Source organism: Parapontixanthobacter aurantiacus (genome assembly GCF_009827635.1).
In the GTDB taxonomy this organism is placed as follows: domain Bacteria; phylum Pseudomonadota; class Alphaproteobacteria; order Sphingomonadales; family Sphingomonadaceae; genus Parapontixanthobacter; species Parapontixanthobacter aurantiacus.
In genome coordinates this window covers 1,326,107-1,435,647 of the sequence record NZ_WTYW01000001.1, presented here as the reverse complement: position 1 = coordinate 1,435,647, position 109,541 = coordinate 1,326,107, and the positions used below count along the sequence as shown (strand labels likewise).

At 63.1% G+C, this 109,541-nt stretch carries 117 protein-coding genes, 1 other RNA gene and 1 pseudogene (2 of these 119 running past the window's edge); 58 read left to right on the top strand and 61 right to left on the bottom strand.

Features of this window, described 5'->3' with window-relative positions:
* The 4 genes from GRI38_RS07025 to GRI38_RS07010 all read left to right on the top strand — a co-directional run.
* Window positions 1-816, top strand: the 3' portion of a protein-coding gene (locus GRI38_RS07025) for a circularly permuted type 2 ATP-grasp protein (RefSeq protein ID WP_160682147.1). 612 nt of this gene lie to the left of the window's left edge; the window shows 816 of its 1,428 coding nt (coding positions 613-1,428); its start codon lies beyond the left edge, outside the window; the stop codon is at window positions 814-816.
* 64 nt (window positions 817-880) lie between these two features.
* Complete coding sequence (locus tag GRI38_RS07020; RefSeq protein WP_160682146.1) at window positions 881-1,825, top strand: alpha-E domain-containing protein; 945 nt, start codon at window positions 881-883, stop codon at window positions 1,823-1,825.
* Between the two features lie 30 nt (window positions 1,826-1,855).
* Window positions 1,856-2,668 carry a transglutaminase family protein gene (locus GRI38_RS07015; protein WP_160682145.1) on the top strand — a complete coding sequence of 271 codons (813 nt, stop codon included), beginning with the start codon at window positions 1,856-1,858 and terminating at the stop codon, window positions 2,666-2,668.
* Between the two features lie 74 nt (window positions 2,669-2,742).
* Window positions 2,743-3,489 carry a proteasome-type protease gene (locus GRI38_RS07010; protein WP_160682144.1) on the top strand — a complete coding sequence of 249 codons (747 nt, stop codon included), beginning with the start codon at window positions 2,743-2,745 and terminating at the stop codon, window positions 3,487-3,489.
* A 39-nt stretch (window positions 3,490-3,528) separates the two neighbouring features.
* Here GRI38_RS07010 and GRI38_RS07005 read toward each other — a convergent pair whose 3' ends face one another.
* Window positions 3,529-3,789: a DksA/TraR family C4-type zinc finger protein gene (locus GRI38_RS07005; protein ID WP_160682143.1), complete on the bottom strand. Its 261-nt coding sequence runs from the start codon at window positions 3,787-3,789 to the stop codon at window positions 3,529-3,531.
* A gap of 245 nt (window positions 3,790-4,034) precedes the next feature.
* Here GRI38_RS07005 and GRI38_RS07000 point away from each other — a divergent pair, with 245 nt between their 5' ends.
* Entirely contained in the window at window positions 4,035-4,658 is a 624-nt protein-coding gene (locus GRI38_RS07000; protein ID WP_160682142.1) for a response regulator transcription factor, read from the top strand.
* Here the strand turns inward: GRI38_RS07000 and GRI38_RS06995 are convergent.
* The 3 genes from GRI38_RS06995 to putP form a co-directional block, all read right to left on the bottom strand.
* Window positions 4,655-5,329, bottom strand: coding sequence for an extensin-like domain-containing protein (locus tag GRI38_RS06995; RefSeq protein WP_160682141.1), 675 nt, complete (start codon window positions 5,327-5,329; stop codon window positions 4,655-4,657). The genes GRI38_RS07000 and GRI38_RS06995 overlap by 4 nt on opposite strands.
* Before the next feature lie 226 nt (window positions 5,330-5,555).
* On the bottom strand, window positions 5,556-7,358 hold the full coding sequence (locus GRI38_RS06990; protein WP_160682140.1) for a gamma-glutamyltransferase family protein: 1,803 nt from the start codon (window positions 7,356-7,358) through the stop codon (window positions 5,556-5,558).
* 11 nt (window positions 7,359-7,369) lie between these two features.
* Window positions 7,370-8,848: a sodium/proline symporter PutP gene (gene putP, locus GRI38_RS06985; protein WP_160682139.1), complete on the bottom strand. Its 1,479-nt coding sequence runs from the start codon at window positions 8,846-8,848 to the stop codon at window positions 7,370-7,372.
* A gap of 121 nt (window positions 8,849-8,969) precedes the next feature.
* Here putP and GRI38_RS06980 point away from each other — a divergent pair, with 121 nt between their 5' ends.
* Window positions 8,970-9,413, top strand: a complete 444-nt coding sequence (locus GRI38_RS06980) for an SDR family NAD(P)-dependent oxidoreductase (RefSeq protein ID WP_337191247.1) — start codon at window positions 8,970-8,972, stop codon at window positions 9,411-9,413.
* 11 nt (window positions 9,414-9,424) lie between these two features.
* A complete protein-coding gene (locus tag GRI38_RS06975; protein ID WP_202389847.1) occupies window positions 9,425-10,195 on the top strand; it encodes a hypothetical protein in 771 nt (256 codons plus the stop codon).
* Between the two features lie 6 nt (window positions 10,196-10,201).
* Here GRI38_RS06975 and typA read toward each other — a convergent pair whose 3' ends face one another.
* Window positions 10,202-12,037 (bottom strand): translational GTPase TypA, encoded by a 1,836-nt coding sequence (typA, locus tag GRI38_RS06970; protein WP_160682138.1) that lies wholly within the window; start codon window positions 12,035-12,037, stop codon window positions 10,202-10,204.
* A gap of 282 nt (window positions 12,038-12,319) precedes the next feature.
* Here typA and GRI38_RS06965 point away from each other — a divergent pair, with 282 nt between their 5' ends.
* Window positions 12,320-14,992, top strand: a complete 2,673-nt coding sequence (locus GRI38_RS06965; RefSeq protein WP_160682137.1) for a TonB-dependent receptor — start codon at window positions 12,320-12,322, stop codon at window positions 14,990-14,992.
* A gap of 72 nt (window positions 14,993-15,064) precedes the next feature.
* Here GRI38_RS06965 and GRI38_RS06960 read toward each other — a convergent pair whose 3' ends face one another.
* Together GRI38_RS06960 and GRI38_RS06955 are read right to left on the bottom strand one after the other, a co-directional pair.
* Window positions 15,065-17,587: an ABC transporter permease gene (locus tag GRI38_RS06960; RefSeq protein WP_160682136.1), complete on the bottom strand. Its 2,523-nt coding sequence runs from the start codon at window positions 17,585-17,587 to the stop codon at window positions 15,065-15,067.
* Complete coding sequence (locus GRI38_RS06955; RefSeq protein ID WP_160682135.1) at window positions 17,584-18,288, bottom strand: ATP-binding cassette domain-containing protein; 705 nt, start codon at window positions 18,286-18,288, stop codon at window positions 17,584-17,586. Before GRI38_RS06955 ends, GRI38_RS06960 begins: the two co-directional genes overlap by 4 nt.
* Window positions 18,289-18,345: 57 nt before the next feature.
* Between GRI38_RS06955 and GRI38_RS06950 the strand changes: the two genes are divergently transcribed.
* Window positions 18,346-19,065, top strand: a complete 720-nt coding sequence (locus GRI38_RS06950) for an arylesterase (RefSeq protein WP_237487373.1) — start codon at window positions 18,346-18,348, stop codon at window positions 19,063-19,065.
* A 55-nt stretch (window positions 19,066-19,120) separates the two neighbouring features.
* Here the strand turns inward: GRI38_RS06950 and recF are convergent, their stop codons facing one another.
* The gene (gene recF, locus GRI38_RS06945) at window positions 19,121-20,218 is read right to left on the bottom strand and encodes a DNA replication/repair protein RecF (RefSeq protein WP_160682134.1); all 1,098 of its coding nucleotides are present in this window, start codon (window positions 20,216-20,218) and stop codon (window positions 19,121-19,123) included.
* A 228-nt stretch (window positions 20,219-20,446) separates the two neighbouring features.
* On the opposite strand from recF, the gene GRI38_RS06940 reads away from it, so the two are divergent.
* The 3 genes from GRI38_RS06940 (at window position 20,447) to GRI38_RS06930 (ending at window position 21,692) form a co-directional block, all read left to right on the top strand.
* Entirely contained in the window at window positions 20,447-20,578 is a 132-nt protein-coding gene (locus GRI38_RS06940; protein ID WP_160682133.1) for a recombination protein F, read from the top strand.
* A complete protein-coding gene (locus GRI38_RS06935; RefSeq protein ID WP_160682132.1) occupies window positions 20,575-20,793 on the top strand; it encodes a PspC domain-containing protein in 219 nt (72 codons plus the stop codon). The genes GRI38_RS06940 and GRI38_RS06935 overlap by 4 nt, the downstream gene beginning before the upstream one ends.
* A gap of 260 nt (window positions 20,794-21,053) precedes the next feature.
* On the top strand, window positions 21,054-21,692 hold the full coding sequence (locus tag GRI38_RS06930) for a hypothetical protein (RefSeq protein WP_160682131.1): 639 nt from the start codon (window positions 21,054-21,056) through the stop codon (window positions 21,690-21,692).
* Window positions 21,693-21,710: 18 nt separating this feature from the next.
* Here GRI38_RS06930 and GRI38_RS06925 read toward each other — a convergent pair whose 3' ends face one another.
* From GRI38_RS06925 to GRI38_RS06905, 5 genes are read right to left on the bottom strand one after another with little or no spacing between them, the layout of a single operon-like run.
* Complete coding sequence (locus GRI38_RS06925; RefSeq protein WP_160682130.1) at window positions 21,711-22,493, bottom strand: SDR family oxidoreductase; 783 nt, start codon at window positions 22,491-22,493, stop codon at window positions 21,711-21,713.
* 1 nt (window position 22,494) lies between these two features.
* Complete coding sequence (locus GRI38_RS06920) at window positions 22,495-23,067, bottom strand: NUDIX hydrolase (RefSeq protein ID WP_160682129.1); 573 nt, start codon at window positions 23,065-23,067, stop codon at window positions 22,495-22,497.
* A complete protein-coding gene (locus GRI38_RS06915; protein ID WP_160682128.1) occupies window positions 23,067-23,741 on the bottom strand; it encodes a TPM domain-containing protein in 675 nt (224 codons plus the stop codon). Before GRI38_RS06915 ends, GRI38_RS06920 begins: the two co-directional genes overlap by 1 nt.
* 3 nt (window positions 23,742-23,744) lie before the next feature.
* Window positions 23,745-24,584, bottom strand: coding sequence for a TPM domain-containing protein (locus tag GRI38_RS06910; protein WP_202389845.1), 840 nt, complete (start codon window positions 24,582-24,584; stop codon window positions 23,745-23,747).
* A 22-nt stretch (window positions 24,585-24,606) separates the two neighbouring features.
* Complete coding sequence (locus GRI38_RS06905; protein ID WP_160682127.1) at window positions 24,607-25,227, bottom strand: LemA family protein; 621 nt, start codon at window positions 25,225-25,227, stop codon at window positions 24,607-24,609.
* A 148-nt stretch (window positions 25,228-25,375) separates the two neighbouring features.
* On the opposite strand from GRI38_RS06905, the gene mscL reads away from it, so the two are divergent.
* A complete protein-coding gene (gene mscL / locus GRI38_RS06900) occupies window positions 25,376-25,855 on the top strand; it encodes a large conductance mechanosensitive channel protein MscL (RefSeq protein WP_160682126.1) in 480 nt (159 codons plus the stop codon).
* Window positions 25,856-25,924: 69 nt separating this feature from the next.
* Window positions 25,925-26,268, top strand: a transfer-messenger RNA (tmRNA) gene (gene ssrA, locus GRI38_RS06895).
* Between the two features lie 70 nt (window positions 26,269-26,338).
* Here the strand turns inward: ssrA and GRI38_RS06890 are convergent.
* The 5 genes from GRI38_RS06890 to GRI38_RS06870 all read right to left on the bottom strand — a co-directional run bounded on the left by GRI38_RS06890 (window position 26,339) and on the right by GRI38_RS06870 (window position 30,841).
* Complete coding sequence (locus GRI38_RS06890; protein WP_160682125.1) at window positions 26,339-26,887, bottom strand: hypothetical protein; 549 nt, start codon at window positions 26,885-26,887, stop codon at window positions 26,339-26,341.
* A gap of 87 nt (window positions 26,888-26,974) precedes the next feature.
* Window positions 26,975-27,238, bottom strand: coding sequence for a hypothetical protein (locus GRI38_RS06885; protein ID WP_160682124.1), 264 nt, complete (start codon window positions 27,236-27,238; stop codon window positions 26,975-26,977).
* Window positions 27,239-27,354: 116 nt separating this feature from the next.
* Window positions 27,355-28,620: an N-succinylarginine dihydrolase gene (locus tag GRI38_RS06880; protein WP_160682123.1), complete on the bottom strand. Its 1,266-nt coding sequence runs from the start codon at window positions 28,618-28,620 to the stop codon at window positions 27,355-27,357.
* Window positions 28,617-29,636, bottom strand: coding sequence for an arginine N-succinyltransferase (locus tag GRI38_RS06875; RefSeq protein ID WP_160682122.1), 1,020 nt, complete (start codon window positions 29,634-29,636; stop codon window positions 28,617-28,619). The genes GRI38_RS06880 and GRI38_RS06875 overlap by 4 nt, the downstream gene beginning before the upstream one ends.
* Window positions 29,633-30,841: a hydrolase gene (locus GRI38_RS06870; protein ID WP_160682121.1), complete on the bottom strand. Its 1,209-nt coding sequence runs from the start codon at window positions 30,839-30,841 to the stop codon at window positions 29,633-29,635. The genes GRI38_RS06875 and GRI38_RS06870 overlap by 4 nt, the downstream gene beginning before the upstream one ends.
* 112 nt (window positions 30,842-30,953) lie before the next feature.
* On the opposite strand from GRI38_RS06870, the gene GRI38_RS06865 reads away from it, so the two are divergent.
* Complete coding sequence (locus GRI38_RS06865; RefSeq protein ID WP_160682120.1) at window positions 30,954-33,053, top strand: malate synthase G; 2,100 nt, start codon at window positions 30,954-30,956, stop codon at window positions 33,051-33,053.
* 12 nt (window positions 33,054-33,065) lie between these two features.
* Here GRI38_RS06865 and GRI38_RS06860 read toward each other — a convergent pair whose 3' ends face one another.
* From GRI38_RS06860 to lptD, 5 genes are all read right to left on the bottom strand, one after another.
* Window positions 33,066-33,875 carry a TerC family protein gene (locus tag GRI38_RS06860; protein ID WP_160682119.1) on the bottom strand — a complete coding sequence of 270 codons (810 nt, stop codon included), beginning with the start codon at window positions 33,873-33,875 and terminating at the stop codon, window positions 33,066-33,068.
* Between the two features lie 45 nt (window positions 33,876-33,920).
* Window positions 33,921-34,754 carry a 16S rRNA (adenine(1518)-N(6)/adenine(1519)-N(6))-dimethyltransferase RsmA gene (gene rsmA, locus GRI38_RS06855; protein ID WP_160682507.1) on the bottom strand — a complete coding sequence of 278 codons (834 nt, stop codon included), beginning with the start codon at window positions 34,752-34,754 and terminating at the stop codon, window positions 33,921-33,923.
* A 34-nt stretch (window positions 34,755-34,788) separates the two neighbouring features.
* On the bottom strand, window positions 34,789-35,805 hold the full coding sequence (gene pdxA, locus GRI38_RS06850; protein ID WP_160682118.1) for a 4-hydroxythreonine-4-phosphate dehydrogenase PdxA: 1,017 nt from the start codon (window positions 35,803-35,805) through the stop codon (window positions 34,789-34,791).
* The gene (locus GRI38_RS06845; RefSeq protein ID WP_160682117.1) at window positions 35,802-37,172 is read right to left on the bottom strand and encodes a peptidylprolyl isomerase; all 1,371 of its coding nucleotides are present in this window, start codon (window positions 37,170-37,172) and stop codon (window positions 35,802-35,804) included. Before GRI38_RS06845 ends, pdxA begins: the two co-directional genes overlap by 4 nt.
* 242 nt (window positions 37,173-37,414) lie before the next feature.
* Window positions 37,415-39,781, bottom strand: coding sequence for an LPS assembly protein LptD (gene lptD / locus GRI38_RS06840; protein WP_160682116.1), 2,367 nt, complete (start codon window positions 39,779-39,781; stop codon window positions 37,415-37,417).
* A gap of 90 nt (window positions 39,782-39,871) precedes the next feature.
* Between lptD and GRI38_RS06835 the strand changes: the two genes are divergently transcribed.
* From GRI38_RS06835 to GRI38_RS06815, 5 genes are all read left to right on the top strand, one after another.
* Entirely contained in the window at window positions 39,872-41,332 is a 1,461-nt protein-coding gene (locus GRI38_RS06835) for a leucyl aminopeptidase (protein WP_160682115.1), read from the top strand.
* Window positions 41,333-41,364: 32 nt separating this feature from the next.
* Window positions 41,365-41,547 (top strand): DUF2256 domain-containing protein, encoded by a 183-nt coding sequence (locus tag GRI38_RS06830; protein WP_160682114.1) that lies wholly within the window; start codon window positions 41,365-41,367, stop codon window positions 41,545-41,547.
* Window positions 41,547-41,984: a DNA polymerase III subunit chi gene (locus GRI38_RS06825; RefSeq protein WP_237487372.1), complete on the top strand. Its 438-nt coding sequence runs from the start codon at window positions 41,547-41,549 to the stop codon at window positions 41,982-41,984. Before GRI38_RS06830 ends, GRI38_RS06825 begins: the two co-directional genes overlap by 1 nt.
* A gap of 138 nt (window positions 41,985-42,122) precedes the next feature.
* On the top strand, window positions 42,123-42,545 hold the full coding sequence (gene ndk, locus GRI38_RS06820) for a nucleoside-diphosphate kinase (protein WP_160682113.1): 423 nt from the start codon (window positions 42,123-42,125) through the stop codon (window positions 42,543-42,545).
* Between the two features lie 89 nt (window positions 42,546-42,634).
* A complete protein-coding gene (locus tag GRI38_RS06815) occupies window positions 42,635-43,048 on the top strand; it encodes a nuclear transport factor 2 family protein (RefSeq protein WP_160682112.1) in 414 nt (137 codons plus the stop codon).
* Here the strand turns inward: GRI38_RS06815 and GRI38_RS06810 are convergent.
* From GRI38_RS06810 to purM, 3 genes are read right to left on the bottom strand one after another with little or no spacing between them, the layout of a single operon-like run.
* Entirely contained in the window at window positions 42,993-44,252 is a 1,260-nt protein-coding gene (locus tag GRI38_RS06810) for a sulfotransferase family protein (RefSeq protein ID WP_160682111.1), read from the bottom strand. The two genes, GRI38_RS06815 and GRI38_RS06810, sit on opposite strands and share 56 nt — an antisense overlap.
* Before the next feature lies 1 nt (window position 44,253).
* Entirely contained in the window at window positions 44,254-44,850 is a 597-nt protein-coding gene (gene purN / locus GRI38_RS06805; RefSeq protein WP_337191246.1) for a phosphoribosylglycinamide formyltransferase, read from the bottom strand.
* Window positions 44,843-45,940 (bottom strand): phosphoribosylformylglycinamidine cyclo-ligase, encoded by a 1,098-nt coding sequence (purM, locus tag GRI38_RS06800; RefSeq protein WP_160682110.1) that lies wholly within the window; start codon window positions 45,938-45,940, stop codon window positions 44,843-44,845. Before purM ends, purN begins: the two co-directional genes overlap by 8 nt.
* Before the next feature lie 69 nt (window positions 45,941-46,009).
* Between purM and GRI38_RS06795 the strand changes: the two genes are divergently transcribed.
* From GRI38_RS06795 to GRI38_RS06780, 4 genes are read left to right on the top strand one after another with little or no spacing between them, the layout of a single operon-like run.
* Window positions 46,010-47,272 (top strand): heavy-metal-associated domain-containing protein, encoded by a 1,263-nt coding sequence (locus GRI38_RS06795; RefSeq protein WP_202389843.1) that lies wholly within the window; start codon window positions 46,010-46,012, stop codon window positions 47,270-47,272.
* A 13-nt stretch (window positions 47,273-47,285) separates the two neighbouring features.
* A complete protein-coding gene (locus GRI38_RS06790; RefSeq protein ID WP_160682108.1) occupies window positions 47,286-47,951 on the top strand; it encodes a P-loop NTPase family protein in 666 nt (221 codons plus the stop codon).
* Between the two features lie 30 nt (window positions 47,952-47,981).
* Window positions 47,982-48,695: a serine O-acetyltransferase EpsC gene (gene epsC, locus GRI38_RS06785; protein WP_160682107.1), complete on the top strand. Its 714-nt coding sequence runs from the start codon at window positions 47,982-47,984 to the stop codon at window positions 48,693-48,695.
* Between the two features lie 19 nt (window positions 48,696-48,714).
* Window positions 48,715-49,071: a DUF2794 domain-containing protein gene (locus GRI38_RS06780; protein ID WP_160682106.1), complete on the top strand. Its 357-nt coding sequence runs from the start codon at window positions 48,715-48,717 to the stop codon at window positions 49,069-49,071.
* Window positions 49,072-49,106: 35 nt separating this feature from the next.
* Here GRI38_RS06780 and GRI38_RS06775 read toward each other — a convergent pair whose 3' ends face one another.
* From GRI38_RS06775 to GRI38_RS06765, 3 genes are all read right to left on the bottom strand, one after another.
* Complete coding sequence (locus tag GRI38_RS06775; protein WP_160682105.1) at window positions 49,107-50,282, bottom strand: hypothetical protein; 1,176 nt, start codon at window positions 50,280-50,282, stop codon at window positions 49,107-49,109.
* A gap of 98 nt (window positions 50,283-50,380) precedes the next feature.
* Window positions 50,381-51,310, bottom strand: coding sequence for an SDR family NAD(P)-dependent oxidoreductase (locus GRI38_RS06770; protein ID WP_160682104.1), 930 nt, complete (start codon window positions 51,308-51,310; stop codon window positions 50,381-50,383).
* A gap of 179 nt (window positions 51,311-51,489) precedes the next feature.
* Entirely contained in the window at window positions 51,490-52,182 is a 693-nt protein-coding gene (locus tag GRI38_RS06765) for an HAD hydrolase-like protein (RefSeq protein WP_160682103.1), read from the bottom strand.
* 63 nt (window positions 52,183-52,245) lie between these two features.
* On the opposite strand from GRI38_RS06765, the gene glmU reads away from it, so the two are divergent.
* The 5 genes from glmU to GRI38_RS06740 all read left to right on the top strand — a co-directional run bounded on the left by glmU (window position 52,246) and on the right by GRI38_RS06740 (window position 56,134).
* Window positions 52,246-53,616: a bifunctional UDP-N-acetylglucosamine diphosphorylase/glucosamine-1-phosphate N-acetyltransferase GlmU gene (glmU, locus tag GRI38_RS06760; protein ID WP_160682102.1), complete on the top strand. Its 1,371-nt coding sequence runs from the start codon at window positions 52,246-52,248 to the stop codon at window positions 53,614-53,616.
* Window positions 53,613-53,897 carry an HNH endonuclease gene (locus GRI38_RS06755; protein ID WP_160682101.1) on the top strand — a complete coding sequence of 95 codons (285 nt, stop codon included), beginning with the start codon at window positions 53,613-53,615 and terminating at the stop codon, window positions 53,895-53,897. The genes glmU and GRI38_RS06755 overlap by 4 nt, the downstream gene beginning before the upstream one ends.
* A 142-nt stretch (window positions 53,898-54,039) precedes the next feature.
* On the top strand, window positions 54,040-54,777 hold the full coding sequence (locus tag GRI38_RS06750; RefSeq protein WP_237487371.1) for a PEPxxWA-CTERM sorting domain-containing protein: 738 nt from the start codon (window positions 54,040-54,042) through the stop codon (window positions 54,775-54,777).
* Window positions 54,753-55,442 carry a L,D-transpeptidase family protein gene (locus GRI38_RS14060; protein ID WP_237487370.1) on the top strand — a complete coding sequence of 230 codons (690 nt, stop codon included), beginning with the start codon at window positions 54,753-54,755 and terminating at the stop codon, window positions 55,440-55,442. Before GRI38_RS06750 ends, GRI38_RS14060 begins: the two co-directional genes overlap by 25 nt.
* A 47-nt stretch (window positions 55,443-55,489) precedes the next feature.
* A complete protein-coding gene (locus GRI38_RS06740) occupies window positions 55,490-56,134 on the top strand; it encodes a CAP domain-containing protein (RefSeq protein WP_160682099.1) in 645 nt (214 codons plus the stop codon).
* A 37-nt stretch (window positions 56,135-56,171) separates the two neighbouring features.
* Here the strand turns inward: GRI38_RS06740 and GRI38_RS06735 are convergent, their stop codons facing one another.
* From GRI38_RS06735 to GRI38_RS06695, 9 genes are all read right to left on the bottom strand, one after another.
* Window positions 56,172-56,645 (bottom strand): hypothetical protein, encoded by a 474-nt coding sequence (locus tag GRI38_RS06735; protein WP_160682098.1) that lies wholly within the window; start codon window positions 56,643-56,645, stop codon window positions 56,172-56,174.
* Window positions 56,646-56,688: 43 nt separating this feature from the next.
* Window positions 56,689-56,952: an ATP synthase F1 subunit epsilon gene (locus tag GRI38_RS06730; protein ID WP_160682097.1), complete on the bottom strand. Its 264-nt coding sequence runs from the start codon at window positions 56,950-56,952 to the stop codon at window positions 56,689-56,691.
* A gap of 20 nt (window positions 56,953-56,972) precedes the next feature.
* The gene (locus tag GRI38_RS06725; RefSeq protein WP_160682096.1) at window positions 56,973-57,584 is read right to left on the bottom strand and encodes a hypothetical protein; all 612 of its coding nucleotides are present in this window, start codon (window positions 57,582-57,584) and stop codon (window positions 56,973-56,975) included.
* Window positions 57,585-57,607: 23 nt separating this feature from the next.
* Complete coding sequence (gene atpD, locus GRI38_RS06720) at window positions 57,608-59,080, bottom strand: F0F1 ATP synthase subunit beta (protein ID WP_160682095.1); 1,473 nt, start codon at window positions 59,078-59,080, stop codon at window positions 57,608-57,610.
* A gap of 18 nt (window positions 59,081-59,098) precedes the next feature.
* Window positions 59,099-59,473 (bottom strand): hypothetical protein, encoded by a 375-nt coding sequence (locus GRI38_RS06715; protein ID WP_160682094.1) that lies wholly within the window; start codon window positions 59,471-59,473, stop codon window positions 59,099-59,101.
* Window positions 59,470-60,342, bottom strand: a complete 873-nt coding sequence (locus GRI38_RS06710) for a F0F1 ATP synthase subunit gamma (RefSeq protein WP_160682093.1) — start codon at window positions 60,340-60,342, stop codon at window positions 59,470-59,472. Before GRI38_RS06710 ends, GRI38_RS06715 begins: the two co-directional genes overlap by 4 nt.
* Window positions 60,343-60,366: 24 nt before the next feature.
* Window positions 60,367-61,896 (bottom strand): F0F1 ATP synthase subunit alpha, encoded by a 1,530-nt coding sequence (gene atpA, locus GRI38_RS06705; protein WP_160682092.1) that lies wholly within the window; start codon window positions 61,894-61,896, stop codon window positions 60,367-60,369.
* 24 nt (window positions 61,897-61,920) lie between these two features.
* Window positions 61,921-62,478: a F0F1 ATP synthase subunit delta gene (locus tag GRI38_RS06700; RefSeq protein ID WP_160682091.1), complete on the bottom strand. Its 558-nt coding sequence runs from the start codon at window positions 62,476-62,478 to the stop codon at window positions 61,921-61,923.
* 136 nt (window positions 62,479-62,614) lie between these two features.
* Window positions 62,615-64,174 carry a S1 family peptidase gene (locus GRI38_RS06695; RefSeq protein ID WP_237487369.1) on the bottom strand — a complete coding sequence of 520 codons (1,560 nt, stop codon included), beginning with the start codon at window positions 64,172-64,174 and terminating at the stop codon, window positions 62,615-62,617.
* 133 nt (window positions 64,175-64,307) lie between these two features.
* Here GRI38_RS06695 and GRI38_RS06690 point away from each other — a divergent pair, with 133 nt between their 5' ends.
* Window positions 64,308-65,351 (top strand): bifunctional transcriptional activator/DNA repair enzyme AdaA, encoded by a 1,044-nt coding sequence (locus GRI38_RS06690; RefSeq protein ID WP_160682089.1) that lies wholly within the window; start codon window positions 64,308-64,310, stop codon window positions 65,349-65,351.
* Between the two features lie 48 nt (window positions 65,352-65,399).
* The gene (locus GRI38_RS06685; protein WP_160682088.1) at window positions 65,400-65,903 is read left to right on the top strand and encodes a hypothetical protein; all 504 of its coding nucleotides are present in this window, start codon (window positions 65,400-65,402) and stop codon (window positions 65,901-65,903) included.
* Window positions 65,904-65,915: 12 nt separating this feature from the next.
* On the opposite strand, the gene GRI38_RS06680 is transcribed toward GRI38_RS06685, so the two are convergent.
* The 4 genes from GRI38_RS06680 to GRI38_RS06665 form a co-directional block, all read right to left on the bottom strand.
* Window positions 65,916-66,422, bottom strand: coding sequence for a CinA family protein (locus tag GRI38_RS06680; protein ID WP_160682087.1), 507 nt, complete (start codon window positions 66,420-66,422; stop codon window positions 65,916-65,918).
* Window positions 66,422-68,026 carry a cryptochrome/photolyase family protein gene (locus GRI38_RS06675; protein ID WP_160682086.1) on the bottom strand — a complete coding sequence of 535 codons (1,605 nt, stop codon included), beginning with the start codon at window positions 68,024-68,026 and terminating at the stop codon, window positions 66,422-66,424. The genes GRI38_RS06680 and GRI38_RS06675 overlap by 1 nt, the downstream gene beginning before the upstream one ends.
* A 44-nt stretch (window positions 68,027-68,070) precedes the next feature.
* Window positions 68,071-69,582 carry a tetratricopeptide repeat protein gene (locus GRI38_RS06670; RefSeq protein ID WP_160682085.1) on the bottom strand — a complete coding sequence of 504 codons (1,512 nt, stop codon included), beginning with the start codon at window positions 69,580-69,582 and terminating at the stop codon, window positions 68,071-68,073.
* Between the two features lie 152 nt (window positions 69,583-69,734).
* Entirely contained in the window at window positions 69,735-71,912 is a 2,178-nt protein-coding gene (locus GRI38_RS06665) for a primosomal protein N' (RefSeq protein ID WP_160682084.1), read from the bottom strand.
* Window positions 71,913-71,972: 60 nt separating this feature from the next.
* On the opposite strand from GRI38_RS06665, the gene GRI38_RS06660 reads away from it, so the two are divergent.
* Window positions 71,973-72,674 carry a DUF4197 domain-containing protein gene (locus tag GRI38_RS06660; RefSeq protein ID WP_160682083.1) on the top strand — a complete coding sequence of 234 codons (702 nt, stop codon included), beginning with the start codon at window positions 71,973-71,975 and terminating at the stop codon, window positions 72,672-72,674.
* Between the two features lie 75 nt (window positions 72,675-72,749).
* Window positions 72,750-72,899 carry a hypothetical protein gene (locus GRI38_RS06655; RefSeq protein ID WP_160682082.1) on the top strand — a complete coding sequence of 50 codons (150 nt, stop codon included), beginning with the start codon at window positions 72,750-72,752 and terminating at the stop codon, window positions 72,897-72,899.
* 38 nt (window positions 72,900-72,937) lie between these two features.
* Here the strand turns inward: GRI38_RS06655 and GRI38_RS06650 are convergent, their stop codons facing one another.
* A complete protein-coding gene (locus GRI38_RS06650) occupies window positions 72,938-73,630 on the bottom strand; it encodes a DUF2490 domain-containing protein (RefSeq protein ID WP_237487368.1) in 693 nt (230 codons plus the stop codon).
* Between the two features lie 111 nt (window positions 73,631-73,741).
* On the opposite strand from GRI38_RS06650, the gene fsa reads away from it, so the two are divergent.
* Genes fsa through GRI38_RS06625 form a run of 5 tightly spaced genes read left to right on the top strand, consistent with a single transcriptional unit; the run spans window position 73,742 to window position 79,375 of the window.
* A complete protein-coding gene (gene fsa / locus GRI38_RS06645) occupies window positions 73,742-74,398 on the top strand; it encodes a fructose-6-phosphate aldolase (protein WP_160682081.1) in 657 nt (218 codons plus the stop codon).
* 26 nt (window positions 74,399-74,424) lie between these two features.
* Window positions 74,425-76,269 carry a cobaltochelatase subunit CobT gene (gene cobT, locus GRI38_RS06640; protein WP_160682502.1) on the top strand — a complete coding sequence of 615 codons (1,845 nt, stop codon included), beginning with the start codon at window positions 74,425-74,427 and terminating at the stop codon, window positions 76,267-76,269.
* Complete coding sequence (locus GRI38_RS06635) at window positions 76,266-76,940, top strand: nitroreductase (RefSeq protein ID WP_160682080.1); 675 nt, start codon at window positions 76,266-76,268, stop codon at window positions 76,938-76,940. The genes cobT and GRI38_RS06635 overlap by 4 nt, the downstream gene beginning before the upstream one ends.
* A gap of 39 nt (window positions 76,941-76,979) precedes the next feature.
* On the top strand, window positions 76,980-78,440 hold the full coding sequence (cysS, locus tag GRI38_RS06630; RefSeq protein WP_160682079.1) for a cysteine--tRNA ligase: 1,461 nt from the start codon (window positions 76,980-76,982) through the stop codon (window positions 78,438-78,440).
* Window positions 78,437-79,375, top strand: a complete 939-nt coding sequence (locus GRI38_RS06625) for a D-2-hydroxyacid dehydrogenase (RefSeq protein ID WP_160682078.1) — start codon at window positions 78,437-78,439, stop codon at window positions 79,373-79,375. Before cysS ends, GRI38_RS06625 begins: the two co-directional genes overlap by 4 nt.
* A gap of 9 nt (window positions 79,376-79,384) precedes the next feature.
* Here the strand turns inward: GRI38_RS06625 and GRI38_RS06620 are convergent, their stop codons facing one another.
* The gene (locus GRI38_RS06620) at window positions 79,385-79,747 is read right to left on the bottom strand and encodes a hypothetical protein (protein WP_237487367.1); all 363 of its coding nucleotides are present in this window, start codon (window positions 79,745-79,747) and stop codon (window positions 79,385-79,387) included.
* Window positions 79,744-79,944, bottom strand: coding sequence for a hypothetical protein (locus GRI38_RS06615; RefSeq protein WP_160682077.1), 201 nt, complete (start codon window positions 79,942-79,944; stop codon window positions 79,744-79,746). The genes GRI38_RS06620 and GRI38_RS06615 overlap by 4 nt, the downstream gene beginning before the upstream one ends.
* 133 nt (window positions 79,945-80,077) lie before the next feature.
* On the opposite strand from GRI38_RS06615, the gene GRI38_RS06610 reads away from it, so the two are divergent.
* The 7 genes and pseudogenes from GRI38_RS06610 to GRI38_RS06580 all read left to right on the top strand — a co-directional run bounded on the left by GRI38_RS06610 (window position 80,078) and on the right by GRI38_RS06580 (window position 84,908).
* Window positions 80,078-80,734, top strand: a complete 657-nt coding sequence (locus GRI38_RS06610; protein ID WP_160682076.1) for a S24 family peptidase — start codon at window positions 80,078-80,080, stop codon at window positions 80,732-80,734.
* 170 nt (window positions 80,735-80,904) lie between these two features.
* Window positions 80,905-81,546, top strand: coding sequence for an MBL fold metallo-hydrolase (locus GRI38_RS06605; RefSeq protein WP_160682500.1), 642 nt, complete (start codon window positions 80,905-80,907; stop codon window positions 81,544-81,546).
* Window positions 81,547-81,774: 228 nt separating this feature from the next.
* Complete coding sequence (rpmF, locus tag GRI38_RS06600; RefSeq protein WP_160682075.1) at window positions 81,775-81,954, top strand: 50S ribosomal protein L32; 180 nt, start codon at window positions 81,775-81,777, stop codon at window positions 81,952-81,954.
* Between the two features lie 23 nt (window positions 81,955-81,977).
* A complete protein-coding gene (gene plsX / locus GRI38_RS06595) occupies window positions 81,978-83,036 on the top strand; it encodes a phosphate acyltransferase PlsX (RefSeq protein ID WP_160682074.1) in 1,059 nt (352 codons plus the stop codon).
* On the top strand, window positions 83,033-83,998 hold the full coding sequence (locus tag GRI38_RS06590; protein ID WP_160682073.1) for a beta-ketoacyl-ACP synthase III: 966 nt from the start codon (window positions 83,033-83,035) through the stop codon (window positions 83,996-83,998). Before plsX ends, GRI38_RS06590 begins: the two co-directional genes overlap by 4 nt.
* Before the next feature lie 126 nt (window positions 83,999-84,124).
* Window positions 84,125-84,424 (top strand): annotated as a pseudogene (locus GRI38_RS06585) (integration host factor subunit alpha); the annotation flags it as partial.
* A gap of 4 nt (window positions 84,425-84,428) precedes the next feature.
* On the top strand, window positions 84,429-84,908 hold the full coding sequence (locus GRI38_RS06580; RefSeq protein WP_160682071.1) for a MerR family transcriptional regulator: 480 nt from the start codon (window positions 84,429-84,431) through the stop codon (window positions 84,906-84,908).
* A gap of 25 nt (window positions 84,909-84,933) precedes the next feature.
* On the opposite strand, the gene GRI38_RS06575 is transcribed toward GRI38_RS06580, so the two are convergent.
* From GRI38_RS06575 to GRI38_RS06560, 4 genes are all read right to left on the bottom strand, one after another.
* Entirely contained in the window at window positions 84,934-88,359 is a 3,426-nt protein-coding gene (locus tag GRI38_RS06575) for an AAA family ATPase (protein WP_160682070.1), read from the bottom strand.
* A 36-nt stretch (window positions 88,360-88,395) separates the two neighbouring features.
* Window positions 88,396-89,148, bottom strand: a complete 753-nt coding sequence (locus GRI38_RS06570; protein ID WP_160682069.1) for a thioredoxin domain-containing protein — start codon at window positions 89,146-89,148, stop codon at window positions 88,396-88,398.
* Between the two features lie 115 nt (window positions 89,149-89,263).
* Entirely contained in the window at window positions 89,264-90,010 is a 747-nt protein-coding gene (locus tag GRI38_RS06565; protein WP_237487441.1) for a thioredoxin domain-containing protein, read from the bottom strand.
* A gap of 2 nt (window positions 90,011-90,012) precedes the next feature.
* Window positions 90,013-90,603 carry a DUF721 domain-containing protein gene (locus GRI38_RS06560; protein WP_237487366.1) on the bottom strand — a complete coding sequence of 197 codons (591 nt, stop codon included), beginning with the start codon at window positions 90,601-90,603 and terminating at the stop codon, window positions 90,013-90,015.
* A 14-nt stretch (window positions 90,604-90,617) separates the two neighbouring features.
* On the opposite strand from GRI38_RS06560, the gene GRI38_RS06555 reads away from it, so the two are divergent.
* Window positions 90,618-91,700: an NUDIX domain-containing protein gene (locus tag GRI38_RS06555; protein ID WP_160682067.1), complete on the top strand. Its 1,083-nt coding sequence runs from the start codon at window positions 90,618-90,620 to the stop codon at window positions 91,698-91,700.
* Here the strand turns inward: GRI38_RS06555 and GRI38_RS06550 are convergent.
* A complete protein-coding gene (locus GRI38_RS06550; protein WP_160682066.1) occupies window positions 91,697-91,918 on the bottom strand; it encodes a hypothetical protein in 222 nt (73 codons plus the stop codon). The genes GRI38_RS06555 and GRI38_RS06550 overlap by 4 nt on opposite strands.
* 134 nt (window positions 91,919-92,052) lie before the next feature.
* Between GRI38_RS06550 and GRI38_RS06545 the strand changes: the two genes are divergently transcribed.
* The 4 genes from GRI38_RS06545 (at window position 92,053) to GRI38_RS06530 (ending at window position 95,845) form a co-directional block, all read left to right on the top strand.
* Complete coding sequence (locus GRI38_RS06545) at window positions 92,053-93,390, top strand: serine hydrolase domain-containing protein (RefSeq protein ID WP_160682065.1); 1,338 nt, start codon at window positions 92,053-92,055, stop codon at window positions 93,388-93,390.
* Between the two features lie 5 nt (window positions 93,391-93,395).
* Window positions 93,396-94,298, top strand: coding sequence for an NAD(+) diphosphatase (gene nudC / locus GRI38_RS06540; RefSeq protein ID WP_160682064.1), 903 nt, complete (start codon window positions 93,396-93,398; stop codon window positions 94,296-94,298).
* Window positions 94,295-95,008 (top strand): DsbA family oxidoreductase, encoded by a 714-nt coding sequence (locus GRI38_RS06535; protein WP_160682063.1) that lies wholly within the window; start codon window positions 94,295-94,297, stop codon window positions 95,006-95,008. The genes nudC and GRI38_RS06535 overlap by 4 nt, the downstream gene beginning before the upstream one ends.
* 132 nt (window positions 95,009-95,140) lie before the next feature.
* Window positions 95,141-95,845, top strand: coding sequence for a hypothetical protein (locus GRI38_RS06530; RefSeq protein ID WP_160682062.1), 705 nt, complete (start codon window positions 95,141-95,143; stop codon window positions 95,843-95,845).
* A gap of 73 nt (window positions 95,846-95,918) precedes the next feature.
* Here the strand turns inward: GRI38_RS06530 and GRI38_RS06525 are convergent, their stop codons facing one another.
* Genes GRI38_RS06525 through mgtE form a run of 3 tightly spaced genes read right to left on the bottom strand, consistent with a single transcriptional unit; the run spans window position 95,919 to window position 98,141 of the window.
* Complete coding sequence (locus GRI38_RS06525; protein ID WP_160682061.1) at window positions 95,919-96,167, bottom strand: hypothetical protein; 249 nt, start codon at window positions 96,165-96,167, stop codon at window positions 95,919-95,921.
* A 53-nt stretch (window positions 96,168-96,220) separates the two neighbouring features.
* The gene (locus GRI38_RS06520; protein WP_160682498.1) at window positions 96,221-96,613 is read right to left on the bottom strand and encodes a DUF1489 family protein; all 393 of its coding nucleotides are present in this window, start codon (window positions 96,611-96,613) and stop codon (window positions 96,221-96,223) included.
* A gap of 52 nt (window positions 96,614-96,665) precedes the next feature.
* Window positions 96,666-98,141, bottom strand: coding sequence for a magnesium transporter (gene mgtE / locus GRI38_RS06515; protein ID WP_160682060.1), 1,476 nt, complete (start codon window positions 98,139-98,141; stop codon window positions 96,666-96,668).
* A 121-nt stretch (window positions 98,142-98,262) separates the two neighbouring features.
* Here mgtE and GRI38_RS06510 point away from each other — a divergent pair, with 121 nt between their 5' ends.
* Complete coding sequence (locus tag GRI38_RS06510) at window positions 98,263-98,727, top strand: peptidylprolyl isomerase (RefSeq protein WP_160682059.1); 465 nt, start codon at window positions 98,263-98,265, stop codon at window positions 98,725-98,727.
* Between the two features lie 460 nt (window positions 98,728-99,187).
* Here the strand turns inward: GRI38_RS06510 and GRI38_RS06505 are convergent, their stop codons facing one another.
* Window positions 99,188-99,538 (bottom strand): hypothetical protein, encoded by a 351-nt coding sequence (locus GRI38_RS06505; RefSeq protein WP_160682058.1) that lies wholly within the window; start codon window positions 99,536-99,538, stop codon window positions 99,188-99,190.
* A gap of 48 nt (window positions 99,539-99,586) precedes the next feature.
* On the opposite strand from GRI38_RS06505, the gene GRI38_RS06500 reads away from it, so the two are divergent.
* The 3 genes from GRI38_RS06500 to GRI38_RS06490 all read left to right on the top strand — a co-directional run bounded on the left by GRI38_RS06500 (window position 99,587) and on the right by GRI38_RS06490 (window position 102,510).
* On the top strand, window positions 99,587-99,931 hold the full coding sequence (locus GRI38_RS06500) for a hypothetical protein (protein WP_160682057.1): 345 nt from the start codon (window positions 99,587-99,589) through the stop codon (window positions 99,929-99,931).
* Between the two features lie 73 nt (window positions 99,932-100,004).
* Entirely contained in the window at window positions 100,005-101,348 is a 1,344-nt protein-coding gene (gene miaB / locus GRI38_RS06495) for a tRNA (N6-isopentenyl adenosine(37)-C2)-methylthiotransferase MiaB (protein WP_160682056.1), read from the top strand.
* A gap of 103 nt (window positions 101,349-101,451) precedes the next feature.
* The gene (locus GRI38_RS06490) at window positions 101,452-102,510 is read left to right on the top strand and encodes a PhoH family protein (protein WP_160682055.1); all 1,059 of its coding nucleotides are present in this window, start codon (window positions 101,452-101,454) and stop codon (window positions 102,508-102,510) included.
* 57 nt (window positions 102,511-102,567) lie between these two features.
* On the opposite strand, the gene GRI38_RS06485 is transcribed toward GRI38_RS06490, so the two are convergent.
* Window positions 102,568-102,912 carry an ATP-binding protein gene (locus GRI38_RS06485; RefSeq protein WP_337191267.1) on the bottom strand — a complete coding sequence of 115 codons (345 nt, stop codon included), beginning with the start codon at window positions 102,910-102,912 and terminating at the stop codon, window positions 102,568-102,570.
* Window positions 102,913-103,239: 327 nt separating this feature from the next.
* On the opposite strand from GRI38_RS06485, the gene GRI38_RS06480 reads away from it, so the two are divergent.
* The 4 genes from GRI38_RS06480 to GRI38_RS06465 all read left to right on the top strand — a co-directional run bounded on the left by GRI38_RS06480 (window position 103,240) and on the right by GRI38_RS06465 (window position 106,166).
* Entirely contained in the window at window positions 103,240-103,410 is a 171-nt protein-coding gene (locus GRI38_RS06480) for a CsbD family protein (RefSeq protein ID WP_160682054.1), read from the top strand.
* Window positions 103,411-103,690: 280 nt separating this feature from the next.
* Window positions 103,691-104,167 (top strand): rRNA maturation RNase YbeY, encoded by a 477-nt coding sequence (gene ybeY, locus GRI38_RS06475; RefSeq protein ID WP_160682053.1) that lies wholly within the window; start codon window positions 103,691-103,693, stop codon window positions 104,165-104,167.
* 58 nt (window positions 104,168-104,225) lie between these two features.
* Entirely contained in the window at window positions 104,226-105,179 is a 954-nt protein-coding gene (locus tag GRI38_RS06470) for a hemolysin family protein (RefSeq protein WP_160682052.1), read from the top strand.
* A 72-nt stretch (window positions 105,180-105,251) separates the two neighbouring features.
* A complete protein-coding gene (locus GRI38_RS06465; RefSeq protein ID WP_160682051.1) occupies window positions 105,252-106,166 on the top strand; it encodes a LysR substrate-binding domain-containing protein in 915 nt (304 codons plus the stop codon).
* Here GRI38_RS06465 and GRI38_RS06460 read toward each other — a convergent pair.
* The 6 genes from GRI38_RS06460 to GRI38_RS06435 form a co-directional block, all read right to left on the bottom strand.
* Entirely contained in the window at window positions 106,163-106,999 is an 837-nt protein-coding gene (locus tag GRI38_RS06460) for a lysophospholipid acyltransferase family protein (RefSeq protein ID WP_237487365.1), read from the bottom strand. The genes GRI38_RS06465 and GRI38_RS06460 overlap by 4 nt on opposite strands.
* Window positions 107,000-107,091: 92 nt before the next feature.
* Entirely contained in the window at window positions 107,092-107,514 is a 423-nt protein-coding gene (locus tag GRI38_RS06455; protein WP_160682050.1) for a transcriptional repressor, read from the bottom strand.
* A gap of 104 nt (window positions 107,515-107,618) precedes the next feature.
* Window positions 107,619-108,065: a Ros/MucR family transcriptional regulator gene (locus GRI38_RS06450; protein ID WP_160682049.1), complete on the bottom strand. Its 447-nt coding sequence runs from the start codon at window positions 108,063-108,065 to the stop codon at window positions 107,619-107,621.
* Between the two features lie 132 nt (window positions 108,066-108,197).
* Window positions 108,198-108,722: a GNAT family N-acetyltransferase gene (locus GRI38_RS06445; protein ID WP_237487364.1), complete on the bottom strand. Its 525-nt coding sequence runs from the start codon at window positions 108,720-108,722 to the stop codon at window positions 108,198-108,200.
* On the bottom strand, window positions 108,703-109,317 hold the full coding sequence (tsaB, locus tag GRI38_RS06440) for a tRNA (adenosine(37)-N6)-threonylcarbamoyltransferase complex dimerization subunit type 1 TsaB (protein WP_160682048.1): 615 nt from the start codon (window positions 109,315-109,317) through the stop codon (window positions 108,703-108,705). The genes GRI38_RS06445 and tsaB overlap by 20 nt, the downstream gene beginning before the upstream one ends.
* Before the next feature lie 39 nt (window positions 109,318-109,356).
* Window positions 109,357-109,541: the 3' end of a malonic semialdehyde reductase gene (locus tag GRI38_RS06435; RefSeq protein WP_160682047.1), read on the bottom strand. 424 nt of this gene lie beyond the right edge of the window; the window shows 185 of its 609 coding nt (coding positions 425-609); its start codon lies off the right edge, out of view; its stop codon occupies window positions 109,357-109,359.

The following is a 109,541-nucleotide window of genomic DNA, read 5'->3' as shown; positions in this document are numbered from 1 at the left end:
AGCCTTGCCGCCTGTGCGCCGAAGATGACCGAGGGCCGCCCGACGGTCGCGGTGCTGACGCCCGGCATCTACAACTCGGCCTATTACGAGCACGCATTTCTTGCCGACCAGATGGGCGCGGAACTGGTCGAAGGCAGCGATCTGCGGGTCATCGACGGGCGCGTCGCGATGCGCACAACGCGAGGCTACGAGGCGGTGGATGTGATCTATCGGCGGGTGGACGACGAGTTCCTCGACCCGCTGACCTTCAATCCCGACAGCGTGCTCGGCGTGCCGGGCATCATGGACGTCTATCGCTCCGGCGGGATCACCATCGCCAACGCTCCGGGTACGGGCGTCGCCGACGACAAGGCGATCTATTCCTTCATGCCGGACATCGTCGAGTTCTATACCGGCGAGAAACCGCTGCTGCCCAATGTCGAGACGTGGCGCTGCGCCGACGAGGAGGATTGCAAATACGTGCTCGACAATCTCGCCGACCTCGTCGTGAAGGAAGTGCACGGTTCGGGCGGCTACGGGATGCTGATCGGACCGACGGCCACCAAGAAGGAGATCGAGGAATTCAGGAAGAAGCTGCAGGAAAACCCGCACGGCTACATCGCCCAGCCGACCCTGTCGCTGTCGACCTGTCCGATCTTCACCGATGCGGGCCTCGCCCCGCGCCATGTCGATCTTCGTCCCTTCGTCCTCGTCTCGCCCGACACGGTCGACATCACTCCCGGCGGGCTGACCCGCGTCGCCCTCGAGGAAGGTTCGCTGGTCGTCAATTCGAGCCAGGGCGGCGGGACCAAGGATACCTGGGTGCTGAAGGACTGATGATGGCGACAGCGAAACTCACCACGCCCGAAGCGCGAAAGGCACACGGAAAGGCGGTCCCCTCATGCTAGGTCGGACGGCGAACGGAATCTTCTGGATGTTCCGCTACCTCGAACGGTCGGAGAACATGGCGCGCCTGCTTGAGGCGGGGCTGCGCATGGCCCTGACGCGGGACATCGTCAGCAGCGAGGACGAGTGGCGCTCCGTCATCGCTGCTGCCGGACAGCGGCAGGCCTTCGAAGCGCAGCACGCGACCTATACCGGGGTGCAGGCGTGGAACTTCATCCTGCGCGACAAAGCGAACCCGATGTCGATCCTGTCCATGTTCGAACTCGTGCGGACCAATGCGCGGCTTGCCCGCAACGCGATCAGCGGCGAACTGTGGGAAGCGATCAACGACAACTGGATGCAGATCAGTGACCTCCTCGCAAAGCCGGTCGGGCAAAGCGACGTCGCCGAGGCGGTAACGGTCATCAAGCGTGCCGGAACCCTTGCACACGGCGCGATGGTCGGCTCGATGCTGCGCGATCACGCCTATCATTTCGCCCGCGCCGGCACGATGGTCGAGCGTGCCGATGCCATCGTGCGCATTCTCGACATCAAGTATTACCTGCTGCTGCCCGCATTGTCCTATGTCGGATCGAGCCTCGATACGAGCCAGTGGGACCAGGTCCTGCGCTCTGTATCCGGCGACCGCGCCTATCGCTCGCTCAATGCCGGACAGATCGACGCGCGCGGGATCGTGGAATTCCTCGTCTTGGACGACCGTTTCCCGCGCAGCCTCGCCTTCTGCCATTCGGCCCTGCGCGAGGAACTCGCCGCGCTCGCCCGCCTGCACGGCGGAGAGGGGCAGGCGAACCGGATGATGCGCGAGGCCGACATCCGCCTGTCGAACCAGAGCATCGAGGACATCTTCGACAAGGGCCTTCATGAATTCCTGCTCGACTTTTCCGCGACCAATGCTGCCATCGGCCAAGCGATTTCCAACGATTACCGCTTTCTCGCCTGAACGCGCCGCCAACCCGGGACACCTGTCACCATGCGCCTATCCATCCGCCACACTTCGCATTACCGCTTCGACGAGCCGGTCATCCACGCCCTTCAGCGGCTGCGCCTGACGCCCAAGACGACGCAGGGCCAGCAGATCCTGAAGTGGCACATGGAATACAAGAACGCCGCGCCCGAACTGCAATATGAAGATCAGCATCACAACACGGTGACGCTCGTCGCCGTGACCGAGGGCGCGCAGGAAGTCATCGTCGAATGCAGCGGGACGGTCGAGACGGAGGACAATGCCGGCGTGATCGGCCGTCATGCCGGGCACCTGCCGCTATGGAGCTTTCTCGGCCAGACGCGCCTGACGAAGCCCGGCCCGACGGTGGAACGGCTGGTCGGCAATCTGCCGCAGGACGATGATGCCGTCACGGTGCTGCACAATCTGTCCGCGGCGATCCGCGATACCGTCGAATACAAGACCGGCACGACCCGTGTCGACACGACCGGCGAGGAAGCCGCGACCAGCGGGGCAGGCGTTTGCCAGGACCACTCGCACATCTTCATCGGGGCCGCCCGGCACCTGGGTTATCCGGCGCGCTACGTCTCCGGCTATCTGATGATGAACGACCGGATCGAGCAGGAAGCGACGCATGGCTGGGCCGAGGCCTTCGTCGAGGGGCTGGGCTGGGTCGGCTTCGACATCTCCAACGGCATCAGCCCCGATACGCGCTACGTCCGGGTGGCGACGGGCCGCGACTATCGCGATGCCGCGCCGATTACCGGGATCAGCTTCGGAACCGCGAACGAAGAACTGCAGGTCGATGTTGCCGTTGAGCAGCAGCAGGTAGAGCAGTAAGGCAACCCTCCGTTCGAACCAATACGATGCGGCGGCCGATTCTCTGCGGCACGCCGCCGGGAGAGATGTGAGACATGACTTATTGCGTCGGCATGATGATGGACCGCGGCCTCGTTCTGATGAGCGACACGCGCACCAATTCGGGCGTCGACAACATTTCCGTGTTCCGCAAGATGTTCAGCTGGCACGTGCCGGGCGAGCGCATCATCACCCTGATGACGGCGGGCAATCTCGCGACGACGCAGACGGTCATCAGCCAGCTCGAAGAGCGGATGAAGGAGCCTGACGAGCGGCAGAACACCCTCTTCAAATCATCGACCATGTTCCAGGTGGCGACCGAGATCGGACGCCTGCTGCGCGAGACGGTCGGCGAACGGCAGGAAGCCAACAATACGCGCTCGAAGTTCACTGCCTCGATCATCGTCGCGGGCCAGATCAAGGGCATGGAGCCGCGCCTGTTCATGGTCTATCCCGAAGGCAATTTCATCGAGGCGAGCCCCGATACGCCCTTCTTCCAGATCGGCGAGACGAAATATGGCCGTCCGATCATCCTGCGCGGCTATGACCGGTCGATGAGCCTCGAAGATGCGGTCAAGCTGACGATGGTCTCGTTCGATTCCACTCTGAAGGCGAACCTGTCGGTGGGCCTGCCGCTCGACGTGATGGTCATCGCCCGTGACGGGTTCGAACCGCTGTTCGAACGGCGCATCATGGCGGACGACCCGTACTTTCAGGCGATCTCGTCGAGCTGGGGAGAGGCGCTGAAGACGGCGTTCCACTCGCTGCCGGATTACAGCTTTTCTGCGAAGTACCGCGCCTGAAGTCGCGGTGCGAAGCGCGGATGGCTTCGCACGGCTTCGTTAGCGCAGCTGGCTGTCCTTGCTGCCGCGCCGGTTAATGCCGCTTTGCCTGACCGTCCCGTCGCGCGCTGCCTGACAAGCGACGCAGGTGCGCGTCGCGGGCAGGGCGATGCGTCGTTTTTCGGCGATCGGCTCGCCGCAATCGTCGCAATATTCCGCACCGCGACCGATGAGGCGCGCGCGCGCCGCCGCGACCGCATCGCTCACCGTATCGTCGATCTGATCCTGTACCGCGCCGTCGCGGGTCCAGCCGCCAGCCATTCTTCTCTCCTCTTCGGTTATGCAACGAGCGGCGCGGTGACCGGTTTCATGTCCGAAGTGGCGGGGGTTCGCTTGGCGGCTCGGGACGGGAAGGGACGAATGCGATTGCATCCAGAATGGATCATTCTCAGATCCGCAGAAATGCTGACGTTTCGGTCGTTTGAACCGGGTTTGTGTTCCCGATACGTTCATTTTGGATGCAGTTCGCCGTGCATTGCCGAGGCGGCTGCGCCAAAACTGCTGCCATGGAACAGAAACAGAACGCATCGCCCGCTCGCTCGACCCTTCACTTCATCGACGAGAACAGTCGCAACCGCGCGACCTTCGCGCATCTTGGCATCGAACTCGGCCATCATGTCGAGGTCTATGCGAGCGTCGCGGAATTGCTCGCCCGGCCGCCGCGCGACGGCACGCTGATCGTGCATGACGACCCGGCGCAGGATCTCGCCCGCCTGATGAACGGCCTCGCAGCGAGAGGCATCTGGCTGCCCACGGTCGCATTCCACAAGACGCCCGAGCCGGGCCGGGTGGTGGTCGCCGTCAAGCTGGGCGTGCTCGACTATCTCGAAATCCCGTTCGATCGGGCGAGCCTGACCCGCTCGCTCGAGCGGCTCGATGGGGAGGCACGCGCCTATGTCCTTGCAAGAAAGCGCATGATCGAAGCGCGCGACCGCCTCGGCAACCTTTCCGCCCGCGAGCGCGAGGTGCTGGACTGGCTGGTGCAGGGGTGCAGCAACAAGGTCATTGCGCGCGAACTCGACATCAGCCCGCGCACCGTCGAAATCCATCGCGCCAACATGCTGGCAAAGCTAGGCGCGGACCATTCGGCCGACGCCATCCGTATCCGCGTGGAAGCGCAGGTCGCCTAGCGGCAGAACGAACCGCCGCGCATTTCCAGATGGAAGTGATTGCGGTGGGCGGCGTTGTATTCCGGGCCGAGCACGGTGCCGAACCGCTTGCAGGCGCTTTCCTGCACGACCCGCAAGAACCGACGTTCTTCCGCCGAGCCGCCGTTCCAGTCGGACAGCACTTCGACACGGCGCCCGTCGGCTAGCACGAAAGCCGCGACATCGACCGCCTCGGCGCGCGAATGGGCGGAGCGGCGGGCCGTGCCCGCCACGTTGCGGCAGGAATAGCTGCCGAAGGTCTGGATGCGAGCAAGCGGACTGCCGAGGATCTCGCGCGCGGCGCGGTCGACCCCGAACCTCGCCCATTGCGAAACCGTCGTCGCGAGCGGGCAGGTGACCGGACCCAGATTGGTAAGGGCGAACTGTCCGTCATCGCCGCGAATGGCGTCGAGCTGCACCGTGTTCAGTGTCTGGCAGCCCGCGCCGAAATAGCGATCGGGCAGGGCGCGATAGGGCGAACCCGTCCGGTCGAGTTCGGCAAGGCACAGCTTCGCCTCGCGCGACTGCTCGGCGGTTTCGATCGGCTGGCCGGGCGGCAATTGCTGGCGCGGGCGCTCGCCTGCGCAGGACGCCAGCGAAAGGGCGATGACGGCGCTTGCGAGAAGGCGACGGAGGAAGGGGGCGGAAGGCATGGTCGAGGCGGGCAGGATGAGTGTCGGACGTCACTCTATCCTGTCGCGAGGCACGTTCAAGATGCAACGCTGATGCGGGCGATTTTGCGTGCTGCTCTCAACGCGATTCGGTGCAACGCTTTGCCTGCGGCTCGACGACGGCGGGGGCCGGCTAGGTGCGCTTAGACCCCTTCTCGGCATCAGTGTAAAACATTGTGCCGAACTACTGCTAAACCATTGGAAAAACTCAGTAACCGCTCGCCTGCCCGTCCTTTCGCATCTCTGTCGCACCGGTATAGGCGCCGGTCTCCGGGTCGCGGCTGATCGCCTGATATCCGCCGAACATTATGCCGTCATCGATCACTTCGACCCGGTGTCCCATGGCTTGCAACCTGTTGACCGTTTCGGCGGAAATCCCCGGTTCGACGTAGAGCGTGCCGAGCGGATCGCTCGCCGGCCCGTCCAGCGGTTCGGTCGGTTGACGCCCGCCATCGTGGTTGAGCCGGGCGGCATCGCCCGCTTCCTGCAGGTTCATGCCGAAGTCGACGAGATTGATCAGAATCTGGACATGGCCCTGCGGCTGCATCCCTCCGCCCATCAGGCCGAAGCTCATCCACGGCTTTCCGTCGCGCTTCATGAATGCCGGAATGATCGTCTGAAACGGGCGCTTTCCCGCCTCGTAGGCGTTGGGATGGTCCGGATCGAGCGAATAGAGTTCGCCGCGATCCTGGAACATGAAGCCCAGATTGTCGGGCGTCAGACCCGATCCCATGCCGCGATAGTTCGACTGGATGAGGCTCACCATCATGCCGTCCTTGTCGGCAACGGTGAGATAGGTCGTGTCGCCTTCGCCCTCCAGTTCGGGCGCCCCATGCGCAACGTCAGGATTGGCGCGGGCCGGATCGATTTCGGCGAAACGGCGCTTGCCGTACGCCTCCGACAGCAATTCGACGGGGAACGCCTCGAAGTCGGGATCGGCGTAGAACCGCGCCAGATCGGCAAAGGCAAGGCGCTTCGCTTCGGCAATGTAATGCAGGACTTCGGGCGATCCGCGGTCCCATTGCGAGAGATCGACGTTCTTCAGGATGTTCGCCATTTGCAGCGCCGCGAAACCCTGGCTGTTGGGCGGCAGCTCGCACAGTTCGTAACCCTTGCGATAGGTCACGCAGGTCGGTTCGACCCACTGGCTCTCATGCGCAGCGAAATCCTCATAGCGCAGGGCCGAGCCCATGCGTTCGAGGTAGTCGGCCATCGTGCGTGCAAGCTCGCCGCGATAGAATGCGTCACGGCCGCCCTCGGCAATTGTCTCCAGCGTGCGGGCAAGATCGGGATTGCGGAAGATTTCGCCCGCTTCCGGCGCACCATCGGCGAACCATGTCGCCCGCGCGTTCGAGAAATCTCCGATCATCTCCTCGCGTTGCGAAAAACTGCGCTCGCTCCGGTCGAGGTAATAGGCGATGACCGGCGCGATCGGATGACCTTCACGGGCGTAGCGGATCGTCGGCGCGAGGTTGTCGGCCATGGGCAGCTTGCCGAACCGCTCATGCAGGGAGAACCACGCATCGACCGTTCCCGGAACGGTCACGGGCAGCGGACCGAGCGGCGGGATCGAGGTCGCAACCGGTCCCAGCTTCTCGCGCAGCTGATCGAGCGTCTGGCCGCGTGGGCTGCGACCCGAGCCGTTGATGCCGTAGAGCCGATCGGTCGCCGGATCGTAGACGATGGCGAAAAGATCGCCGCCAATGCCGTTTCCGGTCGGCTCCATAAGGCCGAGCGCCGCGTTCGCCGCGATTGCCGCGTCGACCGCGCTGCCGCCGGCCTTCAGGATGTCGAGCGCTACGTTGGTTGCGAGCGGGTGGGCGGTGGCTGCCATGCCGTGCTCTGCGATGACCGGGCTGCGAGACCAGTCCTTGCCGATCGGGCGACCGCCCGGTCCGATGTTCTCGGCCGAGCCGATACCGGGGGCGCGATCGACTTCCTGCGCCGCGATCGGCTGGACGGCCAGTGCCACCGTTGCCGCGACCCCTGCCAGAAGGTTGAAAACTCGCATCTTTGACTCCTTCACTCAGCCGCCGCCGTCTTGACCGGACCGGTGTGCGTCAGGCGGCTGACGATTACAATAGCCGCCCAGGCCGCGACGAAGCCCGGAATGATTTCGTATATGCCGGTTCCGCCGAGGAACGCGGCGTTCCAGCCCAGGGCGATCCAGACCATGACCATTGCCGCGCCCGTCACCAGCCCCGCCAATGCGCCGCTCCCGGTCATTCCCCGCCAGGTGAGCGAAAGGATGACCAGCGGACCGAACGCCGCGCCGAACCCCGCCCACGCATTGCTGACGAGCCCGAGAACCTGCGATTCAGGATCGGCGGCGAGACCGATGGCAGCGAACGCGACCAGTGCGACGCTGAGCCTGCCGATATTGACCGCCTCACGCTCGCTTGCGTTGCGGCGAAGGAACAGGCGGTAGAAATCCTCGGTGAGCGAACTGCTCGATACGAGCAGTTGCGAACTGATCGTGCTCATGATCGCGGCGAGCAGGGCGGCCAGCAGGAAGCCGGTGACGAGCGGGTGGAACAGCAGGTCGGCGAGCACGATGAAAATCGTTTCCGGGTCTTCGACGGCGATGCCGTTCTGCTCGACATAGGCGCGGCCCGCAATGCCGACGCCGATCGCTCCCAGCAGTGCCACGCCCATCCAGCTCATCCCGATGAAGCGAGCGCGCGGCACGTCTGCGACGCTCCGCAACGCCATGAAGCGCACGATGATGTGCGGCTGTCCGAAATAGCCCAGGCCCCAGGTCACGGCGGACAGGAACCCGATGAACCCGAGGCCTTGCGTCAGGCTCAGCAAACCCGGATCGACGCTGTTGAGGGTCGCACTCACAGCCGAAATGCCGCCATCGTCGGTCAGCACGACGAAGGGCATCACGACGAGCGCGACGACCATGATGCAGCCCTGCACGAAATCGGTGAGGCTGACGGCGAGGAACCCGCCGACCATCGTATAGGCGAGCACGACACCCGCCGTGATCCACAGCCCGGTGAAATAGGGATCGGCCGCAGGGACGAGTGCGGCAAAAGCTGTTTCGAACAGCTTGCCGCCGCCGACGAGCCCGGCTGCGGTATAGACAGTGAAGAAAGCGACGATGACGATCGCGCTGACGACCCGCAAGCCGGTCGCCCTTTCCGGAAAGCGATTGGCGAGAAATTGCGGAATGGTCAGCGCATTGCCGAATTCCTCGGTCTGGGCGCGCAGGCGGGGGGCAACTATGATCCAGTTGAGCAGCGCGCCGACGAACAGCCCGATGCCGATCCATGCCTCGACCAGACCGCTTGCATAAAGCGCGCCGGGCAAGCCGAGGAGCAGCCAGCCCGACATATCCGAAGCGCCCGCCGACAATGCCGCGACGCCGGGCGACAACTGCCGCCCTCCAAGCAAATAGCCCTCGCTGTCGGACGTCGATTTGCGCCATGCATAAAGGCCGATGCCGATCATCAGCACGAAATAGGCGGCGAGCGAAACGAGTATCCCTGTCTGCATGGCCATTTGCCTTAGCGCCCGCTTTTCCAAAACCCAACTCGGCTTTCCGCCGCCTGCCAATTCGGACCCAAGCCGGTCCGCGCTCGTTCCGAAGCAGACAACAGCTTTGAAGGAGTTTCTTATGGAAAATCTGCATCGGTTCGAAGGCAAGACCGTCATCGTCACCGGATCCTCGAGCGGGATCGGCGAGGGAATTGCGCGGCGCTTTCACAAGGAAGGTGCCAAAGTCGTCATCAATGCGCGCAGCGAAGAGGATTGCCGCGAGGTGGCGGACAGTCTCGGTGCGGAAAGAACGCTGGTCGTGGCGGGCGATATATCCTCGCCCGAATTCGCGAAGGACATCGTGGCGCGAACGGTCGAGGCATTCGGAGGGCTTGATGTCCTGTGCAACAATGCAGGCGTTGCGGCGAGCGGCGATCTCGACGAGGCGAGCGAAGACGACATCGGCAAGGTTATCGACATCAACGTGAAAGGCACGACCCGTTTCGTGACAGGCGTGAACCTGCCGGTCGACGGCGGGGTGAATGCATCCAACGGACAGCCGAATTTCAGCGTGTTCAACTAGACGTTATCGTCATGGAAACTCAAAGCCCCGTTTCGCTATGGGTCACTGGAGGCATGGCCGCCGCCTTCGTAGCGGTTCATGTCCTGATCGGCAGGCTGACCTTTCTCGACCGGACGCCGAGAAGCGCGTGGCTGTCATTTTCGGGCGGCGTCGCGGTTGCCTACGTCTTCCTTCATATCCTCCCCGAACTCGCCTCGCATGGCGAAATATTCGCCAGCGCCCTCAGGCTGGAGGATCGACTTGCGGAGGCCTGGGTCTACGCCCTCGCGCTTACCGGGCTCGCATTGTTCTACGGCGTCGAAAGGGCGGTGACGGTGTCGCGGTCGGACCAGCGCGCCAAGGGGGAAGGAGACCGCCCCGAAAGCGGTGTGTTCTGGGTGCATCTGGTGACGACGGGCTCGCTCGTCGCGATCATTTCCTACCTGCTCAACCATCGCGAGGACATGTCCGCTTCGGGTCTCGCGGTTTTCTTCGTTGCAATGGTCCTGCATTTCATGACCGCGGATTACGGCGCACGAGCCAACCATCCCGAGCTTTACGAGCGGTACGGACGCTGGGTCCTCGCGCTCGCATCACTGGGAGGCTGGTTGCTCGGCACATTGGTCGCGCTGCCCGAATTCGGCATCGCCTGCCTGTTCGCCTTCCTCGGTGGAGGAATCATCCTCGTCGTGATGAAGGAGGAATTGCCGGCGGAACGGCAAAGCCGCTTCTTCCCGTTCCTAATCGGAACCGTCCTTTATGCGATGCTGGTCATCGGCGAGACGTATCTCGTCGGCGGGTAACCCGGTTTAGGCTGCTTCCGACTTGCGCGAGGCCTTCTTGCGCTCGTTCGGATCGAGCAGCGCCTTTCGCAAGCGAACGCTTTGTGGGGTCACCTCGACCATTTCGTCATCGTCGATATAGGCGATCGCCTGTTCGAGCGTCATGACGCGCGGTGTCGTGAGGCGGATCGCATCGTCCTTGCCCGACGAGCGGAAGTTCGTGAGCTGCTTCGACTTGAGCGGATTGACCTCGAGATCCTGCGGCTTCGCATTCTCGCCGATGATCATCCCCTCATAGACCTTGGTCTGGCTGCCGATGAACAATTCGCCGCGTTCCTCGAGAGCGTTGAGCGCATAGGAAACAGCCTCGCCGCTCGAATTCGAGATCAGAACGCCGTTCTGGCGACCCTCGATCGGCCCCTTGTAGGTGTCGTACTTCTCGAACAGGCGGTTCATGATCCCCGTGCCGCGCGTGTCGGAGAGGAACTCGCCGTGGTAACCGATGAGACCGCGGCTGGGAGCGGAGAAGGTCACCCGCGTCTTGCCGGAACCCGAGGGGCGCATGTCGGTGAGTTCGGCCTTGCGCCGCTGCATCTTCTCGACGACCGTCCCGGAATACTCGTCATCGACGTCCACGACCACGGTTTCATAGGGCTCCTGCCGTTCGCCATTCTCTTCGCGCAGCAAGACGCGCGGACGAGAGATGCCGAGTTCGAAGCCTTCGCGCCGCATCGTCTCGATAAGCACGCCGAGTTGCAATTCGCCGCGTCCGGCGACTTCGAAACTGTCCTTGTCGCTCGACTCCGTGACCCTGATCGCGACATTGGTCTCGGCCTCGCGCATCAGGCGGTCGCGGATCATGCGGCTCGTCACCTTGGAGCCCTCGCGCCCGGCGAGCGGGCTGTCGTTCACCGAAAAGCGCATTGCCAGTGTCGGTGGGTCGATCGGCTGTGCCGCGATCGGCTCGGTGACCTGCGGGTCGGCAATCGTGTTCGCTACGGTCGCCTTTTCGAGACCGGCAAGAGCGATGATGTCGCCTGCCTTCGCACTTTCGACAGGTACGCGATCGAGCCCGTCGAAGCTCATCAGCTTCGTCGCGCGCCCCGTTTCGACGACCTTGCCGTCCATATCGATAGCGTGGATCGGATCGTTGATCTTGATCGTGCCCGACTGCACTCGACCCGTGAGTACGCGGCCCATGAAATTGTCCCTATCAAGCAGCGTCGCGAGGAAGCTGAACGGTCCGCTCATGTCGAGGCCGGGGGCGGGCACGTGGTCGACGATCAGCCGGAACAGCGGCTCGAGCGTTCCGTCGCGTCCGTCGGCATCTTCGTTCGCATAACCGTCGCGCCCGGATGCGTAGAGGACAGGGAAGTCCAGTTGCTCGTCATTCGCATCGAGCGAAACGAACAGGTCGAATACTTCGTCGAGCACTTCCAAAGCACGCGCATCGGGGCGGTCGATTTTGTTGACGACGACGATCGGACGCAAGCCGAGTGCGAGCGCCTTGCCGGTGACGAACTTGGTCTGCGGCATCGGACCTTCGGCTGCATCGACGAGGAGGATAACGCCGTCGACCATTGACAGGATGCGTTCGACTTCGGCTCCGAAGTCCGCGTGACCGGGGGTGTCGACGATGTTGATCCGCGTCGTCTCGCCGTCATGTGCCCATTCGACGCTGGTGCATTTCGCAAGAATCGTGATGCCGCGCTCTTTTTCGAGGTCACCGGAATCCATCGCCCGCTCGTCGACGCGCTGGTTCTCGCGGAATGTACCGGACTGGCGGAAAAGCTGGTCGACGAGGGTGGTCTTCCCGTGATCGACGTGGGCGATGATTGCGACATTGCGCAAGTTGCTGGACATGACTGCTCGACTTTCGGTGGAAGAGGAACGGGTGCGGTTCGTGCCGGACCCTTTTCTATAGCGCGTGCCCCTAGCGGCATGGGCCCGCGCGGGCAACAGATATGCACGATGTAGCGGATGGACAAACAGGTGTGGCGTCAGAGCCACATTCGGGTGCCGCGCGCTGCGCACGACATCGATGCGACTTGAGCGGTTACATTATCCATTTACTATATCGGTTTAGAGGCGAACCACGCTCGAAAAGGCATAAATGTCCGGTTCGTTTGGAGAGGAACTTAATCTATGAAATATTCGACGACGCGTCGCATCGTTTTCCCTCGTCATGTGCTTCTATCCGGAGCAGCCGCGCTCGCCTTCGGGTTGTCCGCCGCCGCTTCCGCCCAGGATAGCGACATCGAGATCGACGCGGACGAGATGCCGCTCGAGGAAGAGCAGCAGGACGGCGCCGTACGGGACAACGTCATCGTCGTCACCGCCGCCAAGCGCGAACAGACCCTCCAGGAAACGCCGATTTCCGTCTCCGTGACGAGCGGCGAAACCATCGAACAGGCGCAAATTCGCGATATCGCCGATCTTCAGACCGTCGCTCCGTCGCTGCGCGTGAGCACCCTGCAAAGTTCGGCGAACACCAACTTCATCATCCGCGGGTTCGGCAACGGCGCGAACAATGCCGGTATCGAACCGTCGGTCGGCGTTTTCATCGACAACGTCTATCGTTCGCGCTCGGCCGCCCAGATCGGCGACCTTGCCAACGTCCAGCGGATCGAAGTCCTGCGCGGACCGCAATCCACGCTGTTCGGCAAGAACGCCAGCGCAGGCGTCATTTCGGTCATTACCCGCGAGCCGCAATTCGAGTTCGGCGGCAATGTCGAGGCATCCTACGGCAATTACGACCAGATCGTCCTGAAGGGCGACATCACCGGCCCTCTTACCGACAGCATCGCCTTCTCGCTCGATGCGAACCTCAACAAGCGCGACGGTTACGTCGAAGTCGTAAATCTCGACGAGACGATCAACGAGCGCGACCGCTATGCGGTCCGGGGGCAGTTGCTGTTCGACAATGGCGGCAATCTGACGCTGCGCGCGATCGGCGATTACTCCAAGATCGACGAACTCTGCTGCTATGCCGGCAACCTCGTCGCTGGACCGACCGTGCCGCTGATTTTCGCAGTCGGCGGAGCGATCGAACCGGAGAATCTCTTCTCCGACCGCACATTCCTCAACGTGCTCCCGGAAAACGAGATCGAGAATTACGGCGGATCGCTCCAGGCCGATCTCGAACTTGGCGCGCTGACGCTGACCTCGATCACGGCATATCGCGAACTGCGCGCGTTTCAGCAGCAGGACGTCGACTTCTCGAGCGCCGACATCGTGAACGAATTCCGCGATCAGTCAATTGACACCTTCACGCAGGAAGTCCGCGTGACGTCCGATTTCGACGGGCCAATCAACTTCCTGCTTGGCGGTTACTACTTCAAGGAAGACATCTCGCAGGATAGCGGCCTGACGAACGGCGAGGACGGACGTTTGTTCTTCGACCTGCTGGCTGGAGCAGGCACGCCCGGCACGCTGGGCGGCGTAGAGCAGCTGTTCGGCTTCGAGCCGGGTTCCATTTTTGAGCAGGGCCCTTCGACGTTCGAATTCTTCACGCTGGATAACGAAAGCTGGTCGGTCTTCGGAACGATCGATTTTGCTCCGACCGATCGGCTGACCCTGACCGCCGGGTTCAACTACACCGACGACAAGAAGGATTTCACGCTACAGCAGCAGTCGCTCGATCCGCTGGCGAATGTCAGCCTCGTCGATGCCTTCATCGCGCAGGCATTGGGAACGACGGACCCGGCCCAGATCGGCGCCTTCGCCGCAGCCAATCCGGCACAGTTCCAGCAGATCGCGCTGCTGGCGACCACTCCGGGAGCGAACCCGCTGCTCGCCCTGCGGCCGCTGCAGTTCCTGCCGCCGTTCCTGAACGTGCCGAACTCGGTCGAGCCCGGCCGGACGCGTGACGACAACTTCAGCTATACGCTGCGTGCTGCCTACGACGTCACGGACAACATCAACGCCTATTTCAGCTATGCAACCGGCTTCAAGGCGTCTTCGGTCAACCTGTCTCGCGACTCGCGTCCGCTGCCGGGTGACTTCACGCCGTATCCGCTATCGACGGGAGCACCATCGGGCAGTGTCATTCTCCCGCTGATCCTCGGACCCGGTTCGCCGATTACCGATGCAGGCTTACTCCTGCCGAACCTTACTACCGGAACGCGCTTTGCCGGACCGGAGGAAGCAGAAGTTTATGAAATCGGCGTGAAGGCGCAGTTCGACCGCTTCGGCTTCAACCTTGCCTTGTTCGACCAGACCCTTGACGGCTTCCAGTCGAATATCTTCACAGGAACGGGCTTCGCGCTCGCCAATGCCGGTTCGCAATCGAGCAAGGGCTTCGAGCTCGATGCGACGGTCAATCCGACCGATCCGCTGGTGCTGACTTTCGCGATGACCTACCTCGATGCGGTCTACGACAGCTTCGAAAATTCGGCGGTCGGCGACCTGACCGGCCTTCGTCCCGGCGGGGTTCCGGAATTCGCGATCTCGACTGCAGCCGTCTACACGCATGAGTTCGCCAGCAGCGGCAACGAACTGGTCGCCCGTGTCGATTACAGCCACGAGAGTAACACGCAGACCATCGAAGGCTTGCCGGACCGGGTCGATTTCACCTTGCCCGATCCCTACGCCAATGCGCGCGCTGCGGCCGTACCGTTCCGCCGCGAGGTCAATCTCGTCAACGCATCGCTGTTCCTCGTGATGGAGAACGGGTTCGAGCTTGGCGTATGGGCCCGCAACCTGTTGGATGATCGCTACATCACGCAGATCTTCCCCGGGGTCGCCCAGACCGGTACGGTATCGGGCTATCCGAGCCAGCCGCGCACCTATGGCGTGACGGCGCGCTTCGGCTTCTAGAAACAACCTGCCCGACAGAAGAAAAGGGCCGCCTTCGGGTGGCCCTTTTTTATTGAGAGAGGGGGCCGGGCGCTAAAGCGCGCGAAGTGCCTGCGCCGGTTTCGCGCGTAACAGCGGCAGAGATCCAACGACGGAGAAGGCGAGCACGATTGCGAGACCTGCGCCCAGAACCGCGAAAACCTCGCCCCAGTCGGGAAGCCAGTCGAACTCGAACAATTGCGTTACGACCAACCAGGCAAGGCCGCTGCCCAGAGCGAGGGCAACCACTGCGAGGATCGACACGAGGATGCCATACTCGATCACCTGCATGGTCAGGATTTGCCGCCGGTTCGCGCCGAGAACCCGGAAGATAACCGTGTCATAGGTTCGCGCAGCACGCGCGGCGGCGATGGCGCCGAGCAATACGGCAAGTCCCGCCAGCACGGCAACGGACGCTGCGGCGAGCGTCGCCAGTCCAACCTGCCCGAGGATGGTGCGCGCCTGGACGAGCACCTGGCCGATCTCGATTACCGAACTCGAAGGAAAGGACTGAACGAGTTGGCGAAGCAGCGGCCCTTGTTCCGCCGCATCGTCGATCTCGATCGTGGCCGAAAAATTATGCGGTGCGTCCTCCAGCGCATTGGGCGAGAAGACGAACACGTTGTTGAAGCCCATCGAGTCCCAGTCGATCCTGCGGAAGCTGGCGATGCGTGCCATGCGCTCGACGCCCAGCACGGCAACGGTCAGGTAATCGCCGACTTCCAGTCCAGTCGCCTCGGCAAATTCCTCGTCTATCGAGACGAGTGGCTCGCCCGAATGACCCTCTTCCCACCACGCGCCCTGAGTGACGGTATTCCCTTCCGGAACGTTATCGGAATAGGTCAGGCCGCGCTCCCCGCGCAGCGCCCACGCCCCGTCCGGCAACTCCTCCAATTCGGCAACCACCTGCATGTCGTCGCGCGGGCCGTAGGCGGTAATCGAGCCCCGCAGGGAAGGTATCGCCCTTATCTCGGCATTTTCGTCGGTCGCCTCGACGATGCGGTCGAATTCGTCCAGGCGGTCGCGCGGGATATCAAGCACGAAATAGTCAGGGGCTTGCGCGGGCACGCGGCTTTGAATGTTGCCATCGATGCTCGACTGCATCGCGGCAAGAAGGACGAAGGCCGAGAGACCAAAGCCCAATGCAGTGACGAGCGCTCCGGTACTCGCGCCGGGACGGTGAAGATTGGCAATCGCATTGCGGACCAACGGGTTTGCGGGCCGCGGAAGGGCCACGGCGACCTTGCGGATCAGAAGACCGAGTCCCGCCAGCAGCAACAGGGCAAGGGCAGCGCCTCCCAGAAACGCCGCGGAAAGCAATGGCCGGTCGGAAGTCAGCAGCGCAATGGCGACGATCGCGGCGAGGCCCCCCGCTACCCAGCGGATCGTCGCGCGGTTCCGGCTGAGGGGAGCGACCCTTGCCCGCATCAGCGCCATCGCCGGAAACTCCCTTGCGCGCAGCAAAGGCGCAGCGGCGAACACCAGCGCAACCAGCAAGCCGTACGCCGTCGCGACGAGCAAGGAGAGCGGATCGACGACGAGGCCGGTTTCGACGGGAAGCAAGCCCTCGAGTGCGGCGGCAAGTATCGGGGTGACAGCTACGCCGACGATGAGACCCGCAAGCGTGCCGGCAAGAGCGGCGGCGGCGATCTGCAGCGCATAGATCCGCGCGATGTCCTGCGCCGTCGCGCCGAGTATCTTGAGCGTAGCGATGCTTTGTCGCCGGGCTTCGAGATACGAACTGACGCCGCCTCCGATCCCGATGCCGGCAATGACGAGCGCGGCCAGTCCGACCAGCGTCAGAAACTCTCCCATGCGACCGATGAAGCGGTCCGCGCCGGGCGCGGCGTTGTCTCTCGTGCGAAATTCGAAGCCGTTTCCGGGGAAGCGACCTTCAATCTCTTCGGCGACTTCCTCGGGATCTGCCTCCGCATCGTCGAACGCGACGCGATACTTGCTGCGAAACTGGCTTCCGAGCGTCGTCAGGCCTGCGCTGGGCGGAAAGCTCTCGCGCACGATGATCGTCGGACCAAGCTGAAAACCCTCGCCAAGGCGATCGGGCTCGTTGCGAATGATGCCTTGCGCGGCAAGCGTCTGCGTTCCGATGACGAAGCTATCGCCGACTTCGATGCCGAGGCGATCGATCGCTCCCTGCGAGAGCCATGCTTGCCCCTCTTCTGGCGCGCCGACCGAGCGACCATCCTGCAGGGTCAGCGTGCCGTAGAGCGGATAGGCATCGTCGACGGCCTTCAGCTCTATCGGCGCCGTGTTCACGCCTGCCTGGGCGACTGCCTGAAGTCGCGTGCCGCCGGATATCCGTCCATATTCGCGCAGGGCGGCTCGCTCATCATCCGTCAGGTCGCGTTGCCAGACGCTCACCTGCATGTCGCCGCCGAGCAATTCCTGTCCGCGGCCCGCCAGCTCGTTCTCGATAGCTGCCGTCAGCGTGCCGATCGCTGCAATCGCGCCGGTTCCGAGGAACAGGCAGACGAGCAGCAGTCGCAGGCCGCGGAAGCGGGCGTTCAGATCGCGGCGTGCGATCCGCCACGCCGTGCTCCACGAAATCGCGTCTTTCATGCCGCCGCGTCGCGAGCCGCGGTGTCCGTCGCGATCCTGCCATCTTCGAGCGTGATGATGCGCTCGCAATGCGCCGCGAGATCGGGGTCGTGCGTTATGACGAGCATCGTCGCGCCCATCTCTTTTCGCCGCGCGAACAGCAGGTCGACGATGGTCTCGCCGGTCTTCTGATCGAGATTGCCGGTCGGTTCGTCGGCGAATACGAGCATCGGGCGAGGCGCGAGGGCGCGCGCGATCGCCACTCGCTGCTGCTCGCCGCCCGACAGCTGCTGCGGGTAGTGGCCGGTCCGATGACCGAGGCCGACCGCTTCGAGTTCCGCCATAGCCCGTTCCCTCGCATCTTCCATGCCGGCCAGTTCCATCGGGGTCGCGACATTCTCGAGCGCTGTCATCGTCGGCAGAAGGTGGAAAGCCTGCAGCACGATGCCGATCCGGCCTCGCCGGGCAAGTGCGAGGGCGTCTTCGTCGAGAGTGGCGAAATTCTTGCCTGCGACCTCTAAATTGCCGCCCGATGCGCGTTCGAGACCGCTGAGGACCGCCATCAGAGAACTTTTTCCCGAACCCGACGGACCGAGCAGGGCGACCGTCGTTCCGGCTTCAATCGACAGGTCGATCCCGCGAAGGATTTCGACCGGCGCGTCGGCCGTTCCAAGGGTCAGGTCGAGGCCACGGGCGACTATTGCATATTGGGGGTTTTTCACGCATTTCCGATTGGCATAGCCGCACCGTCCTCGCAAGCTTCCATCAGGAGATTACCCTTGTCGTCGCTCATTTCGAAGGGGTTCGCGCGCCTCGCTCCGGCTCTATTGCTGGGCCTAGCGGTTTCCGGATGCGGCAGCGAACCAGCTGAGGAAGCCAGTCAGCCTGCGGTCGAAAGCGCCGCAGAAGAGGGCGATCCCATCGCCGTATCGGGGCCCGAACGTCATATCCTCGCCTTCGGAAACAGTCTGTTCGCGGGCTACAATGTCGCGGAGGGAAAAAGTTATCCTGCGGTTCTTGAAGCGGCTCTTCGAGCGCAGGGCATCAACGCCGAGGTCGTTAATGCCGGAATTTCAGGAAACACGACCGCCGCAGGCCGCGAACGGCTCGCTTTCACGCTGGATTCCCAGGAAACCAAGCCGGATCTCGTCATTCTCGAACTAGGTGGCAACGACCTCCTGCGAAGCCTGTCGCCGGAGGAAACGCGCGCCAATCTTGAGGCGATGCTGAGCGAATTGCAGGGCCGCGACATTCCGGTCCTCCTTATGGGAATGCGCGCGCCGCCCAATCTCGGCCGCGATTACGTTGCAGAGTTCGACGCAATTTATCCAGACTTGTCCGAGGCTTACGGAGCCGATCTTGTCCCGTTCTTCCTCGAGCCGATCTATACTCGGCCAGAACTCATCCAGGACGACCGGGTACATCCGACCGCTGAGGGCATCGAGGTTCTGGTCGAGGACACCGTGGACGACGTGATAAAGGCGCTTCCCGAAGCGTAAGTCCAGACTGATGCCTAAAGGGGCCACAATGTCGTCGAGCGCCTTTTAGCGGTCGTCAAACAGGGATCGCCCGGCCTTCCGCGATGCGCCAGACCGACGCCTGCGGAAGGATGGCTTCAAACGCTGCCATCTCCGTCCCCGTCATCCAGATTTGTGCCGAACCTTCGGCCAGCCTCTCGAACAGCGCGCCGCGCCGAAGCGGATCGAGATGCGCCGCCACCTCGTCCAGCAACAGGATGCTCGCACGGCCCTGCTGCGCAAGGCGACCATGCGCCAGCGTCATCGCGATCAGCATGGCCTTCTGTTCGCCCGTCGAACATTGCGCCGCTGCGACGTTCTTGGCGGCGAAGACAACGTCCAGCTCGTCGCGATGGGGACCGGTCAGCGTCCGCCCCGCGCGGCGCGCTTTCGCCCGCTCCTCGTGCAAGGCCGTCAGCAAGTCTTTTTCCCCGAGCGGACCTCCGGCGCGATGGGAAAGGGCGGGGCGCGCGAATGGCTCTGCCGGCGCTTCGGCAAGCGCTTCCGTCAGTCCGGCGACGAGGCGCGCGCGCCCTTCCGTCAGTAGCGCTCCGTGCCGCGCAAGCTGGGCCTCGATCCCGTCGAGCCAGGCAGCTTCGGGCGCGCGTTCAGCCGACAGCAGGCGATTGCGTTCGCGTAAGGCCGCACTGAACCGCGCGGCATGGGCGGCATGACCCGGATCGATCGCCACGGCCAGCCGATCCATGTAGCGCCGCCGCGCCCCGGCGCTGTCCGCGAACAGGCGATCCATCGCGGGAGTAAGCCAGCCGACCGACAGCCATTCGCCCAGCGCGACCGCGCTGCTGGCCGAGCCATCGATCCGCACGTGTCTGCGGCCGGGCTGCGCAGCTTGCGTGAAGGTTCCCAATCGCACCGGCTCCGCGGCAGGTCCTGACGCGTCAGCAGGAACGAGGCTTGCACCGATTCCGAACCCCCCGGCTCCGTCCTGTCCTGCCATGTCGGCGAGCGCCGCGCGCCGCAAACCGCGACCCGGTGCGAGGAGCGACAAGGCCTCCAGAATATTCGTCTTGCCGGCGCCATTTTCTCCGACGAGCAGATTGAAGCGCCCCGTCCCCTCGAGCGAGGTCGCGGCATGGTTTCGGAACGTTTCGAGGGAAATTCGGTCGAGCGTCATGGGCTGTCTTGCTCTAAGCCGCTGCCAGCCGCCTTGCTACCGCAAAGCGCATTTCCAACACTTGGCGAAAAATCCCAACATTGCGCATTGATGAATGACGGCGAATGACGCTCTCGGTTCAGACACCGCAAGAATGCTTAGGTTTTCGAGTTTGGCACGCCCCCTGCAATAGTCTGGGCATGGCCCGCAGAAATGGTTTTGCGGGTCGCAAACGAAAGGAAAAACCTAATGTTCTCGTTCAATGACTATAGCAGCAAGCTCGTCGCAGCCGTCTCCTCGCTCGCCATTTCGGCCCTGTTCTTTGCAGTCGCCATCGCACCCGCCGTACCCAATGCCGCAGGTTCGGGAATGCTCGCATGAACGATCTGAGGAACAATAAAAACGGCAGTCGGGCGCCTGCCAACACCTTCCGCCTCGACAAGGCTCGGGGCAAGCTGATGGGGGTATGCGCCGGAATAGCAAATTACTTTGGGATCGACGCAATGATGGTGCGGATCGCCTTCGTGCTGGGCGCACTTATCAGCTTCGGAACGTTTATCCTGATTTACCTCGCGATCGGCCTGATCACGGATTGAGAGGGCGCGGGCGGGCAACCCCGCGCCCTTTTTGCTGATGAATTACAGGCGTTTCGAGGGTTTATCTAAGGAGAAATCTGCTTCGAATAACGACAACCGACAGTCCCGATTTGAGACAGGAGAAGTTCGGCCGTGACGTTGCAGGTCCGCGTCATGCAAAGTAACGATCCTCAGGGCTGACGAATTGTTGAACGTACGACCTATCGTCTATTCACCAACCGGCACCGGCCTCACAATCATGGTCTTGGGGAAGCCGGATTTTGCGCAGTTTCGTCTTAAAATTGAACGTCATCGGCCTGGCTGTAGCCGCCTTTTCAATCGGCCTCGTCGCCATGTTGACAAAAATGCGCGGAGTTTCGAGCGGGCAGTTTACGCGCGACGTTGCCGCTGTCGCTGATGTCAGTCCTGTCTTTGGATTTCTGTCCACCGGCGGCATCATTCTGTGGGCACTCGCAGCGGGCGTTTGGCTCCTGTTCGCAATCATAGCACACAATCCCAAGGAAAAGCGGTTCGCTGTCAGCTCTTTCCTGCTGACCATGTATCTCTGTTTCGATGACGCATTCATGTGGCACGAATATTTAGCTCCCGAGAAACTCGGGCTGTCCGAAAAATTTGCGCTAGTGATTCTGGTTGTCGCAGTCCTGTTATACGGCGTGACACAAGCTACGATCTTGCTCAAAACCCCCTTGATTTCTGCCGCCGCTTTCGGTTTCCTTGCTTTAGGTGCGGGAAGCGACTTTGCGATTGAGCTCGCAGGTTTCGATGAGGAGCTGATCTGGCCGTGGTATGGTCTCATCGAAGACGGCTTCAAATTTATCGGAATTATATACTGGGGAATTTTGGCACTTACGCACGCTCATTACAATCTGCTTCCTTCCCGAACGGAAAGTCCGGCGTAATAGCCTCAGCAGTTCCAGTCACATCGCCGATATGCCGCCATCCAGCTTGAGTTCCGCGCCGGTCATGAAGCGGCTCTCGTCGCTCGCAAGATAGACCACTGCATTGGCAATGTCGTTCGGCTCGCCGACGAACTGGAGCGGGATCTGCCGTGCCAGCTTTTCCAGAAGAACGTCCTTGTCGAGATTGGCATTGCGCGCCGTGCCGTCGAGGATCGGCGTATCGACAAAGGTCGGGTGCACCGAGTTGCACCTGATATTCATGTTCTTCTTCGCGCAATGAAGCGCGATCGATTTCGTCAGCATCCACACGGCTGCCTTGGAGGAGTTGTAGGCCGGCATCCGCTCGCTGGCGATGAGGCCGGCGATGGACGAGATGTTGATGATCGAGCCGGGGGCGTGCTCGCGCATCAGCGGCAGTGCCTTTTGGCAACCATGGAAGATCGAATCGACATTGATCGAGAAGCAGCGCTTCCAGTCATCGAAATCGCAGGTCTCGATATTGCCCGCGACCCCGATGCCGGCATTGTTGACGAGGACGTTGAGCCCGCCCAGCTTATCGCGCGCGCCATCGACCGCCTCTTCCCATGCGTGGGGATCGGTCACGTCATGCTGCATCCCGAAAGCCGTGTCGGACCCACATTCCTCGTTGACGAGCCGCGCGGTCTCTTCCGCGCCGTCACCGTTCAGATCGGTGCACAGCACGCGGGCGCCGTTTTGCGCCAGGAGCATGGCGTGAGCCCGGCCCAGACCCTGCGCCGCGCCCGTCACCAGTGCCAGCTTGCCTGCAACCCGTCCCGTCATGTCATTCTCCCAGAAAATTGCTGCCCATCAGGATCGCCAGTCGCACATCGACCGCGTGACCCGCTTCGCGCCACCTCTTCACGAAATCGGGCAGCGCGTCGAGAGCGATGCGATGCACCGCGATGTCCTCGCTATCGGTTCCGCCGCCTTCGCCGACCTTTTCGAGACCGTGAGCACGTAGCAGCGTGAATCCTTCGCTGACCATGCCGGGCGAGGAATAGAACAGGCCAAGGTTTTCGAAGCGCTCGGCGCGATAGCCGGTTTCCTCCTCCAGCTCGCGCGCGGCGGCGACCTCCGGGCTTTCCCCCTCTTCGCCGTCATCGTCGCCAATGAGACCCGCCGGGATTTCGAGGCATCGTTTGCCGAGCGCCATGCGGTATTGAGAGACGAGGATCACGTGGCCTTCGTCCAGCGCGATGATCGCTGCGGCACGGATACCGCGCGCGCGGCTGGCATATTCCCAGCGGCCTTTCCTCTTCATCGTGACGAAGCGGCCCTGCCACATCACCTCTTCGGGCTTGTCCATGTCGGGATCGGTCCCGTGATCGTCGGCAGGTGGAACGGGCTCGGTCATCAAATTTCGATCAGGCGGTCGGGCAATTCGTTCTCGTCATCTGCGTGGCGGGGGAAATGTTCCGCCAGGACCGCGCCGACGTCGCCAATCCCGGCCACCAGCCCGTCGGCAACGCAACCCTCCCTGATATGTTCGAGCATGTCGGCCATCGCTTCGCCCCACGTCTCGGCGGACACCTTGGCGGCGATCGGCTCGTCCGCGACGATTTCCGCGCGATGTTCGTGCATCGACAGGTAGATCAGCACTCCGGTACGCCCATGCGTGCGCCGCTCGGCGCCGACCTTGAACAGGGCCACGGCGCGGTCGTGAACGCGCATCGTCTTCACGCGGCCCGGAACGAGGAGGAACTTCAGGGGCTGCCACAATTGTGCAGCCCAGGCGAGGGCGAAGGTGACAAGACCGAGAGCGATGGTCGCAGTGGCGAGCTGGCCGGTCGTCCATTCGTGCTCCCACCCGCCGGCAAGCCGATCATAGAAGTCGAGGAACGGGGCCGGGACGAACGCGAAGACGCTCATTGCGGTAAAGGCGAGCGCGATCGCCCAGAGAAGGGCAAGATCGCTATACCCGTCGGAGCGTTCGGCGAGCACAGTGACGATCTCGCCGGAGGTCTGCATTTCCGCCTCGGCTACGGCGCGCGAGACCTGTTCGTGTCCCAATGGTGCGAGATAGCGCATGAGTTACCAGCCTCCGCTCGCGCCGCCGCCGTTGAAGCCGCCGCCCCCGCCGCCGAAACCGCCGAAGCCGCCGCCCCCACCGCCACCAAAGCCGCCGCCGCCGAAACCGCCGCCACCCCAGTCGTCATTGTCGGAAATGCCGCGGGCAATCGCCTTGCCCGCCTCCCACAGGATGATGTCGCCTACGACGCCGCCCATTCCGCCGCGGCGATAGCGCCGCCTGCGGCCGCCGCCGAACATGGGTGCGATGAAGAAGAAGCCGATGAAGGCGAGCCAGACGAGCGCGCCGATGGGAAAGCCGCCTTCGCTCTGGCGTTCTCGTTCCGCAGCAGCCTCGGCTTCTGCGATCGCCTCGGCCTGCGCCGGTTCGAGGTCCAATCGTTCGATGATCCGGTCGACCGCTGCATCGATGCCGCCCGCGAAGTCGCCTTCGCGAAAGGCCGGGCGCAGCGTTTCGCGAATGATGCGGCCGCTCGAAATGTCGGTGAGACGGCCTTGAACGCCCCGTGCGGTCTTGATCGCCATCTTGCGGTCGTCGCGCGCCACGAAAAGGAGGACGCCTTCCTCGGTTTCCGCGCCGCCTATACCCCATTCCTCGGCCAGTCCGCGGGAATAGAGATCGATGTCGTTCCCCTCGAGCGAGGGCACGGTCGCGACTACGATGGCACGCCCGGTTTGCGCATTGTAGTCGCGCAGACGCCGGTCGAGCGCGGCTTCCTCGCTCGGCGGAATGAGATCCGCCCCGTCATAGACCGGGCCGGCCGGGCGGGGCGGATAATCCTGCGCAAAGGCAGGCGCCATGCTCCAGGCGAGCGCGAGGCAAAGGACGATGAGGCGGAACATGCGCGGCCCGCTGAAAGGCGCTTCAGTTGTCGCGATTGGCCGGGTCCATGTCGCCGAAATCGACATCGACGGCCTGATCGGCACCGGCTTCGGCCTGGAAGGTCTCCATCGGCTCGGCACCGTGAATGATGTTCGCGCCGATCGTGTCGGGGAAGGTGCGGATGGTCGTGTTGTAGTCGCGCACCGCCTCGTTGTAGCGGGTGCGCGCGGTATCGATGCGGTTCTCCGTTCCTTCGAGCGCGACCATCAGGTCGGCAAAACGCTGCTGGCTTTGCAGCTCGGGATAGCGCTCGACCACCACCATCAGACGCGACAGCGCGCCGCCGAGATTGTTCTGCGCAGCCTCGAACTGACGGAACTGATCGGCATCTCCCAGATTGTCGGCGTCGATGGTCGTCTGCGTCGCCTGCGCGCGCGCCTCGATGACCTGTGTCAGAATGTCCTCTTCGGACGCGGCGGAGGCGCGGACCGAGGCGACGAGATTGGGGATGAGATCTGCCCGGCGCTGATACGCGCTCTGAACGTTTGCCCATTCAGCCTTTGCCGCCTCTTCCTTCGTCGGGACCGAGTTTATCCCACAGGCCGACAAGGTAAGAGCGGCCAAGGCGACGAGCGCGGTGCGAAAGGCAGCGATGCGGTACATGATACGGTCGGTTCCCTCGATAAGTGTCTTGGCAGGATAGCACACCCGACGCTCGGTTCAAGCACAAGCGGTCGGTAATGCACCGCTTGAACCTCTTCATTCTTACGGGCAAATGAAACCGCACAGGCAATTGGGGAAGAAGATCAGCATGAAACTGGGAAGCGAGTTCAGGAAGTTCATCGCGCGGGGCAACGTCATCGATCTGGCTGTGGGCGTCGTGATCGGGGCGGCGTTCAGCGGAATTGTCACTCAACTGACCGAGTCGGTTCTGATGCCGCTGATCGGATGGATCTTCGGCGAGATCGATTTTTCGAACTGGTTTCTGCTGCTCGGCGACATTCCCGAAGGCTATGATGGCGCTGTCGATAATTACGAGCAGCTCAAGGAAGCCGGTGTCGCCATGATAGGCTACGGCGCGCTGATCACCGCGATGATCAATTTCCTGATCGTCGCCTTCGCTCTGTTCCTTCTCGTGCGTAGCGTAAACCGCGTTACGGAGGAAATTCAGGCCAAGCAGGCGGAGACGGAAGATAGTTCCAAGAACCCGGAGGTGCCTACCGATCCCCAACTGGACGTGCTGAAGAAGATACTGGCGGAATTGAAAGGCGGAGAAGCCGGGAAAAGCTGACGAAGGGGAAGGCATGGCGCGCAGTGTCAAACCTGCGACCCGGTTCATCTGCCCGCGTACCGAACGCTTTCACTTCACATTAAGCGCACCCTCCCTATATAGGGAATTGTCGGCTTTCGGGCCGACTATGGCGATAAACTGCGGTGTGCAATAGACGCAACGGACCCGGGGGCAGTACCCGGCGGCTCCACCATAAAACCCGCGAAAGCGGGACTTCTGACGGGGCCGAACTAGGATCGACGTGTGTTGAAAAGCATCGTTTTTGCCCGGGCTGAGTAACCCGAATAAGGCTCATTTTTATAAGTGCAAACGACAACGAAGCACTCGCTATTGCAGCGTAATTGATGGCCTAGCGGCCTGACATTACAAAGCTTAAGCGCGGTTGGACCCACCGGGCAACAGAAGGGATACCGGGGGCTCGGGGGAGCCTAGCAACAGAATCCCCCACCTTCATTCCCTTCCATATCGCCCGCCGGTTTCAACTCAAAGCGGTCGCTTGAAATAGTGGAAGGGCAGCCACACCGAAGCGTGCTGCCAGCCATCCTGCTGCATGGCCGCGATCATCCGCGACTGGCCGATCTTCCGGCGATATTCCCAGTTCGTGTCGGTCTGCCGAAAGACGAGTTTCAGAACTCCCATATCGATGAGTTCGCGCCCCTGTTGGCCTTCTTCCTCAAGTATCCTCATTTCGTGAAAAGCGCTGGCTCCGGTGCGAACGACTATGTTCGCGTTCTTAACATCGGGGCTACCATCGAACTCGCTGTCCGACGGTTTGAAGCGTTGTTGCGCGGCCTGTTTGGAAATGCCCAGCGTGTCTCCGATTTCGCTCCAGCTAAGTCCTGCGCGCCTGCCGGCATCGACCCAGCGCGCAAGTCCTTCGCGCCCTTCCTCCGCAACCAGATGGGCGACCTCGATCGCTTCGCGCAATCCTTCGGCCGTTTCGCCGGTGACTGGCGGTTCTCGTCGCTCGGCCCAATCCAGAACGACCGCTGCCGTCGCGCTGCGAATTGCTTTTTCTTCGTTGATTTGCATAACTGACCTCGTCAACATATTCTTGACGGACGGGTCAATATTACGTTGACTAATAAATGTCAACAGATTGTTGACGGATAGCGGAGTTCAGCGTGACGAGCTGTCCTGCGCTTTCTCAGCTTCCTGCGCTGCGCGTTCGGCCTGCTCGTATTTGAGGCAATCGAGGATCTTAGCGCCCGCCATGAAGACGGCACCCGAACACGCGGTCACCAGCAACCAGCCGCCAAAGCCGGGATATTGGTCGAGATAGGCGATTCCACGGGTCATTGCACCAAGAGCGAGGGCGTAGATAATCAGGAACGCTTCGAAGCGCGTCTTAATTACGAACAACCTGCCGATTTTGCGAAGCATCAATTCCCTTTCCTTAACGCATCGACGCTGAAAAACCGTTCAAGTTCCGCGGCTTGGAGCGATTGATGGTTAATGTGCCTCGCATTGTAAGCGGGGGGCAGATGGTGTCCAGCGCGTTAACTTAGTTCGGTGAGGGAAAGTGTTTCAAGCAGGGCCAGCCTCGCCGCCACCACCCGCCGGGCAAGGTCAGGATCGCCGATTTCGTCCGGCGCCATAGCCTCGGGCCAGAACCGTTCGATGATGTCGGCGATCTTGTCGGCCTTTTCCTCATCGAGCAGGAAGCGCTGATCGACCGTTTGCGGATCGGCAACCACCCTCAGGCGAAGGCATGCCGGGCCGCCGCCATTCGCCATGCTCTGCCGGACGTCGACCGGCACGACCTGCCTTATCGGACCGTTGCCTGCCAGCATATCCTGTAACCAGCTCCACACGGCTTCGCTCTCGCGACATTCCAGGGGCACGATCAGCGCCATGCCTGCCTTTTCCGGAAGGCTGACGAGCTGCGCATTGAACAGATAGGTCGCGATCGCTTCTTCAAGGCTTACGCGGTCCGAAGGTACTTCGACGATTTCGAGCGGCGGAAAAGCGGCCCGAATGGCATCGTAAGCCTGTTCGCGGTCCGCAAAAGCCAGTTCGTGGGTGAACAGCACCCGCTCGTTGGCGACGGAGACGACGTCATTGTGGAAAGCACCCGCTTCGATGGCGGCCGGGCTCTGCTCGATGAAGACGCAGCGTGCCGGATCGAGCCCATGGCGGCGCGCAACGATGCGGCTCGCCTGTTCGTGCTGGCGGGCGGGAAACTTGCCGCCGGGTCGGCCGTAGACGAAGACTTCGACGCCTGGCAGATCATGGCTTTCGCAAAACCGCATGTGGTTCGCCGCGCCCTCGTCGCCGAAAGTCGGCGGAACGGCATCGTGAACGGTGAAATGGTTCTCGTTCCCGAAGGCGAGCGCGAGTTGGCGCTTTGTCTCGGGCCATTCCTGTGCTCTGTGCAGCATGGTCACGAGATTGGCGGGCGTCAGGTGACAGCGACCATCGACGGTGTCGGGGGCCGGCGAAACAGTCGCGGCATTGGCGGTCCACATCGAGCTTGCCGACCAGGCTGCCGCCAGCAAGGCGGTATCGCCCGAACCCTCGATCCGCAAGGCGTCGATCATGGAAGGATTGGGACGCTTCAGCGGCAGGAAGAACCCCTGCGCCAGTCCCAGTTTCATGTTGGCCCGCATCTTCGCGAGACCCTGAAGCGCCGCTGCACGCGGGTAGGAGATTTCGCCCTTGTGGCTGGCGCTGGCGATATTGCCGAGGCTGAGGCCGGCGTAATTATGGCTGGGTCCGATCAGTCCGTCGAAATTGATCTCGACGAGGCGGGCGCTCGCACTCATCGCCCGACGCTCCAGACCATTTCCCCGCTTTTCACATCGAGAATATCGGCGCTTTGCGGGTCGATGGCGAGGCCGTCATCGCCCTCTGTTTCCTTGGCGCCGTAGCAAGCCCGGAAATTTTCCAACTCCCCAGCTGCCAGGATTGCCTTCTCGCCCTTTTCGAGATTGCACCGTTCGAGCCCCGCGCCCGTCGCTGCCTTCACGCTTTCGACATTGTCCGTCCGCGCAATCATGGTCGGGCCGCCGTCGAAGATGTCGACATAACCGTCATAGGAGAAGCCTTCCTTCTCCAGCATCCGCATGGCCGCCCGCCCTGAAGGATGCGGGACGCCGATCGCGGTGCGGGCCGTCTCGGACAGCATCGCGACATAGACCGGGTGCTTGGGCATGAGGTCCGCGATGAACTGGTTGCCGTTGATCGCGTTGAAATAGTCCGCTTCCTGAAAGCTCATGCCGAAAAAGCGGCCCGCAACTCCGTCCCAGAAAGGCGAACCGCCGCGCTCATCGATGATGCCGCGAAGCTCGGCAAGGATGCGTTCGGCGAACCGTTTGCGATGCATCGCGATGAACAGATAGCGGCTGCGCGCCAGCAGCATGCCGAGGCCGCCCGCGCGCTCGTTGGGGTGGAGGAACAGGCCGCCCACCTCGCTGCATCCTTCGAGATCGGTGACGAGGCTCAGCATTTCCGCGCGCACGGTGCGATCGAGTTCCTGGCTGTGCTGGGTCAGGGTCGTCAGGCGATAGGAATAGAACGGCCATTGCTGACCGACTTGCGTGAAGATCTGGCAGGTGCCGCGGACTTGCCGCGTCTCGACATTCTCGAGGACCAGCACGAACAGCTCGTCGCGCAATGTTCCGTCCGTTTCCTGCGCATAGGAGCGGGTCGACCGCTCGATCTTCGCGGTTAGGGCATCGCGGTCGGCAGGGAGGTTGGTGAACCCTCCGCCGGTCAGTTTCGCCATCTCGTAAAGCGGCTCGATGTCCTCCAGCCGGGCGGCGCGCAGTCGAAAGGTCATAGCGCATCACCCGTGGCAAGGCGGTGCAGCACAAGGGCCGAGAGGGCGGCGCGTTCCTTGAGCGAGGGAACGATGAGATATTCGTCGGGCGAGTGGATAGCTCCGCCGCGCACGCCCATCGTATCGACGACCGGGACGCCGCACGCCGCGATGTTGTTGCCGTCGCACACGCCGCCGGTCGCCTGCCAGCCGATCTTCTGACCGAGATCCGCTCCGCACCGTTTTACGAGCTCGAACAGCTTCTGCGCCCTTGCATCCACCGGCTTCGGCGGCCTCGTCACTCCGCCATGGACATGGACGTCGAGGTCATGAATTTTCGAGATGTTGCGCGATAGATCGCTGATATATTGATCGAAACTCTCCATCGCCTCGGTTGATTTCGGTCGGATGTTGAAGCGCAGAACGGCATGATCGGGAACGACGTTGTTAGCAGCGCCGCCCTCGATCTTCGCGGGGTTGACCGACAATTCGGCGTGTTCGCGCGCCTTCAATTGCACCGCCATGTCGGCAGCGGCGACGATGGCGTTGCGCCCGTCCTGCGGATTGCGGCCGGCATGGGCGCTCTTGCCGGTAAAGGTGATCGAATAATTGCCCGTGCCGCCCCTCGCATGGGCGAGCGTGCCGTCGGGCAGGGCAGCAGGCTCGTAGGTCAGCGCCGCAAACTTGCCGGTCGCGAGCTCTGCGATGAGTTCGGAGGAAGCAAGCGAACCCGTTTCCTCGTCGGAATTGATCATAACGTCGTAACCGATCGCCCTTGCCGCCGCACTGTCTTCGAGGGCCATCAGCGCGTGAAGCATAACCGCGAGGCCGCCCTTCATGTCGGCGACGCCGGGTCCGTTCAGTGTTTCCTCGTCGAGCCACGTCTGATCCTGAAAGGGATGATCTTCGGGGAAGACGGTATCCATGTGACCCGTCAGGATGAAGCGCCTGTTCGCCGTGGGACGCACGCGCAGGACGAGGTGCCTGCCATGCGGTTTCTCGAACTCCTTCCCGTCTGGGGCGATGGCCGTCACGGGGGCAGGCTCGACCAGTTCGATTTCGCCCGGCAGCACGGCGAAGGCGTCGGCCAGCAGTTCCGCCTGCTTCTTAAGTCCTCCGAGATTCGCGGTTCCTGTGTTGATCGCGCTCCAAGTTTGCACCTGTGCGAGCATCGCCTCGGCATCTATTGCGCCGACCAGTTTTTCGGGTTCCGTTACGTCTGTCATCGTTACGCGCCTTACCCTGCAAATTGCGCAAACCCAAGTCCCGCCCGCTGCTTGTCCTGCGTCCTCCGCTCCTTTAGGCCGGTGTGCAAACGCAACAGGACAAAGGACGATCATGAGCCAGACAGTCGAGAAAGCCGGACTTAAAGTGGACACCGCCCTGGCGCGCTTCATGGAGGAGGAAGTCCTCGGCCCGCTCGACCGAAACGTGGAGGAATTCTGGAAAGGTTTTGCCTCGCTGCTGGTGAAGTTCGTTCCGCGTAACCAGGCGCTTCTCGAAAAGCGCGAGAAATTGCAGGCGAAGATCGACGAATGGCATCTGGCGCGAACGGGTCAGCCGCACGATGCGAAGGCTTACCGCTCGTTCCTCGAAGAGATCGGCTACCTCGTGCCCGAACCGGGCGACTTCACTATCGGCACCGAGAATGTCGATCCCGAAATCGCAACGATGGCGGGGCCGCAACTCGTCGTGCCCTCGCTCAATGCGCGGTTCGTTCTCAATGCCGCCAATGCAAGGTGGGGCAGCCTGTACGATGCATTCTACGGTACGGATGCGCTCAATGCGCCGCCTGCAAAGCCAGGCGGTTATGACGAGGAACGGGGCGCGGCGGTCATCAAGCGGGGACGCGAATTCCTCGACGAGACCGTGCCGCTCGCCTCGGGCGGCTGGAGCGATCTCGACGATGCAGATGGCATCGCGCTGAAGGACGAGCAGCAATATGTCGGGCGCACGGAAAAAGGACGGCTTTTTTGCAATAACGGGCTGCATATCGAGGTCGTGTTCGACAGGACGAGCCCGATTGGGAAGACGGACAAGGCGGGTATTTCCGACATCGTTCTCGAAGCGGCGCTGACGACCATCGTCGATCTCGAGGATTCGGTCGCGGCGGTCGATGCCGAGGACAAGCTGACTGCCTATTCGAACTGGCTCGGCCTGATGTGCGGCGACCTGTCGGAGACTTTCGACAAGGGCGGCTCCTCGATGACCCGGACTTTGTCGAAGGACAAGACATACACGGACAAGGAGGGGCGGGAAAAGACGCTGCCGGGTCGCAGCCTTCTGTTCGTGCGCAATGTCGGGCATCTCATGGCCAATCCGGCGATCGGCCTGCCGGACGGAACGCAGATACCCGAAGGGCTGATGGACGCGGTCTTCACCTCCGCCATCGGCGCGCTCGACGTCGAACGGCGGACCGATACGCGCAACAGCCGCAAGGGCAGCATCTATATCGTGAAGCCCAAGATGCATGGGCCGGAGGAATGTGCCTTCACCAATGACCTGTTCGATGCCGTCGAGGACTTGCTCGGCCTGACGCGCAACACGATCAAGGTGGGCGTCATGGACGAGGAACGGCGCACGTCGGCCAATCTCGCCGCGTGCATCCGGGCGGTGAAGGACCGCATCGTTTTTATCAACACCGGCTTCCTCGATCGCACCGGCGACGAGATACATACCTCGATGCGGGCCGGTGCGATGATGCGAAAGGGCGAGATGAAGAACTCGGCCTGGCTCAAGGCTTACGAAGCGCGCAATGTTGGGATCGGCCTTGCTCACGGCCTGTCGGGCCGGGCGCAGATCGGCAAGGGCATGTGGGCCGCGCCCGACCTCATGGGGCAGATGATGATCGAGAAGATCGGGCATTTGCGCGCCGGCGCGAATACCGCCTGGGTGCCGAGCCCGACCGCCGCGACGCTCCATGCGCTTCACTATCACGCAGAGGACGTGTTCGAGATTCAAAAGGGTCTGCCCGATGCAGCGAAGCTCGACGAGTTGCTGACCATTCCGCTGGCCGAGGGAACGAACTGGTCGGAAGAGGAAATTCGCGAGGAACTGGACAATAACTGCCAGGGGCTACTGGGTTATGTCGTGCGCTGGGTCGATCAGGGCGTCGGCTGCTCCAAAGTGCCGGACATCAACGATGTCGGCCTGATGGAGGACCGCGCGACCCTGCGCATTTCCTCGCAGCATATCGCCAACTGGCTGCTCCACGAGGTCGTCACCCGCGATCAGGTGATGGAGGCGCTACGCCGGATGGCAGCCAAGGTGGACGAGCAGAATTCGGGCGATCCGCTATACGAACCGCTATTGGAAAACGAGGACGGGCCGGCCTTCCAGGCGGCGCAGGATCTCATATTCAAGGGCGTCGAGCAGCCTTCGGGCTATACGGAGCCGCTGCTGCACCAATGGCGGCTGCGCAAGAAAGCGACCAGCTAGGCCGCTTTCTCCTTAGCCCTGCGCCGTGGCGGCCCGTGCCGCCGCCCGGCGATTGCGCTGAACCATATTGAGCAGCTCGACGCCGACCGAGAAGCCCATCGCGGCGTAGATGTAGCCCTTGGGCACGTGGAACCCAAAGCCGTCGGCGATGAGGACGACGCCGATCATCACGAGGAAGGCGAGCGCCAGCATGACGAGCGTCGGGTTCTTCTCGATGAAGCGGGCGAGGGGGTCCGCAGCGATCATCATCACGCCGACGGTGATGACGACGGCCGTGACCATAATCGGAATCTCGTCGGTCATGCCGACCGCGGTCAGGATGGAATCGATCGAAAAAACGAGGTCGATGGCGATGATCTGCGCGATGACTGAGCCGAAGCTTGCCTTTGCGGCATCGGCCATGGATGGCGTCTTGTCGAGCAGGTCGCCGCTATTATCCTCCGGCTCCATCGAGTGATGGATTTCCTTAGTCGCCTTCCACAGCAGGAACAGGCCGCCTGCCAGCAGAATGAGGTCGCGCCCGGAAAATGCTGTTTCGAAGGTCGGTTCGCCATATTCGTTCGGCGCGCCCGTGATACCCAGGTCGAAGAGCGGCGTCTGCAGCGTCACGATCCACCCGATCAGCATGAGCAGGCCGATGCGCATGATCAGCGCCAGCGATAAACCGATGCGCCGCGCCTTCGCCTGCTGATGCTCGGGCAGTTTGTTCGACAGGATCGCAATGAAGATGAGGTTGTCGACACCCAGAACGACTTCGAGCGCGATGAGGGTCAGGAGGGCGAGCCAGGCTGCCGGATCGGTCAGCAGTGCGAGAATGTCCATCGCCGCTCCATGACCAATCGCGGCAAGTAAGGCAAGCGCCCGATATCAGGTCAGATTTTGTGCGATGGCAACGAATTCGTCCACCGATAGCGTTTCCGCGCGGCGCCGGGGATCGATGGACAGCGCGTCGAGTGCCTCTACGGCCCTCGGAAGCGGCTTGAGACTTTGGCGCAGCATCTTTCGGCGTTGACCGAAGGCGGCCTGCGTCACGCTTTCCAGGACTCTCGCCGAGACGCCTTCCGGCATGGTCGAGGGTTCGACATGCACGATGGCGCTCATCACCTTGGGCGGCGGCGTGAAGGCGCTGCGATGAACCTTCATCGCCAGCGTTGCGGTGGTGCGCCACTGCGCGAGCACGGACAGGCGTCCGTAGGCCGGCGTATCGGGGCGGGCAACGATGCGGCGCGCGACCTCTTCCTGAAACATCAGGGTGAGCGAGGACCAGCGCGGCGGCCACGTATCCTCAATCCCCTTCGCTCCGCCGAGCCACCGCGTGAACAGGGCGGTACCGACATTGTACGGCAAATTGGCGACGACCGCATATTTCTCACCCATGAGGGCATCGTGATCAAGCGACATCGCATCGCCCTCGATCACCGTGAGCCTGCCCGGAAATGCCTCGGCCAGTTCGGCAAGCGCCGGCAGGCAGCGGCGGTCCATTTCGATGGCGGTGACGCGCGCCCCGGCTTTTAAGAGCGCGCGGGTCAGTCCGCCGGGACCGGGCCCGACTTCGAGCACGGCTCTGCCTTCGAGATCGCCGGGTATCGCAGCGATCCGGTCCAGCAATTGCGCATCGAACAGGAAGTTCTGTCCCAAAGCCTTTGATGCCGAAAGCCCGTGGCGCGCGATGACTTCGCGCAGAGGAGGAAGTTCCGGCACGCTCATCCGACCTCGCCCGACGCCGAAAATGTCATTACTGCGCCTGCCGGATCGCCGCGATCTGGGACGCCATTCGCACGGCCGCGAGCATGGCACCGGGGTCGGCGAGGTTCTTTCCAGCGATTGAAAAGGCAGTCCCATGATCGGGCGAGGTCCGCACGATCGGAAGGCCGAGAGTGACGTTCACGCCCTCGTCGAAGTCGAGTGCCTTGAGGGGAATGAGCGCTTGATCATGATACATGGCGATCGCGACGTCGTAGGTTTCGCGCGCACGCGGGGTAAACAGCGCATCGCCGGGATGCGGCCCGGAAACGTCGATACCTCGTTCTTTGAGCGCGGCAATGGCGGGCACGATGATCTCGATCTCTTCCGCGCCGAATCGGCCATTCTCTCCCGCATGGGGATTGAGACCCGCTACCGCGAGCCGCGGTCGCTCGATGCCGAAATCCGTTTGAAAGGCCTCGGCGACAATGACGCTGCGGCGAACGATTGTTTCCACGGAAAGACGCCGGGGCACGTCCGCCAAGGCGCAATGCACCGTCATCGGGACGGTGCGCAAGCGCGGTCCGGCAAGCATCATGACCGCATCCTCTTCGGCGATGTCACACGCACCGGCGAAGAACTCCGTCTGTCCTGCGAAGCGAAAACCCGCAGCTGCCAGATTGTCCTTGGCGATCGGCGCGGTGACGACGCCAGCGATTTCATTGTCCAGCGCCAGTCGCGTTGCTGTTTCCAGCGACCGCAAAGCAAATTCGGCCCCTTCAGCTGAGGGTTCGCCCGGTGCGAATTCGGGTGAGCCTAGCTCGAGGACTGGCAGGGCATCGGGCCAGACGTCCCGCGCCTCGGCCACGCTTTCAAGGCTGCGACAGGGAAGGGCAAAGCCGCGTGTTTGGGCGGCCGCTTTCAGTGTTTCGCTCGAACCAACTACGACCAGGGCGGGAGCAGTCTGATCCTCGCGACAGGCTCGCCAGCATTCGGCGACCAGTTCCGGCCCGATACCGGCAGGATCGCCGATCGTCAGGGCCAGAAGCTGGGCGTCAGGAGTACTCAATTATATTCGACATAGGCATCGTTGCGCAGGTCGCGCAGGTAACGCTGCGCGCGCTTGCCGATGCGCTCGTTTTCGAGCTGGGACATGACCGCTTCGAAATCCGGTCCTTCCGCAGCGACAGGATCGTCGCGTCCGCACAACATGAGGACACGCACACCGTCCTCGACCGTGCCGAAGGGCGGCGTGACCTGTCCGATTTGCAAGTCCAGGAGGATGCTCTGCAGCGTTTCGGGAAGCGCTCGCGCGTTGATCTGGTCGTTGTTGACAATGGATGCGCCGAGTTCCGCCGCCGCGCGTTCGGCATCGCCGCAACCGCGGATTTCCTTCACTCCTTCAGAGAAGCGCCGGACGCGCTCTTCGGCCGAAGCCTGGCTTTCGCCCGGTGCGAAGGAGATCGAGATCTGCTTCAGCGACAGGACCGCATCGCGGGGATCGGCCGTCAGAACCTGACGCTTGTCGATCAGATATACGATCGAATAGCCGCCCGGTATCTCGATCGGCCCGTTCAGCTGCCCCGGTTGCAGGGTCGCAGCGACGCTCGCGATTTCCTGAGGCAATTGCGCCAGCCGCACGAAGCCGAGGTCGCCGCCGACGACCGCCGTCGATGCTTCGGAGAACTGCCTTGCATAGGCAACGAAGCTGCCGCCCTGCCGCAATTGCTCGATGATCCGCTGCGCGTTCTGCAAGACCGCTTCACGATTCTGCGGTGTCGCCGACAAATAGATTTCGCCGAGCCTGTATTCCTCTGTCCCGCGCGAACTTTCGAGCCGCTGCAACTGCTCGTTCACTTCCTCGGCAGACACGTTGACGAAGGGCGAGACATTGCGCTGCACGAGGCGCGACCAGGCCATTTCGCCCTTGATCTGACGCTTCAGCGAAGCGGGCGAAGAACCGATCAGCCTCAGATAAGTGTCCATCGATTCCGGGCTTTCGCCGAAATTCTGCTGCGCGAGCCGCTGGTAGCTTGCTTCCACTTCCTCGTCCGAGACGGGCAGTTCCTGCACTTCGGCGGCCTGTATCTGCAGGGTCTCGTCGATCAGGTTGCGCAATACCTGCTGCCGCAGCCGTTCCATTTCGTCGGGCTGTATTTCCCCTTCGGAGGACGCAGTGACCAGCGCCACGCGCTGGTCTATGTCGGTTCCCGTGATCACCTGCCCGTTGACGATGGCAGTCGCGGTCCGGACGTTGGGATCGCTGTTCCCGAGCAAACGGACCTCGCCACCAAGGCCGAGCGGATCGGCAGCTTGCGCAGCTGGCGAAGCAGCTTCGGGCATAGTGGCTTCGGGCGCTTCAGTGTTCGTTTGGGTCGTGGCTTCGGCGACGGGTGCGACGGCCTGAGCCAGCGACTGGCCCGTCGCCAGCGTCATGCCGGTTCCTGCAAATACGGCTGCAATGAAGGCTTTTTTCGAGAAACTGTTCAACACGCGATGATCGTCCAACTCATGAATGTCTGGCCGCGAGGGCGAATGAAGACCGGCGAATGGCGCGATCGGCCTTAACGAAAGCTGATCGCCATACCGGTCGGTGGCGATGCCTGATCCCCCTGTGCGAACCGCCCGATGCGCATCGCCCATAACGGCAAATGCGGATCATGCCAATCCGGCGGCGTTCACCGGAAACCGAGATTCTTGAGCGAAAAGTTCAACTGGAACGTATTGCCGCTCACGGCATCGCCCGCAGTGATGAAGTCGCGCCGCCAGGTAAGGCCGATCTCGAGACAATCGTCCTCATAGGCTATGCCAAGGCGCGTGCGGATCGGGTCGAACCCGTCGGAGGTCAGGGTCGGGTCTTCTTCCGCATCGGTGAGATTGACGATCCCTGCCGCGAATACCGACCAGTAATCGGCAAATGCGACCCGGCCCGCAAAGCGCAGCTCTTCGCGATCGTCGAGATCTTCCACGGTAACGTCGATGTCGCGGTCGAGCCGTAGATAACCGACCTCGGCATAGGTCCGGCGCGACCCGATCGTCGCGTCGATCTCGTTGCGCCGCAGCGCGAAGTCGTCCTTGTCGATGCGATAACGGTGGGTGAAGCTGAGGAAGTCGCGATAACGCACGCGGGTACGCCCGACGATGTCCGAGACGCGGTCGTAAATGCCCGTCCCGTCGACGAGAAAGCCCGGTTCCTCGTCCGCCCTGATCGACTGTCCGATCGTGGCGAGGATTTCCCACCCCGGCCGCCGCAATTCCCAGTCGAGCCCGTAGGTCACGCGAATGCTCTCCTCGATCCGGTCGTATCCGGGAAAGCGGTTCAAGGCGAAGAGGTTCGAATCTTCGAGGTCGAAGGCGCGGGCATCCTCGTTGGGGAAGGCGAGATTGCGGATCGGCGTGCTGGCGACTACCTGCACACGGGGGGTCAGCACCTGCGTCCCGCCGAATGCGCGACCGACGAGCGGCCATTCGAGATCGACCGCGCCGAGACCGAAAGCTCGGGCTTCCCACCCTTCGTTCCCGCGAAACTGCACCGTCTCGGTCAGGGAAACGTCGTCGGTATGATAAACGTCCGCCCGACCGAGAACAGAGAGGGTGAGAACCTGACCGCCCGCGGTAATGCTGCGCCGGTCCCATTGCGCCTTCGCGAAGGCGCGCTGCGTATCCTGTCCCACTTCGCGCGAAATGGCGAGGGTGTTGGCCTGCAACTGCACCGTCCCGCCTGCAATCGGGTCGGCCAGCCGCTTGCGATAGTCGATGATCGGCAGTGCCACCGGCACCTCGCCCTGCGGCGCATTCAGTCGCAGCGTCTGCGTTTCCCAGCCGGTCAGTGCGAAATAAGACGTATCGTCGACGCGGGCGAGTTCGAAGGTCGAGCGCAGCCGGTCCTCGCGCGTGATGTCGTAGCGGCGCAGAAACGTACGGTCGCTCGCGCGGCGGATCGATGCGGAAAGGCTCCATTCCGGGGAAAACTGGTACTGCCCGTTCGCAAAGATGTAGCCGCGAATATCGCGTTCGCTGGTCGGTTCCTGATTGAAGCCGTTGATGCCGCCGATCCGCCGGCTGCTCGTCAGGTAACCGGTGATCTGGTACGCGCCCTTGTCGAGCAGATGCCGCCACTGGCCCGAAACCATCGGCGGTGCCTCGGTAAAGGCATAGGCACCCAAGGTCAGGTCACGATTATCGGCAAGGCGCCAGTAATAGCTGCCGTTCACCTCCAAGCCGTTCACTTGCGATACGCGCAGGTTCGGCGCGAGGAAGCCGGAGGCGGCTTCGCCATCGGTGCGGATCGCTAGGCCGGGAAGGGGCAGGACGCGCGCCCCGAACAGTTCGAGATAAGCGCCCCTGAACTTCACCGTGTCGTTTACCGTGTCGTAGACGACGCGTTCGGCGGTAATTCGCCAGCTCGGGCTCTTCTCGCAGCCTTCCGCGTCGATCACGGCACAGGCGCTGTACGCTGCGCGTTCGAGGATGATCGCGCCGTCTTCGCCGCGGCGTCCCTCGGCCGCTGCCAGCCTGCCGCCCTGCGCAAGGGCGAGCAGAAGATTGTCCATGGCACCTGCCTCGAACTCGTCGTCGAGCAGCAGCGAATCGGAATAGAGCTGGTTGCCTAACTCGTCGACCAGCCGCACGTTGCCGTCTGCGACGATATCGCCGGTCTGGCGGTTCCAGCGGACGCTGTCGGCGCGCAGCGACTGATCCTCACTGCGCAAGATGACGTTGCCGCTCGCCGTGATGGTGTCGCTCGACTGATCGTATTCGAGAGCATCGGCCTCGAAGTCGATTGCGCGGCTCGCTTCCCCGGTCGGTTCATCGGGATCCGTGGCGGGCGCGGGTTCCGGTTCGAAGAATTCCGGATCGACTGGTGCAAGAGGCTCGTCGGGTACGGGCGGGGGAATGTCGACCTGTTCTTCCGCGGTCGGAATGCCGGGCGCAGGTCCACTTTGCGCGGCGGCGGGTGCGGACAGCAAGACGGAGAGGATCGCGGTTGAAGCGGCGAAGCCTGCACCGAGCCGCGCCGATGCTTGCTTATCGAACGCGTGCATCTTAACTGCCCTGTCTAACGCCGTCAGTTCCATCGAAGTGCGGGCCTGCATGACCGGGTCCACGCGACGACCCACCTCCCAGGAGTTTTCATGCAGATTCACTTTACCCAAGACCTTCCCACGGAAGCGCGGCTTCTTGCGCAAGTTGTCGATCAAGGCAAGCTGCCTGATGGAATGGAGGCGACAATCCGGGACGGGGCGGACGCCGCGCGCTTTAAGGGGCAGGTCGGACGGGTTTTCGAAAGTTTCGTCGAACGCGGCGGCAAGACGCGCCGCCTTGCGCTTGCAGGAGTTGGCGAGCCGGAAAGCGAAAAACGCATCGCCAATCTGGAAAAGGCGGGGGCTGCGCTGACGGCGAAGTTCCTGCGCTCCGGCGAGAAGGAAATGGCGCTCGACGTATCCGGTTCGAACCTTTCCGCCGAAGAGGCGGCAGCGGTCGTCATGGGCATCCGGCTGCGCGCCTGGCACCTCGACAATTACCGCACGAAGCTGAAGGACGATCAACGCGTCACGCTGGAAACGGTCCATGTCGTCGGCGCACCTGAGGGCATCGAGGACGCATGGCAGCGCAGCGAAGCCGTCGCGGAAGGCGTCGAATTCACCCGTGAACTGGTCACCGAACCGGCGAACATCATCTATCCGGAAAGTTTCGTCGCTCGCTGCAAGGAAAGGTTCGCGGGAACGGGCGCAGAGCTGGTAGTGCTGGATGAGGCGCAGATGGAAGAGCTCGGCATGGGCGCACTGCTCGGCGTTGGCCAGGGGTCTGAGCGCGACAGCTACATCCTCGCCATCCGCTGGAACGGCGGCGAAGAAGGCGAGCAGCCGGTCGCTTTCGTCGGCAAGGGCGTGACCTTCGACACCGGGGGCATTTCGCTGAAGCCCGGTCCCGGCATGGGCGACATGAAGTGGGATATGGGCGGTGCAGGCGCGGTTGCGGGCGCGATGCTCGCCCTGACGAAGCGCAAGGCGAAGGCGAACGTGGTCGGCGTGGTCGGTCTCGTCGAGAACATGCCCGACGGCAACGCGCAGCGGCCGGGCGACGTGGTGACGTCCATGTCGGGTCAGACGATCGAAGTCCTCAATACCGATGCCGAGGGAAGGCTCGTCCTGTGCGACGCGCTGCACTGGACGCAGAAGAAGTTCAATCCGCGCCTCATCGTCGATTTCGCGACGCTGACCGGCGCCATCATCATCTCGCTCGGGCGCGAGCATGGCGGCCTGTTCGCGAATAATGACGAACTTGCCACCGATATTCTCGCGGCGGGCAAGAGAAGCGGCGACGAGATGTGGCGCCTGCCCATCGGTCCCGCTTACGACAAGCTCATCAACTCGCCGATCGCCGACATGAAGAACGTCGGGCCGCGCGATGCCGGATCGATCACGGCGGCGCAGTTCCTGGCGCGCTTCATCGAGGACGGCACGCCCTGGGCGCATTGCGACATCGCCGGAATGGTGTGGGACGAGAAGCCCGGCGCCACCTGGGACAAGGGCGCAACGGGCTTCGGCGTGCGACTGATGGACCAGTATATCGCTGATTTCGCAGAGAAATAAGCGAGGTCCGCACAGGAAGGGGGCGCAGGGTCATGGCGAAGATGCGTCGCAAGGGCGATCTGCCGACCAAGATCTGCGCCACATGTGGGCTCCAATTCGCCTGGCGGAAGAAATGGGCGAGGGATTGGGGCGACGTGCGCTATTGCTCGGAAAAATGCCGCCGGAACAAGGGTTTGCCTGCCGGCGCTAATGCCGAGACTGAGAGCGCCAACTGATGCGGATTGATTTCTATCAGCTTTCGCGCGACCCGGTGGAGGCGGTGGCGGCGATGCTAGCGCGCAAGGTCGTCCAGACCGGATCGCGCCTCCTCATCGTCGCGCAAAATGCTGAAAAGAGACAGGAAATTTCGCGTGCCTTGTGGGAGGTTCCGGGCGAATTCCTTGCCAATGGCGAGGCGGGAGGGCCGCATGATGCGCGCCAGCCGATCCTCGTTTCCGGCGGGTTCGAGGCTCCCAACGGCGCGTCCATCGTGCTCGTCGCGGACGGCATCTGGAGCGAGGAGGCCAGCCGTTTCGAGCGTTGCCTCCTCCTGTTCGACGAAGCGGCCACTAACGATGCGCGCAACCTTTGGAAGACCCTGAAAGCCGCAGAAAACCGTGAATTACACATCTTCAAGCAGCGGGAAAACGGCAGTTGGGCGGAGGGCGCATAAGGATACCTAGAAGGGGTCTAGCTGCACCAAGGCGGGGGCAAGCGTTGGCAAACCTTGTTTCACGCGCGCCGAAAAGCTAGGGGCGCTTCGTCACGACAATCGCGATCATTTTCCCACCACAATCTCAAGGATTTTCTCATGGCGGTCACCCGCACATTCTCGATCATCAAGCCCGATGCAACGCGCCGCAACCTGACCGGCGCCGTCACCAAGATGCTGGAAGAAGCCGGCCTTCGCGTCGTCGCATCCAAGCGCATCCAGATGTCGCGAGAGCAGGCAGAGGGGTTCTACGCTGTCCACAAGGAGCGCCCCTTCTTCAACGACCTCGTCGACTTCATGGTCAGCGGTCCGGTCGTCGTCCAGGTGCTCGAGGGCGAGGATGCGGTGAAGCGCAACCGCGACGTAATGGGCGCGACCAATCCCGAGAACGCCGATGCCGGAACGATCCGCAAGGAATATGCGGAAAGCATCGAGGCGAACTCCGTCCACGGCAGCGACAGCGAAGAAAATGCGGCGACCGAGATCGCCTATTTCTTCGACGAGGACGAAATCGTCGGCTGAGGACCAAAATAATCTTTGTGAAGATGGGGCGCGGACGGTTCGCTTTTCGTTCGCGCCCTTTCTCGTTCTGCGGTACATGGCTTTCCGCGATGTCCATGTTCTTTCAAACCTCGAAGCGGGCCATCGAGCGCTACATTACCGCGATGAATGCGCATGACGTCGAAGGTATGCTCGCCTTCGTTGCGCCCCATGCCTGTTTCGTCGACAGCCAAGGCGATGCGATCAGCGGCGTGAACGTCCTTGCAAAGGTCATGCGCCGGTTCTTCGAGATCGAGCCGCGTTTTCGCCTCATACCGACGGAAATCGCGGAGTTCAGAGGTGCCGTTCTGATCCGGGGCTCGGTTGAAGCCGACGATCCCGATCTTCTCCATGACAGCCTGTGGCGCACCCGTGTCGAGCATCAGCGCCTCGTCTTCTGGCAGAGTTTTGCCGACGGCAAGGCCGCCCCTATCGCGCGTTCCCTTGCGCCCCGAGACCATTTCCGCCCGCCGGTCCAAACGTAGGCCGCGCAGCGCGCGCAAACTGCCGCCATTGCGAGCGGTGGCGACGATGCGCCCCGTTCTTACCCTTGAGCATTTCCCGCGCCATCGCCTGCCGCGCCGCGTCGTCGAGCGTCAGTCCAAGTGCGTCGTAGACATCCGCAATCGCGCTTTGCCAGTCTTCGCCCAGCGCCGCGAAATCGACCTCCGCCACCCGACCGCTGAAGGTCCGCAGCGCCGCATCGGCCCTTTCCTCGCGAAGAGCGATCTTGCGTTGCCATTCGGCGCGTAAGGCCGCTTCTTCGGCGGCATCGGTCTGCATGGCCATCTGGTTCGCCACCAGCGATACCGCGCTTTCCAGAACGTCCTCGCTGGAGCGGCGAGCAACGACGATGCGCGCTTCGGGCAGCACCGCGAAGAGGCTTGGCAGATCCTCGGCGAATTGCGGGGTCTTCATGACTCGCGGCCTGCCCGCATTGCCACAATGGGCCGCGTCGGTACGCAGGATACGCGCAAATTCGCGATAGACGGGCAGGGGGTCGCGATTTTCCGAAAACGCCGTGAAGGAGGGAATGCGCCATTGCGCTTCGGCGGCGCAATGATCGAGGGCGGCGGCAAGCCAGCCCAGTTCCTCGTCCGCGCGGCTGGCTCCGAAGGGATGGATCGTCTCCAGCCATGGATTGAGCCAATGCGCGAAGGCGAGGGCGGCGGCACTTTTCATGGGCCGCAGGTCGGGCGATTGCGGGGCAGGGTTCCAGCTGTCGCAGAAGCGCGTCGCGCAATGGGCCGGATCGGCGGCCAGCAGGCGGTGTATCCGCGTCGTCCCGGCGCGCATCTGGCCGACGACGACAATCGGCGGAGCAAGCTGCGTTTCGAGGACTTCCGGGTGCTTGCGCCAATAAGCCCCCAGTCGGTGACGCTGCGCGACGATGCGGGTCAGCTGGCCCCATGCGAAGACCTGTCCGAGCGGATTGAGTGCCGCTTCGCTGGACAAGGCCTCGCACAGCCGGTCGAGGCGGAGGCGGAAATCGGCGACGTCTTCCGGCAGGCGACCCGAATGTTCGTCCGCCGGATCATGTCCCTTGGCGCCGGCTTTCCAGATCGCCTCGGGCGACAGGTCGGGAACGAACAGCCAGCCGCGCTCGAACCCCTTCGCGATCAGCGCATTCAATCGGTCGACGCGCGGCGAACGGTCGAGCAGATGCCGCCTGACGGGTTTATTGCCCATGTCAGGAAGTGCGGTGCCGGTCGATATGGCGGGAAAGGGCGAAGGGATAGACTTGATGCTCGGCAAAACGCACGCGCGCCTCGAGGGTTTCCGGCGTGTCGCCTTCCTCGATCGCCACCGGCATCTGCGCGAGCACCTCGCCGCCGTCGAGATCGGCGGTGACGAGGTGGACGCTGACCCCGCCATGCATGTCGCCCGCCGCAATGGCACGGCCATGCGTGTCGAGACCCTTGTAGCGCGGCAGAAGGGAGGGATGGATATTGAGCATCCGCTCGCTCCAGCGTTCGACGAAAGCTGTGCCGAGGATGCGCATGTAACCCGCAAGCGCGATATAATCCGCACCCGCCGCCTGCGCCGCCTGTTCCATCGCCGCATCATGCGCATCCCGCTCCATGCCCCGGTGCGACTGAGCGAATGTCGCAATGCCTTCGGCGCGGGCGAGTGTCAGGCCCTTGGCGTCTTCGCGATTGCTGGCGACAAGCACGATCTCGTAATTGCTCGTCGGAAGCCTGCTGGCATAGAGCAACGCCGCCATATTGGTGCCGGTGCCGGAAATGAACACCGCGACCCGCGCCTTCGTCGCCGTCAGGTCAGCCAAGGTGGCGCGCTTCCCAGTCCGACCGCGCGCTCCAGGTTCCTTGCGAACCCCTGACCGTGCAGCCCTTTTCGCCCGCGACGATCTCGCCGATGCGATGCGGCGTCTCTCCCGCCTTGCGAAGCGCGTCGAGCAGGCTGTCGGCTTTTATGGGATCGACGGCCAGCACAATGCCGATGCCGCAATTGAAGGTTCGCGCCATTTCCTCCGGCTCGATATTGCCCTGCGCCTGGAGGAACGCCATGAGGCCGCTTTGCCGCCAGCTATCGGCATCGACGATTGCGTGACAGCCTTCGGGCAGGATGCGCGGGATGTTTTCGAGAAGGCCGCCGCCGGTGATGTGAGCGAGCGCGTCGATCCGCTGCTCCCGAATGAGCGGCAACAGGCTTTCCACATAGATCCGCGTCGGGGCGACAAGAGCATCAATCAGCAGCACCTCCTGATCGAACAGGGCGGGGCGGTCGAGCTTCCAATCCTTGTCTGCGGCCAAGCGCCTGACCAGCGAATAGCCGTTCGAATGGACGCCGCTGCTCGCCAGCCCGATCAGGACATGGCCGGGGGCGACGCGCTCTCCGGTCAGTTGCTCGCCGCGCTCGACCGCGCCGACGCAGAAGCCTGCAAGGTCGTAATCGCCTGCCGCATACATTCCCGGCATTTCCGCGGTCTCTCCGCCGATCAGCGCGCAGCCTGCCATCCTGCATGCCTCTGCAATGCTGCCGACGACCCGTTCCGCGATACCCGTCTCCAGCTTGCCGGTGGCGAAATAGTCGAGGAAGAACAGCGGTTCGGCGCCTTGCACGATGAGGTCGTTGACGCACATCGCGACGAGATCCTGCCCGATCGTGTCGTGGCGGTTGTGCTCTATGGCAAGCTTGACCTTGGTGCCGACGCCGTCATTCGCCGCGACGAGCAGCGGGTCGGCATAGCCCGCCGCCTTCGGATCGAAGAAACCGCCGAAACCCCCGATCTCGCTATCCGCACCGGGGCGCGCGGTCGCCTTGACCAGCGGCCCGATCGCCTTGACGAGGGCATTGCCCGCAGCGATGGAAACGCCCGCTTCTTCATAGGTATAGGACGCAGATTTTTCGCTCATTTGCCCTGCCTTACGCATTCGCGCTTGGAAATCCATCGCTCTTTGGGCAAAAGGCGTCTCGTTTTCCCCATGATGCTATCCCGCCTGCCCCTTCCGGCCGATCGTCGCCCGCTCATCGCCGCGCTCGCGGTGCTGCTTTGCCTCGTATGCGCCGCCATCGTTCTTGCCCAGGTCGAGGGGGAGCGCGGGATCGCGCCGGTCGCGGCGAGCACCGACATCGTCATCGAGGGGGTCGAGGTCGACGTCACCGGCGAGAGCGCCCGCGATGCCCAGCAGGAAGGGTGGCGCGAGGCGCAGCGCATTGCCTGGGAACGCGCAGGCGGTCCCGCCATCTCCGATTCGCAGCTCCAATCGCTCGTCTCCTCGATCGTCATCGAGAAGGAACAGATCGGCCCGCGCCGCTACATCGCGACGCTGGGCGTCATCTTCGACCGCCAGCGCGCAGGCAGCCTGCTGGGTCGCGGAGGGCAGGTGTCCCGCTCCGCGCCGATGCTGCTTCTGCCTGTCACGGTCAGCGGCGGAACGGCCATCATCTACGAACAGCGCAATGCGTGGCAGCGCGCCTGGGCGGAGTTCCAGCCGGGCGGCAGCCGCATCAACTACGTGCGTCCCTCGGGCGCGGGCGGACAGTCGCTGCTGCTGACCGCGGGACAGACCGAGCGGCGCAGCCGTTACTGGTGGCGCACCATCCTCGACCAGTTCAACGCGGCGGACGTGCTCATTCCGGTCGCCCGTCTCGAATACACCTATCCCGGCGGGCCGATAACCGGGCGCTTCGTCGCGCGCTTCGGACCGGACAGCCGCTATCTCGACGGGTTCACCATGACCGCCGCTTCGGACGAGGAACTGCCCGACATGCTGCGCAATGCGGTGCGCCAGCTCGATCGCATCTATCAGCGCGCGCTGACCTCGGGCCGGTTGCGCCCGGATGCGACGCTCGACCTCGAAGGCGGGGAAGTCGATCCCGCGCTCCAGCAGCTGATCGAACTTGGCCGACAGCTCGAAAATTACGACCGTACGCAGGCAGCGCCCCCGCCCGCCGCGACGCCGGACGCGCAGACCCCTGCCGACCAGCCCGACACGCCGTCGGCGAGCATCGCGACCTATACCGTCCAGTTCGCGACGCCCGACGCGCAGAGCTTCGATGCGGCACTGAGCGGCGTGCGCGGCGCACCGGGTGTGCGCGGCGCCAGCGTCAGCAGCACGGCGCTCGGCGGAACCTCTGTGATGAGCGTCCAGTACGCCGGTTCGCTCGGCGAACTCGCGGCGGCCCTGTCGGCCCGCGGCTTCACCGTGCAGCAGGGCAGCAACGCGCTCCTCATTTCGCGCTAGGAGCGGGCGAGCGATGATCGCCCGACCCGAACAGATCGCCTTGCCATTGAGCGAAGGCGACCCCGGCGAACCCCAGCGCATCGTCACCGGAGAAGCCAATCGCGCGGCTGTCGAAGCCCTCCGCCGACCCGAAAGCTGGCCGTTCGGAACCTGCATCCTCGCCGGGCCGCCCCGTTCGGGCAAGAGCCTGCTCGCCCGCTGGTTCGCCGCATCCTCGCCGACGGCAGAAGTGATCGACGATGCCGCGACGAAGCCTGATGCGATAATCTTCCATGCCTGGAACCGCGCCCAGCAAAACGGTCAACTCCTTCTCCTGACAGTCGATCTGTCGGAGGGTTCGGCATCGCAGGACGGACTGTTCGGCGAGCGCGGGTGGAACATCGCGCTCCCCGATCTGCGGTCCCGGCTGGGCGCGGCGCTGCAATGCGAGATCGGCCCGCCCGACGATGCGATGATGGCGGACCTCATGGAAAGTCACGCGGAACGGCGAGGGCTGGTTCTGGGCGAAGCGTCCACTGCCTATCTGATGGCGCGCATGACCCGCAGCTTTGCGGCGGCAGAGCGGATCGTTGCGGAGATCGACCGTCTCAGCCTCGAGCGCAAGACGCCGCCCTCGCGCGCTCTGTGCCGCGACGCGCTCGAAGCGGTCGAGGGGCCGAGCGAACCCTATTTGCTGTAAGCGTGTAAAAAGATTAAGCGATCGAGGATCATGTTCGCAAAGCTGACTGCCTATCTCGATTCCATCATGGCCCGCGACCCGGCGCCGCGCTCGCGCTGGGAGGTCATGCTGTATCCGGGCGTCTGGGCGGTCGGCTTCCACCGTGTCTCGCACTGGCTGTTCGAGGCGCGGCTCTATTTCCTGGCGCGCGCGGTCAACCATTTCTCCCGCTTTCTGACGGCGATCGACATCCATCCCGGCGCGCGGATCGGGCGAAACTTCTTCATCGACCACGGTTTCACCGTCATCGGGGAAACCTGCGAGATCGGCGACAACGTGACCATCTACCAGAACGTCACGATGGGCGGGACGAACCCGACCAGCGGGGTAGGCGGCAAGCGCCACCCGACGCTGTCTGACGAAGTGATCGTCGGTTCGGGCGCACAGGTCATCGGCCCGATCATCGTCGGCAAGCGCGCCCGGATCGGCGCGAATGCCGTCGTCTTGGAAGACGTGCCCGACGGGACGACGATGGTCGGTTTGAAGGCTCGCCCGACGACCGTGCCCATGCGCGAATGGTTCGCCGAATTCACCCCCTATGCCACGCCATGCGACGACAATGGCGAGGTGCGGACCGACTGCATCGAGCGGATGGAACGCGAACTTGCGTTGCTGCGCGCGGAACTGGCGGAATTGCGCGCCATGAGGGAGCCGCCGGTAACCGAGCAGGCACATGCCCGCCCCGGCGAGGAGCAGCCGAACTGACGGACGGCCAGCCAAAGCGATGAAGAACGAACCCAACATCCTGCCATTTCCCGCCTTCGGTCATGCGAAAGACGGACAGGTCGGCTTCGACCGGCAGGAATTGCAGCGCATCCTCGACCTCTATGGACGCATGGTGGCCGCCGGGGAATGGCGCGACTACGCGATGGATTTTACGAAGGATGCCGCCATGTTCGCTGCGTTCCGGCGGGCCGCCGAACGCCCGCAGGCGCGCATCGAGAAGCGGCCCGCGCTGCGCAACAAGCAAGGCATGTGGGCCCTGTTCGGCGAACACGGGCAGATTCTGAAGCGCGGTCACGAATTGAGCGGCGTCCTCGCCCCGGTCGAACGCCGCCTCGTCAAATCGGTCGACGGCTAGGCGCTCATCGACGTTTAACGTGCTTTCCCGAAGTTTCAGGCGGTTAGGGCGGACCCCTCGAGAGCGGACTCCGGCAGGCGCGCCTGCACGCGAGGCGGCAAGTTGCTTACGAGCGCGCTGCGGATCGGGGTCCAGAAGGCCGACAGGCTGAGCAGCGCAGAGCCGATCACCAGCGCGGTCAGCGCAAAGCTGAGCTCTACGGCGCCGAAGCGGTCGAACAGAAGGCCGAGCGCCACCAGCACGTAAGCGAGAGCGGATACGAGCAGGGCGCGCCTATCGATTGCGAGCGCGACCAGGCCGAACAGGACGTAGATCGCAACCACGGCAAGAGCCTGGCCGATGCCGACCGCATCGCCGCCATCCATCACGCCGAGCGAATAGAAGACGGGATGCGCGATCATCGGCGCGGCGAGCAAGTGGAGCCAAAAGGCAACGTCGCTGCGCCGCGTCGTGCGCTGAAGGTCGCTCGTGTCCCAGCGCATGGCGAACAGGAAGACGCCTATTCCCGCGACGAAGGTCAGCCCGAGCATCACGTTCTCGATGTCTTCGAAACCCGTATTGTAGAGGCCTGCAGCGATCAGACCGATGACGGTGACGGCGAGCGCCGCCGTGCCCGCCGCGATGGTGATCGGCACCATGAACCGGCGCCAGTGCAGCCACGCGCCGAGCGCCGCGATAAGGCCGGCGAAGGAAATGAAGATTGCTCCGACCCATTCCGGCACATCGCGAAGCAGTCCTTCGCCGAGGTTGAAGATCGCGGCGAAGATCGCGCCGACGAATGCGAGAAGCAGGATGATCGAGGGCAGGGCCATGCGCCGCTTGGCCGTGAAGAACTCGGCCAAACCCCACGCCGTCGCGGCGACGAGAGCGCTGCCGAGCGCCCATTGCCATGCGGAACGGTAGCTTGCTTGTTCCATATAGACCCACCAGGCAGCCTCTAGAGCTTCCTCGCTCAAGGTTTCGTTCGGAAAGGGCGGGGCGGGGATGAAGGCACCGACGATCGCCTGCCCGATCGCACCGGCGGCGACCAGCATGATGACGACGCCGATAGCGACGAAGATGTCGTTGAAACTGGTGACGAGCCGGAACTGCTCTTCATTCGCGACTGGCATCGAACGAAGCTCTGCCACGTGGGCACGCAAAGAGGCGGCAGCCTCCGCGCTCAAAGCCCCGGAAGCCACCGCCGAATTGATCTCTTCGTTGCTATACATCGCCGAACTTTCTCCCCCCGTTCGGGACGAGATAAGCCGGAGTGTATTACCCTGTCAATACGGTGCGACGATTAGTTCCTACCGTCGAGGTCCGCCGATCAGCCGCGCGCGCTTGCCGGTCCGTCGCCCGTGACCTTCTGCATGGCCTTGAGGATTGCGCCCGACTGCTCGGCGCCCGATTGCGGCGCGACGAGGTTCGATTGGGCGGAAATCTTTTCCCAGTTCTCGGCGAAGCCCTCTACCGTGCGTTCGTCCTCGGGCAGCCAGACGGCATCGTTCATAACGACCCAGGCGGAGTGGAAGCCACCGGCGCCCGCGCCGACGATGGCGTTGGAGGGAGCATCCTCGCTCACAAGATAGAGCGCGGCAGGTGCGACGTTTTCAGGGCTGAACAGTTCGAATGCCTGTTCCGGGAAGATGTCCTCGGTCATGCGCGTTCCCGCGACCGGCGCCAGCGTGTTGCACTTGATGTTGTACTTTGCGCCTTCGAGGTGAAGCGTCTTCGTCAGGCCGGCAAGGCCCAGCTTGGCCGCGCCGTAATTCGCCTGACCGAAATTGCCGAACAGGCCGGTGGACGACGCGGTCATCAGGATGCGTCCATAGGTCTGTTCGCGGAAGAGGTCCCAGCACGCCTTCGTCGCATAGGCCGAACCCAGGAGGTGGACGCGCACGACGAATTCGAAATCGTCGGGCGTCATCTTGGCAAAGCTCTTGTCGCGCAGGACGCCGGCATTGTTGATCAAGATATGGACGCCGCCCCATTTCTGCTTCGCGTCGGCGACCATCTTTTCCATCTGGTCGTATTCGGTGACGGACGAGCCGTTCGCCATCGCTTCGCCGCCCGCCTTCTCGATTTCCTCGACGACTTCGGCCGCGGCATCGGAGGTGCCGGTCCCGTCGCGCGATCCGCCGAGATCGTTGACCACGACCTTTGCGCCGCGCCGTGCGAGTTCGAGCGCATATTCGCGGCCCAGCCCGCCGCCGGCTCCGGTAACGATGGCAACGCGGTCCTTGAAGGAAATGGTCATGGGTTCTTCTCCCGGTAGATGTGACTGATGAGTGGGGTTACGTCAGGTTCAATGCGATCCGCAGGTGGCAGGTTCCGTCCTGCTGCGCAACTGCGCCCGCCCGGCAAGGCGATGCCGTAGGGGCAGCGGGCGAGTGGCGGGGACGGGTGCGTTTCGCATCGTCCGGCGAAACCTTCGAATCAGGTTCGCGCGATGGCTTCGAGCGCGGGGATCAGTTCGCCGAAACTGGCTATGACCGCATCTGCGCCGAGTTCCTCCGCCGGGCGATCGCAATAGCCGTAAGCGGCGGCGACGACGGGAACCTTCGCATTGCGCGCGGCCCCGATGTCGTAGCTCGAATCGCCGATGAAGGCGAAGCTGCCGCCGCCAGACTTCTCGCGTGCCATGAGGAGCGGGTCGGCAAGCGGCTTTGCGCGGTAGTTCCCGTCCGCGTCCTTGCCGAGGCTGTCGCCGCCGATGATGCAAGCGAAGCGGTCGGCAAGTCCGATCTGCCCGAGAATGTCGTTGGCGAAACCTTCGAACTTGTTCGTGACGACCGAAAGGGTGACGCCGCGCTCCGCCAGTTCGTCGAGCACTTCGATCGCTCCGGGGTAGGGGGCGGTATGAACGGCGCAATTCTCGCCGTAATATGCCAGCATCGTTTTATAGAGCGGGCGGAACTCGTCCTTGGGGACGCCGCCCTGGTCGTCGAGGGCGCGTTGGAGCATCACCTTCGCGCCGCCGCCGATGAGATCTGCCGCGCTGTCGACGGGAACCGGCTCGAAACCGCCCGAGCGCAAGGCATGATTGACCGCCTCGCCGAGGTCGCGATGGGTGTCGAGCAACGTGCCGTCGAGATCGAACCCGACGCAATCGAAAGGTAAATCGGCCATATCCCGAGGCCTGCTGACGGATGTTCCTTCAAACTGCAAGCGATTGGTGGCAAGGGCCACTGCATGAACACGCCCTCTCGCGAAATCGCCGCCATCATCCTTGCCGCGGGCAAGGGAACGCGCATGAAGTCGAACCTGCACAAGGTGCTGCATCCGATCGGCGGGCGTTCCATGCTCGAACATCTGCTGGCCTCGCTGGAGGAACTGGCGCCGACGCGCACGATCGTCGTCGCGGGTCACGGTTCGGAGCAGATCGAAGCAGCCCTCGGCAGCCGCGCGCGGATCGTCCTGCAGGAGCCGCAACTCGGCACGGGTCACGCGGTGCAGCAGGCCGAAGATGAGCTGGCCGATTTCGAGGGCGATGTCGTCGTTCTCTACGGCGACGTGCCCTTCGTGCGCCCTGCGACGCTCCGCCGCATGATCGAGCGCCTGCATGAGTCGGACGCGCCGCCCTGCACGGTGCTGGGCTTCAGGGCTGCCGATCCGGGCGCTTACGGGCGTATCGTGAGCGAGGACCGGCGCACCATCGGCAAAATGGTCGAATACAAGGACGCCAACGCCGCGGAACGGCAGATCGACCTCTGCAACTCGGGGATGCTTGCGGCCCGCGCACGCGATCTGTTCGATTTGCTCCGGCGTATCGGAAACGACAATGCGGCAGGCGAATACTACCTGCCTGACATCGTGATGACCGCGCTGAAGGACGGGCGGACCAGCGCGCTCGTGGAAACCGACGAGGCCGAGGTGCAAGGCATCAACAGCCGCGCCGAACTGGCGGAGGCGGAGCGCGTCTTTCAGGAAAGTGCGCGCGAGGATGCAATGGCGAACGGCGTGACTTTGAAAGCGCCGGAAACGGTCTTCTTCAGCTACGACACCGAACTCGGGAAGGACGTCGTTATCGAGCCCAATGTCGTTTTCGGTCCCGGCGTCAGCGTTGGTGACGAGGTTCGCATCAAGGCATTCAGCCATCTCGAAGGCGCGCAGGTCGGCGAAGGCTGCGAAGTCGGCCCCTATGCGCGCCTGCGCCCCGGTGCCGTGCTGAAAAAGGGCGCCAAGATCGGCAATTTCGTCGAAATGAAGAAGGCCGTGCTGGGCGAGGGGGCCAAGGCCGGCCACCTTACCTATCTCGGCGATGCGGAGGTGGGTGCGGGCGCGAATATCGGCGCAGGCACGATCACCTGCAACTATGACGGCTATTTCAAGTACAAGACGGTGATCGGAGAGCGCGCCTTCATCGGCTCCAACTCGTCGCTCATCGCTCCCGTGAAAATTGGGGCGGACGCCATTGTCGGGGCGGGCAGCGCGGTCAGCCGCGACGTGGGCGACGGCGAATTGCGGCTGGTGCGCGGGGAACAGCTCGTCAAGCCGGGCTGGGCCGATCGCTTCCACGACACGATGAAGAAAAAGAAGAAGGCGGCGGACGCGAAAGAGTGAGCGATAGCGCGGAGGCCCTTGCGTGCTGGCTGTGCGAACGGCTCATCGGAACGCGGCTGCAATGGCACCATACCGTCCCCAAATCGAAGAAGGGGCGCGAGACCGTGCCCGTCCATCCGATCTGTCACAAGACGATCCACACGCTCTTCACTAATGCCGAACTGGCGCGTCATGGCACTGACCGGTCCTATTTGCTCGCCAACCCGGAACTGGCCAAGTTCGTCGACTGGATAAGCGGCAAACCGCCCGATTTTCATGCTCCGACACGCCGAAGAAAATAGGCGCGGCCTGCTCCAATTCAGCAAGATCCGTTAACCATTTGATTTAACGACCGTTAGTCGCAACTGTTCTATTTTGGGATAATCGCAAGTTAACCGGCGGGAAACCTATCTCTTGCGCGGTAATGTTGCTATTGAGCCCCTCATGGAAAACGTGTGGGCCTCTATACGGAACAGGAAATGGGCGGTCGGCGCGATCGCTGCGATCGTTCTTCTGGCCGGCGCGTTAACCCTATATAATAACAATCCGTTCTCTTCGACTTCGCCATTGGCGGACGATGCGGCACAGGCCGATCGGTCCTTCGTCGAGCGGGTGACGGACACCATCAATGCCCTTATCGGACGCTCGCCCGGCGAACGGACGGAGGCTCGCCTGATGAAGACGAAGGGCGGAGCCATTCCGGCCCTGCGCCGTGTGCCGCGCCCGACGCAGCGTGCTCTCGGCAAGGTGTTCGAGGAACCGGTCGGACCGTCGCGCTTCGTCCCCGAAGATCAGGGTCTCGACCCGGCAATCGTCCTGCCGCCCGAAGACGTGCTGGCGCAGGCTGCTCCTTCCGGCGCATTCCCGCCGGTCGGTGGTCCCGGTCTGGGTGGCGCACCCATTCCGATCATTCCGGGCGGCGGTGGCGGCGGCGGCGTGATTTCGCCTCCGGGTCCGGGCGGCCCCGGCGGTCCTGGCGTTCCGCCGATCGTCAATCCCCCCGTACCTCCCGTCATTCCTCCAGTCGTACCGCCGGCCGTGCCGGAACCCTCGACCTGGGCCATGCTGCTGCTCGGCATGGCTGCCGTAGGCGGCATGATGCGCCGCCGGCCGCGCGCGAGCACAAGCGGCGAAGCAACGGGCAGCACGAACACATCATGCGGACTTTCCTGCGCCGCCTGATTCCAGCGACGCTCGCCAGTATCGGCCTTCTCGGCCTCGGCGCATGCGACGAACCGACCGGTTCCGCGCCGGTCGAAGAAGTCGCATGGCAGGACGCACAGTCCGACGCAGCGAGCGACTGGACGAGCAACGAGATCGACACCGATACGCGCGACTATCTGTCGCTCGCCGAATCCGAAGAGGCTGCCCGGCTCGGCCTGCTGCCGGAAAAGACGCGCTCCGTCCTGAAGATCGACCGCACCATGCGGCACGGCCAGTTCGAGTGGCAGGATAGCGACATCCCGGAAGGCCGGGTCGAGGTTCGCGTCGATCTCAAGCGGCAGCTCGTCTCCGCCTTTCGCGGAGGTCACGAAATCGGGACTGCCGTGATCCTCTACGGTGCGGACGGCAACGAAACACCGACCGGGCGCTTTCCGATCAAGCGCAAAAGCGAGGATTACCGCTCGCGCACCTATAACAACGCTCCGATGCCGTACTCGCTATGGCTGACCGATGACGGCGTCGCTCTGCATGGCAGCAAGGTCGAATGGGGACGCGCGACCCATGGCTGCGTCGGCGTGCCGGTGGGATTTGCCGAGAAGCTGTTCGAGGTCGCGGATAGCGGAGACGTGGTGCAGATCGTCGACGATGCAGGGGACGCGCCGGTTCCCGACGGACAGGTCTGACCATCCGGTTTACGATTTTCTAACTTTCCGAGCGCATAAGCGGTGCCATGCAAAGGTTCCGCGCCTCCGAACGAAAGACCGGGAAAGCTGCCTCGATCCGCAAGCTGGCATCCGCCGCTGCGCTGCTCCTGTCCGCACCGATCCTTCTGAGTGCGCAGGGTATCCATACGAATTTCGACGAACGCGTCCTTTCGAGCCATAATCGCGAACGGGCCGAGCTTGGCCTCGATCCGCTGGTCTGGAACCCGCGCCTCGCGCGGGCGGCCGAGAAATGGTCGAGCCATCTGGCGGCAACGGGGCGCTTCGAACATTCGCCCGACGAACCGGGTCAGCCGCTCCATGGCGAAAATTTGTGGGCGGGAACGCGGGGCTATTACCAGCCCGAGGCGATGGTCGGCCTGTGGTTGAAGGAAAAGAAGTACTTCAAGCCGGGCACCTTCCCCCATAGCAGCACGACCGGCGATGTCTCCGACGTCAGCCACTATACGCAGATCGTCTGGGACGAGACCCTCGAGATCGGCTGCGCGCTGAGCCGCGGTGCGGCGGAGGACGTGCTCGTTTGCCGCTATGCCAGGCCGGGCAACGTCTATGGCAAGGAACTCGATTTCGAAGCGAGCGCGGAGGAAGTCGATCCGGCGGAAGTGAAGATGAAGCCGTTCGAGGCGATCTTCCGCTGGCTTCGCATCATGTGATCGGCGCGCAGGCCGAGCGTTCAGGCTAAGCTGACTGTTACTCAGCCCCCATTTCGCCTTCGGTCAATTTGCCGTCGATAACGCAGGCGTAGTGCTGCGCAGACCCATCGCGCTTCGGGGCGAGCAGGCAAGCACCGTCCGCGCCCACATTCCCTAACCGCGGGACCCGCGTGCCGGCGAACGAAACGACCTTGCCGACCCGCCGAAAGTCATCGTCAGTTTCCGCCATGTAGAAGGCGGCGCGATAGCTGTTCGGTTCGCGCTGCGGCAGGACGATGACGAAATCCTCAAGCGTATCGGCCATTCCGTCGGTCGAAGTGAGGAACACGTTATACGAGCGAACGTCTCCAAGCCGCTGCTCGCCAGCATCTGCTCGTGCGAGCGAAACCGCAGCCTCGATGTGAGTACGGTCGACGGCTTCCGGAAGCGTATCGGCCTGTGCACGGCACGCTGCTGCCATCGCGCAGCCGCAGATGAGTAAGGCGGATTGCGGTTTTAGCACGCCGACCATGGCCGGGACCGTAGAATTGCCGTCAGTCTCTTCCTTCGCCCTGTTAAGCGCCTTCGTCGACCTTTTCCGCCAGCACGGTCAGACCATTGTCGCCGACCTCTGCAAAACCGCCTTCGATGGTGATTTCGTCGGGCGTTCCGCCTTCGCTCTTGTAAACCTGCAAGACGCCGTCGCGTATCGTGGACATGAAGGGCGCATGTCCTTCGAGGACGCCGAATTCGCCCTCGGCGCCGGGAACGACGACCATGTGCACGTCTTCGGAACGGACCTGCTTTGCGGGCGTGACGAGTTCGAAATGTAGGGCCATCGTTTCCTGCTTACTTCTTGCTAGTTGTCGTCTGCCGTCGAGACGAACATTGTTATGAGGACGAAATCCTTGCCTGCAGGCATTGCCCGGACCGGTTCCATGACTCGCGCGCCGATCGTTTGGCGCTCGCTTACTTGCCAATCGAAATCGGTCGATTTCATGAAGCCGTTTGCTAGTTCCCGTGTTCCCGTAAGGGCAAAGGGTGTCTCGTCGTGATCGAAATGGCCGAGCACTGCATTTGTGGCTTCGTCCGCATTGTCAAGCTCGCTGACGGCCAATGTGCAGAACGGGCGATCCTGCGCTAAAGCCATGCCGAGACGACCCTTGCCGAGCGCGCGGGTATAGAAGAGCGCGGGCGAGCCTTGCGGTGCCATCATCGATAGCAGCGGATCGGGCTCCGTTACCGCTTCGAACCCGCTTTCGAGAAGCGAGGCGTCGGCGCTTTGCTGGCTCGAAAGGTCGATCATACCCGTCAGGGCCGGCAGACATCCAAGCACTATGGCCGCCTCAAGCGCATCGCCCGGCTCAGTAGTCGAAGCTCCGGCAGGAGTGGCTACGGTCTTTATGGCGACGTCATCCTGTGCCATCGCGGTTGCCGCCGCACCGGGTAGGGCAAGCAGCAACGCTGGCAAAAAATGACGTCCTTGAACCACTATCAGGCCTCGTCAGCCATCTTCTTGGCCTTCTCGACCGCCTGGTCGATACCGCCCACCATGTAGAAGGCGGCTTCGGGCAGATGGTCGTATTCGCCATCGACCACCGCCTTGAAGCTGGCGATCGTGTCTTCGAGCTGGACGAAAACGCCCGGAATGTTGGTGAAGACTTCGGCGACGTGGAACGGCTGCGACAGGAAGCGCTGGATCTTACGCGCGCGGGCGACGGTCAACTTGTCCTCTTCCGAGAGCTCGTCCATGCCGAGAATGGCAATGATGTCCTGCAGGCTCTTGTACTTCTGCAGCGTTTCCTGAACCTTACGCGCGGTCTCGTAATGCTCCTGACCGACAACGCGCGGTTCGAGAACACGCGAGGTCGAATCGAGCGGGTCGACCGCCGGGTAAATGCCGAGTTCGGAAATGGCGCGGCTCAGCGTCGTCGTTGCGTCCAAGTGAGCGAACGAAGTTGCAGGGGCCGGGTCGGTCAAGTCGTCGGCAGGAACGTAGATTGCCTGAACCGAGGTAATCGAACCCTTGTTGGTCGAGGTAATCCGCTCCTGCAGATTGCCCATGTCGGTGGACAGGGTCGGCTGGTACCCCACGGCCGAAGGAATACGACCGAGCAGCGCGGACACTTCGGAACCGGCCTGCGTGAAGCGGAAAATGTTGTCGACGAAGAAGAGCACGTCCTGGCCTTCTTCGTCACGGAAGTACTCGGCCATGGTCAGACCGGACAGCGCGACGCGCGCACGTGCGCCCGGCGGTTCGTTCATCTGTCCGAAGACGAGCGCAACCTTCGATCCTTCGGATATGGCTTCGCCCGCATCGTTCTTCGCGATGACGCCTGCATCGAGGAACTCGTGATAAAGGTCGTTGCCCTCACGCGTCCGCTCGCCGACGCCGGCGAAGACGGACACGCCGCCGTGACCCTTGGCGATGTTGTTGATGAGTTCCTGAATGAGAACGGTCTTGCCGACGCCGGCCCCGCCGAAGAGGCCGATCTTGCCGCCCTTCGCGTAAGGCGCGAGGAGGTCGATCACCTTGATGCCCGTGACGAGAATGTCGGCTTCGGTCGACTGGTCGACAAAGAGCGGGGCTTCGGCGTGGATCGGCGCGGTCTGCTGCGCGCCGATGGGGCCGCGCTCGTCGATCGGAGCGCCGACGACGTTCATGATCCGGCCGAGCGTCTTGGGTCCGACCGGAACGGAAATCTGCTTGCCGGTATTGACGACCGTCTGTCCGCGCGTGAGGCCGTCCGTGCCGTCCATCGCGATGGTGCGAACGGTGTTCTCGCCGAGGTGCTGGGCGACCTCGAGAACGAGCGTATTGTCGCCGTTCTTCGTTTCGAGCGCAGTCAGGATCGCGGGCAGTTCGCCTTCGAACTGCACGTCGACGACGGCGCCGATGACCTGGGAAATCGTTCCGTTGGTCGTCTGGTTGGGAGTGATGGTGGTTGCAGCGGGTGCGGTGGCCATGATGGTTTTCCTACAGGCTTACTGGTCTACGTGGTGCGAACCGTGCTCGGCGCAGATCGCCGGCGCGTTGTCGAGCGCCCAGCCTTCGCCGTCGGGCGTCAGCATGGCTTCGTGGCGCAGATACTGATCTTCGCCGAGGCCGAATTCGCAGGAGACGTTATCCTGTCCGAGCGCACGGCGGCAAACGGCGTTGCTGACCGGTTCCGCATCGGGGCAGGTGGCGGCGAAGACTTCGGTGAATACCGCCTGGTCGGGAGCAGGGCGCTCCGGCTCGACTTCGAAAGTCTCTTCTTCGGTGGCAACATCGGCGGGCACCTGTTCGGGTGCTTCTTCCGCTGCTTCGCCGCAGGCGACGAGGGCAGCGCAAGCCGCGATGACAAAAAACTTCTTCACAGCGCTTCGGCTCCTGCAATGATCTCGATGAGTTCGGTGGTAATCGCGGCCTGACGGCTGCGGTTGTACTGAATGGTCAGCTTGTTGATGAGGTCGCCGGCATTGCGCGTCGCATTGTCCATCGCGGTCATCGAGGCGCCCTGTTCGGACGCGGCGATCTCGAGCAGCGCGCCGAAGATCTGCGTCTTGACGTAACGCGGCAGCAATTCCTCGAGAATTTCTTCCTCGCCCGGTTCATATTCGACCATCGCACCGCTCGCTGCGCCTGTCTCGGCGGGCGGGGGTACGGGGATAAGCTGCTGAACGGTCGGCTCCTGAACCAGCGCCGACTTGAAGATAGGATAGACCAGATGCGCGACGTCGAACTTGTTCTCTTCGAACAGGGTGATCAGTTCGTCCGCAATCGCCTCCGCTTCCTCGAAACCAGGGTTGCGAACCTGCGAGGTATCGAACTGCTGGTCGACCTGACCTTCGAAGTTACGCTTGATCGGCGCGCGGCCCTTCTTGCCGACGAGGTAGAAGGACACGTCCTTGCCCGCAGCCTGCAACTCGCGGGCTTTCGCACTGGCGGCACGAACGATGTTCGCATTGAGACCGCCGCACAGACCCTTGTCGGTGTTGACGACGACCAGCATGTGACGCTTGTCGCTGCCGGTTCCCGCAAGCAGCTTCGGCGCGCTGTCACCGGATACCTTGGAAGCGAGCGAGGCCATGACGTCGGTCAGACGTTCGGAATAGGGACGCGCGGCCTCGGCGGCCGCCTGCGCGCGGCGCAGCTTCGCCGCAGCGACCATCTGCTTCGCCTTGGTGATCTTCTGGGTCGACTTCACCGACCCGATCCGGTCCTTGAGTTCTTTCAGGCTAGCCATTGCGGCTCCTCGATCTCGTCAGCTTCAGGCGAACTGCTTGGCGAAGGCGTCGAGAGCCTTGACCGTGCGGTCCTTCACGTCGTCCTCGAACTTGCCGCTCGAACGGATGTCCGACAGGACGTCGCTATGCTCGTTGCGCATGAAGCTCAGCATGGCGGCTTCGTACTCGTTGACGCGATCGGTCGGGATGTTGTCGAGATAGCCGTTCGTACCGGCAAAGATCGACACCGTCTGCTCTTCGAAAGGCATCGGCGAGAACTGCGGCTGCTTGAGCAACTCGGTCAGGCGCGCACCACGGTTGAGGAGGCGCTGCGTCGATGCGTCGAGGTCGCTGCCGAACTGGGCGAACGCAGCCATCTCGCGATATTGCGCAAGGTCGAGCTTCATCGAGCCCGAAACCTTCTTCATCGCCTTGGTCTGGGCAGCACCGCCGACACGGCTGACCGAGAGACCGACGTTAATCGCCGGGCGAATACCCTGGTAGAACAGGTCGGTCTCGAGGAAGATCTGTCCATCGGTGATCGAGATGACGTTCGTCGGAATATAGGCCGACACGTCGCCTGCCTGCGTCTCGATGATCGGCAGCGCGGTGAGCGAACCGCCGCCATTGGCGTCCGACATTTTCGCGGCGCGTTCAAGGAGGCGGCTGTGCAGATAGAAGACGTCACCGGGATAGGCTTCGCGGCCCGGCGGACGACGCAGCAGAAGCGACATCTGGCGATAGGCAACGGCCTGCTTCGACAAGTCATCATAGACGATGACGGCGTGCATTCCATTGTCGCGGAAGAATTCGCCCATCGCACAGCCCGTATAGGGCGCGAGATACTGCAGCGGAGCAGGCTCGGACGCGGTCGCGGCAACGACGATGGAGTATTCCATCGCGCCGTTTTCCTCAAGGCTCTTCACGATCTGAGCGACGGTGGAGCGCTTCTGACCGACGGCGACGTAGATGCAATAGAGCTTCTGCTTCTCGTCAGTGCCCTGATGCGCATCGCGCTGGTTGATAAAGGTGTCGAGAGCGACGGCGGATTTGCCGGTCTGACGGTCGCCGATGATCAGTTCGCGCTGGCCACGGCCCACGGGAACGAGCGCGTCGATGGCCTTGAGGCCCGATTGCACCGGCTCGTCGACCGACTGCCGCGGGATGATGCCGGGAGCCTTCACTTCGACGCGGCTGCGCTGTTCGGATACGATCGGGCCCTTGCCGTCGATCGGGTTGCCGAGTGCGTCGACCACGCGGCCGAGCAGGCCCTTGCCGACCGGTACGTCGACGATGGTGTTTGTCCGCTTGACGGTGTCGCCTTCGCCGATGTCCTGGTCGGAGCCGAAGATAACCGCACCGACATTGTCAGCTTCGAGGTTCAGCGCCATGCCCTGAACGCCGTTCGAGAATTCGATCATCTCGCCGGCCTGCACGTTGTCGAGGCCGTGGATACGGGCGATACCGTCACCGACGCTCAGGACGGTGCCGACTTCGCTGACTTCGGCTTCGGTACCGAAATTGGCGATCTGGTCCTTGATGACCTTCGAGATTTCTGCTGCGCGAATTTCCATTTGGGTTGCCTTTCGTCAGCGCGCTCAGGCGCTTTTCATCGCCGTGGCGAGAGAGTTGAGACGGGTGCGGATCGAACCGTCGATCCGTTTGGAGCCTACGCGCACGACGAGGCCGCCAAGCAGGTCCGGATCGACATTCGTGGTAAGTTTGACCGTACGGCCCTCACGCTGCGTCAGCTTCGTTTTCAGCGCTTCGAGCTGACTGTCGGAAAGGGCGTGGGCGCTCGTGACTTCGGCGGTCACTTCGCCGCGCTGTGCGGCAGCGATCGTCTTGAACGAGCGAATGATGCCCGGCAGTTGCATGAGGCGACGGTTCTTCGCCAGCACGCCGAGGAAGTTCTGCGTAAGCTCGGAAATGCCGAGCAGGTCAGATACGCCCCACAATGCCTTCTCGGAAGCCGCGCGACTGATCTGCGGGTTGGTGGTCAGCGAGCGAAGTTCGGGCGATTCGGCGAGCGCCGCCTCGATCTTCTCGAGATCGGATTCGACGGCGGTCACGGTGCCGCTTTCCGATGCGAGATCGAACAGCGCGGACGCATAGCGGCCTGGTAGGCTAGCCTGAATACCGGCGGAATTCTCCACGCGAAACGATCCCCTTGGGCCTGAAATAAACGATTGCGACACATTGCCGTGAACGATGCAGCCCGAGGGGGACGCATCCGGCAAGGTTGGCGCGCGCCTAGCATCGCGCCCCGAACGATGCAAGCCGCATTGCCGCTTACCGGCGGCCTTTCGCAGAGCAGGAATAGACCAGCCGTTCGTTGGGCCGTTCGGGCAGCGTATCGAGCACCGCGCCCTGCATTTCGCCGAGGCGGATGGCGGCGTTCTCCGCGTCGCATTGCGGCGGGTCGTACTGGCGGCGCGCGGTGCGCGCTTCGCTCATCGCGCTTCGGCTCAGAAGATAACGGTCGGTCACGAAGGTGCGGGTGTCGGGATCGTACCGGTTGACGGAAACGACATCCTCGGACTGCGGCACGAACACGCGGGTCCATTCACCCCCGGCAGAACCGTATTGCGTGCGACCATTGACGCAGCCGCCCTCCGCCCAGGCGAAGTCGATATCGCTCGCGCTCGAGGAAACGATGCGGCTGCGATCGGTCTCGATGCTGCAGGTTAGCTCGCCGCCGGACGTATCGTTCAAGGCCGTATCGCCGGGTTCGTCAGCTTCTTCCATTGCTTCTGCGATGCGCGCATCGATCTCATCGATGCCGGGCCGGTTCAGCCAGACGAACAAGGCAGCGAGAAAGGCGGCTGCCGCGATACCGCCCGCGATCATCACCTGCTTTTCCTCGCGTTTCCGGCGCTTGCCATAGATCGCGTAGCTCGCTGCGCTCCATCCGACCAATGTCAGGACGAAAGCCAGAGCCATCGCGTTCTCGCGGCTTTCCTGAACCGACTGGACTGCTTCGAGGCGTGCGCGGTCGCGGCGTTCGCGCATCGCGTCGCTGCGCGCTGCCAGACTTGCCGCAGCTTCTTCGCGTTCGCGTTCGATGCGGTCGCGCTCATCGGCGTCTATTTCCGCAAAGCTGCGGCAGGGCAGGGCGTTGACCTGCGGATCGATCCCGTTTTCCCGCAGGAAGGGGATCAATTCCCGGTTCGATACGGCAAAGAAGAACTCGGCGTCGGACCCTCCGGAATCGGCGCCGAAGCTGTTCACGCCGAGCACGCGCCCGCAGGCGTCGAGCAACGGTCCGCCGGAATTGCCGCGCGCGATGGAGGCGGTGTGAAGGATCGTATCGAACTGGCGAGATGGCCGCGCCCCCGACAGAAAGCCTTTTGCCTTCACCGCCGGCTGCGAGCGGAAGATATCGCCGATGTCGAGGCCCTGCGCCCGGTCGACATTCATCGGATAGCCGACCGCCGTAACCTCGCCGCTGTCCTGCGGGGTTCCCCCCGCCAAGGTGAGCGGCGGAAGGCGAAGATCGCCCGTCGTCTCGACAAGCGCAAGATCATTACGCGAACTGACGCTGACGATCCGCGCATAGACGGCATCGTCGCCCTGGCTCGTCACCACTCCGACACGCAGGGTATCGTCCTGCATCGCCTCGCGCACGACATGAGCGTTCGTGACGATCATCGTAGGCGACACGGCGAAACCGGTTCCGTGGCTGATCGGATAGATTTCTTCCCCGTCGGATCCGATGACGACTACGCGCACGACCCCTCGTTCGGCGGCGGCGATATCGCTTGGATCGGCAAGCGCCGGCGACGCGCTCAGCGTGAAGGCCGCCAGAAGCAGCGCAAGGAAGGAGAGATAGCGATACATTTTCGCGCACATCTAATACAGTCTGCATTGACCGCAAGCTTCGGGATGCAGGATGGCGTCGAAGCTGCCATCGCCGGGACCATCGAAGGCGGCGCGCGGAAGGCAACGGATCGTGATGCATTGCATGGAAGCAACTGAAACCAGAATGGAAAGACTGACGGACGAGGATCGTTGGCGCGCCGCCTGTGCGCGGGACCGCCGGTTCGACGGTCGTTTCGTTACGGGCGTCCATTCGACCGGCATCTATTGCCGTCCGAGTTGCCCGGCCCGCACGCCCAAACGAGAAAACGTGCGCTTCTATGCTTCGCCAGCCGATGCCGAAGCGGCCGGTTTGAGAGCCTGCAAGAGATGCGCGCCCGACCGGTACAGCAGGGAGGAAGAGGCCGTGCGAAGAGCGATCGGGCTTCTCCGCGACAGCGAAGGTCCGGTCTCGCTGGACAGGCTGGGTGCCGAGACAGGCTATTCGCCGACGCATTTCCAACGGATCTTCAGCCGAATGGTCGGAATGTCGCCTTCCTCCTATGCTCGTGCGCTGCGGCAGGAGCGGGCCGACCTCGCCCTCGCCCAAGGGGAGAGCGTGACGGGCGCGATCTACGAAGCGGGCTACAACACACCTTCGCGGTTCTACGACGAAATGAAGGGCAGGCTGGGCATGAGTGCGAAGGACAGTAGCGAAGGGGCTGCGGGGCAGGTCATCCACTTCGCGCAAGTCGCAACAACGCTGGGACCGATGCTTGTGGCCGCGACGGGAAAGGGGGTCTGCCGCCTGAGCTTTAACGAGGGACGCGCTGACCTGGCGGCGCGGTTTTCGAACGCTCGGCTGGAAGAAGGAAACGAGCAGTTCAGGGAACTGTTCGAGCGTGTGACACAAGCTGTCGAGCAACCCGGAACGGGTCAGGATATCCCGCTCGATGTCCAGGGGACTGCGTTCCAGCAACGTGTCTGGGAGGCGTTGCGCCAGATCCCGCCGGGCGAAACGCGCAGCTATGGCGAGCTTGCCGCGGCGCTCGGCAATCCGAAAGCAAGCCGGGCGGTTGGTGGCGCGAACGGGGCGAACAACATCGCCGTTCTGATCCCGTGTCACCGTGTCGTCGCTGCAGACGGCAGTCTGGGCGGCTATGCATATGGGAATGCAATCAAGCGCGAACTGCTCGATCGGGAGAGGAATGCTGTGGAAAGGAAAAACTGATTTATATCAGTTCATCGCCCAAGTCGGCTGCTGACGCTTTCGAATGGTATGCCGGATTTTATTCGTTGCCACCGCTGGCCGATACTCACTTTCCTCATCTGTCTGCTCCTCGGCTTCCTCGCGCGCCAATCGATCGGTTCGATCTACGGCACAATGGAAGCGATCGCTTTGCTCGATGCCCTGTCGCGTGCAGGCCTCTATCTCGCTTCGGCGGTCATGACCGCTTCTGCGACGACGATGGCGCTGATGCTGACGCTTATCGGAATGATAAAGCGCATGGACGAAAGCTTCGACAGGCAGGCCTATCGCAACATCGATCTCATCGCGCGGCTGACTACGGCGAGCCTGTTGCTCAGCCTCCTGCTCCTGATGGCATTCGTCTTCCCCGTCGGCGAGTTCGAGGAAATGCCGCCGCGCTGGTTCGACAGGCTTTACGAGTTGCTGTTCGCCGGAACGACGCTGATGATCGCGCTAGCGGCGGCGACCGTCGTGCTCATCTACACAACGCTGGTGCGCGTCATATCCACCGTCACTCCGAGCGACGACATCTGATCGGACTGCCGCTTAGGCCAGGCCTTCCTTGAACAGATCGAGTGCGACGCGCAATGCGGCGAGGCGCACGCCGTCGCGGCCGATCGCACCGAAATGCTCCTCGCGCTGAATCGTGTCGCGATCCTCCGCGGCGCAGGCGAAATGAACCAGCCCTTCTTCGTCGTCATCGTCTCCAGGGCCGGCAAAGCCGGTAATCGATACGACGAGCGATGCTGCGGAACGATCGAGCGCGCCCTGGGCCATGGCCTCCGCTACTTTGGCACTGACCGCGCCGCAACTGTCGACCATCTCGCGCTCGATGCCGAGCAGATCGCATTTCGCGTCGTCGGAATAAGAGACGAAGCCGCGATCGAACACATGGCTATAGCCCGGAACGTCGGTCAGAAGGGCGGCGAGCAGGCCGCCGGTGCAACTTTCCGCCGTCGCCAGCATGACGTCTCGTTTCTTTGCGCGGGCGAGTACTTTCTCGGCCAATAGGACGACATCGCGGGGCAGGGCAGGTTCGAGTTCCTCGGCCATTACGCAGCATCCATCGACTGATCCGTATCCTCATAGCGAGCATATTCCGGGCCGGAAGGCTTCAGCGTCGCGAGGAACTCCTCGGCGCTGTCGAGATATTCCTTCTGCCGGTCATCGCCCATACGGTCCCAGTTGGCGTAGATTCGTCCGATCCGGTGATTGCTCTCCAGCCGGTCGCGATGCCGGTTCATGAAATACCAGTACAGCGGATTGAACGGGCACGCGCCTTCACCCGTCTTCTTCGACGGCGAATAGGTGCACTCCTTGCAGTAATCGCTCATCTTGTTGATGTAGTTGCCGCTTGCCGCATAAGGTTTCGTCGCGAGCTTGCCGCCATCGGCATAGAGGATCATCGCGCTCACATTGGGCAGTTCCACCCACTCGTAAGCATCGGCATAGACCACGAGATACCAGTCCTGCACCTCGCGCGGATTGATCCCGGCAAGCAGCGCGAAATTGCCCAGCACCATCAGGCGCTGGATGTGGTGCGCATGGGCGTTGTCGCGCGTCGAGCGGATGCAATCGGCAAGGCAGCGCATGTCGGTCTCGCCCGTCCAGTAGAATTCGGGCAGGCTGCGCTGCGCGTTGAGTGCGTTGGCCTTCTGCAAATGCGGCATGTTGTACCAGTAGAAGCCGCGAATATACTCGCGCCATCCGAGGATCTGCCGGATGAAGCCCTCGACCGAATTGAGCGGTGCCTTCTCGTCGCGGTAAGCCTGATCTGCCCGTTCGCACAATTCCATCGGGTCGAGCAGGCCGAGATTGAGCGAGGTGGACAGCATCGAGTGGAACAGGTCGTCCTCTCCATGCACCATCGCGTCCTGATAGGGCCCGAACTTCTCGATCCGCTCCTTGAAGAAAGCGTCGGCGGCTTTCTCCGCTTGCCTTCGCGTCACTGGCCAGCCGAACCTGTCGAGACTGCCGAAATGATCGGCGAACTTGTCTTCGACGAGGGCGATGCATTCTCGCGTAATCTCGTCGGGTTCGAAGAGGGGCCGGTTGGGCGGGTCCATATCGTCCTTGGGCGGCCGCCGGTTCTGCTTGTCGTAGTTCCATTCCCCGCCGGTCGGCTTGCCGTTGTCCTGCATCAGGAGGCCGGTGCGTTTGCGCATCTCGCGATAGAAATGCTCCATCGTCAGATGGTCGCGATCTTCAGCCCAACTGCGAAAATCGGCGATCGGGCAAAGATAGCGGTCGTCGGGCAGTATCTCGACGTCGCAATCGAACTTGTCGGGCCATTCGGCGATCGCCTGATTGAGTCGCCATTCGCCGGCCTCGACGACTTTAACCTCGCGCGGGGAATGCCGTTCGATGGCGCGGGCGACCTCTCCCGTGAAGCTGTGAGCGTTGTCCTCGTCGATCAGTTCGACATAATCGACGTCCCAGCCGTCCTCGCGCAATTCCTTTGCGAAATGCCGCATGGCCGAGAAGATCAGGACAATCTTCTGCTTGTGATGTTTGACGTAGGTCGCCTCGTCCCACATCTCCGCCATCAGGATGACGGTGTCGCCCTTCGTGCGCCCGCGCAGCGAAGCAAGCGTTCGGGTAAGCTGGTCGCCGAGAATGGGTACGAGAACGGGCTGCTGGTCGCTGTCGCTGGGCATGTCGGCCTAACGATCAGCTCCCAGCATAGTGCCGGGGGCCCGCTCTAAACGTCCTCCTCCTCATCATCTTCCGGATCGATCGACGGCTTGAGTTCGCTAATCGCCTCGCTCGTGTTGCCGCTTTCAATATCGGCAACAAGTTCGCGAAGTTTCTTGGCGCGCTTTCCGGCATGCGGATCATTGATGATCGGACCGAGAAGAATGATAGCCTCGGAATTTCGGTCTTCGGTCAAGAGAAGGTGAGCGAGCGCTGTCCTGATATTCAGGTCGAAGGGCGCGAATTTGTAAGCCTGCTCCAGCGCTATGAGCGCATCTTCCGGAGCTTCCTCATCAGCCAGTTCGAAGGACAGGTAATAGCCCAGCAACGCGGACGGATCGCGCGGGTCGATCTGATTGGCTTTCACAAAAGCATTCCTAGCCTCAGCGAACTGGGCGCTATCGTCCTTGGCCCGGTTCAAAGCGATGCCGGCAAGATATTTGTACGCCGTCGCATTCTCCGGATCGATCGAGATCGTACGCGTTGCGAGTTGATGGGCGGCATCGAAGTTCTTCGCATCGTACTCGGCTTCAGTCGCTGCCAGAAGCACTGGAACGCTATCGGGATATGCCGAAGCCAGTTTGCGAGCGTCATCGACGAGATAGATAGCTTCGTCTTCTTCCACCCCAGCAGCAGATTTTATGTGCAGCATCATACGAGCCGCTTCTGCTTCCGAGAGCTTCTCGACTTCCACATCCGGCATCTGATAATTTGGAAATGAAACCTCGATACCCTGAGCGCGACCCCGTCGATAACTGTCGAGTTCGCGATTCAACTTGTCGAAATCGCCGAAAGCCGCTTCAGCTGCTTCTTTCGAAGATTTGCCGGCATTGAGCGCACTCAAATAGGTTTCCAGTTGCCCTTGGCGCTCACCGCTGAACGTCAGGTAATGACTGAGCATCCAGCCCATGCCGTATAATTGCGCGCCATCGATGCCGGTCATTTTCTCGGGGGGATCGAGCAGCCGTTCGACATGATATCCGCTCAGTTCGTTGATAGTGAATGACCGGTGCGTGGCGGGGTTACCGATCCGGAAGCCGTTTTCAAAGAAGTCCATCGTACCGTAGACTTCGGCAAAACCCTCGCGATACCAGGCCGGATAAGCCGCCGCGGCATGCTGATACATGAAGTAATGAGCATATTCGTGGAAAAGGACGAGCTTCGCTCCCAAATCCTCGGACGTCGATCGCGTGCCGAACCGTCCGCGTTGGCGGGCCTCCTTGGCGGGTACGAATGCGACGGAATTGCCTGCGCGCGGAATGAAGAAGCCCGCGACGCCTCGCTGACCCGCCAGACGACCGATATCGTCCGTATCTCCGAACTGATAGACCGTCAGCTTAGCAGATTCCGGCAATTCGCCTTCATCGCCAATACCGCGCAGGTATCGCATCGCTTCGTCGAAACGTTCGAGTTCTTGCGCGAAATCAGCAGCTTCCTCGCTCGACGTTTCGGAATAGACGATGAAGTGATCCGTATTTGCTCGAAACCAATCGGCAGCGCTCGCTGGACTAGCAGCCATAGCCAACGCACTCAGCGCAAGTGTAATACGCACGTAATTCTCCCGTCCTTTTCGAAGGCTTTTCAGTCCGACAGAGATGTGGAAACTTTGCAACCCCCGGCAGAATGAATTCCAAAAGCCGCGCTGTTTGTCAACGTACGGCCATTAACCATTCAGACGAAACTGTACGGGTCGATGTCGATATTGATGCGGACGCTGCGCGGGACGTCGAACTGGGCGAGCCAGTCGCGAATGACCGCCTGCACGTTGGCAGTCCGCTTTGCATTGAGCAGGAGCCGGTAACGATAGCGGCCACGCAGCAGCGCCATGGGCGCAGGGGCGGGGCCATAGATCGCGATATCCTCTACCTGCGGGCGCCTGCCGCCGATGGCGAACGCGGTGTCCTTGGCCTCGCGCTCGTCCTCGCTCGATACGATAATCGCGGCCCAGCGTCCGAATGGCGGGGCTCCGGCGCTGCGCCGGGCCTCGGTCTCCGCTTCGTAAAATGCGTCGCGATCCCCGGCTGCAAGGGCGGCAATGACAGAAGCCTCCGGGTGGCGGGTCTGGATAAGCACGAGGCCGGGTTTCTCCCCGCGCCCGGCGCGCCCGGCAACTTGCGCTACTTGCTGATAGGTCCGTTCGGCGGCACGCAAATCCCCGCCCTCGAGGCCGAGATCGGCATCGACCACCCCCACCAGCGTCAGTTCGGGAAAGTGAAAACCCTTGGTGACAAGCTGCGTCCCGACGATGACGTCGATCGCCCCTGAAGACGCCTGCTGGATGAAGGCGCTCGCCTTGCCGGGGGAGGACAGCGTATCCGAGGTGACGAGGGCTATGCGCGCTTCGGGCAGGCGCGCGGCGACCTCGTCCGCGATCCGCTCCACCCCCGGTCCGCAGGCGACGAGGCAATCGGGTTCGCCGCATTCCGGGCAGGTTTCGGGCGGCTGCGTCTCGTGTCCGCAATGATGGCAGGCGAGGCGCTGCGAAAGGCGGTGCTCGACGAGCCAGGCGGTGCAGTTGGGACACTGGAAGCGGAAGCCGCAATTGCGGCACAAGGTTAGCGGCGCGAAACCCCGGCGGTTAAGGAACAGCAGCGACTGCTCGCCCTGTTCCAGCCGTTTCTCCAGCTCCTCGACCAGTCGCGGCGCGAGCCAGTGCCCGCTTTCCGGTGGCTCCTGCGTCAGGTCGATGGTGTCGATCGTCGGCAATTCGGCCGCGCCGAAGCGGCTGTCGAGTTCGAGGCGGGTGTAGATACCGCTTGCCGCCATGTGCAGGCTTTCAAGGGCCGGGGTCGCGCTTGCCAGAACGATCGGTATTTCCTCGAAACGCGCACGCATCACGGCCACGTCGCGGGCATTGTAGCGCACCCCGTCATCCTGCTTGAAGCTGATCTCGTGCGCTTCGTCGACGACGATGAGGCCAAGCGCGGCGTAGGGAAGGAACAGCGCGGAGCGTGCACCCACGACGACCTGCGCGCCGCCCTCTGTGGGGTCGGTGGCAATCGCCCGCCAGGCGCGCCGTCGCTCGGTTGATTTGAGCGAGGAATGCCACAGCACCGGCGCCACGCCGAAGCGATCGGAGAAGCGTTTGAGGAACGCTTCCGTCAGCGCGATTTCCGGTAGCAGGACGAGGATTTGCCGTCCCTCTTTCAGGGCAGCGGCCATCGGTTCGAAGTAGGTTTCGGTCTTGCCCGAACCCGTCACGCCGTCGAGCAGAAAGGGTTCGAACCGCCGTGCCGTCACGCTGGCCGCAATGGCATCCGCTGCAGCCGTTTGCGCCGCGGTCAGTTCCGGGACGTCGTGATCCGGATCGGGCGCGGGATAGGGGCGGTGCAGATCGACCTCGACCGGTTCGATGACCCCCTGATTGACGAGCCCGCGCAGGACACCTTCGGAAACACCGGCGATTTCGGACAGTTCGCGAATGGTCGCCTGTTCGCCTTCCAGCCGCTCGATCGCCTTTTCCCGCTGCGGCGTCATGCGATCGGGAAGCCCGCCGGAAAGCCGGTATTCGGTGGTGGTCGCCGGCCCTTTCAGCGCGCCTCCGCTCGCGAGCGCCATGCGCGCGACCGCCGACAGGGAAGCGCAGTAATATTCGGCAGTCCATTCGATGAGCCTGCGAAGCGGCGCGCCGATGGGAGGAACCGGCACTATCTCGGTGATAGGGCGCAATTTTTCGTCAGGAACCGGCGCACTCAAAAGCCGTTCAGCTTCCCAGACTATACCAGTGATCAGACGGGGTCCGAGCGGCGCGACGACGACCGAGCCGGGCACCGGATCGAGACCTTCGGGAATGCTATAATCCAGCGCGCCGAGAGCGGCGTTGAGCGACAGGACGCGAATACGATCCATTGCGGGCTAGTTAGGGTCGGCAGGGACGAGGCACAAGACAAGGAAGAGGAAGCGTATTTCATGCAACAGGAATATGACGATTCCCGGCAAGGGGTTTTCGGACGGCGCGCTTTTCTCGGCGGAGTGACGGCCAGTGCGCTCGTTGCCCTGACGGCCTGTCAAAGCCTGCCACCATTGAGCCTCACCGAGGCGATCCGCCGGATGCTTCTTCTGTCGAGCGAACGCGCCTTTGCGCGCCTGACCGCGCCCGGCGGGTTCTGGGACGATCAGGTGGCCGAAATCGGCCTCGGCAACATCCTGGGGACGCGCGGCGACGTGCTGAGCGGCATTCTGACGTCCTCGCTGTTCAAGGATCGGCTGGAGGATGCTTTTGCAGAAGTCGCGATCGAGGGCAGCTATCGCGCCGCCCCCGTCGTCACGGACGCGGTGCGCACGATCGGCATCGCCAATGCCGTCGCGCTCGTGAACGGAGGGCCGCGTGCCGCGACCGGCTTCCTGCGCGACCGGATGGCGAACAGCCTCATCGAAGTCATGGTCCCCGAACTGGGCGAGGCACTGCGGATCAGCCGCGAACCGCTCGTCGGGCAGGCACTCTCCGCGCTTGCCGGGGTCGACGTCTCGCGCGTCGCGGACAGTTTTGCGCAGCGGATCGACACGGCGATCTGGAACGAGATCGGCTATGAGGAAGAACTGATCCGCGAAAATCCGGCTGCGACGAACGATCCGGTGATAACCGGCGTTTTCGGTGCCTCGAGACTTTGAGCGAATCTCGTGCGCACGCCAAGGACTGGCGGCCCGGCCATGGTGGCCGATGGTTCACCGAATAGGATCGTATCCGTGATTCTCACGTCCGACATCTTGCGACGCTATCGCCGGGCCCTTGGCCTGAAGGAGCAGAACGAACTCGAAGACGCGCTCGGCAAACAGGCCGGGACGGATGGCGAAGGCAAGGATGACGGCGAAGCCTCGTCCGACAAGGAGCGGTAGGCGCATCCGCCATCCGCTCGCTGAGCCGCTAACAAAAATTAGAAGACGAAATCGAGCCCAATCAAGGGGACGTGACCGACCCGGTCGGGCCGGTCGTCGCGAATGTCCTGTTGCCGCAGATAGGCGAGCGTGATCGCGAGATTGTCGCTGGCCGCATATTTCGCACCGACGCGGGTGCGCAGGCCGGTGAAGCCGTCGTCGCCGCCGACGCTCGTGCTTTTCAGAGTGATGAACCCTTCCGCATCGGCGAAACCGGACCAGCGGTCGTTCGTGCCCAGGGGAACGCTTACCCCGAGCCGCGGCCGCACGCGCAGGCCCATGCGCCCGGTCCCGTCGACCAGCCGTTCCTCCAGCCGCAGGCGGCTCCGCACGATTCCGTGCTTGCCCGTGACCTGCTGAAGGAAGCGGATCTCGTCCGCCCCGCCATCATTGACGTTCTGTTCGACACCGCCGCTGAGGGTGAAGGTGCTCGACATCTTTTGATGCAGCCAGAGGCGGAAGACGTAGGTATCGACGCGGCCATCATCGGCGTCGCGAAAGCGCTGCGAGGTCTGGAACTGGATGCCGGTGTCCTCGTCGAGATCGGTCGAGACGCTGGGTTCGGTCCATAGCTCGAAGCCTTCGTCGGCGGCCGATGCGGGAACGCTGAGTGCACTTGCTGTGAGGCAAGCCGAAATGCAGATCGGGCGGAAGAGGGCAGTCATCGAAAGCTCCGGCGAATCGGTTGTCATCAAAATGAAACACGCGTTAGTCGCGGCACCCGCGCCGTGGCAACTCTGGCCTTAGCCGGGGGGTTATGCGATGGACCGAAGCCGATTCGATACCGCCCTGGAGCAGACTTCATGAAATTCTTCGCCGACACCGCCGAAATCGCAGAAATCCGTGAGCTGGCGCAAACGGGCCTGCTCGACGGCGTAACGACCAATCCGTCGCTGATCGCCAAGTCTGGTCGCGACTTTCTCGAAGTGACGAAGGAGATCTGCGACATCGTCGACGGCCCGGTCAGCGCCGAGGTCGTCGCGCTCGATCACGACGGCATGATGCGTGAGGCCGATACGCTGCGCAAGATCGCGGACAATGTCTGCATCAAGGTGCCGCTGACGATGGACGGCCTCAAGACCTGCAAGGCGCTGACCGAGGACGGCACGATGGTAAACGTCACGCTGTGCTTTTCCGCGAACCAGGCCTTGCTGGCGGCGAAGGCGGGGGCGACCTTCATCTCGCCCTTCGTCGGACGGCACGACGATAACGGCTTCGACGGCATGGACCTCATCCGCGACATCAGGCTCATCTACGACAATTACGATTTTGCGACCGAGATCCTCGTCGCATCCGTTCGGCATGTCGGCCATGTCCTCGAAAGCGCGCGGATCGGCGCGGACGTGATGACTGCGCCGCCCAAGGTCATCAAGGCGCTCTTCAATCACGTCCTGACGGACAAGGGCATCGAAAGCTTCCTCGCCGACTGGCAATCGACCGGTCAGACGATCGGCGGTTGAACGAGCGCGCTGGCAAGCAATTCGAATTGGCTGAAGAAAACCCCCTCGACCGCTTCAAGCTGGCCCTGACCGGAACCGCGCGAGCTTTGGCGCGCGAGCCAGATGTCGAACTCGCCTGGAGTGCGGACTCCCCCTCGCAAAGCGGCAAGCACATGCGCGTGCCGCTGCCGGGGCGTAACATTCCCGCATCGCAGGCGCGCGAGGCCCGCGGATTTGCCGACAGCTTCTCGCTCCGGCTGCGGCATCACGACGCTGCCGTCCATGGGGCGGGCGCGCCCTCCGAACCGCTCGCCCGGGCGTGCTACGATGCGGTGGAGCAGGTCCGCTACGAGGCGCTGGGCAGCCGCGAATTTTCGGGGATCGGCGACAATCTCGACGCGGCGATCAGCTTGCGCACGGCATCGGACCCGATCGCCCGCGCGCGCGATGCCGACGCGGTGCCGCTGCAAAGCGCGCTCGGCCTGATCTTGCGCGAGAAGCTGACCGGGCGGGCCATACCCGAAAGGGCGGCAGATGGCGTCGAACTCGTGCGCGACTTCATCGAGAGCCGGATCGGCGACGATTTCGACGCGCTGACTCACTCGCTGTCCGACCAGAAGGCGTTCCAGAACCTGACGCTCGATATGCTGCGCAATCTCGAACTCATCGATCCCGCATCCGAGGACCAGGACGGAAGCGACGAGGAAGACGAGGATTTCGACGGCGAGGACAAACAGGACGAGGATGAGGGCGAGGATGCCCCCGACGCTGGCGACCCGCAGGACATGGAAGTCGCCGCCGATAGCGCCGAAGGGGAAGGTGAAGGCGAGGCCGAGGGCGAAGCTGAAATGGAAGAGGGGCCGTCCGACGCCGAGTTCGGCGACGAAGGCGACGGCGCGCCGATGCCCGTCCGACCCAACCGCCCCTGGACCGATCTGCCCGAAACATTCGCCTACGAGGCCTATACGGACCGTTTCGACGAAGTCGTCGGTGCGGCGGAACTGTGCGATTTCGAGGAACTCGAGCGCCTGCGCACCTATCTCGACAGCCAGCTTACGGGCTTGCAGGGGATTGTCACCCGCCTCGCCAATCGCCTGCAGCGGCGCCTGATGGCGCAGCAGAACCGCAGCTGGGACTTCGATCAGGAGGAAGGGCTGCTCGATGCCGCGCGTCTTGCCCGCGTCGTCACGCAGCCCGGCCATTCGCTGTCCTACAAGGTGGAGCGGGACGTCGAGTTCAAGGACACGATCGTCACGCTGCTGATCGACAATTCCGGCTCGATGCGCGGGCGACCCATCTCGATCGCCGCGATCAGCGCCGACATTATGGCCCGCACGCTGGAGCGGTGCGGGGTGAAGACCGAAATTCTCGGCTTCACGACCCGCGCGTGGAAAGGCGGGCAGAGCCGCGAAGCATGGCTCGCGGACGGCAAGCCCGCGACGCCCGGTCGCCTGAACGACTTGCGCCACATCGTCTACAAGGCGGCGGACGAGCCCTGGCGGCGCGCCCGGCGCAATCTCGGCCTGATGATGCGCGAGGGGCTTCTGAAGGAAAACATCGACGGAGAGGCGCTGCTATGGGCGCATGACCGCCTGATCCGGCGAGCAGAGGATCGCCGCATCCTCATGGTCATTTCCGACGGAGCGCCGGTCGACGATTCGACGCTGAGTGCGAACAACAACCCCGGCTATCTCGAACAGCATCTGCGCAAGGTGATCGAGTGGATCGAGACAAAATCGCCCGTGCAACTGGTCGCGATCGGCATCGGCCACGACGTCACGCGCTATTACCGGCGCGCGGTCACGATCATGGATGTCGAGCAGCTCGGCGGCACGATCATCGAACAACTCGCCGGCCTGTTCGAAGGTGAGGATGGTGGGCGGAGAGGATGAACGTTACCGAAGCCGTCCGCTCGCGCCGTTCCGTGCGTGCCTTTCTCGACAAGCCGGTCGAGCGCGAGGTCCTCGCTCGCATCCTCGACACGGCGCAGCGATCGCCATCGGGTGGCAACACGCAGCCCTGGCACGGCATCGTCCTGACGGGACAGCCGCTTTCCAACCTGATCGAGCGTATCGCCAGCGTCCTGCCGCAGGGGCGCGACGCCCATTCCCCGGAATACGACATTTACCCCAAGGATCTCGACGGAGCCTACGAGACGCGGCGCCGCGGCGTTGGCGAGGCGCTGTACACCGCGCTCGACATCTCGCGCGAGAACAAGATGGCGCGGCTCGCTTGGTTCGCGCAGAACTTTCGCGCCTTCGACGCGCCGGTTCTCATGTTGGTCCATACGCCGAGATATATGGGACCGCCGCAATGGTCCGATATCGGGATGTGGTTGCAGACGATTATGCTGCTCCTGCGCGAGGAAGGGCTCGACAGTTGCCCGCAGGAAGCCTGGGCGATGTATTCGCGAGAGATTCGGGCAGAGGTGAACATCCCCGAGGATCACATCTTCTTCTGCGGGCTCGCCATTGGCTATCGAGACCCGGACGCGCCGGTAAATGCCTTCGACGTGCCGCGCGCCGACAGCAGCGAGGCGGTCGTCTGGCAGGGCTGGGACTAGCTTGCCGATCGGTCCCCGGCGACCTATGCGCCATTGCCCATGACCGACACGCCTACCCGAAACGAACTGAAGCTGTTCAATTCGCTGACCCGCAAGCTCGAGGTTTTCGAGCCCGTTCGTGAGGGTGAGGCGCGCGTCTATACCTGCGGCCCGACGGTCTACAACTACCCGCATATCGGCAATATGCGCGCCTACGTCTTCGCGGACGTGCTGGGGCGGACGCTGACGTGGAAGGGCTACGATCTCAAGCACGTCATCAACATCACCGATGTCGGGCATCTGACGGACGATGCCGATAGCGGCGAGGACAAGCTGGAAAAGGCTGCCGCCGGAACCGACAAGTCGATCTGGGACATCGCGCGGCACTACACCGACGCTTTCAAGGCCGACATCGCAGCGCTCAACATCCGCGAGCCGGCGCAATGGTCGGTCGCGACGGATTATATCGCGCCGATGATCGACTTCGCAAAAAGCATCGCGGACAAGCACTGCTACGAACTCGATAGCGGGCTCTATTTCGACGTCTCTACCGTCCAGGATTATGGCAAGCTCGCCCGCGCTGTCACCGAAGAAGGTGAAGGCCGCATCGATACGGTCGAAGCGAAGCGCAACGCCGCCGACTTCGCCATCTGGCGCAAAACCCCGCCGGGCGAGAAGCGGCAGATGGAATGGGATTCGCCGTGGGGCAAGGGCGCGCCGGGCTGGCATCTCGAATGTTCGGTGATGGGCGAAAAGCTGCTCGGCTTTCCCTTTGACATTCATACCGGCGGGATCGATCACCGCGAAATCCACCATCCCAACGAGATCGCCCAGAACCAGGCGTTCTGCGGCTGCGGTTCGCTGGATGTGGCGACCCATTCGGGCGCGAAGATCTGGATGCACAACAACTTCCTCGTTGAGCGTTCAGGGAAGATGTCGAAATCCTCGGGCGAGTTCCTGCGACTGCAACTGCTGATCGACAAGGGCTTCCACCCGCTCGCCTACCGGATGATGTGCCTGCAGGCGCATTACCGCAGCGAACTGGAGTTTTCGTGGGAGGGGCTCGCCGCAGCCCTGACGCGATTGAAGCGGATCATCATGGCGGTCGAGCGACTCAAGGAAGAGGTCTCGGGCGATCCCTCCCACCAGAAATTCACGCCCATGCGCGAGAAATTTGCGGCCTCTATCTCGGACGATCTGAATACCTCCGTCGCGCTGGTAGCGCTGGAAGAGGCGCTGGCGGTCAAGAAGGTCGAAGGCGGCGCGAAGCGCGCCGTGGTCGAGGAAATGGATCGCGTGCTCGGCATCAGCCTGTTCGACCTCACGCGCAAAGACCTGCGTATCCGGCCCAAGAGTGCGGCCATCACCGAAGCCGAGATCGAAGACGCACTTGCCCGCCGCAAGGAAGCCAAGGCGGAGAAGGACTTCGCTACCTCCGATGCCATCCGCGAAGAGCTTGCCGCAAAGGGTGTCGAGGTGATGGACGGCGACCCGCTCGGCTGGGAATGGAGACTGACATGACCGCAACCGTAATGTCCGCCATGATCCGCCCGCTGGTCGAGGCGCGCCTGCCCGACTGGGTCGAGCCGCACTGGTTCGCCAGCAAGCAGGAGGCGCTCGAAGTCGCGCCGAAAGCCGAAATCGGTTGGTTCGATCTCAACGATCCGGTCGCGATGAGCGACATCGTGCGCGCCGCGACGCAGCTGAAATGGCTCAATTCGATCTATGCCGGGCTGGATTTCCTGCCGCTCGACGTCTTGGCGGGGCGCGGCGTGACCGTGACGAACGGGGCCGGCATCAACGCGCTCACCATCGCGGAGTATGTCGTCATGGGCATGCTCGTTCATGCGAAGGGCTATGCCGATGTCGTGCGCGCCCGCGACCGGCGCGAATGGTTGACCGAATCGCCGGGCAAGAAGGAACTTGCCGGAACGAAGGCGCTGCTGCTCGGCTATGGCGCGATCGGTAAGCTCATCGAGCCGCGCCTGCGCGCCTTCGATGTCGAGGTCACGCTGGTTCGTCGCAGCGGCGGCGACAAGGCGCTCGGTCCCGACGAATGGCGCGACGAATTGGGCAGGTTCGACTGGATCATCCTGGCCGTCCCCGCAACTGACGAGACCGAGGGCATGATCGGGGAACGAGAACTGGCGGCGATGAAAGCGGACGCCGTGATCGTGAACATCGCGCGGGGCAGCGTGATCGATCAGGCTGCGCTGACGAGGGCGCTGGAAACGAAAGCGATCGGCGGCGCGTTCCTCGACGTGACGACGCCCGAACCCTTGCCGGCCGACGATCCGCTCTGGGGTCTTTCGAACACGGAGATTTCCATGCATCTGTCGGGGCGCGCACAGGACAAGATGTTCGTCCGCTCCGCCGAACGCTTCCTCGCCAATCTGGAAGCTTACGCGAAGGGCGAGCGGGTCGAGCCGCAATTCGATCCCGCCCGCGGATACTGAGGTTTTCTACTAGTCCTCGTCCAGCATCAGGATTTCGCAAGTGATGCTCATGCGCGGCGTGGGCAGCATCCGGTGTTCGACCGCGCCGATGGCGGCGTCGGCGACCAGATGTTTCGGGATGGCGAACTCGTGATCGGGCAGGGCGGCGATGAAATATTCTGCCGCCGCGACCGCTTCCGCCCCGGCGAAGATCAGCGCCAATGTGTGGCGCGTGCCCGTAAAGGTGATGCTGGCCCAGGGACGTTCCGAATGGGAGACGACCTGCGCCCGGTGGTCGGCCAGTGCCAGGATAGCTTCGCGCAGCCGGTCCGTGCTGGTGCGGCGCGCCTTACGGGGCGGGGGAATTTCCCCTTCGATCTTGCGCTCGATCATTGTGCGCACTCCTTTCCGGCTTCGGTCTCGGCGTATTTGTTCATGAAATGTTCCACTTTTTTTCGCGTGTTTTCCCGCGGTATGCGGCCCATGCGAAGATCGAGGACGAAGCGCGGATCATGCGCTGCCAGTCGCCCGAACTTGGTCACTGGCATGTCGTATCTTCGAAGGAATTTCTCGATCTCTCGGATCAGCATGGGCGACCTCCCTGATGGTTCGAAACGTGCCGGCGAATCCGCCGTGTTCCTGTTTCGTCCCGCATAAAGTCCTACTTGTCTAGGAAAAATACATCGGCTAGGGCATTTTTCGAACGAGGCGAAGGAAACATGCATGGACGACGCCGGTGAAGTAAGAGAGACACTGTTGCAACTGGCCGACGAGAGGCGGGTTAGCCTAGCGGGCTTGTCCGAAATGATCGGGCGAAATCCCACTTACCTCCAGCAATTCGTGCGGAAGGGCTCTCCGCGGCGGCTGGCGGAGGACGATCGCCGGCGGCTCGCTGAATTCTTCGACGTCGGTGAAGAGGTGCTCGGCGCGACCGGGGCGCAGGTGACGGGAACGGCGCGGGCGAAGGATGCTGCGGGCGAATGGATCACGGTGCCGCGCCTCCAGCTCGACGCTTCGGCGGGGCCGGGTTCGTTCAGCGCAGAGGAAATTTCCTTCGATGCGATCCGTTTCTCGCGCCGCTGGCTCCGCGAGATGGGGCTGGCGGACGCGCAGCTTTCGGCAATCCGGGTCGAGGGCGATTCGATGGAGCCGGTCCTGCGGGGCGGCGATGAAATTCTCGTCGATCGAACGAGCAGGGCCTTGCGCGACGGCATTTATGTCGTGCGGCTCGCCGAAGTGCTCCACGTCAAGCGTGTGCAGGCAAGGATGCCGGGACGCATCACGCTCATCAGCGCCAACGAGGCCTACGCCCCGTTCGAACTTGCGCTGGACGAGGTCGAGATCGTCGGGCGTGTCGTGTGGAAGGGCGGAAAGGTCTGAGATGAAGGAAAGCGAATACATTCCAGACTTCTTCGCGCCCGACGCCCCGGTCAACAGGTTCGACATCCTGCGCGGCGAGGCATGAGCCCGCCTTCGCATTGCATTTGCGCAGCTTCGCCGCCACATCGGGCGGCATGACACAGACGACGACCGACCGACCCGCCCCGAAGATGCGCGCTGCCATCCTGCCGGTGACGCCGCTGCAGCAGAACTGCTCGCTGATCTGGTGCACCGAAACGAACAAGGCGGCGCTGATCGATCCGGGCGGTGATCTTGCAAGGCTTAAATCGGGCGTGGCGAAGGCCGGGGTCGAACTCGAGAAGATCCTCATCACGCACGGCCATATCGACCACTGCGGCGAGGCGGGCGTGCTGGCGAAGGAACTCGGCCTGCCGATCGAGGGACCGCACGAGGCGGACCGGTTCTGGATCGCGCGGCTCGACGAGGACGGGCAGCGTTACGGCATCGCCGGTCAGGTGTTCGAGCCCGATCGCTGGCTTGAGGACGGGGATACGGTCACGGTCGGCAATCTGACGCTCGACGTCGTGCATTGCCCCGGCCACACGCCCGGCCATGTCGTCTTCGTTCACCAGCCGAGCAAGTTCGCGATCGTCGGCGACGTCCTGTTCCAGGGGAGCATCGGCCGGACGGACTTTCCGATGGGCAACCATCAGGACCTGCTCGATTCGATTACGCAGAAACTCTGGCCGCTGGGCAACGACATCACTTTCATTCCCGGACATGGACCGACCAGCACGTTCGGTCAGGAACGGCAGACCAACCAGTTCGTGTCCGACCGGATGATGTCTTAGGGCGCGCATCCGGCGGGACGACCGCCGTCTTGGGCTTGCTGTCAAGGCGGGCTTAAGAGGAGGTAGTCGTATCGTGCGGCTTGCAACCTCATGAAATTGCGCTATAGGCCGCCGCTTCCCCCGCCATTGTCGGGTCAGGCCGAAAGGGTCTCGTGCGGTTGCGCGGGTCTCCGGCTTGCCGTAAGGCGGTCCATGCAAACGAATTTGTGTTAAGGAACAGGTGCCGCAATGGCTGTCCCTAAAAGAAAAGTTTCACCGCATCGCCGTGGCAATCGGCGCAGTCACGATTCGCTGAAGGTCGAGGCATTCCACGAATGCTCGAACTGCGGCGAATTGAAGCGCCCGCACAACCTCTGCAACGCTTGCGGCTTCTATAACGGGCGCGAAATCGTCTCTGTCGGTCTCTGACCGCAAAACAGCCGGAGAGTGCCATGAGTTTGCCGCGTATCGCCATTGACGCGATGGGCGGGGACGAGGGCGTGCGCGTCATGATCGAGGGCGCGGCCCTCGCGCGGCGCCGTCACGACAAGTTCAAGTTCCTGCTGGTCGGGGACGAGCCGAAGATCAAGGCCGCGCTCGCCAATCATCCCGGCATGACCGGCGCGAGCGAAATCCTCCATTGCGACGACGTGGTCGAAGGGGACGAGAAACCGTCCCGCGCGCTTCGCCGTGCGAAGACGACCTCGATGGGTCTGGCCGTCAACGCGGTGAAGAAGGGCGACGCCGGGGCCGCCGTCAGTGCCGGCAATACCGGCGCGCTGATGGCGATGAGCAAGCTGGCATTGCGAACCCTGCCGGGTATCGACCGGCCCGCGCTCGCCGCCCTGTTACCGACGCTCGGCGACAATGACGTCATCATGCTCGACCTCGGCGCGAATCGCGAATGCGACGCGCGCAACCTCGTACAGTTCGCAATCATGGGCGCGGCCTATGCGCGCATCCTGACCGGTCTTTCCGAACCGCGCGTGCGCCTTCTCAACATCGGCACCGAAGAGAACAAGGGTACCGAGGATCTGCAGGACGCCGCTGCGCAATTGCGTGCGGCGAGCGGGCTTGCCATGCGCTTTGACGGGTTCGTCGAGGCAGACAAGATCAATCGCGGCGAAGTAGACGTGGTCGTGACCGACGGCTTCTCCGGCAATATCGCGTTGAAAGCGATCGAGGGGGCGGCGCGCTTCGTCACCGACCTGCTGCGCAATGCCTTCACCAGTTCGCTGCGCTCCAAGGTCGGCTTCCTCGTATCGCGTCCCGCGACCGAATTGCTGCGCCACCACCTCGACCCCAACAACCACAACGGCGCCGTCTTTCTCGGGCTAAACGGGGTGGTCGTCAAAAGCCACGGCAGCGCGAATGCGCTGGGCGTCGCCAATGCGGTGACCGTGGCGGCGAGGCTGCTCGAGGAATCGCTGATCGAACGCATTTCCGGTGATGTCGGGGCACTCGAACATCGGGGAGCGGCCACGATCGACAGGTCGATCGACCTCGCATGATCCGCTCGGTCCTGTGCGGAACGGGCTCGGCCCTGCCGAAGACCTGCGTCACCAATGCCGAGCTCGAGGAGCGTGTCGATACGAGCGATGCCTGGATACAGGAGCGCACGGGCATCAAGCAGCGCTATCTCGCGGGCGAGGGGGAGACGACCGCCACGCTTGCGACGGAGGCTGCGCGTAACGCCCTGGCAGCGGCCGGGCTCGAACCTGCCGACATCGGCCTCATCGTGGTGGCGACCGCGACCCCCGACAACACCTTTCCCGCGACTGCGACGAAAGTGCAGGAAGCGCTCGGCTGCAATGGCGGCATCGCGTTCGATATGCAGGCGGTTTGCTCGGGCTTCCTCTACGCGCTGACCACGGCGGATGCTCTGCTGAAGACGGGTGCGGCCAAGCGCGCCCTCGTCATCGGTGCGGAGACGTTCAGCCGCATCCTCGACTGGGAGGATCGCACGACCTGCGTACTGTTCGGCGACGGGGCGGGGGCGGTCGTCCTCGAAGCGCAGGAAACCGAAGAGGAAATGCGCGGCATCATCGCCAGCAAGCTTCATGCGGATGGTGCGCATCACGATCTCCTCTACGTGGATGGCGGCCCATCGACGACACAGACCGTCGGCAAGCTTCGCATGAAGGGGCGCGAAGTGTTCCGCCATGCGGTCGTGAACCTGTCCGACGTCCTCAACGAAGTGCTAAGCGAGGCCGGTATCGAAGGCGGCGACATCGACTGGATCGTCCCGCATCAGGCCAATCAGCGCATCCTCGACGCGACCGCGAAAAAGCTCGGATTGCCGCCGGAAAAAGTCGTCGTGACCGTCGATCGCCATGCGAATACCTCCGCCGCATCGGTGCCGCTGGCGCTCGATGTCGCCATGCGTGACGGGCGGATCGTCAAAGGCGATCTCGTCATGCTCGAGGCCATGGGCGGTGGTTTCGCCTGGGGAGCTGCACTCATCCGCATCTAGCCCGCGTAAATTGTTGACAGGGCGAAAAAATCTTTTGTCCGACACGTTGCGCAGCAAGCTATCAATGCTTAATAGATAAAAGCATAAAGGTTACCGGGGGGTCGCAGCAGAACTACAAAGGAGGCGAATATGCGTTCGGTGGGCACGCTAACTCGCGCTGATCTGGCTGAGACAGTAAACCGTAAATTGGGATTTTCCCGATCGGAATCGCTCGATCTGCTCGAAGCAATACTTGAACATATGTGCGAGGCCCTGAAAAAGGGTGAGAATGTAAAGATTTCCGGTTTCGGCAGCTTCGTGCTGCGCGACAAGAAGGAACGGGTCGGCAGAAACCCCAAGACGGGTGTCGAAGTGCCGATCACCCCGCGCCGGGTCCTGACTTTCCGCGCGAGCCAGCTGCTCAAAGACCGCATCGCGAAGTCCTGACGTCATGGACATCGAGTTCGATGACGGCAAGGAACCAGGTGCCATGCGCACCATCGGGGAAGTGAGCGCCGCGCTCGGCATCAAACCCCACGTGCTGCGCTATTGGGAGCAGCAGTTTCCTTCCCTCAAACCGCTCAAGCGGTCGGGCAGTCGACGCTACTACCGCGCGAATGACGTGGCGCTGATCCAGCGGATCGACCAGCTCGTCAATCGCGAGGGATACACGATCAAGGGGGCGAAGAAGGCGCTGGCGAAATGGCATCCCGACAGCGACACCGCAGCCCCGACGGTCGCACAGTCCGACGTCGCGTCACCTGGCATCGAGGCTTCTGGCGACGACCAGCAAGGGAAGGAGGCCTCGGTCTTCTTTACCGAGGAAGACAAGACCGCGAAGCGGGATGGCTATGGCAACAAGTCCAACGAGGATGATTTGATCGACGAGCTGAAGTCGATCCGCCAGTCGCTGAAGAACGCCATCGACTGACTTCACGCCCGCCCGTGGGGCACGGCTATTCCGCGGCGATCAGTTCCTCCGCCGCCCCCAGATCGACGCTGACGAGCCGGCTTACGCCCTGCTCGATCATGGTCACGCCGAACAGGCGATGCATGCGGCTCATCGTCACCGCATTGTGCGTCACGATGAGATATCGGGTCTTCGTCTCGCGCACCATCGCATCGAGCAAATCGCAGAAGCGGTCGATATTCGCATCGTCCAGCGGCGCATCGACCTCGTCGAGGACGCAGATCGGCGCGGGGTTGGTCAGGAAGAGCGCGAAGATGAGGGCGATGGCGGTCAGCGCCTGCTCTCCGCCCGACAGAAGCGTCAGCGATTGCAGGCGCTTGCCGGGCGGCTGTGCGAAAATCTCGAGCCCGGCCTCCAGCGGATCGTCGCTGTCGACGAGCGCCAGATGGGCCTGTCCGCCCTCGAACAGCCGGGTGAACAGCCGCCGGAAATGCCGGTCCACTTCTTCGAACGCCTGTTTGAGGCGCGTGCGCCCCTCGCGGTTGAGATTGCCGATGGAGCCGCGCAGGCGATGGACTGCTTCGGCCAGTTCCTCGCGCTCCGCGCCGCCCGCGCCGCGCTCTTCCTCGATGCGCTGCAATTCCTCTGCTGCGACGAGATTGACGGGACCGATCCGCTCCCGGCTGGCAACGAGTTGGTCCATCGCTTCGGATTCGCGGGCCGGTCCGGCAATGTCGTCCTCTTCGAAGCCGAACTTGTTCGGCAGGAGCGGCGGCGGCGTCTGGAACCGCTCGCCTGCAATACGGGCCATTTCGATCCGTCGGGCATCCTGGTTCTCCGCGCGCTCGGCCAGTCCTGCGCGAGCCTCGCGCGCCTGCGCCAGCGCCTCTCCCGCGCTCGCGAGTTCGCGGTCCGCATCGCCGGCGGCATCTTGCGCCGCGGCGAGCGCAGCCTCCGCCTCTGACAGCGCCTTGCCCAGACGGTCGCGCACCGCCTCGCCCTGTTCGATCTCGCGGAGCAGTCCTTCCGGCTTGGCGGCGAGGACAGCGCGTTCTTCCGCCAGTTCCTCGGCGCGCGAGCCGGTCTCGGACAGCCTTCGCGCTGCATCGCCGGCCCGCGCCTTCCACCCCGCCTGCTCGCTCCGCTGCGCCGCCACTCGCTCCCGCGCCACGGCCAGCGCCTGATCGTGCGCGGCAAGCGCTGCCAGGCTCGCCTGAAGCCGGGTGCGCGCAGCATCGTTCGTCGCATGAGCCGCCTCGCGCGCGTCGCGCGAAGCTTGCGGATCGGGCAAGGCATCGCGCTTCGCCTCGGCCTCGGCAATCTCGGACCGGGCCGCGCGTAATCGCTCGGCATGATCCTCTTCCCCCGCATCGAGTTCCGCCAGCCGTGCTTCGAGCCGTTCCCTCGCTGCTTCCGCCTGGTCGAGCCGCCGCATCGCGCTGCGCTCTTCCTCCGACAGTTCCGCGACGGTTCGTTCGGCTGCGACAAGCTCGCGCCCGACCTCGCTCAATTCCCGCTCGACATCCTTGTGGGCGGTTTCGGCATCAGTGAAGTCCTGCCGCAATGCGGGCAGCTGCGCCTCCAGTTCGGTGAGGCGGTTGTCGGCCTCCAGCCGCGCCGCTTCTGCTGCGCCTTCGCCGCGCACGACAAGGCCGTCCCACCGTCGCAAGGCGCCGTCCAGCGTGACGAGCCATTCGCCGGGCGCAAGTTGCCGCCCGTCATCCTCGTCCGCGACCTGGACCAGCGCGAAGCGTGCCTTAAGCTCGGAAGGGCAGTCGCGAATGTGGGAAAGCAGCGCATTTTCGACGGTTTCGGGCGTATTCCTGCCGGTCCAGAACCGTCCGTCCTGCGATCCTTCCGCATGACCGAGCGGGGTCTTCGCATCGCGCCCAAGCACTGCCGCCACCGCCTTTTCGTAGCCCGGTTCGGCCTTGACGCCCTCGATGGCGAGTGCCTTTCCCTGCCGCTGGTCGCGCTGTTTTTGGCGCTGACTGCGGTCGCGTTCCAAAGCTTCGTATTCGCGTTCGACACCTGCCATTTCGGCCCGCGCAGCCGAAAGTTCTGAAGCCGCCATATCGCGGCGCGATTGCAGGTCGCTCTTGCTTTCTTGCAAGGCGGCAAACCTGTCCTTCCCGGCTGCGTAGGCCTTGCGCGCTTCGTCGAGCGCCTGCCGCGCGGATGCCAGCGTTTCAGCCTCATCTGCCTGCGCCCTGAGTTCTGCGCGTTGCCGCTCGCGCCGCTCGGCCTCTTCGGCAAGGCGCTTATAGGCGGCCTCAGCCTGAGCGATTTCGGCAGCAACGACACGCCATTCCGCCTCCACGCCCGCCAGATCCGCCGTCGCCTTGGCCAGTGCCAGTTCGCTGGTCCGGGCAGCGCGTTCGGCGTCTTCGCTCGCCGATTGCAGGGCGGGGCGGCGCGCTTCGTCGGCGGCCAGCCGTTCCGCCACGTCGGAGAGGTCGCGCTCCAGCCGCGTGAGCGCCTCCGCCGCGTCGCGGGTCATGCGGTCGGCATCCTTGCGATCTTCGGCAAGTCGCGCGAGTTGCCGGTCGAGATCGGCGATCCGTTCCTCTGCTGCTTCGAGCTGGGTGGTCAGCGACGCCATGCGGTGTCCATGCGCGCTCGCATCGTCGCGCCGGTTGGCCTGCTCTTCGCGCGCTTTCGCCAGAGCCTCCGCCGTTATGCGTTGCACCTTCTGCGCTTCGTTCACTGCTGCCTGTGCCGCCTCGACCGCCTCGTCCGCCGCAGTGGCTTCCTTGCGTGCGGCATCTGCCGCTGCCTTGGCTTCGCGCCAGCGGCTGAAAACGAGCCGCGCCTCCGCGAGCCGGATGGCATCCGATAGTTTGGTGTAACGCTCGGCCTGTTTCGCCTGCCGTTTGAGCGAGGCCATCTGCGCGTCGAGCCCTGCCATCAGGTCCTCGAGCCGTGCCAGGTTGGCCTCGGTCTGCCGCAGTTTGCTTTCCGCATCGCGCCGACGAACATGCAGACCGGCGATCCCTGCGGCTTCCTCGAGCATTTGGCGGCGTTCCGCAGGCTTCGCCGCGATGACCTGTGCGATCTTGCCCTGGCTGACGAGAGCAGGCGAATGAGCACCCGTGGCCGCATCGGCAAAGGTCAGTGCGACGTCCTTCGCCCGCACGTCCTGCCCGTTGACGCGATAGGCGCTGCCCGCCCCGCGCTCGATCCGGCGGACGACCTGCAATTCCTCGCCGTCGTCGTCCTCGGCCTGCAGCACCACTTCGGCGAAATCGCGGGCAGGGCGCTGCTGCGTGCCGGCGAAGATGACGTCTTCCATCCCGCCCGAACGCATGGATTTGGGCGAGTTCTCGCCCATGACCCAGCGGATCGCTTCGAGCAGGTTGGACTTGCCGCAGCCATTCGGCCCGACGATGCCCGTCAGACCCGGTTCGATGCGCAGTTCGGAAGGCTCGACGAAGCTCTTGAAGCCGGACAGCTTCAATCGCTTGATCAGCATGGCGTCGAACCGCTCAGACCGCGTCCCCCTCTTGCGTTAGCGGGCTCCGGCCCGTTCGAGTGCCTCGCGAACGCCGTCCCAGCTGTTCGTGTCGAGCTTCGTTCCGTTGAGGAAGAAGGTCGGCGTGCCAGTTACGTCGTCGCCCGAATAGCTGTCGGAGAAGCCGGCGAGACGTTCCATCGCGCCATAGTCGGACAGGCACTGGCGCGCCTGAGCTTCGCTGACGCCGCGCGCTGCGAAGAAGTCCAGCATTCCGCTACGCTCGGCAAAGGCGACGAAGCGCTCGTTTTCCGGAAGCTGCATGGCCTGTTCGAGGGCGGGTCCGGCGGCCTGCGCCTGGTCGAGCAGCGGGCCGAGATTGCTCCAGACCTCGTGCGACAGCGGATAGACCGCCTGCAGGCCGGGACATTCGATGAGGCGCGTCAGGACGAGGTCGGGCGTCCCGTGGATCATGAAGCTGCGCAATTCGAAATTCACGCGGCCCGAATTGATGAATTCCTCCCGCAAGGGCTCGTCCGAGGCGACGGAGAAAGCGGCACAGGCGGGACAGGTGAGCGAGCCATACTCGACGAGCGAGATGGGCGCGTCGGGATTGCCGATGAGATAGCCACCGCGATCCGTCACCTGCACCTGATCGGTCCAGGCGCCGCTGTCGGGCGCGGCAACCTCTGCGACCGCTTCGCCTTCGGGTATTTCGCCGCCGGTATTCGCCTGTTCGCAGGCCGTCAGCGCAAGCGCCATGGTCGCGGCCAGTGCCAGCTTGCCGAAAGTCTTCGAAATCGTCGTCATGTCAGGATCGCCCCTCGCGATGAAATTGGTCGTATCGGCACTAGCGCAAAGCTGCGTGCCTCGCAAAATGTTGCGGCTGGCCGGCCGCGCGCTATCCACATATCGTCACCGTCCGTCAATCGGCGAAGACCGATGGCTCGTCGAGGTCCGCCGGTTCGTCGGTATCGAGGATCGCCGCTTCGATAAGGGGCTGCAACTGCTGCCAGCTATGGATGCCCGGCTGCGGTTCGCCGTCGATCGCGAAGCTGGGCGTGCTGGGCAGGCCGAACTCCGTATAGTTCTTCTGCGCCTGGGCGATCAGCGCATCGGCCCGCATCTGGTCCGAGAGACAGGCGTCGAGATCGGTCCGGCGATAGCCTGCGCTTTCGAACATCTCGTAAAAGCCGAGCCCGCTCGCAATGCTGCGCCGCGCATTGGCGGACGTGTTGCCCTGCGACCAGAGGGCAATCTGGCTCTGCGGTGCGTTGCGCAGCGTTTGCAGCCATTCACCTTGCCGGGAATAGACATTCATGTGGTTCTTGTAGAACCGGTCGTCGGACCCGCATTCCACCAGCATCGTCGCCACCAGATCGACCGGATTGTGGATCATCGGCCGGTATTCGAGCGTCACTTGGTTCTGCCCAATATAGCCGATCTGCATCGCGCCTTCGCTCTGACGCGTGAAATTGGCGCAGGCGGGGCAGGTATAGGAGATGAAGGCGATAAGCGAGACGGGCGCTTCCTCGTTGCCGACGCTATGACCCGCTTCGGTCGTCCGTGCCGCCGCCAGACCCTGCATCTGCGCGATGGCCGGACTCGCTCCGAGGCCGAGCGCCAACGCCGCGAACGCCAGTGCACCTTTCTTCAGTAGCATACTCGTCATCTTCACTTGTCGTCCTTCGTGGCCATGCTTCGCGCCAGTGATTCGAGCACCGTCCGCAATTCCGGGTCGCCGATGTCGCGCAGCGATTCGCCAAGCTCCATCGGGATCGGACGCAATGAGGGCGGCGCCTTGGGCCGGCTGGTATCGGGCGGAGGCTTAACTTCGCCTTGCCGGATCTTCACCCGCGCCACCGCCTTGTAGCCGAAGAAGCGGTTCACGCGCTCGATGATCTCCGGGATGACATGCTGGATGAGCGGCGCATGGGCGGGCATCACGACGAGTTGCATGATCCCTTCCGCCTTCTCGCCCGGCGGGAAGCGGATCGATTCCGGCGCACAGACGCGCGCATGGACGTCCCCGACGATTTCCGGCCAGCGCGAGACGACGCTCGATTGCACGAAGCCGAAGCGGCGAAAGGCCGTCCGACCGATCTGCGGCATGAGGTTGGAGATTTGCTTGGCTTCCCCACCGCGCGGACGTTCATAGGCCTTGGCACGCGGCGCTTTCGCCCGGCTCGCGGCACTCTTGCCCGCGTTCTCCGCGGCCTTTCGCAGCCTGTCGTCCTCGTCCCGTTTCATCCTGCGCGTCTCCATGCCATATCGCCTGCGTGACCGCCACCGACAACCGCATCGCACACGAAGAAATCGCGCCCCGCCTGCTCGAATGGTACGACAGCCATGCGCGCGCGCTACCGTGGCGTATTCCGCCCGGAGGCGAGCGGCCCGATCCCTATCGCACATGGCTGTCCGAGGTGATGCTGCAACAAACGACCGTCGCGGCGGTGAAGCCCTATTTCAAGAAGTTCACACGGGTCTGGCCCGATGTCGATGCGCTCGCGGCAGCGTCCGACGCCGACATCATGGCTGCCTGGGCGGGACTCGGCTATTACTCGCGCGCCCGCAACCTCGTCGCTTGCGCAAGGCAGGTATCCGCCATGGGCGGCTTTCCGGAAACGGAAACGGAATTGCGCCGGCTGCCGGGCGTGGGCGACTATACCGCCGCGGCCATCGCCGCCATCGCGTTCCGGCAAAGGGCGGTGGTCGTCGATGCGAATGTCGAGCGGGTCGTCGCGCGCTTGTTCGCGATCGGCGAACCCTTGCCCGGTGCGCGAAAGGCCATCCGCAGCGCCACGCACACCATCACCCCGTCACACCAAAGCGGCGATTTCGCGCAAGCCATGATGGATCTCGGCGCGACGATCTGCACGCCGCGCGATCCGCGGTGCCTGCTCTGCCCGCTGGCCGATGCTTGCAAGGCGCGGGCGTCGGGCGAGGCGACCCGCTATCCGGTGAAGCCTGCGAAGAAATCCGTGCCGGAGCGGCGCGGAACCGCCTTCTGGATCGAGCGGGAGGGGCCGGGCAGTCTGCGTCAGGTATGGCTCGTCGAACGGTCTGCGGCGGTCATGCTCGGCGGGATGCGCGCTTTGCCGGACGATGGCTGGACGGCGAGAGCGGACGGTTCGGGCGAGCCGCCCGTTTCAGCGGATTGGGAAAAGGCGGGGGCGGTGCGCCACGGCTTCACCCATGCAAAGCTCACCCTCGATCTGCTTCGAACGAAGCTGAACGAGGCGAGCGCTGTGTCGGGGAAGGGCGAATGGTGGGATGTCGACGCGCTCGAAGACGCGGGATTGCCGACGCTGTTCGCCAAGGCGGCTCTGCTGGCCCTCGCAGCCGATGACGACGAAACCTAGAAGATACCGCCGCCGATCATCAAGCGCAGGACCGCAATCGCCAGCACGATGAGGCAGAAGTTCCGCCCGCCATTGCGGCTCGACAAGGCACCGACCGCGACCCCTGCCACGACGACCGGAAGCGCGAACCAATTGCCCCAGCCGAGGAATGGTATTTGCGAAGGAATGACGATCAGCAGCGAGAACAGGCCGATGAGAATGGAAAGAATGTTGAGCATCGTGTCTTATATGGATAGGACAGTAGGAATTTGCAAGACGAACCCGTCTCGGCAATAGACGGTTCAGTTCAGACCGTTATTCCGCAATATCATTTGCCCGGCGACCTGCCTTTTCCCATTCGAGGATGTTCACGATGGCCTTTCGATCCTTTTCTTCCGATGCAACCCTGTCGCGGCGCGGCATCCTCCGCGCTGCGGCGTTCGGCGGGGCAGGCGCTTTTCTTGCGGGTTGCACCGGGGCGCGCGGAGTTCTCGCGCAAGTCGCGCCGAAGATCGAATGGAACGCCGTCAGGGCCATCGGCGACCGGTACGTCTCGCAGCGCAAGATCGCGAACTACGTCGCCGCGATCGGCTTCGGCCAGCAGGACCCCGAATATCTCTATCGCGGACCGCTCTCGATCGGCGGCAACGTGCCCGCCGGACCCGACAGCCTCTATCGCATCTATTCCATGACCAAGCCGGTCACGGGCGTCGCTGCTTCCATGCTGATCGACGCCGGAAAGCTTGAACTCGACCAGCCCCTGAAGGACATTCTGCCCGCCTTTGCGGACATGCACGTCCTCACCAGCCCGACCGCCGCGGTCACCAGCACCGTCCCGGCAGAGCGCGACATCACGATCCGCCAGTTGCTCACCCACACCGCCGGGCTCGGCTACAACATCATTCAGTCCGGCCCGATCCGCGACGCCTATAACCGGGCCGGCATCGTTCCGGGCCAGGTTAGCCGACTGCCGATACCGGGGCAGTTTTCGGGGCGGCCCGCCCCCAGCCTCGCAACTTTCGCAGACCGGTTGGCGAAATTGCCGCTCGTCTATCAGCCCGGCACGCGGTGGAGCTATTCCGTCTCGCTCGACCTGATGGGCCGGGTAATCGAAGTCGTTTCGGGTCAGCCCTTCGACAGTTTCCTGCGCGACAACATCTTCGGCCCAGCCGGGATGGACAGCACCTATTTCACCGTGCCGCAGAGCGAGGTCGATCGGCTGACGACGAATTACGGCTTCGTCGCGGGCAACCTGATTCCGATCGATCCCGCCCGTTCCTCGATCTATCTCGACAAGCCGGAATTTCCTTTTGGCGGCGCGGGTCTCGTCAGCAGTCCGCGCGACTATGACCGGTTCAACAAGATGCTCGTGGGCTATGGAGCGATCGAGGGGCGGCGCGTCGTCAGCGAGAACGCCATCCGCATTGCGACCAGCAATCTGCTTCCCGAGGGAGTATCGCTCGCCAACACCTGGATGGGTGGGGGCGGATACGGCGCGGGCGGCAGCGTCGGCGCGGGCGGTCAGGAAGGCACTTATGGCTGGGCCGGCGCAGCGGGGACCGCGGCCATGGTCAATATGAAGACGGGCCTGCGCGCCGGATTGTTCGTGCAGTATATGCCGACCGATGCACAGCCGCTGCGCGCTGACTTCATGGAAGCCCTTGCGAAAGACATCGAGGCCGCCCGTGCAGCCATGAAGGTTGCCGCCTGAACGCGATGCCCGCAGCTACGATACTGCCGATAGCCTTCGCTGGATCGCCGCTCGACAGGGCGGACCATATCCGGACCGATCCCGACGGTCTGGCGGGGCTTATGAACTGGCGCGCGCGCCTGCTCCTGCTCGACGGGCTCAATCCGGCGATGGATGAAAGCGGTCGGCTTGCCTGGGGCACGCTGGCCGACGCGCCGGAGCAATGCGATCTGGTCTTTTTAGGCTTCGACGAGGGCAAGGCGTGCTTCGCCGCCGTCCCGGAACAGGGAGCAACCGGCCCCGCCTATGCCGACCCGCGCGTATGGTCGGCGATGCAATTGCTCTCTGCCCCCGATCTGGCCGTCTATGGCGGGGCGCGCAGCCTCGTCGACTGGCATGCAAGGCACCGCTTCTGCGCCCGGTGCGGCGCGGCAACGAAGCTCGCAAAAGGCGGCTGGCAACGCGATTGCGAGGCATGCGGCGCGAGCCATTTTCCGCGTACCGACCCCGTCACGATCATGCTCGTCATGCATGGCGAAGGTGCGGATCGTCGCCTGCTGCTCGGACGCCAGCCGCGCTTTCCCGAGCGGATTTATTCGGCGCTCGCCGGGTTCGTGGAACCGGGCGAGACCATCGAGGAGGCCGTGGCCCGCGAAGTGCAAGAGGAAGCGGGGGTCGCGGTCGAGAACGTGACCTACATCGCGAGCCAGCCCTGGCCGTTTCCCTCGCAATTGATGATCGGTTGCCATGCGACGGCGCTGAGCGATGCTTTGACCATCGACGAGACCGAACTGGAAGATGCGCGCTGGTTCACGCGCGCCGAACTCGAAGCGGCTCGCGAGGCGGGACCCGACGGAACCGAATTGCTGGTCTTTCCGCGGAAGGAAGCGATTGCGCACCACCTCGTGACATGGTGGCTCGAGCAATGACGGACGGCCCGCAACAGGTCGCCAGCGACGGAAAGTCGGCGCTCGTCATCGACATCTTTTCGGATGTCATGTGTCCGTGGTGCCTCATCGGCTGGGGTCAGCTTTCGAAGGCGCTCGATCAGCTTTCCGACACGGTCATCGCCGAAATCCGCTGGCATGCATTCGAGCTGAACCCGGACATGCCGGACGAAGGCGAGGAGCGGGTCGCCCATATCGCTCGCAAATACGGACGGACAGCGGAACAGGCGGCTGCGGTCGTCGGTCAGATGGCGCAGGCTGCCGAGGATGCGGGTGTCAGCCTCGATTACGCAGGCGAGACGGAGAACGCCCCGCCAGCGATGATGTGGAACACCTTTGCTGCGCACAAGCTGCTTCACTGGGCGCTCGCTGAACACGGCGCCGAACGGCAAACGGAACTGAAACTCGCCTTGTTCGCGGCGCATTTTCATCACCGCCGACGGATCGGCAAGTGCGAAGTTCTGCTCGACATCGCCGAGGAAACGGGATTCGATCGTGCAGGGGCGGCAGCGGCTCTCGACGACCGGGCGATTGGCGAAGCCGTGCGCGCGGACGAACAACAGGCCTACGCCATGAACATCACCGGCGTTCCGGCAATGATCTTCGATGGCAAGTTCATGGTGCCGGGGGCGCAAGGTGCGGAAACCTACGTCAACGTGATCGAGCGCGTACTCTCGAAGCGCGTCTCGTAATAAGACATCGTGTCCAAGACGGCGCTATGTGAGGCGTCGAGAAGACCTTCGATTTGCTTTATGTCAGTTTCGTGACACTTTTGGTGGCTCGTGCGTTGAATCGCGCGAGATACTAAAAATGCGGGGGAAACGATGGCAACACCAGCAAGATCATTCGAACGGGATCACCACCACGATGGCCTGATTTCGAGTGTGATGGCGCTCGTGAGGCAAGCGGTGACGTCCTCCTGGGATCATCGGTACGCCCTGCTGGTAGGGTTGGTCTTGGTCATCCTGCTCGAAGTCGCCGGATATTTTCTGAGCAGCGCAGCCGATACTAGCCTGATGAACCTCTTGCGGGACCCCAACGCAATGGCGGGCCAACCCTGGTTCTTTGGGGGTCTCGAAATTGCCGGAATGCTGATCCTCGCCTTTCTGACGGGCGGAGTGATTTTTTCAGCGTCCCTGTCGCGCGGCAGGATGGCATCGTTTCTCTGGTCGGGCGGCCTTCTGTCGGTTCTGCTCTTCCTCGACGATGCCTACATGCTGCACGAGAACGCCTATCGGGTGGGTCTGTCCGAGAACAAGATTTTCCTCGTTTACGGGCTGATCTTCCTCGCGATCCTCGGCTGGCACTGGAAACTGCTCGCGCGAACGCCCCTGGCGATCCTCGGGCTTTCCCTCGCATTCCTGGCCTCCAGCGTTCTCCTGGACAACATCGAATTCCTGAGCAGGGCAATCTATGCGGGAGAAGACCTGTCCGAACTTATCGGTTTCACGCTCTGGGGAGTCTATTTTTTCATAGTCGGGCGGGATGCAGTGGCTTCGCGAAAGAGCGCGACACCGCGCCTTCACTGAATTTGCCGCGCAACGAAAAAGACCCCGCCGATGCTCCGGCGAGGCCTTTCACGTTCAATAAATTTGAGGCCAGTCAATTGTTCTCGCGCTTTTCCTGAATGGCAGCGCGTGATTTGGGACCTTTTTGCGCGTCTTCCTGCGGATTGTCCGAACCGACGACCGGTTCGCGATTGTCCGGGTCGGTTGCGCGGTTCAGTTCGGCACGCTTGCCGACGCGGCGATTGACCTCGCCACCGGACGAACCCTGCTGCGAAGGGGTCGGCTGCTCCTTCATTTCGTCGATGAGATCGTTGTCGGGGTGGCGCGATTGGCGTTCGGGCATGAAATATTCTCCTTTGCCCTGTCAACGAGCGAGCGGAGCGCTGCGTTCCGAAATCAGATCAACCCAAGCTTCTGCAGCTTGCCGGCAAGGCGGCCGGGCAGGACATCGCCGATATCCTCGCCTTCCTCGAGGTCGCGCGGGGCATTCGCCTCCTCCAGATAGCGCCAGCCCTGATGCGCGCGCTTGGGCCTCGGCAGGACGGCGATCAACCGCGGTTCGAGGTGGATCCACCAGCGCCCCTCTGGCGTTTGCTCGAACCCCCTGATCGGCGTCCGCCCGACAAGCGCGTGATCGCGGATCCAGTAAAGCGAGCCACCCGCCATCTCCTCGTGCCGCTTGGGCAGATAGCGCGTGGTCAGCCGCATGTCCTTGCGATTGCGAAACCAGCTTTCGAGATCGGCGTGGCTCTTCGCTCCGAAGGCGATCTTCGTCATGTGCAGCGGCATGGACCGCATATAGGAAGCCAGTCAGCCATTGCGAGCGCGCCAGCCCGGGGGGTTAACCCGCCAGTCCTGCCGAGACCGCCAGTCCGAGAAAGGCGAAGAAGCCCATCGAATCGGTGATCATCGTGACGAACACGCTCGAGGCGACCGCAGGGTCCTGGCGCAGGCGGTCGAAGATGACGGGGACCAGCACGCCGGCAAGGCCCGCCGTGACGACATTGATGATCATCGCCGCCGCAATGACGATACCGAGCGTCGGGGTAAAGATGGCGCCGGTCGCCAGCCCGACCAGCACTGCGATCGTCGCACCGTTGAGGAAGGCAACCTTCATCTCGCGCAGCAGGATGCGCCCCGTATTGCTGCGCGTAAGCTGGTTCATCGCGATGGCGCGCACGGTCACCGCCATCGTCTGCGTTCCCGCATTGCCCCCGATGCTTGCGACGATCGGCATGAGGACGGCGAGCGCCACCAGTTCCTCGATCGCGGCGCCGAACGCGGCGATGATGAAGCTCGCGACGAGCGCCGTGCCGAGATTGGCGACGAGCCAGCGCACGCGGCTCTTATAGGCATCGCGCAGCGGCTCGTTGATGTCGCCTTCGCCTGCACCGGACAATAGCATGACGTCCTCGCCCGCTTCCTCTGCGATGATGTGGACGATGTCGTCGACCGTCATCTGCCCGACCAGCCGGTCGTCCTCGTCCACCACCGCGGCGGAGATAAGGCCGTATTTCTGGAACATCAGCGCGACTTCTTCCTGGTCGAGCATGACGGGGATCAGCGTCTGGTCCCGCTTCATCACGTCGGACAGGGGGATGTCGCGCGGCGTCCGCAAAATCCATGACAGCTGGCACGTGCCGACGGGGTGATGGGTGTGGTCGACGACGAAGATTTCCCAGAAGTCGTCGGTGAGATCGCCGTCCTCGCGCAGATAGTCGATGAGCGCACCCACGGTCATGTGTTCGGGCACCGCGACGAAATCGCGGCTCATCAGTCGTCCGGCGGTCTCTTCGGGATAGGACAGCGCCCGCTCGATGGCGATACGGTCCTCAGCATCGAGTTCGGCGAGGATGGCCCGCTGGTCCGAACTGTCGAGATCCTCGATCAGCTGGACGGCGTCGTCGGTCTCCAGCTGCTCGGCGATGGATGCGACCGCTTCTGGGGCGAGCGATTCCATCATGTCGTCGCGCACATAGTCGTTCAGTTCGGCGACGACCTCGCTCGACATGAGGTCGGTGATGGAAGCGGCGAGGCGATGTCGTTCCTCGCGTTCGAACAGTTCGAGAAGGTCGGCGATATCGGCGGGGTGCAGCGGTTCGACGAGGTCGTAGACAGCCTCGCCGTCTTCCGCGTCCAGCGCATTGCGGACCGCCGCGACGAATTCGGGCTTGAGCGTGTTTTCCTCGTCCATCCGCTCGTCATCGATGCGGTCGTCGGGAATCTTGGCTTCCGCCTCGCGGTCGTCCGCGCGCACGACCGTATCCGGCGCCTCGGCCAGCGCCAGTTCGTCGTCGCGGGGATCGTCGGTCGCCATGTCTGCGGCTCTAGGCACGGGGGGGCGAAAAGCAAGAACCTATACCATCGGCCACGGCCAAAGGGTGACAGCCCCCGCCAACGCCCTATATGGACCGCATAATCAAAGGAGATTGCTGTATATGGCCGACCAGAAACTGACGCTCACCCTCGACACCGGCAACGGAGAAGGCGGCGATGTCGTCATCAAGCTGCGCCCGGACCTGGCGCCCGGCCATGTCGAGCGCATCACCGAACTGGCCCGCGAAGGCTTCTATGACGGGGTGCTCTTCCACCGCGTGATCCCCGGCTTCATGGCGCAGGGCGGCGATCCGACCGGAACCGGCATGAGCGGGAGCGACAAGCCCGACCTCAAGGCAGAGTTCAACAGCGAGCCGCATGTGCGCGGAACCTGCTCGATGGCGCGGACACAGGTGCCGGACAGCGCGAATTCGCAGTTCTTCATCTGCTTCGACGACGCGCATTTCCTCGACGGAGAATATACCGTTTGGGGTCAGGTCGAGGAAGGCATGGAGCACGTCGATGCGCTGCCGAAGGGTGAGCCGCCGGCGAATCCGGGCAAGATCACCAAGGCGACGGTTGGGTAGCTAGCGCAAGCTGCAATGGCATGATTACGGTGTATTTAGTCTGTGGCGCCGTATTCGTCGCGGCCTTATCTATAACAATGTTAAGTGCTCATGCTCGATGGATAACTCGTGGGCGAAGGCCTTTCTTCGTCGGGCTGCTCCCAGTTTGGATGTTTATTGTCGCCACCGGGATCAACCCTTTTGGCACGGTTCCTTTCGCAATGTTGGTGGCGTTTATGCTGTGGCCGGTTTGGCTGTCATGGGCGGCCGGCTATTTTATGGGCTTGGCTTACCTAGATGAACTATGAACAGAATGCGGTATTAAGTCTGATCCTTTACTCAGCGGGTCTTAAACTGTGATCTGCTATCAAAATGTAGTGCGCGAATAGGTCGCCGGTCCAAGACAAGTTGCGTTAATACTGCAGCCTCTCCATTTTATTCAATTGGATAGACCGCAGCAGCAGAATTTCGGCCTTTTCTGCTAATGATTATCAATACTAAGATGTTGAATTTGTTCGTTTTTCGGAACCAGCCGTGATAAAACAGCATTGTTTGGGTAGACCGACGATTGAGGAGACCACTCATGCAATGTTCCGCCTGCAAGTTCTATAACGACAATCAAAGCGAATGCCGTCGCTATGCCCCGTCGCCCGCCGAGGGTGACAAAAAGGCGCATTGGCCGACTGTCGCAGCCGACGACTGGTGCGGTGAGTTCGTGCCTGAAGAAAGTCAGCGCGCCGTCGCCTGACCATTCGATCGAATACCGAACGGAAAGAGGCCGGGGCGATGCTCCGGCCTTTTTTGTTGTCCCGGCTCCTCCGAAGGTTGACATCGCGCCAGTTGCATATCATTCTCAATAGCAGATTGAGAGGTTTGCGACGTGATCGAGAATTTCAGGACGGTCTGGCACGGCTGTCATGCAAATGACGATGCGACTTTCGGCCGCGGTGCTTCGGCCCGGGTGGCGAAATGGTCGCTCGAACGCGCCGAGGCCGTCCTGCGCTATGCGGGACGGGCGCCGGTGCAGGTCGCCGAGCCGGGCAGTGCCGATGTCACCGCGCATGAGCGCAGCCTCGAAGCGGTCGTCATCGATCTTGCGAGGGGCGACCGCCCGCTCGCCCGTCTCCATGCCCAGTGGCTCGTAAAGCCGCAGGCGATCGAGCACTTGCTGCGCGCTCTCGAACCCGTCGCTGCCGGGCCCGCCTGCCTCGTCCGCGCGGCCTGACCCCACGTCGGCCCACACCCCGCGCGAGAAGCGTTGAACCCCTTCGCCCTTTGCGTTAGAGGGCGCGCTTCTCATGAAACCGACCAACGCCCCCAAGACCTATCGGGTCAAGAGCTTCGGCTGCCAGATGAACGTCTATGACGGCGAGCGTATGGCCGAACTCCTTGGCGAGCAGGGCATAGCGCCTGCCGCCGAAGGCGAGGACGCCGACCTCGTCGTGCTCAACACCTGCCACATCCGGGAAAAGGCGGCGGAAAAGGTCTATTCCGACATCGGCCGCATCGTGAAGCGCGGACGCGAGGCGGGCCGTCAGCCGCTGATCGCGGTCGCAGGCTGCGTGGCGCAGGCCGAGGGCGAAGAGATCATGGCCCGTGCTCCGGCGGTCGGCATGGTCGTCGGTCCGCAGGCCTATCACCGCCTGCCGGAAATGCTCGACCGGGCGGTGAAGGGCGAGCGCGCCGCCGATACCGACATGCCGGCGATCGCCAAGTTCGCCGCCTTGCCCCGCCGCAAGCGGTCTGCACCGGGCGCTTTCCTCACGATCCAGGAAGGCTGCGACAAGTTCTGCACCTATTGCGTCGTGCCCTATACCCGCGGGGCGGAAATCTCCCGCCCTTACGCCGATCTCGTCGAGGAGGCGCAGAAGCTGGTGGAGGCCGGTGCGCGCGAGATCACCCTGCTCGGCCAGAATGTCAGCGCCTGGAGCGGAGAGGACGCTGCGGGCCGCCGGATCGGGCTGGGCGGTCTTATCCGCACGCTCGCAAAGGTCGATGGGCTCGCCCGCATCCGCTACACAACGAGCCACCCCGCCGACATGGATGACGACCTCATCGCGGTGCATGGCGAGGTCGACAAGCTGATGCCCTATCTTCACCTGCCGGTGCAGTCCGGCAGCGACCGCGTGCTGAAGGCGATGAACCGTAGCCACACGGCGGAAAGCTATCTGAAGCTGCTAGAACGCTTCCGCGCAGCGCGGCCTGATCTCGCGCTGTCGGGCGATTTCATCGTCGGCTTTCCCGGTGAGAGCGAGGCCGAGTTCGCCGATACGCTCGCACTGGTGGATGCCGTCGGTTACGCGCAGGCTTTCAGCTTCAAATACTCGCCCCGTCCCGGCACGCCCGCCGCGACGATGGACGCGCAGATTGCGCCCGAAGTGATGGACGAGCGACTCCAGCGTCTGCAGGCGTCCCTGCGCCGCGACCAGCTTGCCTTCAACGAGGCGAGCATCGGCACAAACTGCGAGGTGCTGGTGGAACGGCGCGGCAAGCGCGACGGGCAGTGGCTCGGCAAGTCGCCCTGGCTGCAATCCGTGCATTTCACCGGAGAGGCCGAGATCGGCGATCTCGTGCGGGTCGAGATGACCTCCGCCGGACAGCAGTCGATGGGCGGCGCCCTGCTGCAACCCGCCGCCGCCTGAGCGGCACCGGCATAGCGGCTTTCCACCGTTCCGCGACCGCCGCGAACTTGTCAGGCGACGCTTTCCGATTATCTTGTAGGGCAACGCAGCAATAAGGAAGCGCATGGCCCGAAAACCCCCACCCGCCGGCGGCACGGATGCCGATAGCGACATCGCCCTCAGCAATCCGCCGACACCGCGCCGGGAAACGCGCCGGGCCAAGGCCGACATCTCCTTCGACAATCAGGCGCTGCTCGGCACGCTTTACGGACAGTTCGACGCCAATCTGGTGCAGGTCGAGAACCGCCTGGGCGTATTCATTTCGGCCCGCGGCGACGAATTGCAGATAGAGGGGCCGGAGGACGGGGTCGCCCGCGCGAAGGAAGTGCTCCAGACGATGTACGACCGGCTGGCGCAGGGGCAGGACCTCGATGCGGGCGCGATCGAGGCGCTGATCGCGATGTCGAACGAGCCGACCTTGGAAGGCATCATTTCGGGCGATCGCAGCGATCCCAAGGCGGCGCCGATCATGATCCGCACGCGCCGCAAGACCATCGTGCCGCGCTCCGCCACGCAGATCGACTATATGCGCAGTCTGGCGCGCGACGACATCATCTTCGCGCTCGGCCCTGCGGGAACCGGCAAGACCTATCTCGCCGTCGCGCAGGCGGTCAGCCAGCTCATTACCGGCAGCGTGCAGCGCCTCATCCTGTCGCGTCCGGCGGTCGAGGCGGGCGAGAAGATCGGCTTCCTGCCCGGCGACATGAAGGAGAAGGTCGACCCCTTCCTCCGCCCGCTTTACGACGCGCTGTACGACTGCATGCCGCCCGAACAGGTGGAGCGGCGGATGGCCTCGGGCGAGATCGAAATCGCCCCCATCGCCTTCATGCGTGGACGGACGCTGGCCGACGCCTTCGTCATTCTGGACGAGGCGCAGAACACCACGCGCGAGCAGATGAAGATGTTCCTCACCCGGTTCGGCCAGAACAGCCGGATGGTGGTGTGCGGCGACCCGCGCCAGGTCGACATTCCGGGCGGCTCGGGGATGAGCGGGCTGAATGATGCGGTTGACAAGCTCGAAGGGGTGGAGGGTTTCGGCACCATCCGCTTCTCCGCCGCCGATGTCGTGCGTCACCCGATCGTCGGTCGCATCGTCGAGGCTTACGAGGGCAAGGCGGAGTAGCGATACGCAGTCGAGCCGGGGCTGGGCGCCGTCCAGCTGCGTCGGGTTAGGGAAGCCCTATTGCTCGGAAGCGATGATGTCCGCCTGCTCGTCGAGCGGGATGTCGAGCGTTATCGTCGTGCCCTTGATCTTCGTATCGACATTGAGATCGCCGTTCAGACCCGCGACGAGATTGCGCACGATGCGCGAACCCAGATTGCCGTTATTCGGCCAGTCGTGATCGGCCGGCATTCCCGTACCATCGTCCATGACGCTGATGCGCAGCGTGCTGCCGCTCAATTGCTTGACCCGCGCCTCGACCAGCCCTTCCGAACGATCCTCGAACGCGTGTTGCAGTGAATTGGTCAGCACTTCTGAAAAGATGAGGCCGGTCCGCGCCGCGGTCTCGACCGGGACGGCGATCTTGTCGGCATCGAAATTGACGCGGATGCCCTCGCGCCCGTCGATATGCGCGATGGCCGAAGCGATCCGTCCGAGGTAAGCGCCCAGCGGAACGATGACCCGCCCTCGGTGTCAAATTCTCCAACGAATTAAAAGTCTTAGGGGGAGAAGGTCCGGGTTGGCAGAGACCCCGAACGCGCGAGTGAAAGCGCCTCTCGTGCGTTTGATTTCCGCAAGATTCAGGGGGCTCATCGCCAAATTCGATAACGCGTCGAGCCGGAACATCTCGCACCGTCGTTCGCTTGATAAATGATGGCAATATTGCCGTGCAGAACAAGGAGAGCGAACATGGGCGAGCTGACAGAAAAAGCGAAGGGCATGACCAACGAAGCGGTCGGTGAAGCGAAGCAACATTCCGGCGATGCAGAAACGCGCGCAAAAGGCCGCGCGCAGGAGCGCAAGGGCGAAGCCCAGAACGTCAAGGGCGAAGTCGAAGGCGCAACCGGCGACAAGATCTGACCCAAACATCATGTGACAGGAGAAGGGGCCGCGATCCGGCCCCTTTTTCTTCGCGCGCTTTCGACGATGTGACCGGTTTCCTCTCGCAGTGCGTCTTTCCTACGGTTGCGGGCTGTAGTATTTGCATCGCGATGACCGCTGTGCCGCCATTCTCCGTGACTTTTTCGCGCCTTGTGCAGGTTCTGCGACGGACGGGTTTTTCTTCCGCAAGACCGTGTTCCATGTGTTCCAACCGTGCTTCACACGCGACGAACCGAGCGAATTAAGAGGGCCTTTCGTTATGATGCTCGACGTGGATCTGGAAGGCTGGCCGGAAGGCGGGTGGGAGGCGCTTGCGGACAGGACGGCGGAGGCGGCGGCGGGCGTCGAGCCGTTGCTCGCCAACGATCGGCTTGCGGCAAGCGTCCTGTTCACGACCGACGCGGAGGTTCATGCGCTTAACCGCGAATGGCGCGGGCGCGACAAGCCGACCAACGTCCTCTCTTTTCCCATGCTGGACCGCGATGCGCTTGCCGGCCTCGCTTCCGACGGTCCGCCCGAAATGCTGGGCGACATCGCGCTTGCCTACGAAACCTGCCTGGCCGAAGCGCGAGACAAGGGGATTGCGCTGGCCGATCACGCTGCCCATCTGCTGCTCCATGGGTTCCTCCATCTGGCCGGGCACGACCATGTCGACAGCGCGGAACAGGCGGAGGCGATGGAGGCGCTGGAAATTCGCGCGCTTCGCACAATGGGCATTGCCAACCCCTACGATTAGAGCGATGGTTGCATCATTCGCAACAGTGCCGGCAGGACAGGAGTAACCAGCAAGGGCCATGCCCGATACCGATAACGAGAGAAGCTCGACCGCGGGAGAGGCGGAGAGTAGCAGCGGGCTGTGGCCCGCACTTCGCAAGTTGATGGGGGTGGAGGATTCCGACCGCTCGCTGCGCGCCCAGCTCGAGGAAGCGATCGACGAGCATGAGGGCGAACATTCGGACGAGGGCGAGGGCGAAACGGTCCCGCGCAATGGCGACCTATCGTCGGTGGAACGGCAGATGCTGCGCAACATGCTCCACTTCAGCGAGCACGATGCCGACGACGTCGCGGTGCCGCGCGGAGAAATCATCGCCATTCCCGCCAATAGCGGCTGGGAGGAGGTGGTCGCCCTGTTCGCGGAGCATGGCCATTCGCGGATGCCCGTCTTTCGCGACAGCCTCGACGACGTCATCGGGATGATGCACATCAAGGACATCTTCCCCTATCTCGCTTCGCGCAAGGATCCGCCCGCCGACTGGACGACCCTGATGCGCCAGCCGCTCTACGTTCCCCAGACGCGCAACGCGCTCGACGTGCTTGCCGACATGCGCCAGCAGCGGATGCATCTTGCCGTGGTGCTCGACGAGTTCTCCGGGACCGACGGGATCATCACGATCGAAGATCTCGTCGAGGAAATCGTCGGAGAGATCGAGGACGAGCATGACGATGCGCCCGAAGAGCAGATCGTTCCGCTGGGCGAGGGCGTCTGGGATTGCGACGCGCGCGCGGAACTCGACGACGTCGCCGATGCGCTCGATCCGCGGCTTGCCGAAGTCGCCGAATCGGTCGATACGCTGGGAGGCCTTGCCTTCATCCTTGCCGAACAGGTGCCGCCGGTGGGCGAAGTCCTCACCCATTCGAGCGGCTGGCGGATCGAAGTGACCGAAGGCGACGAGACCCATGTGAAGCGTTTGCGGCTCCACGCACCCGAGGACATGCGCGAGGCAGCGCGAGCGGCGGAGGCCGGGTGATGCGTGTGCACGACTTCGTTACGCACACCGCAGGCGCCTCGAGCGTTGTTCCTCCGATGAAGGGTTGCTGCCATGGCTAATCGGCGGCTTCCGCCCCTGCGCGCGCTGGAGGCGTTCTCGCGCACCGTCAGGCTCGGCTCAGCGCGGGCGGCGGCAGAGGAACTCGGCCTCAGCCCAAGCGCGCTGTCGCGGAGGATCGGCAATCTCGAGGAGTTCACCGGGCGCAAGCTGTTCACCCGCGCGCGCCAGTCAATGCAGCTGACCGACGACGGACAGGCCTTCTACGACGCGGTCGATCCGCATCTGGAGGCGCTTGCCCGTGCAGTCGAGGGGCAGTCCGACAATCTGTCCGTCCTGCGCCTGAGGCTGGGCGTGTTGCCGCTGTTCGGCTCGCAGCGCCTCTTTCCGCGCCTCGCGGAACTGCGGGCGCGCCATCCCCTCCTGCATATCGACATCGACACCGGACCGCATCTGGAAGACCGGGTGGGCGATACGCTCGATGCCGCGATCATCCTCAGCCAGGGTCCCGACAAGCGCCTTCACGCCGTGCGCCTCGATCACAACATGGTCCACGCGATCTGCAGCCGCGACATCGCGGCGCGCCTTCAGGGCGAGGACGGGAAAGACAACGGTTCGGGGCAGAGGGTCGACCTCGCGACGCTGTCGAAGCAGACCTTCCTCATCCATAACGAGTTGCCGGCCAGCTTCGAGGCTTGGAAGCGCGCCCTCGAGATCAGCGACTTCGAGCCCGCCGCTATCGATCACTACGATTCCGGCCAGCTGATGCTGGAAGCCGCGGCGCAGGGGCTCGGCATCGCGATCATGCATGACGATCACCTGCGGCGCGCGGCGGACAACAGGCTCGCTCGCCTGTTCGATGTCGAGGTCGAAAGCCCCTACAGCTACTGGTTCGTCTGCCGTCCCGGCTCTCTGGAGGAACGCCCGGTGCGCTCGTTCCATGACTGGCTGATCGGCGCGAATCTCTAGGCGGTTGGCGGAGGTTTGGGCGGCGCGGCATAGCGGATCGCCGCCACGGTATGCTCGAAATCGCGCAAGGGCTTGCCCAGATTGTCGAGCAGGACCGCTTCCATCCGGTGCCGCGCTTCGGCTCCGATCGCCTTTCGACCGGGGAAGTCCTCCGGATTGAAGGGTTCGAGGTAGTGAATGAAGACGGGGAAGGAACCTTTGCGCGCAAAGACCCGCTTTGCATTGTGGACGCCGCTTTCCTCGCCCACCCATCCGATCCACTCGGCGACGGCGGCATAGTCGATGACGACCGGCTGCACGAGGATGCCGGGGGGCGGCGGTTCGAGGACCTTCAGCATGGAGGTCTTGAACGGCAGGAGGGAATGGCCGTCGGTCGTGGTGCCTTCGGGAAAGATGGTGACCGACCAGTTGTCCGCCAGCGCATCCTTCAGCAAGTTCACCTGCTCGGCGACGCCCATGCGGTTCTCGCGCTTGACGAAGACGGTGCGATTGAGGCCCGCGAGCCAGCCGACCAGCGGTGCCTTCGCCAGCTCGGCCTTCGCCACGAACGCTGTGCCGCTGGCCCCTGCAAGCACGAGGATGTCGAGCCAGCTTATGTGATTGGCAAGAAAGAAGACGTCGCGCTTCAGGGGTGTGCCGACATTTCTCGCCCGCGCGCCCAGCACGCGCCCGGTATAACGCAGGAAGTATTTGGGGAAGGGCGAGCCGTAGGCGAAGATGCGATAGACGTAATGGGCCGGTACGAAAATCAGGATGAGAACCAGCAGCAGGATGACCCGCACGATCAGGCGCATCCAGCCTGCAAGTCCGATTGGCGTCGCCTCGCCCTGCATGGCCGCACGCCGGGTGGGATCGTCATAGGCGGCGGACCGGCCGATTTGCGACCGGACTTGTGCGTAGGCGTCGCTCGGGGCGTCCGGCTCGTTCAGTTGTCGCGGTCCTGTCGCACGCCGTATAGTTCCATGCGGTGATCGACGAGGCGATAGCCGAGCTTCTCCGCGATCTGCTTTTGCAGGGATTCCAGTTCGGGATCGACGAATTCGATCACGTTACCCGTCTCGACGTCAATCAGGTGATCGTGATGCGCTTCCGGGGCGGCTTCGTAACGAGAGCGCCCGTCTCCGAAATCGTGCCGATCGAGGATGCCCGCCTCTTCGAACAGGCGAACCGTTCGATAGACGGTCGCGATCGAAATCTTGGGATCGATGGCGGCAGCGCGGCTGTGCAGCAATTCGACGTCCGGGTGATCGTCGCTGTCGGACAGGACCTTGGCGATGACGCGGCGCTGTTCGGTGATCCGGAGGCCGCGCTCGGCACATAATTGTTCGACATCGATCCGGTTCGCCACGAAATGCCTGCTCCTTCAAAATAGCTGCGCCCCGGCTTTGTATCGGGCCGGGGCGCTTCGCTCAAGTTCCGCTTCGATGCTCGGGGGCAGAGGGCGCCCGCTTATCATGCGTCGGCGGACTTCTTCTTGCGGCCCCGCTTTTGTCCGGGCTGCCGACCGAGGCCGATCTTCTTCGCCAGATCGCGTCTCGTATCGGCGTAATTCGGCGCAACCAGCGGATAGTCCGGCCCGAGGTCCCAGCGTTCCTTGTACTCGGCAGGCGTCATGTCATGCTCGGTGCTGAGATGGCGCTTGAGCATCTTCATCTTCTTGCCGCAGTCGAGGCAGACGATGTAGTCCTTCTTGACCGAGGAGCGGACCGAGACTGCCGGTTCGGGTGTTTCCTGCGGCGCTGCGTGCGCGTGACCGAGACCGGCGAGTGCCTGATGGACGGTACTGATGAGCGTGGGGACTTCGCTTACATCGACCGAATTATTGCTGACGTGAGCGGCAACGATGTCCGATGTCAGAGTTATCAAAGTCTCCGACATATCCGTTTCGTAGTTTTCCATGTTCCACCTTGATTTGTTCCATGCGACCCCTCTTTTGATTCTTTATTGACGAGGGTCCGTCGCCCTTGGAACACGGTCTTCGCCAATACAAGCGTCGTACATCGAATTGTCACAATTTTCCAGACGAATAGTCTATAGAAAGGTAAGCAGGCTTCGCTTGAACGTGAGCGCGTCGAGCCGCTCGCCATTGCTTTCGCGGTAATAGCCGCGCCGCCGCCCGATCGGCTCGAACCCTGATCTTTCATAGAGTTTTCGCGCCGGGTTGTTCTCCCGCATTTCGAGGAACACCGCTTCCGCCCCCCGAGCGGCGGCGTCGCGGAAAAACCGCTCAATCAGTTTCGCGGCATGACCGCGGCGACGATATTCCGGACGCACGGCGACGAGCAGCAATTCCTCTTCGCCCGGAGCCGCACGCGACAGGAGGAAACCTGCCTGCTCCGCAGCGCGATCGCCGGGACAGTTTCCGGACACGTCGCACAGGAGATAATGGGTCGAAGGCGTCACTAGCGCGTCGGACAATTGGCGGCGGTTCCACGCTTCGCCCCAGCGCGGATCGAACGCCGCCTCCATAATCTCCATCATGCGGTCGATATCTTCGACCGGGGCGGCGGGGAGGATCGGATCGCTCGCCATCGTCTCAGACCGGGGCTTTCGCATCGGGTGGCCGGCCGTAAATCGGGGCGAGTTTTGCAATGTGGAGTTCGGCGGGCATCACCGGGAAGGCGCGTGCATCGGGAAGGATTTCGAGCGCCTGACCGCTGCCGCGCAGATCGACGAACGCCTCGGCTCGATTGCCGACGAAGACTTGCTCGTCAGCGAACCGCTCTACTGCCGCCTCAGGCTTGAGAGAAGCGTGATCCGCTCGAGGCAAACCCGTGGCATCGAACGGCTGGACGAAGAATTCTCCGTGACCGCCAGCCATCACTACCAGGAGATCGTTTTCCTCATGTTTCTCACGCGCGGCTGCGGCGACGATGGCAAGGGTGGGGAAGCCTTCCACGCGTGCGGACCAGGCGACACCGAGCGCGCGTGCAGCAGCGAGCCCGATGCGGGTCCCGGTAAAGCTGCCGGGACCGAGCGAGACGTAAATCTCATCCGCTTTCCCGCGGTCGGGCAGCGCGCCGACCATGGGGATCAGCCGCTCGGCATGGCCGCGACCGAGCACGCGGTGGTCCGCCGCAACGAGCTTGTCACCGTCGAACAGCGCGATCGAGCAGGCTTCGCTGGCCGTTTCGATGACGAGTTTGCGCATGATCCCGTCTCGGCTGCCGCTCCGCCCCTCCGCCTCTCGTCAGACGATCTGGTTAAACGTCTCGAAGTCGGGGCGCGGGCTGCGGTCGAAAATGGTGGTCCGGTCGCCATAGCCGATCGAGCAGACCCAGTCGGCCTTGACCTTCGGTCTGTCGCCGAAGAACGCCTTGGTTACGCCGTCGAGGTCGACGCCCGACATCGGGCCGCAATCGAGGCCGATCGCGC

Excerpts from the sequence above, each read along its gene's own strand:
- GRI38_RS07020 (WP_160682146.1), top strand. The coding sequence starts at position 881 with ATGCTAGGTCGGACGGCGAACGGAATCTTCTGGATGTTCCGCTACCTC.
- GRI38_RS07015 (WP_160682145.1), top strand. The coding sequence starts at position 1,856 with ATGCGCCTATCCATCCGCCACACTTCGCATTACCGCTTCGACGAGCCG.
- GRI38_RS07010 (WP_160682144.1), top strand. The coding sequence starts at position 2,743 with ATGACTTATTGCGTCGGCATGATGATGGACCGCGGCCTCGTTCTGATG.
- GRI38_RS07005 (WP_160682143.1), bottom strand. The coding sequence starts at position 3,789 with ATGGCTGGCGGCTGGACCCGCGACGGCGCGGTACAGGATCAGATCGAC.
- GRI38_RS07000 (WP_160682142.1), top strand. The coding sequence starts at position 4,035 with ATGGAACAGAAACAGAACGCATCGCCCGCTCGCTCGACCCTTCACTTC.
- GRI38_RS06995 (WP_160682141.1), bottom strand. The coding sequence starts at position 5,329 with ATGCCTTCCGCCCCCTTCCTCCGTCGCCTTCTCGCAAGCGCCGTCATC.
- GRI38_RS06990 (WP_160682140.1), bottom strand. The coding sequence starts at position 7,358 with ATGCGAGTTTTCAACCTTCTGGCAGGGGTCGCGGCAACGGTGGCACTG.
- putP (WP_160682139.1), bottom strand. The coding sequence starts at position 8,848 with ATGCAGACAGGGATACTCGTTTCGCTCGCCGCCTATTTCGTGCTGATG.
- GRI38_RS06980 (WP_337191247.1), top strand. The coding sequence starts at position 8,970 with ATGGAAAATCTGCATCGGTTCGAAGGCAAGACCGTCATCGTCACCGGA.
- GRI38_RS06975 (WP_202389847.1), top strand. The coding sequence starts at position 9,425 with ATGGAAACTCAAAGCCCCGTTTCGCTATGGGTCACTGGAGGCATGGCC.
- typA (WP_160682138.1), bottom strand. The coding sequence starts at position 12,037 with ATGTCCAGCAACTTGCGCAATGTCGCAATCATCGCCCACGTCGATCAC.
- GRI38_RS06965 (WP_160682137.1), top strand. The coding sequence starts at position 12,320 with ATGAAATATTCGACGACGCGTCGCATCGTTTTCCCTCGTCATGTGCTT.
- GRI38_RS06960 (WP_160682136.1), bottom strand. The coding sequence starts at position 17,587 with ATGAAAGACGCGATTTCGTGGAGCACGGCGTGGCGGATCGCACGCCGC.
- recF (WP_160682134.1), bottom strand. The coding sequence starts at position 20,218 with ATGACGCTCGACCGAATTTCCCTCGAAACGTTCCGAAACCATGCCGCG.
- GRI38_RS06940 (WP_160682133.1), top strand. The coding sequence starts at position 20,447 with ATGTTCTCGTTCAATGACTATAGCAGCAAGCTCGTCGCAGCCGTCTCC.
- GRI38_RS06935 (WP_160682132.1), top strand. The coding sequence starts at position 20,575 with ATGAACGATCTGAGGAACAATAAAAACGGCAGTCGGGCGCCTGCCAAC.
- GRI38_RS06925 (WP_160682130.1), bottom strand. The coding sequence starts at position 22,493 with ATGACGGGACGGGTTGCAGGCAAGCTGGCACTGGTGACGGGCGCGGCG.
- GRI38_RS06920 (WP_160682129.1), bottom strand. The coding sequence starts at position 23,067 with ATGACCGAGCCCGTTCCACCTGCCGACGATCACGGGACCGATCCCGAC.
- GRI38_RS06915 (WP_160682128.1), bottom strand. The coding sequence starts at position 23,741 with ATGCGCTATCTCGCACCATTGGGACACGAACAGGTCTCGCGCGCCGTA.
- GRI38_RS06910 (WP_202389845.1), bottom strand. The coding sequence starts at position 24,584 with ATGTTCCGCCTCATCGTCCTTTGCCTCGCGCTCGCCTGGAGCATGGCG.
- GRI38_RS06905 (WP_160682127.1), bottom strand. The coding sequence starts at position 25,227 with ATGTACCGCATCGCTGCCTTTCGCACCGCGCTCGTCGCCTTGGCCGCT.
- mscL (WP_160682126.1), top strand. The coding sequence starts at position 25,376 with ATGAAACTGGGAAGCGAGTTCAGGAAGTTCATCGCGCGGGGCAACGTC.
- GRI38_RS06890 (WP_160682125.1), bottom strand. The coding sequence starts at position 26,887 with ATGCAAATCAACGAAGAAAAAGCAATTCGCAGCGCGACGGCAGCGGTC.
- GRI38_RS06885 (WP_160682124.1), bottom strand. The coding sequence starts at position 27,238 with ATGCTTCGCAAAATCGGCAGGTTGTTCGTAATTAAGACGCGCTTCGAA.
- GRI38_RS06880 (WP_160682123.1), bottom strand. The coding sequence starts at position 28,620 with ATGAGTGCGAGCGCCCGCCTCGTCGAGATCAATTTCGACGGACTGATC.
- GRI38_RS06875 (WP_160682122.1), bottom strand. The coding sequence starts at position 29,636 with ATGACCTTTCGACTGCGCGCCGCCCGGCTGGAGGACATCGAGCCGCTT.
- GRI38_RS06870 (WP_160682121.1), bottom strand. The coding sequence starts at position 30,841 with ATGACAGACGTAACGGAACCCGAAAAACTGGTCGGCGCAATAGATGCC.
- GRI38_RS06865 (WP_160682120.1), top strand. The coding sequence starts at position 30,954 with ATGAGCCAGACAGTCGAGAAAGCCGGACTTAAAGTGGACACCGCCCTG.
- GRI38_RS06860 (WP_160682119.1), bottom strand. The coding sequence starts at position 33,875 with ATGGACATTCTCGCACTGCTGACCGATCCGGCAGCCTGGCTCGCCCTC.
- GRI38_RS06845 (WP_160682117.1), bottom strand. The coding sequence starts at position 37,172 with ATGACGCTGGCGACGGGCCAGTCGCTGGCTCAGGCCGTCGCACCCGTC.
- lptD (WP_160682116.1), bottom strand. The coding sequence starts at position 39,781 with ATGCACGCGTTCGATAAGCAAGCATCGGCGCGGCTCGGTGCAGGCTTC.
- GRI38_RS06835 (WP_160682115.1), top strand. The coding sequence starts at position 39,872 with ATGCAGATTCACTTTACCCAAGACCTTCCCACGGAAGCGCGGCTTCTT.
- GRI38_RS06830 (WP_160682114.1), top strand. The coding sequence starts at position 41,365 with ATGGCGAAGATGCGTCGCAAGGGCGATCTGCCGACCAAGATCTGCGCC.
- GRI38_RS06825 (WP_237487372.1), top strand. The coding sequence starts at position 41,547 with ATGCGGATTGATTTCTATCAGCTTTCGCGCGACCCGGTGGAGGCGGTG.
- ndk (WP_160682113.1), top strand. The coding sequence starts at position 42,123 with ATGGCGGTCACCCGCACATTCTCGATCATCAAGCCCGATGCAACGCGC.
- GRI38_RS06815 (WP_160682112.1), top strand. The coding sequence starts at position 42,635 with ATGTCCATGTTCTTTCAAACCTCGAAGCGGGCCATCGAGCGCTACATT.
- GRI38_RS06810 (WP_160682111.1), bottom strand. The coding sequence starts at position 44,252 with ATGGGCAATAAACCCGTCAGGCGGCATCTGCTCGACCGTTCGCCGCGC.
- purM (WP_160682110.1), bottom strand. The coding sequence starts at position 45,940 with ATGAGCGAAAAATCTGCGTCCTATACCTATGAAGAAGCGGGCGTTTCC.
- GRI38_RS06795 (WP_202389843.1), top strand. The coding sequence starts at position 46,010 with ATGATGCTATCCCGCCTGCCCCTTCCGGCCGATCGTCGCCCGCTCATC.
- GRI38_RS06790 (WP_160682108.1), top strand. The coding sequence starts at position 47,286 with ATGATCGCCCGACCCGAACAGATCGCCTTGCCATTGAGCGAAGGCGAC.
- epsC (WP_160682107.1), top strand. The coding sequence starts at position 47,982 with ATGTTCGCAAAGCTGACTGCCTATCTCGATTCCATCATGGCCCGCGAC.
- GRI38_RS06780 (WP_160682106.1), top strand. The coding sequence starts at position 48,715 with ATGAAGAACGAACCCAACATCCTGCCATTTCCCGCCTTCGGTCATGCG.
- GRI38_RS06775 (WP_160682105.1), bottom strand. The coding sequence starts at position 50,282 with ATGTATAGCAACGAAGAGATCAATTCGGCGGTGGCTTCCGGGGCTTTG.
- GRI38_RS06770 (WP_160682104.1), bottom strand. The coding sequence starts at position 51,310 with ATGACCATTTCCTTCAAGGACCGCGTTGCCATCGTTACCGGAGCCGGC.
- GRI38_RS06765 (WP_160682103.1), bottom strand. The coding sequence starts at position 52,182 with ATGGCCGATTTACCTTTCGATTGCGTCGGGTTCGATCTCGACGGCACG.
- glmU (WP_160682102.1), top strand. The coding sequence starts at position 52,246 with ATGAACACGCCCTCTCGCGAAATCGCCGCCATCATCCTTGCCGCGGGC.
- GRI38_RS06750 (WP_237487371.1), top strand. The coding sequence starts at position 54,040 with ATGGAAAACGTGTGGGCCTCTATACGGAACAGGAAATGGGCGGTCGGC.
- GRI38_RS14060 (WP_237487370.1), top strand. The coding sequence starts at position 54,753 with ATGCGGACTTTCCTGCGCCGCCTGATTCCAGCGACGCTCGCCAGTATC.
- GRI38_RS06740 (WP_160682099.1), top strand. The coding sequence starts at position 55,490 with ATGCAAAGGTTCCGCGCCTCCGAACGAAAGACCGGGAAAGCTGCCTCG.
- GRI38_RS06735 (WP_160682098.1), bottom strand. The coding sequence starts at position 56,645 with ATGGTCGGCGTGCTAAAACCGCAATCCGCCTTACTCATCTGCGGCTGC.
- GRI38_RS06730 (WP_160682097.1), bottom strand. The coding sequence starts at position 56,952 with ATGGCCCTACATTTCGAACTCGTCACGCCCGCAAAGCAGGTCCGTTCC.
- atpD (WP_160682095.1), bottom strand. The coding sequence starts at position 59,080 with ATGGCCACCGCACCCGCTGCAACCACCATCACTCCCAACCAGACGACC.
- GRI38_RS06710 (WP_160682093.1), bottom strand. The coding sequence starts at position 60,342 with ATGGCTAGCCTGAAAGAACTCAAGGACCGGATCGGGTCGGTGAAGTCG.
- atpA (WP_160682092.1), bottom strand. The coding sequence starts at position 61,896 with ATGGAAATTCGCGCAGCAGAAATCTCGAAGGTCATCAAGGACCAGATC.
- GRI38_RS06695 (WP_237487369.1), bottom strand. The coding sequence starts at position 64,174 with ATGTGCGCGAAAATGTATCGCTATCTCTCCTTCCTTGCGCTGCTTCTG.
- GRI38_RS06690 (WP_160682089.1), top strand. The coding sequence starts at position 64,308 with ATGGAAAGACTGACGGACGAGGATCGTTGGCGCGCCGCCTGTGCGCGG.
- GRI38_RS06685 (WP_160682088.1), top strand. The coding sequence starts at position 65,400 with ATGCCGGATTTTATTCGTTGCCACCGCTGGCCGATACTCACTTTCCTC.
- GRI38_RS06680 (WP_160682087.1), bottom strand. The coding sequence starts at position 66,422 with ATGGCCGAGGAACTCGAACCTGCCCTGCCCCGCGATGTCGTCCTATTG.
- GRI38_RS06675 (WP_160682086.1), bottom strand. The coding sequence starts at position 68,026 with ATGCCCAGCGACAGCGACCAGCAGCCCGTTCTCGTACCCATTCTCGGC.
- GRI38_RS06670 (WP_160682085.1), bottom strand. The coding sequence starts at position 69,582 with ATGGCTGCTAGTCCAGCGAGCGCTGCCGATTGGTTTCGAGCAAATACG.
- GRI38_RS06665 (WP_160682084.1), bottom strand. The coding sequence starts at position 71,912 with ATGGATCGTATTCGCGTCCTGTCGCTCAACGCCGCTCTCGGCGCGCTG.
- GRI38_RS06660 (WP_160682083.1), top strand. The coding sequence starts at position 71,973 with ATGCAACAGGAATATGACGATTCCCGGCAAGGGGTTTTCGGACGGCGC.
- GRI38_RS06650 (WP_237487368.1), bottom strand. The coding sequence starts at position 73,630 with ATGACAACCGATTCGCCGGAGCTTTCGATGACTGCCCTCTTCCGCCCG.
- fsa (WP_160682081.1), top strand. The coding sequence starts at position 73,742 with ATGAAATTCTTCGCCGACACCGCCGAAATCGCAGAAATCCGTGAGCTG.
- GRI38_RS06635 (WP_160682080.1), top strand. The coding sequence starts at position 76,266 with ATGAACGTTACCGAAGCCGTCCGCTCGCGCCGTTCCGTGCGTGCCTTT.
- cysS (WP_160682079.1), top strand. The coding sequence starts at position 76,980 with ATGACCGACACGCCTACCCGAAACGAACTGAAGCTGTTCAATTCGCTG.
- GRI38_RS06625 (WP_160682078.1), top strand. The coding sequence starts at position 78,437 with ATGACCGCAACCGTAATGTCCGCCATGATCCGCCCGCTGGTCGAGGCG.
- GRI38_RS06620 (WP_237487367.1), bottom strand. The coding sequence starts at position 79,747 with ATGATCGAGCGCAAGATCGAAGGGGAAATTCCCCCGCCCCGTAAGGCG.
- GRI38_RS06615 (WP_160682077.1), bottom strand. The coding sequence starts at position 79,944 with ATGCTGATCCGAGAGATCGAGAAATTCCTTCGAAGATACGACATGCCA.
- GRI38_RS06610 (WP_160682076.1), top strand. The coding sequence starts at position 80,078 with ATGGACGACGCCGGTGAAGTAAGAGAGACACTGTTGCAACTGGCCGAC.
- GRI38_RS06605 (WP_160682500.1), top strand. The coding sequence starts at position 80,905 with ATGCGCGCTGCCATCCTGCCGGTGACGCCGCTGCAGCAGAACTGCTCG.
- rpmF (WP_160682075.1), top strand. The coding sequence starts at position 81,775 with ATGGCTGTCCCTAAAAGAAAAGTTTCACCGCATCGCCGTGGCAATCGG.
- plsX (WP_160682074.1), top strand. The coding sequence starts at position 81,978 with ATGAGTTTGCCGCGTATCGCCATTGACGCGATGGGCGGGGACGAGGGC.
- GRI38_RS06590 (WP_160682073.1), top strand. The coding sequence starts at position 83,033 with ATGATCCGCTCGGTCCTGTGCGGAACGGGCTCGGCCCTGCCGAAGACC.
- GRI38_RS06580 (WP_160682071.1), top strand. The coding sequence starts at position 84,429 with ATGGACATCGAGTTCGATGACGGCAAGGAACCAGGTGCCATGCGCACC.
- GRI38_RS06575 (WP_160682070.1), bottom strand. The coding sequence starts at position 88,359 with ATGCTGATCAAGCGATTGAAGCTGTCCGGCTTCAAGAGCTTCGTCGAG.
- GRI38_RS06570 (WP_160682069.1), bottom strand. The coding sequence starts at position 89,148 with ATGACGACGATTTCGAAGACTTTCGGCAAGCTGGCACTGGCCGCGACC.
- GRI38_RS06565 (WP_237487441.1), bottom strand. The coding sequence starts at position 90,010 with ATGACGAGTATGCTACTGAAGAAAGGTGCACTGGCGTTCGCGGCGTTG.
- GRI38_RS06560 (WP_237487366.1), bottom strand. The coding sequence starts at position 90,603 with ATGGAGACGCGCAGGATGAAACGGGACGAGGACGACAGGCTGCGAAAG.
- GRI38_RS06550 (WP_160682066.1), bottom strand. The coding sequence starts at position 91,918 with ATGCTCAACATTCTTTCCATTCTCATCGGCCTGTTCTCGCTGCTGATC.
- GRI38_RS06545 (WP_160682065.1), top strand. The coding sequence starts at position 92,053 with ATGGCCTTTCGATCCTTTTCTTCCGATGCAACCCTGTCGCGGCGCGGC.
- nudC (WP_160682064.1), top strand. The coding sequence starts at position 93,396 with ATGCCCGCAGCTACGATACTGCCGATAGCCTTCGCTGGATCGCCGCTC.
- GRI38_RS06535 (WP_160682063.1), top strand. The coding sequence starts at position 94,295 with ATGACGGACGGCCCGCAACAGGTCGCCAGCGACGGAAAGTCGGCGCTC.
- GRI38_RS06530 (WP_160682062.1), top strand. The coding sequence starts at position 95,141 with ATGGCAACACCAGCAAGATCATTCGAACGGGATCACCACCACGATGGC.
- GRI38_RS06525 (WP_160682061.1), bottom strand. The coding sequence starts at position 96,167 with ATGCCCGAACGCCAATCGCGCCACCCCGACAACGATCTCATCGACGAA.
- GRI38_RS06520 (WP_160682498.1), bottom strand. The coding sequence starts at position 96,613 with ATGCCGCTGCACATGACGAAGATCGCCTTCGGAGCGAAGAGCCACGCC.
- mgtE (WP_160682060.1), bottom strand. The coding sequence starts at position 98,141 with ATGGCGACCGACGATCCCCGCGACGACGAACTGGCGCTGGCCGAGGCG.
- GRI38_RS06510 (WP_160682059.1), top strand. The coding sequence starts at position 98,263 with ATGGCCGACCAGAAACTGACGCTCACCCTCGACACCGGCAACGGAGAA.
- GRI38_RS06505 (WP_160682058.1), bottom strand. The coding sequence starts at position 99,538 with ATGTCAACCTTCGGAGGAGCCGGGACAACAAAAAAGGCCGGAGCATCG.
- miaB (WP_160682056.1), top strand. The coding sequence starts at position 100,005 with ATGAAACCGACCAACGCCCCCAAGACCTATCGGGTCAAGAGCTTCGGC.
- GRI38_RS06490 (WP_160682055.1), top strand. The coding sequence starts at position 101,452 with ATGGCCCGAAAACCCCCACCCGCCGGCGGCACGGATGCCGATAGCGAC.
- GRI38_RS06480 (WP_160682054.1), top strand. The coding sequence starts at position 103,240 with ATGGGCGAGCTGACAGAAAAAGCGAAGGGCATGACCAACGAAGCGGTC.
- ybeY (WP_160682053.1), top strand. The coding sequence starts at position 103,691 with ATGATGCTCGACGTGGATCTGGAAGGCTGGCCGGAAGGCGGGTGGGAG.
- GRI38_RS06470 (WP_160682052.1), top strand. The coding sequence starts at position 104,226 with ATGCCCGATACCGATAACGAGAGAAGCTCGACCGCGGGAGAGGCGGAG.
- GRI38_RS06465 (WP_160682051.1), top strand. The coding sequence starts at position 105,252 with ATGGCTAATCGGCGGCTTCCGCCCCTGCGCGCGCTGGAGGCGTTCTCG.
- GRI38_RS06460 (WP_237487365.1), bottom strand. The coding sequence starts at position 106,999 with ATGCAGGGCGAGGCGACGCCAATCGGACTTGCAGGCTGGATGCGCCTG.
- GRI38_RS06450 (WP_160682049.1), bottom strand. The coding sequence starts at position 108,065 with ATGGAAAACTACGAAACGGATATGTCGGAGACTTTGATAACTCTGACA.
- GRI38_RS06445 (WP_237487364.1), bottom strand. The coding sequence starts at position 108,722 with ATGCGAAAGCCCCGGTCTGAGACGATGGCGAGCGATCCGATCCTCCCC.
- tsaB (WP_160682048.1), bottom strand. The coding sequence starts at position 109,317 with ATGCGCAAACTCGTCATCGAAACGGCCAGCGAAGCCTGCTCGATCGCG.